We start from the raw sequence: 113,318 nt of genomic DNA on the forward strand, positions 1-113,318 counted from the left end.
ATCCAGCAGGCGATCCGGCATTGGGAAGAGGAAAAAACGCGCTGGTCGCGGCTTCACCGGGAACATATGTCGGTGCGGACGCGCAACGAGGATGCATATGCGGCACTTCGGGTGTATCTGCAGGAACGGGAGCAGCTTGACCGGGAAAAACAGCAGATCAGCGAGCTTTACCAGACGGCGGACGGAAAACTGAGCGGCGCGGCGCGGATCGATTTCCAGACGTATGTACAGCGCCAGTATTTCCGCCAGATGATACAGGCAGCTAACCGCCGCCTGCGCCGGATGACGAAAGGAACCTTTGAACTTCAATGCCGCGGTCTGGCCGATCTGGGAAAACAGGGAGAAGTGGGACTTGACCTGGATGTTTACAGCTTTGTGACTGACCGGATCCGGGACGTCAAAACGCTGTCCGGTGGAGAATCCTTTCTGGCGGCGCTTGCGATGGCGCTCGGCATGGCGGATGTCATCCAGAATGCGGCAGGCAGCGTGAAGGTGGATGCGATGTTCATTGATGAGGGATTTGGTTCCCTGGATGAGGAATCACGAACGCGGGCGGTTCAGGTGCTGCAGGAGCTGTCCGGAGGAAGACGCCTGATCGGCATCATTTCCCACGTGACGGAGCTGAAAGAGGAGATGGGACACAAGCTGGTGGTAAAAAAAGGAAATGGTGGAAGCCAGGTGCATTGGGAGATAGAAGATTAGTAGGACGGCGCAGAGCCGTTGTGTGACGAAAGAAAAGAGGCTATTTACATATGACAATTGTAATTCCAGGAATGGTGACGATATCGCTCTTATCTCTGTTTTACTGCAGTATGCTGCCGGAGACGGGGCGGAAGGCGAGAATGCAGGCATTTGAGCGGCAATATATCGCCCACCGGGGATTTCATGACAACCGGGGTGAATGTCCGGAAAATTCGCTCCCGGCGTTTGAGCGCGCGATCCAGATGGGATATGGGATCGAGCTGGATGTACAGCTGACAAAAGACGGGGTTCCGGTCGTATTTCACGACTGGGATCTGAAGCGGGCGGCGGGCGTTGACCGGAAGATACGCGACTGTACCTTTGAAGAGCTGCAAAGCTATCGTTTGTTTGGTTCATCCCAGACGATACCAGCCTTTGAGACAGTGCTTGAACTGGCGGATGGACGCACACCGCTTATCATCGAGCTGAAAGCGGAGATTGTCCACCGGGAGCTGTGCGAGAAATGTGCGGCGCTTTTAGACCGTTATCCGGGTGAGTACTGCATCGAATCGTTCAGTCCGCTGGCACTCGGATGGTTTAAGCGCCATCGTCCAAATATTTTGCGCGGACAGCTTGCGACCAATCACCGCGGCGAGGGCTTGAAAACACCGGTCATTGTGCGGGAGATGCTTACATACTGTATGCTGAACGGATTTTGCAGACCGGATTTCATTGCGTACAACTGCCAGTTCAGCAACACGCTTCCGGTGGAAATGCTGCGCTATTTCTACAAATGTAAGATGGCGGCGTGGACGATTAAAAACCAGGGCGAATTAAACAGGCACCGGAAACAGTTTGATGTTTTTATTTTTGACAGTTTCGAGCCGGATCAATTCGTAAATTTCAACAAAAAACATCCTAAAAGATAGTGAGAAAGTCCTAAATTATGCTGGAAAAGTTGATTTTCTATGAAAATCTGCTATAATGGCTAGGACAATTTAATAATGAGAGATTATTACGAATTCGAGAGGACAAAGATATGAAAAAGAAACAGCTTCTTTCAGGCGTAATGGCACTTTTGTTATCTGCTTCACTCTGTGCATGCGGAGGCAGCAAGACAGCAGAAGGCACCTCAGAAGCAGCTGGCGAGTCCAGCGAAGCAGAAACCAGTAATACTCTTTCAGAAGGAACACCAGTACCAGGTGGCAGCGTTGTGTATGGCATGACGCAGGATCTGGCTAGTCTTGACCCCCATGTAGATACGGACGCAGGAACTAGAGACGTGGTTTTCAATTTGTACGAAGGGCTTGTAAAGCCTACTTCCGATGGCGGATTTATTCCGGCTGTTGCCAGCGATTATACCATTTCCGATGATGCAAAGACTTATACTTTCACATTGAGAGATGGCGTCACATTCCATGACGGCACACCGGTTACCATCGAAGATGTCAAATATTCCATCGATCGTTATGCGGAGATTCAGGGCGAATCCTCCGCTTTTTCTTCGCTTGTAGATAGTGTAGAGGTGCAGGATGATAAGACACTGGTTGTAAACCTGAAAGAAAGTTATTCAGAGTTTCTTCCGATGATGACGATTGCCATCATTCCGCAGTCCAACGAGGACCCGGCAGGCAATCCGATCGGTACCGGTCCATTCAAATATGTTTCCTACACACCGGGACAGAACCTGGAGCTGGAAAAATATGACGGCTACTGGCAGGAGGGCGTTCCGAGCCTGGACAGCGTGGAATTTAAATTTATTGCCGATGTGGACACCGCATTTGTAGAGTTGCAGGCAGGCACCATCGACATTCTGAAATATTTAACCGCCGCACAGGCGGAGACACTGGGCGATGAAGATTACAACATCGTACAGGGAAGCATGAACCTCGTCCATGCGATGTACTTAAACAGCGCTTACGAGCCGCTTTCCAAGACAGAGGTGCGTCAGGCACTCTGCTATGCGGTAGACCGCGATGCGATCAACAACTTTATTTTCGGCGGAAAGAGCCACATCATCGGCTCCCATATGATCCCGGCAATGTCGAAATACTATGAGCCGGAAGCAGAGACCGTATACAGCTACGATCCGGAGAAGGCAAAAGAGCTTCTGGCAGATGCCGGATACGCAGATGGCTTTGATCTGGAAATCACCGTTCCGAGCTCATACAGCCAGCACGTAGACAGCGCGCAGATCATCGCGGATGAGCTGTCCCAGGTCGGCGTCAACGTGACCTTAAATCAGGTTGAGTGGAGCACCTGCTGCAGGATGTATACAAGGGAGGCAACTTCCAGGCGACCGTCATCGGTTTTGACGGAACGCTGGCACCGAGCGACTGGCTCAAGAAATATGTGACAGACGATGCGAAGAACTTCATGCATTACTCCAACACTGAGTACGACGATGTATTTAATACAGCATACACAACCGTTGATGACGATGTAAAAGTAGAAAACTACAAGAAGGCGCAGATGATCCTGGCAGAGGATGCGGCAGCCGTTTACATCGAAGATCCGGCGAATCTCGTAGCAGTCAGCAAGAAGTTTGGCGGCTACACCTTCTACCCGACGGCAGCAGAGGATATGTCCCTGTTATATCAGGTAGAGCAGTAAAATATACAGTTACAATCCAGCAAATTCCTGTTGCTACCACGTTTTCTTACGGCACTTTCGGTTCCAAAAGTGCCTGCCCGTGAACAGTAACCAGGAAATAACAACAGAATAAGAAGCGGTAAACGCAGGAGGGAATTATGAAATTCTTTATAAAAAAACTGATAACTCTCATTATCACATTGTTGGTCATATCCTTCCTGACGTTTACCGCTTTTTCTGTGATTCCGGGCGATGCGGCACTTTCCAGGCTGGGAAAGGACGCGACGGAAGAGCAGTTAGAGCGGGCGCGGGATGAGATGGGATTAAATGATCCACTTCTGGAGCGGTATGGAAGATGGGTGACCGATGCGATGCAGGGGGATTTCGGGGAGTCCTACCGGTATGAGGGAACCTCAGTCCGCTCCCTTCTGGCACAGCGGCTTCCGGTCACGGTGCTTCTGGCAGTCATTTCCCTGCTCATCATCACGGTGATTTCAGTTCCGCTCGGAATCCTGAGTGCCCGGTTTGCCGGGAAATGGGTCGATACGCTGACGAACTGCCTGACGCAGATTCTGATGGCGGTGCCGTCATTCTTTCTCGGCATGATCCTGACCTACGTGTTTGGACTGATTCTTCATATGTTCCAGCCGGGTAAATTTATCGAACCGTCGGAAAATTTCGGAAAGTCTGCACAGTACCTTTTATTTCCGGCGCTCGCGGTGGCGCTGCCGAAGATTGCGATGGTGGTGAAATTCCTGCGAAGCTCGATTCTGACCGAGATGAACCGGGAATACGTGCGGACTGCCTACAGCCGCGGCAATACGGAAACGGCGGTATTGTACGGGCATGTGCTGAAAAATGCGATGATTCCGGTTGTGACGTTCTTTGCGATGGTAATCGCGGAGATCCTTGCCGGCAGCATCGTGGCGGAGCAGGTGTTCAGCGTGCCGGGAATCGGAAGACTTCTGATCAGCTCGATCTCCAACCGCGATTATCCGGTTGTGCAGGCGATCGTGCTGTACATCACATCGGTGGTCGTACTTATCAATTTTGCGGTTGATATGATTTATCAGGTTTTGGATCCGAGAGTCCGAACGGCGGAAGAATAGAGGGAAGACGAATGAAACGAAAGAATTATAATCTGATGATAGGGGGCGCGATCACGCTGTTCTTTCTGGCAGTTGCCCTGATCGGACAGTTCTGGACGCCGTATGGGACGACGACGATGGACTCCATGGCAGTCAATCTGGCGCCGTGTGCAGCACACCCGCTGGGAACGGATAACTTCGGGCGCGATATTTTGAGCCGTGTGATGGCGGGAAGCGGCAGCACCTTTTTTGTGGCAGTCTGCACGGTTCTGATCGGGTGTGTGTTTGGCACGATCGTCGGTGCGCTGACCGGCTATTTCGGCGGCTTTTTCGATAACCTGATCATGCGTTTCAATGATATCCTTTTATCGTTTCCGAGCATTCTTCTGGCGCTTATCTTCATCAGCCTGACGAAGCCGGGAAGCTACAACATCATTCTGGCGCTGGGAATCCTTTTTATTCCGAGTTTTGCCCGGATCGTCCGCAGTGAGGTGATCCGGTGCCGGGAACTGGATTTTGTCAAGAGTGCGCGGATCCTTGGCGCAGGGCATATCCGGATTATTTTCGCTCATATTCTGCCGAATGCGGCGGTCAGCCTTTTGACGGCGGCAGCGATCGGATTTAACAATGCGGTGCTGGCGGAGGCGAGTATGAGTTATCTGGGACTGGGAATCCAGCCGCCGGAGCGAGTCTCGGGAGAATGCTTTACGAAGCGCAGTCGTACCTGTTCAATGCGCCGTGGTACGCGATCGGACCGGGCGTGACGATCATCCTGATTATTCTGGGATTCAGCATGGTGAGCGAGGGGCTGCGCTCGATGCAGCAGTAAGGAGGCGAAAAGATGGAACCATTGGTTGAAATAAAAAATCTGTCGATCCGTTTTCCAGAAGGAAATTCGACCTTTGAGGCAGTCAAGGGCATCAGCTTTTCGATCGGAAAAGGCGAGATCGTCGGAGTAGTCGGCGAGTCAGGGTCAGGAAAATCCATGAGTGCGCTTGCACTGATGGGGCTGCTTCCGAAGGACGCCGAGATTGCCTCCGGATCGCTCTGTTTTCAGGGAGAAGATCTGGTGACCATGAAACCGGAAAAGCGGAGACAGCTATGCGGCAGCAAAATGGCGATGGTCTTTCAGGAGCCGATGACCTCCTTAAATCCGGTATTGAAAATCGAACGGCAGGTCGGGGAAAGCCTGCGGATCCATACGAAACTCGGAAATGCTGAGATCCATGAACGGGTGGTGCAGGCACTCTCAGAAGTCGGTCTGCCGGACCCGGAGGGGCTGTGCGGTAAATACCCGCATGAGCTTTCCGGCGGCATGCGCCAGCGTGTGATGATCGCGCAGGCGATGATCAATTCTCCGAGTCTTCTGATTGCGGATGAACCGACGACAGCGTTAGACTGTGTCGTTCAGGCACAGATCCTGGAGCTTCTGCGGAATATCCACCGGACCAAGGGAACGTCGATTCTCTTTATTTCCCATGATCTGAATGTTGTGCGTGCGCTCTGCAGCCGTGTGATCGTGGTTTATAAGGGCGAGATCGTGGAAGAAGGGCAGACGGAAGACGTCCTTCTGCATCCGAAGCATGAATATACGCGCCATCTGGTGGCGTCGATTCCGGAGGGAGAAAAAGGGGAAAGCTCCGGCGGGGAGATCCTGCGCCTGACGGATTTGAACGTATTTTACGATGTGCGTGGCGGTCTGTTCCGTAAAAAAGGAAAAAAACACGTAATTCACGATCTGAACCTGTCGGCAAGAGAGGGAGAGATTGTGGGGATCGTGGGCGAGAGCGGCTGCGGCAAATCGACGCTCAGCAAGACGATCCTAGGACTTCACGACAATTATACGGGTGAGGTGAAAGTGCGTGACGGCGTCCGTCCGCAGATGGTATTTCAGGATCCGGCGGGATCGCTCAACCCGGCGCGGACGATCGGATGGATTCTGGAAGAACCGCTGCGCCTGCGCGGCATCAGGGACCGCACAGAGCGCAGGCAGCTTGTGAAGGAAATGCTTGAAAATGTCGGACTGGACGAGTCCTTTGCGGCGCGCCATCCGAGAGAGCTTTCTGGCGGTCAGAAACAGCGCATCAGCATCGGCGTGGCACTTCTCATGGATCCGCGCCTGGTGATCGCGGATGAGCCTGTTTCGGCGCTTGATGTGACGGTCCAGTCCCAGATTTTGAACCTGCTTTTGAAGCTGCATGCCGAAAAGCAGATGACCATCCTCTTTATTTCCCACGATCTGAACGTCGTGCGCGGGCTCTGCAGCCGTGTCATGGTCATTTACAAGGGTGTGATTGTGGAAGAGGGTCTGGCAGAAGAGATCTATGAGCATCCGGCGCACCCGTACACGAAACTTCTGCTGGAAGCGGCGATCGGCGGGGATACAATGGAACTGGATGCGGAGGCAGGAAAGCAGAGTGCGGAGAAGTGTATCTTTTATGAGCGCTGTCCGAAGAGAAGAGAGGCGTGTGCCCATGTGCCGCTGTCACCGGAGGCAGTACAACTTTCAAGGACACACTGGGCGCGGTGTATTCAGATAGAAGCATAATCTGATAAGCTGAAATAGAGAAAAACGAAATAGCAGCCGAAAAAAGACAGACGGTTCAGACTATGCCAGGGAAAGCGGCATGGCTTGAATCGTCTGTCAATGTTTTTTCCTGCGGTGGGAAATCAAAGTGCGCGGCTGCTCACTGGAAGAATCCTGCTGCCCCTGCTGTGCCTCACCGGAAAGCTGCAGCGGCTCCCGGCGGTGCCGGAGTGAATGGTAAAAAAGCCAGATCAGATCCACCAGGGCGATCAGAAACGCACATCCGGCTAATAGATGAAATACCTCATGCGTCAGAGCGGGATACGGCAGAGCGGATATGATATAAGGAGAAGTCATGTTCCGCAGGGAGCTCACCGTCCAGGAGAGACTGTCCGCCATCGTCTGGAGAAGCGATTCATAGGTATCCTCGTTCAGGCGGATCAAACGCCCGTTTAATGAAAGTGCTTTGCGTTCGGGCGGCTCTGGATAGCCGGAAGACGGATCGAGCAGATAGAAATGGCAGGTTCCATTTTCCAGAGAGTAATAATAATATCCGGTCTCTTTCTTTCCATCGTAGGCAGCGCACCCTGTATAATATAAGGAAGGAGCGTTCACCGAGACATAGGGCTGAGCCGGGTTATAAAAATCTTCAAACTTGCACTGGCTGTTTATCGGCCGCGGGGAGTGTGAATTTTCCCCGGCATTCTGCCACAGGAGCAGGATGGATGCGATCAGCACCAGCGCCGGAAGCCACATCTGCCGACGGTAAAAACGGCGGCTTTTGATGGGGGAATGTTTTTGTTTTTCAGTCAAATTTTTCATACGCTCTAGTATAGTCAGTTCTGCGTGGAACGTCAAGAGTTAGTGTATACGACAAAATCCTGCTGCCACCACGTTTTCTTACGGCACGTTCGGTTCCCAAAGTGCCTACCTGTGAACAATTACTCCATTCCTGGTCATCTGCGCGTGCTTTTTCAATTATTCTTGCAAACAGGGCGAAAAATTGCTATGATGGGAGTGCTGGCATCGGAAGGAGATTGTGCAGTAAGGGAAAGCTTTCGGTGCATGGCAGTCATTTTTGCATCGGCAATATAGAAGGAGAGGCTAAATGGACGCTTACACGAGTTTTGCGGAAGTATATGATATGTTTATGGATAATATTCCCTATGAGGACTGGTGCGGGTACCTGACTTCTCTTTTAAAGGAATATGGGATCAACGATGGTCTGGTGCTGGATCTGGGATGCGGAACCGGCACGCTGACGGAGCTTCTGGCAAAGGAAGGCTATGATATGATCGGCGTGGATGTCTCGGAGGATATGCTGCAGGAAGCAATCGAAAAACGGGCAGAATCCGGGCTGCCAATTCTGTATTTATTGCAGGATATGCGTGAATTTGAATTGTACGGGACGGTCCGGGCGGTCGTGAGTATCTGCGATTCGCTGAATTATATTCTGGATTATGACGATCTGGCGCACGTATTTTCGCTGGTCAACAATTATCTGGATCCGAAGGGAATGTTCATTTTCGACCTGAACACGGAGGCAAAGTTTCAGGCAATGGGAAGTGAGACGATCGCGGAGGTGCGCGACGAGGGGAGCTTCATCTGGGAAAATGAGTATGATGAAGAGGAGAAAATTAACTCCTACGATCTGACGCTCTTTATCCGCGAGGAGGATGACTTATACCGCCGCTATCAGGAGACGCATTTTGAGCGCGCGTGGTCGTTGGACGAGATAAAAAAGGCGCTCACAGAGGCGGGCATGGAATTTGTGGCGGCGTATGACGCATTTACGAAGAACGCGCCGCGAAAAGAGAGCGACCGAATCTATGTGGTTGCGAGAGAACATGGAAAAGAGGTATAAATGATGGAAAAGATAAAAGCAGGTGAAATAACGGGACAGACCGGAGATTATATGCTCCGTGCGACGGCGGCGAATGGTCAGATCCGCGCATTTGCGGCGACTTCCCGCGATCTGGTGGAGAAAGCCAGACAGGCGCACAATACCAGCCCGGTGGCGACCGCAGCGCTGGGACGCCTGATGACGGCAGGGGTCATGATGGGATCGATGATGAAAGCGGACAGTGATCTTTTAACCATCCGGGTCGAGGGCGATGGTCCGATCGGCGGTCTGACGGTGACAGCTGATAAGAACGGCAATGTCAAGGGCTACGCGTTCCACCCGGAGGTAATGCTGCCGCCGAATGCGAAGGGCAAACTGGATGTGGGCGGTGCGCTGGGAGTCGGCGTCTTGAGCGTAATCCAGGATATCGGTTTGAAAGAGCCGTATGTGGGACAGACGATCCTGGTAACGGGTGAGATTGCGGAAGATCTGACTTATTACTATGCGACCTCCGAGCAGACTCCGTCCTCCGTGGCACTGGGCGTTCTGATGAATAAAGAAAATACGGTGCGCCAGGCAGGCGGATTTATCATCCAGCTGCTTCCGGGAGCAGAGGAAGCGACGATCGCGGCACTTGAAAAGACGATCGGTGAGCTGGAGCCGGTGACGACGATGTTAAATAAGGGAATGACCCCGGAGGACATTCTGGAGCTGATTTTAGGACAATTTGGTCTGGAGATTCTGGATAAGATGCCGATTCAGTTTACCTGCAACTGCACCAAGAGCCGTGTAGAAAAGGCGCTGATCAGCATCGGCGGCAAGGAGCTGCAGGAGATGATCGACGAGGGCAAGAGCATCGAAGTCAACTGCCAGTTCTGCAACAAGCACTATGAATTTAGTGTGGATGAGCTGAAAAAACTGTACGAGAAAGCTAAGAAGTAAAAAGAAATGAGATAATAGATATGGCTGCTGTGCGGAAAAAGGATATTTGGATATGTTCCGCATGGCAGGACAGAAAAAAGGTCACTGTTCACACATGTGTGAGCAGTGACGAAAAAGGGATACTGCCGAAGCGGTATCCCTTTTTATAATCACTTTACTTAGATCAATATAACGTATTCGCAAAATATATATCAAACATATTTGGAAAACAGGTACACTGGAAAGTTGATGATTAAAGCTTGGTTACGTTAGTAGCCTGCGGTCCCTTAGCACCGTTAACAACTTCGAACTCTACCTGAGCGCCTTCCTCAAGAGACTTGAAGCCTTCCATGTTCAGTCCGGAGTAGTGAACGAATACATCGTTGCCCTGCTCGTCGCAGATAAATCCGTAACCTTTCTGGTTGTTGAACCACTTTACAGTACCTCTGTTCATATGATACCTCCAAAAAAATATAAAAAATAGTGATGGCCGCATGGATTTACGACCTGTTCCAAGAATAGCATAGTTTCATATTGATGTCAAACGTTTTCGCATAAAATTTCTGGAAATTCAGACATTTAAAAATAGTTAAATTTTTGTGGAAAATAAGGGCATTTGTTACTGTACACACATGTGTGCCCAGTAACGGGTATTTTCCAGAAAGCCGCGAAAGAAAGTGGGGTTGTCAAACCAGAATACGGGGGGTAAAATAGGAGGAAAGGAAAGGGGAAAGAGGTAGGAAAATGAATTATATTTACAATGCGTATCATCATTTTTTGACGATCACGAAACATAAATGCGAGGTCATGAAAAACTGCTTTGCGGTAGGGCTGTACCGCCAGGGACTTCTGCACGACCTGTCCAAGTATTCCTGGGAGGAATTTGCGACCGGCGTTAAATATTATCAGGGAAACCGCAGCCCAAATGCGGCGGAAAAAGAAGAAAAGGGCTATTCGGCGGCATGGCTGCACCACAAGGGACGCAACAAACATCATTTCGAATATTGGATCGATTTTGCACCGGACAAGTCCTGGGGGCTTGTCGGCAATAAAATGCCCCTTCGCTACCTGATCGAGATGGTAATGGACCGGATTGCCGCGTCGAAGGTTTATAAGGGAAAAGATTACACGGATGCGTGTGCGTGGGAATACTTTGAAAGAGGAAGAGATTTTGTCGTGATGCACCCGAGGACGAAGTACCAGCTGGAATATCTCCTCACGATGCTGAAAGAACAGGGCGAGGAGAGAACCTTTGCGTTCATCCGGGCGCTGCTTGCACGGGAGAGGGCGAAAGAACAGGCAGTCCGGAGAAAACGGATGGGACACGTGATCCGGGAGATAAGAGAGCGTGGACGGGTGCTGTAATTTATAAGGACAATTCTCTCAGATAATTATGTAAGTACAGCACTGCCGTCTCTGGATCTGTGAAAAGCTGTTCTGAATACGGCACAAACAGCTGCTTACTCTTATAGTCTGCTTTCAGGCATTCATGCCACATCGGAGTGCCATCTGCAAGAAGCGGCTGCGGCACAAACAGCCCGGCTGCGCGGGTGTAGCACGTTTTGGCGGTTGCCTTCTTGCGGGCGGAGCGATCCACATACTGACCGACACTTTTGTGGATGGCGCAGTCCTCGTAGATCATATAGTAATAATTCTCATAATCGTTGTAAAATCGTTTCAGCTCCCCGGAATATAATGGAAGGTCGAGCGTCAGGCGGTTTCCTTCCGCCGACAGCTCCAGATCACCGATGGAAAACTGGAATCCGCTTGTCAGAGAGACGGGACTTTCATAGTGAAGCAGCAGGTGCTTTTCTGAGTTTCCGTCCGCATATGGGATATCACGGCTTTCTGAACCTTTGAAAGAAAAATCGCCGGTCAGAAAGTCCGGGTAGGCGAGAATCGGCAGAATCTGCGGCATTCCCTTTAAGTCATCCTCGTTATGGAGAATCAGAAGGTGTTTCAGCAATTCAGAGTGCGTCTGTAAATATTCACCGTAAACCTCGATGAGCTGACCGCCGTTGTACTTATCTTCGCGGGCAATGCCGAGGAACCGCTCGATGCTTTTCTGTTTCAGATTTTCAAGTCCCAGCAATTTTTTTAATGGGCGTATTTTCTTATAAATATCAAAACTTTCAACCGCTTCAAAATTCCAGTCCTTTTTATAAAAAACACAGCGTTTCGTCAGAAATGGAATGTCAAACCCGTCGCCGTTGAAATGGACGAGGATGCGCTTTGTCCGGAGAAGTGCAAAAAAAGCGTCGAGAACCTCTTCCTCTGCATCCCTCGTCTCGGCAAAATACTGGGTCAGAATCCAGGTGTTTCCGTCGTGCCAGACGCAGCCGATCAGATAGACCGAGGCGTAGTCGCCGGAAAAGCCGGTCGTCTCGATATCGAAAAAAAGCAGATCGGAGATAGCTCCTAACCGTTTGGGCGGATAAGAGGAAGTAAAGGTCAGCGGATTTTGAATGGTAATCATTTGGCAGTATCCTCCTGTGTCGGTTTATAATGTCCGCCCCAGATCCGCATTGCGTCGGGGATTGGTTTCAGACTGTAACCTATGGCGTTATTATAAATTTATCGGAAGTGAAAAGCAACCGTTTAAAACGACAAAACAATAACACACCCGGTATCGTGAAATATCCGTTCTGGCAGTTGAGTAAAAAGAAAAACAATTTGTAAACCTTCAGTGGTACAAGTTTGGCAATCTTTTGAAATTCCGATATACTAGAAAATGTCGGAAGTGACAGCGGGAAATGTGGTTGTACCAATATGGCAATTTGGGAATTTTTGGCGGAAAGACTGGCAGATTATGAGATCCCGCGCGAATTTGCCTTGCTAAAGGAGTTTTCAAAGACTGAAAGCGGAAAGATTTGTAAAAAAGAACTGTGAAAATTGCTTTTTCTTGTCGAAAAAAGAAAATGATTTATTGTGCAAAATGACAAAAGTGACGTTGACAAAATTGGAAAAGAGTGGTATATTTACATACAGCAATCAAACTATTTAATGTAACGGTTGTGAACGTGACCGGAGAGCTGCTTTCTGTGGGGGAAAAGCGGCTCTCTTTTTATATATGTTTGACTTTTTGTATAGTGACAGCTACAATAAATTCGTAACTGTTCAGTACCTTCACAGTCACGCGCAAAAATCCATTTAAAATTGCCTACGGCAATGGGATTTTTGCCTGCTGATCCATGTTTTCGTACGGTCAGCGCAGTAAATGCGCAGACCTATTGAACAGTTGCTATGTTTTTAAAAATTATTTATAAGGGAGACAAACCATATGATAAGAGATGGCTTTATCCGGGTTGCCGCGTCAACACCGGAAGTGAAGGTGGCAGATGTAGAGTACAACCGGGAACAGGTTTGTGAACAGATAGAGGAGGGGCGCAAAAAGGGCGCTTCGATTATGGTATTTCCAGAGCTGGTGCTGACGGGATATACGTGCGGTGAGCTGTTTATCCAGAAATCGCTGCTGGCGAAGGCAAAGGAAGAGCTTAGGAAGCTGATCGCCTTTACAGCTGGCGATTCAATGCTTGTATTTGTAGGACTTCCGTGGGAATACAACAATAAATTGTACAATGTGGCAGCGGCGATCCAGGATGGAAAGCTGCTTGGTCTGGTTCCGAAGAGATGGATTCCAAACTATTCTGAATTTTATGAGGGACGTTATTTCAACCCGGGCTGGGAAAAGATAATCGACGTTTCCTGGGACGGTTATCAGGTGCCAATGGGAATGAAGCTTTTATTTTCCTGTGACAATGTGGAAAATCTCGTCGTGGGGGCGGAGATCTGCGAGGACGTCTGGGTTTTAAATCCACCGAGTATTGCACACGCGTCGGCGGGGGCAACGGTGATCGTCAACTGTTCTGCCAGCGATGAGGTGACAGGCAAGAGCGAGTACCGCAGAAGTCTGATCAGCGGTCAGTCGGCGCGGCTGCTCTGTGCGTATATTTACGCCAATGCGGGCGAGGGAGAGTCTTCCCAGGATCTCGTTTTTGGCGGCCAGAATATTATCGCTGAGAATGGCAATATCCTGTCGGAGTCAGCGCGATTTGAGAATCAGACGATCTACGCAGATATCGATTTGGAACGTCTGGAATGTGAGCGCCGCCGGATGACGACCTATCAGACAGAAGGCCGTGAGGATTACCGGTTTGTAAGCTTTACGCTGGATCGGAAACCGCTTGCGCTGGAGCGCGCGATCGATCCGACCCCGTTTGTCCCACACGATGCGGGCAGCCGGAACCGCCGTTGCGAGGAGATCCTTTCGATCCAGGCGATGGGATTGAAAAAACGTCTCAAACATACCGGATGCCGCCATGCTGTCGTTGGTATTTCAGGCGGTCTGGATTCAACGCTGGCCCTTTTAGTAACCGTGCGCGCCTTTGATCTGCTGGGGATTCCGCGTGAAAATATCCTGTCTGTGACGATGCCGTGCTTTGGTACGACTGACCGGACGTACCAGAATGCCTGCCAGCTCACGAAAAAGCTGGGTGCAACCTTGAAAGAAGTCGATATCCGAGAGGCAGTTACTATCCATTTCCGTGACATTGAACAGGATCCGTCGGTTCATGATGTAACGTATGAAAATTCACAGGCACGCCAGAGGACGCTGGTTCTGATGAATCTTGCCAATAAGATCGGCGGTCTTGTCATCGGCACCGGCGATATGTCGGAGCTGGCGCTTGGCTGGGCGACCTACAACGGCGATCATATGTCGATGTACGGTGTCAACTGCTCGGTTCCGAAGATGCTGGTGCGCCATCTGGTGCGCTATTATGCAGATACCTGTGGCGAGAAAGAGCTTTCTGATATTCTGCTGGATGTACTGGATACGCCGGTCAGCCCGGAGCTTCTGCCGCCGGAGGAGGATGGAAAGATCGCACAGAAAACGGAGGATTTGGTTGGTCCTTATGAGCTGCATGATTTCTATCTCTACTATATATTAAGATTCGGCTACCGTCCGGGCAAGATTTACCGCCTGGCGCGTCAGGCATTTGACGGTGCTTATGATAAGGAAACGATCCTTAAATGGCTGAAGGTGTTCTACCGCCGTTTCTTCAACCAGCAGTTTAAGCGTTCCTGCCTGCCGGATGGTCCGAAGGTAGGTTCTGCTGCAGTATCGCCGCGCGGCGACCTGCGTATGCCGAGCGATGCGTGCAGCCGCCTGTGGCTGGAGGAGCTGGAAACACTGGATGAGGATTGCGTTTACGGAGTGCCGGAGACGAAAGCGGCAGGAGGCAGCCTGTGATCGCGAGCACGGGCAACGCCCGTGTCAGAGCGGTGACGGCGCTTGCAAAGAAAGCAAAAGCAAGACGGGAACAGGGCGTCTTTTTGGTGGAAGGTCCGAAGATGTTCGGGGAACTGCCGGTGGAGAGACGCCGCGAAGTCTATGTGTCGGAAAATTTTCTGCGCCAGCAGGGGGAAAGAGCAGAAAAACTGCTGGCTGGCTGCCGGTATGAGACGGTGACGGATGAGGTCATGCGCCATATGTCGGACACCCAGACACCGCAGGGGATCCTGGCGGTAGCGGAACAGTTTTCCTATCAGCTCTCAGATGTGCTGAAAAATAGCCCGGACGGAAAGGCACCGGAGCTTGTGATTCTGGAGACGCTGCAGGATCCGGGTAATTTGGGAACAATCCTGCGTGCCGGAGAGGGGGCGGGTGTGACAGGCATCATTCTTGACCGAGGTTCAGCTGATATTTACAGCCCGAAGGTCATCCGTTCCACGATGGGCTCGATCTACCGGGTGCCGTTTATCTACACGGACGACCTGCATCAGACGATCGGGGAAGTAAAAAAGCAGGGAATCCGCCTCTATGCGGCGCATTTAAAGGGAAAACATAACTACGAAGAAGAAAATTATACAGGTCCGTCCGGCTTCCTGATCGGAAATGAGGCAAATGGTCTGACCGAGGAGACGGCGGCGCTTGCTGACGCGTGGGTAAGGATTCCGATGGCTGGAAAAGTTGAATCCCTCAATGCAGCGGTGGCGGCTTCGGTGCTGCTGTTTGAGACGGCACGGCAGAGACGGCAGTAAATTGCATTTTTTGAAACAATGTTTTAAGCCGGATAGTTTGTGCAAATAGAGAACTGTGAAGAAATAAATTGAACTGCAGATCGATATGTTCCATTAAGAAGTTTGTAATAAAACCGTAAGTTCAAAAACAGAGCTGATTGGTTGATAAATGTCAGAAAATATTGTATACTAGTTTTAAGATATCAGGGTCAAAAGACCTATATGGAAGGAGGGGATGACATGGCAGTATGGTGTGTCTGGCTGGCGGTGTTTGTAGTGTGTATCGGGCTGGAAGCAGCGTCGATGGCGCTGACTTCGATCTGGTTTGCTGGAGGCGCTCTGATTGCGTGTGTCCTGTCGATCGCGGGAGTGAATCTTTACATCCAGATGGCAGTGTTTGTCGTTGTTTCATTCCTTCTTTTGTATTCAACAAGACCATTGGCACTCCGGTATATCAATCAGAAGACGGTGCGGACCAATGTGGACGCGCTGGTGGGTAAAAAAGCGCGGGTAACCGCAGAGATTGATAACGACGAGGCGAGAGGGACGGCGATGGTGTCCGGTCAGGAATGGACGGCACGCTCGGCGGATGGAAGCCGGATTCCGAAGGATACGATGGTACAGATTCAGGCGGTCAGCGGCGTCAAGCTGATTGTCAGCAAATGTAAGGAGGAGTAGGAAATATGGGAGCAGTTATCAGTTTTCTTGTCATTGCAATTGTAGTACTTCTGATTTTGTCATCCTGTATCCGGATTGTGCCGCAGGCACAGGCATTAGTCGTAGAGCGTCTGGGTGCTTATCTGGAGACATGGTCGGTTGGCGTGCATTTCAAGGTGCCGTTCATTGACCGCGTGGCAAAAAGAGTCATTTTAAAAGAGCAGGTTGTAGATTTTGCACCGCAGCCGGTTATCACGAAAGATAACGTTACGATGAAGATTGATACGGTTGTATTTTTCCAGATCACGGATCCGAAGCTGTTTGCGTATGGTGTTGAGAACCCGATCATGGCGATCGAGAACCTGACGGCGACCACCCTTCGAAATATCATCGGTGATCTCGAACTTGACCAGACCTTAACCTCCCGTGAGACGATCAACACGAAGATGCGCGCTGCACTCGATGTGGCGACAGACCCGTGGGGAATCAAGGTAAACCGTGTTGAGTTGAAAAATATCATTCCTCCGGCAGCTATTCAGGATGCGATGGAGAAACAGATGAAGGCAGAGCGTGAGCGCCGTGAGTCCATTCTCCGTGCCGAAGGCGAGAAGAAATCGACGATCCTGGTAGCCGAAGGTAAGAAAGAGTCCGCGATTCTGGAAGCAGAAGCAGAGAAGGAAGCGGCGATCCTGCGTGCAGAAGCACAGAAGGAAAAGATGATCCGCGAGGCAGAAGGTGAGGCGGAAGCGATCCTCAAAGTCCAGAAAGCGGAAGCAGACGGACTTCGCTTCATCAAGGAAGCAGGCGCGGACAATGCAGTGCTGCAGCTCAAGAGCCTGGAGGCATTTGCCAAAGCAGCGGACGGCAAGGCAACAAAGATCATCATCCGTCCGAGATCCAGGCATTGCCGGTCTGGTAAAGGGTCTGACAGAAGTTGGCGCGGATGGTCAAAAGGCAGAGTAGCCGGGAGTGAGCGGCTCTAAGTTATAAAAAGAAGGTATAAGAAAAGGCTGGTGGTTATGTAAAGCAGGAACCGCAGCCTTTTTCGATTTCTTTTTTGACAAGCTTGCGGACATTCGGTATAATATCCCATAGTGATATGTATACCCATATATGTTGATGAAAGGGTATATGCAAGAAGCTATGTGCTATATGAAGAATGAGGCTGTTGTTTGCGAATATAAGTAAGGAGTGGATGCGTTGAACCTGCAGGAAAAAAGAAAGAAAAGCGCGAATATCGCGTTTGCCCTGGATATGCTTCATATCGTAGTGGGTATATTGATCGTGATATTTGCGGTTCTTGCGTTTCTGAACCCGGATGAAAACCGGATTTTGTTTCCGGTAATCTTTCTTCTGGCGGCGGTACTGAATTTTGCCAATGGCTATGACCGCTATCGCCGGGGAAGGGGAAGAAAGCATCTGCGGACCGGCGGAATGATCCTGATGGCAGTGGGAGCAGGATTGTTCCTTTTATGTATTGTCAGTACACTTACAATATGGTGGGGGTAATAAAAGTGAAAACAGAAGTTTTGCGAATGTTAAAAGAAACGGATGATTACCTGTCCGGACAGGAGATCTGTGAGCGTTTAAATGTATCACGGACGGCAGTCTGGAAAGTTATCAAACAGTTGGAGACAGAAGGATACGAGATAGAGGCGGTCCGGAACCGCGGTTACCGGCTGCGTTTCCTGGGCGATGTTCTCAGCCAGGCAGAGCTGGAGAGCAGCATCGACAGCGAGTGGGCTGGAAAAAATATTTTATATTTTGACGAGACGGATTCAACCAATACCGAGATCAAGAAAGCGGCGGAGAAAGATGCCCCGCACGGTACGCTGGCAGTCGCGGATTATCAGTCGATGGGAAAGGGACGCCGCGGAAGAAGCTGGGCGGCGCCGCATGGCGTCGGCATCTGGATGAGCCTGCTTCTGCGCCCGGAGCTTCCTCCGACCTGCGCGTCGATGCTGACGCTGGTGGCGGCTCTGGCAGTTGCCGACGGGATTCGGGAGGTTTGTGATCTGGAGGCAAAGATCAAGTGGCCGAACGATATCGTCGTCAATGGAAAGAAGGTCTGCGGTATCCTGACCGAGATGAGCACGGAATTAGAGTGTATTAATTATATCGTGACTGGTATTGGTATCAACGTGGCAAATCACGAGTTCCCGGAGGAGATTCGGGATGTGGCAACGTCTCTGTATCTGGAGACAGGAAAAGAAGTGCGCCGCAGCCAGCTTATCGCCGCGATCATGCGTGCGTATGAGGGATATTATGATAAATTCATGGAAAACCAGAACATGAAATCCCTGATGGACGTTTATAACAGCCGTCTGGCAAACTGCGGTACACAGGTGCGCGTCCTGTCTCCGGGCAATGAGTATACGGGCATGGCGCTTGGAATTGATGAGATGGGCGAACTGCTGGTCCGCACAGAAGACGGAAAGGTATGCAAGGTGATCTCAGGAGAGGTATCTGTCCGGGGCATTTACGGATATGTATAAAGATTTTTATGCGTCGTTGAAGCCTTTAGAGGGGGAAATACCTTATGCGGAAGAAGAGAGGCTGGCGGCATCCGGCGCTCCATTGCTCTCCTGGTACCGGAAAAACCGGCGGCTCCTTCCGTGGCGGGAGAATCCGGAACCGTATTCGGTCTGGATTTCGGAGATCATGCTGCAGCAGACTCGGGTAGAGGCGGTCAAACCGTACTTTGCCCGTTTTATGGAAGCACTCCCGGACATCACCTCGCTCGCACAGGTGGACGAAGAGCGGCTTTTGAAGCTGTGGGAGGGACTTGGGTATTATTCCAGAGCCCGGAACCTAAAAAAGGCAGCGGTCTGCCTGATGGAAGACTACGGCGGTCAGATGCCGGCGTCGCGGGATGAGATATTGAAACTTCCGGGCATCGGAAGTTATACAGCCGGGGCAGTTGCGTCGATCGCGTATGATCTGCCGGCTCCGGCGCTGGATGGAAATGTGGTGCGTGTTCTGACACGCCTGTTTGCTGACCCACAGGACAGCACGAAGCCGGCGCTTCGAAAGAAATATGAGCGGCGCCTGGAGGCGGAACTTGTGCGCCGGACGGAGGAAAGAGATTCCTATTTGTTAGCCGGTGATGATGCCGGTGAGGTTTCAACGGCATCACGGTCAGAAGAGCTATTTCATCCAGGTGAATATAATCAGGCATGGATCGAGCTGGGCGCGCTTGTCTGCATCCCGGGCGGACGTCCGCTCTGTGAAAAGTGCCCGCTGGAATCCCTTTGTCTGGCGCACCGGCGGGGAGAGGAGGAGCAATATCCGGTCAAGCCGCCGAAAAAGCCGCGCCGGATCGAGGAAAAAACGGTCTGCCTGATTGAGTGGGAGGATACGGTGGCGATCCGCAAGCGCAGCAGCAAGGGATTGTTGGCGTCCCTCTACGAATATGTCAATCTGGACGGAAAAAAGAGTGCGGCGGAGGCAGCGAAAGAACTGGGGATCGCGGAGGCGGATATCAGGGAAACCGAGGATCTGCCGGATGCAGTCCACATTTTTTCCCATGTTGAATGGCATATGTGCGGACGCAGAATCCGCCTGAAACGGGCATCCGGTTATCAGGATAAAGCAGTTTTGATGGTGTGCCGGGCACAGCTGCAGGATCGCTATCCGATCCCCAATGCATTTCGCGTGTATACAAATATATTAATATGAAATACTGTTAGTGTGGGGGAGCAGGAGAAATGGCGATTATGAAAAAAATGCTTTTTATCATCAATCCGAGATCTGGCAAAGAACAGATTCGAAGTCGTCTTCTTGAAATTTTAGATAGTTTTGTAAAGGCGGGCTATGGACCGTCTGTTTATATTACGCAGGGCCCGAAGGATGCGGAGTATCAGGCGGCGCGTGCGAAAACGAAGGAACTGGTCGTGTGCAGCGGCGGGGACGGTACGCTCAACGAGGTGGTATCGGGGCTGATGACGATCACCCCGGAAAAGCGTCCGGAGTTAGGGTATATCCCGTCGGGTTCCACGAATGATTTCGCATCCAGTCTGGGACTTCCGAAAAATATGCGGAAAGCGGCGCAGACAGCTGCGCTGGGAAAGCCATTTCTGGTGGATGTCGGTGTATTCGGCAAAAACCGGTATTTCGTCTATGTGGCGGCGTTCGGAGCATTTACGGAGGTATCCTATTCGACCCCGCAGGAGACGAAAAATATTTTGGGGCATCAGGCATATATGCTGGAAGCTATCAAACGCCTGACAGGGCTTAAATCCTACCGGATGCGCCTTACGTGGGAACATCTGGGGGAGCAGAGAGAATTGGAAGAGGAATTTATTCTGGGAATGGTGACCAATACGATCTCGATCGGAGGTTTTAAAGGACTGGTTGGTATGGACGTGGCGCTGGATGACGGGGAGTTTGAGGTGCTTCTGGTCCGGAAACCGCGCACGCCGCTTGACATTGCAAGTATTGCTGGCTATCTGATTCAGAGAGAGGGCGAAAATGAATGCGTATTCAAGTTCCGCACCTCGAAACTGACGGTACAGTCGGAGGAGCTGGTGGACTGGTCGCTGGACGGTGAGTTTGGTGGAAGCCAGACAGAGGTCGTGATTGAAAATAAACCAAGAGAGATTGCGATCAGGGTGCCTAAAGTTACGGTTCGCGGGTAGGTACTTTTGGAACCGAAAGTGCCGTGAGAAAACGTGGTGGCAGCAGGAATTTGCCGTATTTAAATGCGAAGCCACGGCAAATTGCGTTACTGGGCACGTATGCGTGAACAGTAACTGCCTAAATAGAAATAGATCGAAAAATTTCGAAAATTGTTGAAAAATAGAATTTAATCGTATATAATGTACTTTCGGGATATTGCAGGGAAAGGTGCAGGGAAATAAAAGCACACAAACAATCGAGGGACAATATCACGTTAGATATAAAGAAACTTCTAAGCGAAATAAATCGAAAGGACGTTAATTCGTGGAGAAAGAAAATTTTTTAGGTAAGTTAAGGAAACTGGTAGAGTTAGCAAAGTCCAAGCAGAACGCGCTGGACGTGACAGAGATCAATAACTTTTTTATGGGCGATAATCTGCAGACAGAGCAGATGGAGCAGATTTACAATTATCTGGAGCAGAATAATATTGATGTCATTCCGGAGGTGATCGATGATTCGATCCTCAAGGAAAATGATTCGATGCTCGATGATGATGTGGATGATGAATTCCTCAAGAACGAGGAAGAGGATATCGATCTGGATGCGATCGATCTGTTAGAGGGAATCGGCACGGAAGATCCGGTCCGCATGTACCTGAAAGAGATCGGTACCGTTCCGCTTCTGAGCGCGGAGGAGGAGATCCGCCTTGCAAAGCGCAAAGCAGAGGGTGATGTGAATGCAAAAGAGCGCCTGATTGAGGCAAACCTGCGCCTGGTTGTCAGCATTGCAAAGCGCTATACAGGACGCGGCATGAGCTTCCTGGATCTGGTTCAGGAAGGCAATCTGGGTCTTATTAAGGGCGTTGAGAAGTTTGATTATACAAAGGGTTATAAGTTAAGTACATATGCGACCTGGTGGATTCGTCAGTCTGTTACAAGGGCTCTGGCGGATCAGGCGAGAACTATCCGTGTCCCGGTGCATATGGTAGAGACGATCAACAAGATGTCCAAGATGCAGCGTAAGCTGACGCTGGAACTGGGCTATGAGCCGTCGGTGGCAGAGCTTTCCGAGGCGCTTGGCATGTCCGAGGATAAGGTCATGGAGATCATGCAGATCGCACGTGAGCCAGCTTCCCTGGAAACCCCGATCGGTGAGGAAGACGATTCCAATCTGGGTGATTTCGTAGCGGACGGCAACGTGGTAACGCCGGAAGGGAATGTAGAATCTGTTATGCTGCGTGAGCATATCGATGCATTGCTTGGAGACCTGAAGGAGAGAGAGCGTCAGGTTATTATTCTCCGGTTTGGTCTGGAGGACGGACATCCGAGAACCCTGGAAGAGGTCGGAAAAGCATTCAACGTAACGAGAGAGCGTATCCGCCAGATCGAGGCAAAAGCACTTCGTAAATTAAGAAATCCGGTCCGGAGCAAACGGATTCGCGATTTCCTGTAAGAGTTGTATCATTTTGATAAAAAGGGAAATTTGTTTGGAATTTTCTGAAAGGTTTAATAAAAAGATAAAGCAGTTTGTACCCGTCCGTGGGTACAGGCTGCTTTTTCAAGTTTTGAAGAATATGAATTATTGTGCATATCTTCATATGACGTCTAAGGATGGAAATGATGTTTGTCAGGAAAGAAGCGTTTCGGATAGAAGTATCGTGTGCTAGAAGGAAAATGCACGGACAGATGGGAACTTATAGAAAGAGGAGAGAAAAATGTCGGAACCAATGAAAAATCCGCCAGCCAGAAAGACACAGACGGCGAGACGGAATTATCAGAAAGAAATGGAAAAAGTGCTGGATGCAGCAGTCCGGGACGGCAGAGTTCCGACTTTATTTCTCCACAGCTGTTGTGCGCCGTGCAGCAGCTACGTGCTGGAATATCTGTCGCAGTATTTTTCGATTACGGTGTTCTACTACAATCCGAATATTTCACCGAAAGAGGAATATGAGGCGCGCACGGAGGAGGTACAGCGGCTGATCCGGGAGCTTCCAGCGGTGCATCCGATCCGGTTTGTAGAAGGAAAATACGACCCGGAATGCTACTATGAGGCAGTCCGGGGGCATGAGAAGGATCCGGAGGGCGGCGAGCGCTGCGGTATTTGTTTTGAGATGCGCCTACGGGAAGCGGCGAAGCTGGCAGCCGAGGGCGGCTATGACTGGTTCACGACGACCCTCACGATCAGTCCGCTCAAAAATGCCGGGCGCCTCAATACGATCGGGCAGGCGATGGGAGAAGAGTATCATGTGGCATTTCTGCCGTCGGATTTCAAGAAAAAAGAGGGATATAAGCGCTCGATCGAGCTGTCGGCGCAGTATCATCTATACCGGCAGAATTACTGCGGATGCGTGTTCTCGAAGCGGGAGCGTGAAGAGCAGATGCAGAAGGAGAGGCAGGAAACATCGTGATTTGCGGGGTGATATGTTTGGTTGAAGATGAGTTTGTATGGATGATTGCCTGTAGCTGTGAAAGTATGAAACGGCTGTGAGGGGAAAAAGTGGTACTGTTCACAGGTAGGCACTTTTGGAACCGAAAGTGCCGTAAGAAAACGTGGTGGCAGCAGGAATTTGCCGTATTTAAATGCGAAGCCACGGCAAATTCCGTTACTGAGCACGTATGCGTGAACAGTAACAAAAAAGTTACAAGAAAAGATGGAAACAGAAAGGAAGAAACGCAATGTACCGCTTATGTATATTTGATTTGGATGGAACTCTTTTAAATACGGTTTATGCGCTGACTTATGTGACAAATTTAACATTGGATGCATTCGGACTGCGCCATGTTACACCGGAGGAAACGAAACGGATCGTGGGAAATGGATACCGGATGCAGATGAAGCGCGCGCTGGTGCTGGCGGGGGACGAGAAGTTGGTTCATTATGAAGCGTCGCTTCCGATTTATATGGAGAATTTCTCTAAATACTGCCTGAAAGACGTAGAGCCATATGACGGTATCCGGGAACTGCTGGCGTCGTTAAAAGAGATGGGTGTACATGTGGCTGTCCTTTCGAACAAGCCGCATGATCAGGCAATTGTGAATATTGAGACATTCTTTGGGAAAGGATATTTTGATGTGGTGCGCGGCGAGCAGGCGGGAACGCCGAAAAAACCGGCTCCAGACGGGGCGTTCGCCATCTGCCGGGAACTGGGTATAAAACAGGAAGAGTGTCTGTATCTGGGCGATACGAATACAGATATGGAAACTGGGCTGAATGCCGGAATGGACACGGTCGGCGTGCTCTGGGGCTTCCGTGACCGGGAAGAGCTGGAAGGCTGCCATCCGCAGTATATTGTGGCACATCCGTCGGAAGTAGCGGAGATTGTGAAGAAAAAGAATGAGTCACATGGAAGAATGGAGTAGTGTCTGTGTTTGTTCATAGCTGTGAAAAGAGAAACAGTTGTGAAAGAAAATGATATTTGAAAGAGTAATTCGAAATGTTTATTGAAAAACATTTACTGAAATAGAAGAAGTTAAGGGTAAAAAAGAAATATGGTAAAACACAAGAATGGATTTAAATGTAAATGGATATCATGGATGCTTGCTTTTTTGATTGCCTTTTCCTGTGTTCTTACAGCGTGTACGCCACGGCGGGGAACTGCATCGTCTGATTCATCGTCGAATCCGTTAAAAGGGGCAGATGCGTCTGGTGATACGCGCTTAAACGTTGTGACGACGCTATTTCCGTATTACGATTTTCTCCGGCAGATTGCCGGGGATTCGATCCGGCTGACGATGGTTGTTCCGGCGGGCATGGACAGCCATTCGTTCGAGCCGACGCCGGCGGACATGATCACGATCCAGAATGCAGATCTGTTAGTCTGCAACGGCGGTACGATGGAACAGTGGCTTTCGCAGGTGCTTGATTCCTTCGGGGAAGGCACCGGACCGAAGCGCGTCGTGACGATGATGGACTGCGTGGATGTAGTGCAGGAGGAGATCGTCGAGGGCATGGAAGATGGAGAGGCGCACGATCATGGACATACGCATGTTCATGCGGATGGAACAGTTCATGCGGGTGATCACGATCATGAGTCGGAAGATCATGCTCACAGTGAAGAAGAACATGAGCCAGAGGACCATGTTTACAGTGAAGAAGAACACGACACAGAAGAGCATATTCACAGCGAGGATGAGCATGATATGGAAGATGTGGCGGTTCATGATGAAGATCACGCTCAAGAGTATCTGGATGAGGACGATGGTCACGGCGTCGAGATTGAATATGACGAGCACATCTGGACATCCCCGGTCAATGCGAAAAAGCTGGCCGGCGTGCTGGCGGAGGTGCTGGCACAGGAAGATCCGGCGCACGCGGCTTCCTATGCGGAAAACTGCGCGTCCTATCAGGATAAATTGACGGAATTGGATGCAGAATTCAGAGAAGTTGTCTCCCATGCCAAGCGCCGTCTCGTCGTTTTCGGTGATAAATTTCCACTCCGGTACTTTTTCGATGAGTATGGGCTGGAATACAGGGCGGCATTTTCAGGATGCAGTACGGATACGGAGCCGAGTGCCAAGACCATCGCCTACCTGATCGATAAGGTGCGGGAGGAACAGATACCAGCCGTCTATTACCTGGAGCTTTCCAGCCCGCGCGTGGCGGAGATCATCGGGGAAGAGACGGGCGCGGAACCACTGTTGTTCCACTCCTGCCACAATGTGACGAGACACCAGTTTGATTCGGGCGTTACCTATCTGGAATTGATGGAGCAGAATGTAAAGAACTTGAAAAAGGGATTGTCATAAAAAGAATAGATGATTATGGGAAAAAGTCTTTAGCCATGGTGAATGTTTATGACAATAGAAGAGTAGAGCAGTAGTGAAAGGAATTATAGATGGGATTACTCTTAAAATGTGAGCATGTAGGTTTTGGTTATGAAAACCAGGATGCGGTGCTGGATGTGAACCTGGAGGTAAATGAGGGCGATTACATCTGCATTGTCGGGGAAAATGGTTCGGGAAAAAGTACCCTGATGAAGGGCATTCTGGGACTTTTAAAACCGACTTCGGGCAGGATTGAATATTCGGAAGAATTAAAAAAAGCCGGTATTGGTTACCTGCCGCAGCAGACCGACGCGCAGAAGGACTTTCCAGCGACTGTGTTTGAGGTGGTTATCTCCGGGTGCCTGGGAAAACGCGGCAGCCGCCCGTTTTATTCGATGAAAGAAAAGAAAGAGGCGCGGGCAAATCTGGATCGTCTGGGAATCCGCGATCTGGAAAAAAGCTGTTTCAGAGAGCTTTCCGGCGGTCAGAAACAGCGTGTTCTGATCGCGCGGGCGCTCTGTGCGACGGATAAGCTGCTGATTCTCGATGAGCCGATCACGGGACTCGATCCGTCGGCGATTCTGGACTTTTACCAGCTGATCCGGAAACTGAATCAGGAAGAAAAGGTTGCAATCCTGATGGTTTCCCATGATATGGCAAATATTGTGCATCAGGGAGGAAAAATTTTGCAGATGCGGCAGAAGCCGCTGTTCTGGGGTACGATGAAAGAATATGTGAAGAGTGAGATTGCTCATTCTTTCCTGGGACGGGAAGAGCTGGCAACTCTGGGGCACAGATGCGGAGTGCCGATGCAGAAGGATGGAATCAGGAAGATGCAGAAGCCGGAAATGGGTTCGGAAACTGATTCTGAAACGAAACAGCATTTGAAAGACAGGAATGCGGAGAAGGAGGTGTAGAAGATGGGAATTATATCTGAAATGTTATCATACCCGTTTATGGTGCGGGCGCTGATCGGCGGTCTTTTAGTCTCTCTCTGCGCCTCTCTGCTGGGTGTCAGCCTGGTGCTCAAACGTTACTCAATGATTGGAGACGGTTTATCCCATGTTTCGTTCGGATCCCTTTCGATCGCACTGGCGGCAGGCTGGTCGCCTTTAAAGGTTTCGATTCCGGTGGTCGTGCTGGCGGCATTTTTCCTGCTGCGGATCACGGAACATGGAAAAGTAAAGAGTGACGCTGCGATTGCGATGATCTCGGCCAGTGCGCTTGCAATCGGTATTATCGTAACTTCCCTGACAACCGGTATGACGACCGATGTCAGCAGCTATATGTTTGGAAGCATTCTCGCGATGAGCCGGGAAGATGTCCAGTTTGCGGCGGTGCTTTCCATGGTGGTGCTTGGATTATATCTTTTTTGCTATAACAAAGTATTTGCGGTTACCTTTGATGAGAGCTTTGCCAAGGCGACCGGCGTCAATGTGTCGCTCTATAACGTGCTGATAGCGGTTCTGACCGCGATCACGATCGTGATTGGAATGCGGATGATGGGCGCGATGCTGATCTCCAGTCTGATTATTTTCCCGGCTCTGACCTCCATGCGGGTGTTCAAGAGCTTCCGGGGCGTGGTCGTCGCATCGGGGATTCTGTCGCTGATCTGTTTCTTTGGAGGAATGGTGATGTCCTACACGTACTCAACACCGGCGGGCGCGAGCGTTGTTGTGGTGGATCTGGCGGCGTTTCTGCTCTTTTCGCTGATACAGAGAGGGATAGCTGCTACTGCCCGCAAATAGGATGTTTTTTGTAGAACATACACATTCTGTATGCTCATGTTTCTGTTCACGGGTAGGCACTTTTGGAACCGAAAGTGCCGTAAGAAAACGTGGTGGCAGCAGGAATTTGCCGGGGAGTGGTTGACAAATAAAATGGCTTGCGGTTATAATAATATCCGGTTGCCGGAATGGGCAGATCGCCAGCAAAAGCTTGCAGAGTTGCTGGTCGGCGATAGAAAACGAAAATCGAATAGCTTGTCTAAGCGTTAAAGAGACTATAGGGTTTGTACTGTTTCTGAGATAAACAGTAAAGTCCGTAGTCTCTTTTTTATTTGATAAGAAATGCTTTGCAGAAGAAACCCAGGTGTTTTTTCTGCGAAGAATGTGTCAGAAACGCTCATGAAAAGTGAAAAATAAAAAAGGGAATGGAGATGGAAAAATGGATCAGACCTACATGAAAGAAAAACCAGTTGTCCCGCTGCTGCTTTCGATGGGAATCCCGGTCATCATATCGATGATCGCCGGGGCACTCTACAATATCGTGGACAGCATTTTCGTGGCAATGATCAGTGAGGACGCGATGACGGCGGTTTCGCTTGTCTATCCGATCCAGAACCTTGCGCACGCAGCCGGGGTTGGGTTTGGTGTTGGTATCAATGCGATGGTGGCGAGACGCCTTGGCGAAGGAAAAACACGGATGGCGAACCAGACAGCATCGCAGGGAGTATTTTTAAGTGCCTTACATGGAATGATTTTAACGATTTTAGGAATGGCGGTGATTCCGTATTTCCTGCGGATGTTTACGAGCGATGAGGTAACGATTTCCTACGGACTGACGTATTTTTGCAATGTGTTTCTGTTTTCAACGATTGACACGATGGGAATGGCATATGAAAAGGTCTACCAGTCGGTTGGAAAGATGAAAATATCGATGGCAGCCGTCTTGATTGGATGCGGCGTCAATATCGTGCTGGACCCGATCTTTATCTTTGGATTAGGCCCCATGCCGGAACTGGGAATCTGCGGTGCGGCGTGGGCGACAGGAATCGGGCAGACGGCGTCGCTGCTGTTTTATTTGATTTTAAACCATGTGAAACCGTTAAATGTGGAGATTTCGCTGCGGGAAATGCGTCCGTCGAAGGAGATCTGCGGCGGTATGTATTCAGTCGGAATCGCGGCAACACTCAATATGGCGCTGACATCCCTGCTTCTGACGGCGCTCAATGCGATTCTGGCACCATTTTCGCAGGTATATATTCTGGTGCTGGGTGTTTACTACAAGCTGCAGGCATTGCTTTATCAGGGAGCCAGCGGCGTGGTGCAGGGAATGCGCCCGCTGATCGGTTACAATTACGGTGCAGGCGAGCAGGAGAGGGTGAAAAAGATCTTCCGCGCGCCCTTATGATTGTTGGCATTATCATGACAGCGGGAACCCTGCTTGGCGAGCTGGTGCCGGATTTCCTGATGGGGCTGTTTACGCAGACGCCTTCGACGGTGGAGATCGGCAGAACGGCGCTCTGGATCATCAGCCCGGGCTTTGTCATGTCAACGGTTTCCGTCATTGCTTCCGGCGCGTTTGAGGGACTTGGAATGGGACTTAAATCTCTGAAAATTTCCCTGATGCGCTATGCCGTGATTATCATTCCGATCGCATTTGTGCTCAGCCGGATCATCGGTCCTACCGGTGTCTGGCACGCGTTCTGGCTGGCAGAGCTTATCACGGCAGTGTATGCTGGGGCGAGCTGGAAGCGGACGATTACTGTGTCTTTATAGGGCGTTTTTGGTCTCAAAAAGGCTGCATATATGTGAGGCTAAAAACGTTACTGTTCACACGCGCCCAGTAACGGGATTTTGCCGATGCTTGACTTTACTAGGTATTTGTGTAAAATAATAAGTGGCTGATCGGAACTTCGGCAGATTCGGGCGATGTAAAGCTATGCATTGCCGGGATGCCAGGTACCGGGCGGACAATGATTTACAGTCAGTACACATTTGTACAGAAAAGAAGGTAAGTAAAATGACAAAGATTGATATTATTTCCGGTTTCCTGGGTGCAGGAAAGACTACGTTTATTAAACAGCTTTTAAAAGAAGCAATTTCAGGCGAGAAAGTCGTTCTGATTGAAAATGAATTTGGACAGATCGGCATTGACGGCGGTTTTTTAAAAGACGCTGGCATCGAGATCCGTGAGATGAACTCCGGCTGTATCTGCTGCTCTCTGGTCGGCGATTTTGGACGTTCCCTCGAGGAAGTTCTGACCAAATATCAGCCGGATCGTGTTATCATCGAGCCGTCAGGTGTCGGCAAGCTGTCTGATGTTATGAATGCAGTAAAAAATGTAGCTTCTGAGATTGAGGTTATGTTAAACAGTGCGGTTACCGTGGTAGATGTCAACAAATGCCGTATGTATATGAAGAACTTCGGTGAGTTTTTCAACAACCAGATCGAAAATGCAGGCACGATCGTGTTAAGCCGTACCGATGTAGCGGATCCGAAGAAGGTACAGGGCGCGGTTGAGATGCTTCGCCAGCACAATGCAAAGGCAACCATCGTGACCACTCCATGCAGCGAGCTGACCGGCGCACAGCTTCTTGAGATGATCGAGCAGGAAGATGATATGGCAGAGGAGCTGATGAAAGAGGCAAGAGAGCATATGCATGAGCATCATCACCATCATGATCATGACGATGACTGCGATTGCGGCTGCCATGACCACGATCATGAGCATCACCACCATGACGATGACTGCGACTGTGGCTGCCATGATCATGATCACGAGCATCATCACCATGACGATGACTGCGATTGTGGCTGTCATGATCACGATCATGAGCACCATCATCATGACCATGAGCATCATCATCACGACCATGATGACGAGTGTGGCTGTGGCTGCCATGACCACCACCACGATCACGAGGACACCATCATGCAGATGATGTATTTACAAGCTGGGGCTTGGAGAATGTCGGCGTGATGAAGAAAGAAGATCTGCAGAAGATTCTGGATGATCTGGCTTATGGTGATAAATACGGCGAGGTTCTGCGTGCGAAAGGCATGGTTCCGAGTGAAGAAAAGGGCGTATGGCTGCATTTTGATATGGTTCCGGAGCAGGCTGAGATCCGTGAGGGAGCACCGGATTTTACCGGAAAGGTGTGCGTGATCGGTGCCGAGCTGGACGAAGAGGGTCTGAAGGCAGCGTTCAACGCGTAAATACAAGGAGAATGAACTATGAATGAAGATAAGATGCCGTTGTTTCTCATCAATGGTTTTCTGGAAGCTGGAAAAACCCAGTTTATTAAATTTACAATGCAGCAGGATTATTTCCAGACCGAAGGAAAAACACTTCTGATTGTCTGCGAAGAGGGCGAGGAAGAGTATGATGAGGAGCTTTTAAAGCAGACTCATACAGCGGTTGTCTATATAGAGGAAGCGGAAAAGCTGACGCCGGAATACCTACAGGATCTGGAGCTTCTTTACAATCCGGAGCGAGTTCTGATGGAGTGGAACGGTATGTGGAATCTGGATGCCCTGAAACTTCCGAACGATTGGGATCTGTATCAGCAGATCACGATCATCGATGGTTCCACATTTGATTTATACCTGCAGAACATGAAACCATTGATTGGTGCCATGGTCCGCAACACGGAAATGATTATCATGAACCGTTGCGACGAGATCGAGGATCTGGATGTATACCGCCGTACTTTAAAGGGCATGAACCCGCAGGTTCAGATCGTATTTGAGGACGCAGAGGGCGAAATTGAGGAAGTGACCGAAGCGGATCTTCCATTTGATGTCAATGCCGAAGTGATCGAGATTCCGCCGGAGGCATATGGTATCTGGTATATTGATGCGATGGATAAACCGGACCGTTACCGTGGAAAGACCGTTGAATTTACCGGCATGGTACTGAAAACCCCGGATTTCCCGAAGAACAACTTTGTTCCTGGACGTATGGCGATGACTTGCTGCGAGGCAGATATGACGTTCTTAGGTTTCATGTGCAAGGCAAAAAATGCCCGTCTGCTTGAGACGAAAGACTGGGTCAAAGTACGTGCCCGCGTAGAATATGAGTATATGCCGGAGTATGAGGGCGAAGGTCCGATGCTTTATGCAGATTACGTGGAAAAGGCAGAGCCGATTGAGGAGATTGTGCAGTTCTAAGATTTGCAACGGAAAGCTGTGCTTGAAAGAAAAGGTGTGCCCCGGAGTGTGGAAGACTCCGGGGTTTTTAAAAAAGAAAGAGAAATCGAACAAATGCTCGATTTCTCTTTCTTTTATTTAAAATTGGATTACAGCTTTATCTTACTCCGTCATCTTCGGCACCGGAGTAGGTCTTGACCGGTCAAATACCTCGTTGACATCAAACAGGTCACTCAAATGGTCGCCGCCGACTCCACTTTCCGGAAGGTCATAATACATCCGGTAGCCGTCGAGGTTCCGGCGCCCCTGTCGCATATAATCGTCGCCGATCTGGACGAAATACTGGGAGGAATCTACGTTACAGAAGTAACGGAACCCCTTGTTGTACAGGTACTGGAAGCGCTCGCTGCTTGTATCATACGGATGCCAGTCCCCAATATCGCTTCCAAACGGGAAGAGGATGATATCACACGGACCGGTCAGCGTTTCGACTTCATTTGCCCATTTATCGGTATCTTCACGGAATTTATCCATGGAGATCGTACCCATGTTGCGGTGTCCCCAGCTGTGGAGGCAATTTCAAAACCGTCGTCGCGCAGGCACTGGACGACTTTTGCTGCGTTGGCGCGTTCTTCCTCAAAGTTGAAATCCGGGTGTTCCGCTTTGTACTCGTCAGTATTGTAGGCGGAATCGGTGCGGTAGCCCAGGATGCCATTGTAACCGGTAAAAGCAATGCACGCTTTTGCGCCGCGGTAGGAGAAATCCGGGTGCTCTTTGATGAAATCATCCAGTAACGGCACCAGATCATAGGAACCGACGGAAACAGAACCGTCGTCCATCTTCATCTCGTTCGTTGGCTTGCCATCCTCGCCGATAATCATACGGGAGGCAAAGCCATCGCCATCCATGTATTCGTAGTAGCAGACATCATCCTGTGACATGACGAAGGGTTTCTTACCTTCCGGAAGCATGATATCGCCCTCCTGAAAATGCCTGGAACCGTCCTCTGCGGTCACCTCATATGCTACATCGTGCAGACGTACCAGAACGAAACCGCGCTCATACATCGACTGGAGAATCTTCATAAATTCATCCTTGGTCGTCATGACCTGATTATAACCCTTTTCGCGGCTGTCGCCGTCAAATGCTTTCGAGGTATCCATAATCAGTGTATGGAAGAATACATGCGTTACTTTGCGCGGATCAGCGCGCACCAGTGTTTCTTTGGTGGCGTTGTATTCGTCGATCGCTGCCGTCACGGACTCGTCAGATGCGTATGTACTGCTGGACAGGAGATTGATTGCCCCGTCATAGTCATAACCGTCTGCCAGAAGCTTTGCCTGAGCGATGACACCCTCGAGGCTGTCATCAGCAGGTGCAGATGCATTATCAAGGGAAATTACTCCATTTTCAGAATCCGTTTCGGTTGACGCTGGAACCGAAGATACATGTGCTGCCGGAGAGCGGCGCACCCAGAGGAACGCGGCAATTCCAAGCAGTACAATCAGAATGCCGATTAAAATTAAATACGGAAGTTTGGAGGAACCGCCGTGCCGTCGCCTGGAACGTCCGCCACGTGCAGAAAATCCAACGCTTCCAAGGGAGGAATTTCTTCTCATCATAGTTTTCACCTTTTGTTTATTCATATTTATCTGTCGTTTTTTGCGTCAGATAGTAATAACAGGCCGAGAAAGTTTGCCACCGACTCGACACAGCAAGAAAGAGAGCGGAAAACGTTTTTATAAGCCTGTCTGTGTTCTTATAGTATACCATAAAAAGGAAAGGTGGTCTATGACAGTTTCTTACAATTCTCTTTGGTATAGGGACGGGCGGATATGCCATATCTTGAGAAGAGAGTATGTGCAGACGGAGGAAGATATGAATGAAAAATGTATCATGCAGGGAGAGGCGTGGTATTTGAAATGGAAGCGTGTGGAAAAATGGTGTTGGTTTGTGAAAAAGAAGCTGTTTCGGGAAAAAGAATGTATGTGTTGGGACGAAGGGGGCAGAGACAGGAGAAGAGAGTATTTAAACAAAAATGCTTGGAGAGGGCTGGCAGCGATTGGTGTAGCGGTTGTGCTTACGATGGGAGAATGTGTGTCAGGCATACAGCTTGGAATTGGTAAATTGGGGGGAAGTGGTATGCTCACATCTTACGCGGAGGAACTGTGGATTCCCGTTTCAGTAACCGCAGAGACAGCGCAGGCAGCAGAAAATGCCGCTGAGCTTCCCGTCCAGGCACCGGAGGCGATCCTTATGGAGGCCTCCACCGGAACTATTTTGTACGAAAAAAATGCGGACGAGGCGCGAAATCCAGCCAGCGTGACGAAGATTATGACGCTGCTTCTGATTTTTGATGCGTTACATTCGGGAAAAATTCATTTGCAAGATGGGGTCACGACCAGCGCGCATGCGAAATCCATGGGGGGATCCCAGGTGTTTTTGGAAGAAGGGGAGGTACAGACGGTCGAAACGCTGATCAAGTGCATCGTCATTGCATCGGGAAATGATGCCAGTGTGGCAATGGCAGAGTATATCGGCGGCAGTGAGGAGGCATTTGTTGCGATGATGAACGAGCGGGCGAAAGGGCTTGGAATGGAGACAGCAAAGTTTGAGGATTGCTGCGGTCTGACGGCGTCTACGACGCACGCGATGTCGGCGCGCGACATTGCCCTCATGTCGCGGGAATTGATCACGAAGTATCCGGAAATTTTTCAGTATTCAACGATCTGGATGGAAAATATAACGCACCGGACCAAGCAGGGAGAGAAAGAATTTGGACTTTCCAATACGAATAAGCTGCTGAAAATGGTGACAAATTTTGAGGTGACGGGACTGAAAACAGGTTCTACATCGCTGGCAAAATATTGCCTGTCCGCAACCGGGCGGAAAGATGGTGTTGATCTGATTGCCGTCATCCTGGCAGCACCGGATTATAAGGCGCGGTTTGCGGATGCGGTCACATTATTAAATTATGGGTTTGCAAATTGTCATCTTTATAAAGATGAAAATCCGGGAGCTGTGCCGGAAACGACGGTGGCAGGCGGCATCCAGGAACAGGTTGCAGGGCGTCTGCGGGGAACCTTTTCTTACCTTTCGATGGAAGGAGAGAATCTGGATGGAATCGAAAAAGAGTGGATGATGGAAGAATCCCGCAAAGCGCCGGTTCGGGAAGGTGATGTGATCGGACATCTGGTCTACCGGTTGGATGGACGGGAATTGGGAAGTGTGGAGATAGAAGCGGCAGAAACGGTGGAGAAAGCGGGACTCTGGGACTATTTTAAGAAGGTAATGGGAGTGTTTGCGGCATAGAAATAAAGAGCTGTCATGTTTGAATAGTGATACATGACAGCTCTTTTTTGTGTAATAGGAAATTCCTTGGAATTTCCTATTACACAAAAAGGCACTAACGTGCCAATGATGCGCACTCGCGCGAAGATGTAGGTTGTCGCAAGCGACCGCGCGAGACGCCCGGATGTGCCAAGGCACATTCTTTTTTGCTGGTTATTCATTCTGCAATCCAGCCGCTTTTTCAGAATACGTGGTCGTTACCAGTTTTTCATAAGGAATCCGTTCCTTGAGTTCACCTGCTTCTTCCAGAATATTTTCCAGAAGCTCAAAGCTGTCCCTGTGGAAAATGGTATCATTTTTCCAGGTGTCCTGCGCTTTGTAGCGGTCAACGATGCGGGCGATTGCCGCGCGGTCTGTTTCCGGAAACTGAGGTTGGATTGTCTCGGCGATTTCATCCGCACTGTGGGAGTTGACGTAAGCTAAGCCCTTCTGGATGGCATTCGTGAACGACTGGATAATTTCCGGATGCCTATTTAGATAGCTCTGCTTTGCACAGTAGGCGGTGTAGGGGACATAACCGGAATCGACGCCGAGCGAGGCGACAACGGTGCCATTTCCTTCGGTTTCAAGGGTGGTGGCGAAGGGCTCGAACTCGACCGTGTAATCCGCATCATTACTCGTAAACGCCGCCGCTGTCAGCCCGAAATTGATACTCTGATCGATGGTCAGGTCATTTTTTGGATCGATGCCATTTTTCTTTAAAATATACTCAAAGACCATTTCCGGCATTCCACCCGCGCGCCCGCCAAGCACCTTTTTGCCTTTCAGATCCTGCCAGGAAAAGTCTGGTTCGGCACTTCGTCCAACGAGAAAGTTTCCGGCACGCTGGGTCAGCTGGGCAAAATTGACAGCATAATCGGCGGAACCTTCCTGGTAGACATAGATACTTGCCTCTGAGCCCATGAATCCGATATCGGCATCCCCGGAGATGAGCGAGGTCATAACCTTGTCGGCACCGGCACCGTTTACGAGTGTCAGAGCGATGCCTTCATCCTTAAAATAGCCCAGCTCGATGGCGGCGTACTGCGGCGCATAAAAAATCGAGTGGGCTACCTCATTGAGTGTGACCGGTTCAAGCGCCCCGTCCGCCTCCTTCGCCTGTCCACACCCGGTCAGGGTGGTAAGCAGAGTGAGCACAGCCAGGGCAGCTGCAAATTTAGTTCGTTTCATGGTTGCCTCCTGCGGTTCGTTCATACTATTAAGATATGGGGAATACAGGAAGGTGTGAGCGGTCTGCTGATTTTTCTTTCTGTCTCCAGAGAAGTCCAATACAAAGCCCGACAAGCGACGGCAGAATCCATCCGAGGTTCAAATCAAACAGCGGAAGCGTATGTCTGGCAAATGCGATGACGGGTTCCAGATGTAGGGCAGACTGCATTTCGTACGGCAGAGCTGCTAAAAAGTCAAAGATGGAAGCTGCCCAGGAACAAATGGTAACGCAGACATAGACTTTTTTGTTATGCTGGAATGCATTTCCAAGCAGCGCCAGGAGAATCAGCGTGATGGCTGGCGGGTAAATCAGCATCAAAACAGGAACCGAGTAAGTGATGATAGCGGACAGTCCTATATTTGACACAATGAGTGAAAAAAGGGTAAAAACGACCGCCCATGCACGGTAGGAAAGGGCATGGGGAAACAGTTTCACAAAGGTTTCCGCACAGCTCGTTACAAGCCCGATGGAGGTCTTGAGGCAGGCGAATGTGATCGCGATGGCGAGGATCCAGGAGCCCATCCGTCCAAGGTAGTAGTCTGCAATCTGGGAGAGGGCAATGCCGCCGTTTTCTGAAAGTTCGAATTGTCCCAGTGACTGTACTCCAATCAGGATGGTAAGCAGATAGATAAATGCCATCAGAAGCCCGGCCAGCATACCGGAATGCAGAACCTCTTTTGCAATGGTTGAATCTTCCCGCACGCCCATCTGGCGGATAACCGAAATGACCACGATCCCGAATGCGAGTCCGGCAATCGCATCCATGGTTTCATAGCCCTGGGAGAGCGCGGAAAAGAAAGCTCCATTCTGATAAGAGGCATCGGGAACTGCCGCTGAAACCTCGATGCTCGGATGAAGCAGGGCAGTCACAATCAGAACGCCTAGAAACAGAAGAAACAGCGGATTGATGATTTTTCCGATCCAGAGCGTGATGCTGCCTGGACGAATGGAAAATACAAACACCAGCGCAAAGAAGATCAGCGAAAACAAAAACAGCATAGTCTGTTCGGAAAGCTGTGTTCCTAAAAGAGGTCTGACTCCGGCGGTAAAGGAGGTCGTAGCGCACCGCGGAATAGCGAAAAACGGTCCGATTGTCAGGTAGAGCAGACAGGTAAAGAAATAGCTATATCTGTGTCCGACGCGGCGGGACAGATCCTGAAGTCCCTCCGAATGTGTGCTTCCGATCGCGGCAACACCCAGGATCGGAATGCCGACGGCAGTCAGAATAAATCCAATCGCTGCCGGGAGAAACTGGCGTCCGGCAAGCTGACCGAGATGTACCGGAAAAATCAGATTTCCGGCGCCAAAGAACATGCCGAATAATGTTCCGGCAACTAAAAGCCGCTGCTTATGGGAAAGACAGGTCTGCGTCATAGATATTCACTCCTTTTACATGAGAATTGAAAGTTACTGTTCACGCATACGTGTCCAGTAACGGAATTTGCCGTGGCTTCGCATTTAAATACGGCAAATTCCTGCTGCCACCACGTTTTCTTACGGCACTTTCGGTTCCAAAAGTGCCTACCCGTGAACAGTAACAATTGAAAACTCTTTTCTAATCATCATTATAAAGCCTTCCTTGTGGTTTGTGAAAATCTAGTTTATAATAGAAATATGACAAAATGTAATATTCTAAAAGGAGGTGCGGCATGGATGCCAAAAAACTGGAAATATTGATGACGGCGGTAGATCTTGGAAGTTTTTCGAAAGCATCCGAGGTAGTTGGCTACACGCAGTCGGGGCTGACCCATCTGGTGGACAGCCTGGAGCGGGAGATTGGATTTCCGTTGATCCGCCGCAGTTACAGCGGCATCGCGCTGACGGAGGCGGGAGAAAACCTGTTGCCGGATATCCGCCAGTTTTTGCAGGCAAATGCCACCCTGGAAAATAAGATTCAGGCGGTGCGGGAACAGCAGGAGGAGTCGATCCGTGTGGCGGCATATGCGAGCATCGCGATGTACTGGATGCCGGAGATTTTATACCGGTTCCGCCGCCTCTGCCCGAAGGTGGACGTTGATCTCCGCATGGTCGATCATGCGCTGGAACCATTTGAATTATTACAGAGCGGAAAGACGGATGTCATTTTTGCGAGCAGACAGAAAGAACCGAAATGCGAGTGGATTCCGCTGTATCATGAACTTTTGTATGCGATTCTGCCAAAGCAGTATCCCTTAAATGGGCGCAAAGAATTTCCGCTGCGTGAATTTGAAGGAAAAGATTTCCTGATGCCTTACGGGCGGTTTGACATCGATGTACACGCCGCATTTGCAAAAGAGGGAGTCAGGGCAAAGGAGCAGTCTGTCTATGTGGATGATGAGACGGTGATCCGCATGGTGGGAAAAGGGCTGGGCATTTCAATGATGTCTGAACTGATGATCCGCGGAAATACCGAAGATGTCTACTGCGTTCCGGTTTCCCCGACCTGCATCCGGGAAATAGGAATGGGTATGAAGCCGGGGGCGGAGGAGAATGGGAGCATTGCAAAGCTGAGAGAATGTGTGATGCAGTTTGTGAGCACGTTAAACAAAGGCGGAAACGTCTCTTTGAAATAACCGGAATCACAGACCAAACAGTCCAAGCCTTGCCATTTTCCCAGTATAGAGTATATAATTAAATACAGATAAATATATGGAAGGAATACACCGTGAGTATAAATAAAAACCTTTTTGACGCTCTCCCAATCGGCTTTTTCAACTGCCTGGCAAGCGGCAGCAGCAACCGCATTTATTCGGACTGTCTTCTGCTCATTTATCATGAGTATGACCGGGAGATCACCTACCGCATTGCCCGCAGCCGCATCCGGGATGCGCTTGCCATCTATCTTCTGGAAAATCACATTGATTATTTGGACGATGAGATGACAACCGACCGGAATTACAACCAGCTTGCCAATTCCGTGATCCGCAAATTCTGCTCGAAAGAGGTCGGATGGCTGGAGGAGGATACGGACGATGCGACGTATGAGAAGCATATCATGATGACGGAGCAGGGCGTCTTTCTGGCAGAATTTCTCCAGAAGATGATGAAGCCGGAGTGGGAAGAATTTTCAAGTTATATTTTCAATATTTATAATATTTTGCAGAATCCCGACCAGTGGGAACCGGATATCTATGTCAATGCGCTGCGCTCGGTCTACCGCAACGCGAAACAGCTCTCCGGTGCGCTCAAGCGCCTGGCGACCTTTATCAAAAAAATCATCGAGCGGATGGTGCGCGAGGAAAGCCTGGAAAGTCTGACCGAGAACGTCCTCGAATACTGTGAGGGCGATTTTATCCGCGAGTACGCGCGTCTGACGAAACAGCAGAATATTCATATGTACCGTTCCTTTATCCGGTCAAAGCTGGAAGCGATGCAGAACCGGCAGGAGCTGTTTGAGGGCCTGGTGGCGGGATGCGCGAAGGAAGAAGAACTGGAACACATTGAGGCGGAGAATAAGGTGCTGGATATGATCCAGACGATTCTGCAGTTTTTCTCAGTCGATTACGACCAGATCATGCGGGATATCAAGCATAAAATTAATATCTATTTACAGATTGCGATTGGACGCGCGAGATTTCTTCAAAACCGGGACAGCGATGTGCGCGGGCATGTCGAGCAGACGATCCGCGTGATTGCGGCGGAGATGAACACACTCGGTTGGAAGGAAGAACTGCCGGAGTCGATGAACGGGTTGTTTTTGCTGGAAAATAATGAGTTTATCGATACCGACTCGATCCGCTATCCGCGACGGGAGCAGATGATCCGCGAGGCAACCTATGCGGAGCTGGAAGAAATGACACAGGAGGACATCGATCGTGCGAGGGAGGCACAGGAGAGGGAGGCAGAGAACCCGTATTCGAAGGATAAGATGAAGAATTATCTGGAGGCGCTTTTAGGAGATCGGACGGAGATATCCAGCGAGGAGGTTCCGATGAAGAGCAAGCGGGATCTTTTAAGCGCGCTCTCGGCGGTTGCCTATGGTTCGGAAAATGGGTATGAGATACAGGCGGAGGATGGTTATCTGGAAACGCAGCAGATGCTTCTGCGGCGCTTTAAAATCGAACGCCGGAAGGAGAAATAAAACATGGGATTTGAAGAAATATGGAATGAATATACATCCTCTGAGAAGGACATGTTCCAGAAAAGTGTCAGGCGTCTTCTGAAGCAGACCTTTATCGTGCGCGACCGTGACGAGGACAGCAAAAAAGCGTACTATTTTGTCTCCAAGCGTTCGGAACCATTTTCAGCGTACCTGGGATATATCGGATACGATATTGTAATTGACCGGGAAAATGGCGTGATTATGCTGCAGAACTGCCGGGATCTCGGCGAGAATGGAAAACTGCAGATCAACCATGTGACACTCAAAAAGATGGAAAGTGTGGTTTTATGCTGCCTCTGGACTCTCTATGCGGACCGGGTGCGTTCTGGAAATCTTTCGAAAAATATTGAGATTTCGGTGACCGATCTGCGCTATGAGATGGAAAAATACGGCATTCGGGATCAGATTGACAAGAGCAGTTTTGCATCGATTCTGACGCTGTTTACCAAATATCAGCTTCTGCAGGTGATTGGAAAGCTCGGCGAGGAGGACTGCCGGATCTGTCTTTATCCGTCGATGCAGTTTGTGCTGGAACCACAGGAGTTTGGCAAATTTGTGGAAAATGTCAACCGGCGGATGCAGGAAAAGTGGAGCCGTGAGGACGAATGGGAAACGGAGCTGACAAAAGAGGAGGAAGACGGCGATGAAGAATCAGACGATCATGAATAGGAAATCGGCGAAAAAACTTTTGATGGTCCAGTGGTCGCGTTTCCAGAATGTCTGTATCGAGCTGGAAGGTTCGACCCTGGTGACCGGTGTCAACGGAAGCGGAAAATCGACGGTGCTTGATGCGATGACCTATCTCCTGACGGGCAACACGCAGTTTAACAAGGCGGCGAAGGACCGAGACCGGACGGTGCTTGGCTATGTGCGCGGCGACACGCGCAGTAATGGCGAGGCGCGTTATTTGAGAAATGGCAGCGTTGTCAGCTATATTGCGATGGAATTTTCCGATCCGACGCTGGGAGTGCCGCTCACGGTCGGAGTATGCATTGAGTCTCCAAGTGAGTCTGGCAAGCCGGTCAGCAGCTGGTTTATCTGTCCAGGGGCGGCGATTGACGATATCGATTTTACACGGATTGAGGGAAATGCACTCCGCATCACGCCGAAAAATGAGCTGACAGTGAATGGCGAGGCGATGAAGCTTTCCTCTTTTATGGGACGGGACCGCGGCACGGAGGCGGTACTCCGGGCGCTGGGACTCCGCGTGGACGCAGCCAAATACCGGACAAAGCTTCTGAAAATGATGGCATTTAACCCGGAAAATAATATCGACCAGTTTATTCAGGACTGTGTCCTGGAACCGGGAAAAGTCCAGTCGCTGGAGGAACTGCGCGAGCAGAAGCGCCAGTTTGAGCGCCTGCGGGAACTCTATGAGAGTCTCAGACAGGGCAAAATCCAGCTCGAAGAGGTGCTTCGCCAGAGTGATGAATACGAGAAGAAAAAGCGGGTACTCCGCATCCGGGAGCTGATGCTTTCGTATCAGGCGCTCCGGGAGAAGGAAGAGGAAGAAAAGCAGACGAAAAACCGTTATCAGGCTTTAAAAGACCAGTACGGGCGCCTGACCGAGCGGGCGGGAGAGCTCATCCGGCAGCAGGAAGCCGCACAGGAACGCCTGCGAATTGCAGAAAATAACGATATGGTCAAGGGAATGCAGGAAAGCCTGGATTCCCTGAAACGCCAGATCGAGGAAGCGGATCGTGAGAAAAAGAACTGGGAGGACAAGCTGGCGCAGATTTTGAAATTGAAGAAGAAGATAAGCGCGCTTATCAAGCTTCTGGAAGCAGATCTTCCGTCCTTATCCTCGGAAAACACCTATCTGGAGACACTGGAACAGGCGGATGGGGAGACGGCGAAGAAGCGGGAGGCGTTTGACGCATTCCGCGAGAAGGTGCACCGTCAGGATGGCATCTATGAGGAAAATAAGATCCACCTGCAGGATCAGTGTAAAGAGCGCGAAAAAGAGATAGGGGCGCTGCAGGAGAAGATCCGCCGTCTGGAATCGAATATCCTTGTGTTCCCGGCGGAGGTGGAAAATGCCCGGAATAAGATTCAGAGAGGGTTAGAAAAACAGGGTATCCAGACCGAGGTCCACATTTTTGCCGAATTGGTCCAGGAGGTGACCGCTCCGGAGTGGAGAAAGGCGGTTGAGACATTTCTGGGAAGAAAGCGTTTCTATATCATCGTGGACGGCGCGCACTGCCATAAGGCGATGCAGATTTTACAGAAAGAGCGGATCTATGATGGAAATGTCGTGATCACGGATAAGCTTCCGGAAACAGAGGCGGTGGAAGGTTCCGCGGCGGAGATTCTGCGGATCCCGAACGTCTATGCGAGACGTTACGCCAATTATCTGTTAAACGGCATTCATCTCTGTGAAAATCTGGAAGAGCTGCATGAATACCCGAAGGGCGGACTCATGCGGGATGGCATGCTGGCGAAGAGCTATGCGGTTGCGATGATGGATATGAGACGGACCGAGCTGTGTCTCGGCGCAGACGCGATCCGCTGCCAGCTGGAACAGTCCAGAAAAGAACTGGAAGAATTACAGGTGGTTCAGCGGGCCGATAAAGAGGCACTTTCACAGGTTATCAAATACCGTGATGCGATCAAGGAGATCGACTGGGACGGCGGACACTACGATTTTGGCGCGGCATATGGGCTGAAGGACTGCGGAAAGCGCAGGGACAGCCTGGTAAAGGACCGCGAGGAGATCGAGGCAAATCCGGATTTACCGCAGTCCTGAAAGAACTGGAGACGGCGGGACGGCTGGCACGCGAGGCAAATGAGAGTGTGAACCAGAACCAGAGTGAGCTCGGCGGCTGTAAGAATGATTTAAAGGGCTGCGAAGGAACACTGGGCCGTATCAGCACGGATATCTATTTATGCCAGAAGGCATATGAGGAAAAATGCCTTGTCAACATGGAACTCAAAGAGGTGATGCTGGAGGAATATAACCGCGAAAGCGAGAAGCGCGGCACGATCCGCGTGACGACACAGCTTTCCATCGACAAGAGCAAAAATATGCTGGCAGAGCGGGAGCGCCAGCTGGAGGACGCACAGCTGGCGTATTGCCGCCTGGCGGGAATCGACGTCGGAAAGCGCGGCATCGGTTACATCCCGTGGTATCGGGAAGAATACCGGAACTTGGCGCACGTCAAGGTGGAGGAAGCCCAGCAGAAGCTGCAGGAGCAGGCAGGACGGCTGGAGAGCGCGTTTATGAACGATTTCGTGGCGGAGATTGACGAGAATGTTCGCGAGGCAAAACGTGAGATGGACGCGATCAACCGCGAACTGCGCCATATGCCGTTTGGCAACGATACCTACAAGTTTGTGATGAAAGAAAAGCCAGACCGCGCTCTCTTCTTCCGCATCTGCAGGCGTCTGGAAAAATATATGAGTTCCCCGCAGGTCTATATGAATTCGGCGCGCGACGACGAGGAGATGGAGAATGATATTCAGGAGTTTATGAGTATCATTCTGGCGGAAGAAGATGAGTGGGAATACACGGATTACAGGAGATATTTCTCTTACGATATGGAGATCAGCAGCCGTCAGGGACAGACCGAGATCACGGCAGAGTTATCAAAAAAACAGGGTTCCGCCAGCAACGGCGAGAAGCAGACCCCGTATTTCATCATTCTGGCGGCGAGTCTTTTGCAGTGCTACCCGGCAAACACCTGCTGCGCCCGTCTGGCATTCATCGACGAGGCATTCTCGGCATTGTCGAGAGAGCGGATCGAGCAGATGGTCCGTTATTTCGAAGAAAATCACTTCCAGGTATTCTATGCAGCCCCGCCGGAGAAGATCAACAGTATCGGTCAGTTCATCGATTCAACCGTCAGCCTGATCGTGACAGGACGGTATACGAATGCGGTAGAAGGATTGGTGAAGCAGGCATAGGAAACGAGGAGAAAAAATGGCGGATCGGAAAGAGTGGAAAGAACAGCTTTTAAGTAAATTGCTGGATCAATATGAAAAAAGCGTCACCTACGTCGGTGAAAACAAGGTAAAACAAGTGTTTTCGGTCAAACCATCCGATATTTTCAAGGGCTACAACAAAGATTTTCTCCCGCCGGAACAGCTTTTCCAGGAAAAAGAATTTGAACGACTGATCCGTCAGATGGAATCGGAGGGACTTATTCATGTAGTTCCTCCGAATACGGGTATTCTCCGTCAGATCTGTGCTGTCCCGGAACGCTGGGAAGATTACTATGCCTGCCTGAACCGGACAGAAAAGAATATTCTAAAAAAACGGCTGGAAGAGGTTTATCATCGCTTCTGCCAATGCGATTTATTGGAGGCATATGGAAAACAAAAGCTTCAGACACTGAAAAACAGCCGTGCGAGAAAGCTGGATGAAAAGAAGGTAGAAAAAGAGATAACCGAGGCAGAAGCTATCTGGAATCTGGTGCAATTTTTAAAAGAAAATCAGGAAAAGCAGAGAACTACGCTGGAGCGGGAAATGTCAGAGGCAGTTCTGCATGACAGTAAACAGTGGGAAAAGATATACCGGAAAAAGGTGTGTGGAATTTTGGAGCACACGGGGCGGTATGATGAACCGCTTGCGGAGCTGGAAGAAGAACGGGAGCGGCAGACGGCGCTTCTGGAGGAATTTTACATTTATTCCAATCCGGCGTATATCTATCTGAAAGGGGATGCGCGGATCTGCCTTGAAGACGGACGTGAACTTCGGATTTATCACGATCTGCCGATGTCGATCCCGTTTGAGACATTCCAGAAGGCAAAAAGCATCCAGATCCGGGATGCGGCGCTGATGACGGTGGAAAATCTGACCTCGTTTCACCGGCTGGAGCGGGAACATATATTTTATCTGTTTCTGAGCGGTTACCATACCCGCACGAAACAGGCGCTTTTGCAGCGGATCGCCAGAGAAAATCCGGGACTTTCCTGGTATCATTTTGGAGATCTCGATCCAGACGGTCTGGCGATCGCGGGGCATCTGATCCGAAAGACGGGACTGCCGTTTCAGCTGTGCGCGATGGGTGTGCAGGAATTGCAGCGGTTTCAGACATATGCGAAGCCATTGGAAGCACCCGATCGGGCGAAGGCGGAAGCAATGATAAAACAGGGCAGCAGCTATGCGGGAATATTGCGGTATATGCTGGAGCACAACTGTAAATTGGAGCAGGAGATTATAAGCTGGCAGGAGACGAGATTGGAGAGTTTTCTGTAAAAAGAATCTTTTCGGTTCAATCCGGATTTTTATATATGATATGATAAAGACAAAGTGAAAGGAATGCAGCGTCTATGGAAAAACAGGAAAAAGCCTACAAAGGCGTCATCGAATATTTCAAGAACCGCATCATGGCGGGCGAGCTGCGTCCGGGGGAGAAGCTTCCTCCGGAGCGGGAGATTGCGCAGATGCTGGAAGTCAGCCGCAATTCCGTCCGGGAAGCGCTGCGGATCATGGATATGACGGGAGTGATTTCCTCCCAGCAGGGCTCGGGGAATTACATCACTTGTGAATTTCAGAAAAGCATTGCGGAGACGATGGGGATGATGTTTGCTATGTCCCAGATTAATTATCAGCAGATCAGCCAGATCCGCTATGCGCTGGAACAGCAGGCGTTTGCCCTGGCGGTTGAACATGCGTCGGAGAGCCAGATGGACGCGCTGGAAGAACTGGTAAAGCGTCTTGACCGGAGCATGGACGAGCAGGAAAACGCCCGGATTGACAAACAGATCCATTTTACACTGGCGCTGGCGTCGGGAAATGTGCTGCTGCTCAATATTTTAGAGGCGTGTTCCGGCGTGATCGATACCTTCATCCGGAATATGCGCGCGGAAATTCTGCGGACAAAAGAGGCGAAAGAAGCACTGAATCTCTGTCACCGGCAGATTGCGGAAGCGCTGCGGAACAAAGATAATGCAGCGGGGAAGGATGCACTGGACCGGCATTTCCGGATGATAGATGAAATTTTGGAAAAAAATGAAAAAACACATTCTATGTGAAAAGATAAACAATCGTTGACAACCAGAACGCAGCCCACTATACTAACGAATAAAGAAAATTGGTTCTACCAAAATTCTTTTTCTTTTCAATAAATTGGTAGAACCAATATGCGGATTAAAAATTCTTTAAAATTTGTGAGGACCTGAAGAGCATCCATCATTTAAAGATTTTTACAAAGCATCCATATGAAGGAGGAAACAGAATGAAGATTCTTGTCTGTATCAAACAGGTACCGGAAAGCAATAAAGTAGAAGTCGATCCGGTTACCGGCGTGCTGAAACGAGACGGCGCGGCTTCGAAGATGAACCCATACGATCTGTACGCGCTGGAGACGGCGTTCCGGATCCGGGAAGAAGTGGGCGGAAGTGTTCACGTCATTTCCATGGGACCGCCGCAGGCGCAGCAGGTGATCCGCGAGGCATTTGCGATGGGCGCGGACGGCGGAACGCTTTTATCGGATCGCAAATTTGGCGGTGCGGATGTACTGGCGACCAGCTATACACTTGCGCAGGGCATCAAGAGCTGCGGCGATTTTGACCTGATCCTCTGCGGCAAACAGACAACGGACGGCGACACCGCGCAGGTTGGTCCGGAGATCTCCGAGTGGCTGAATATCCCGAGTGTGGCAGATGTTGTCAAGATCAATCAGATTGATGAGGACGGCATCACCGTCAGCATGGATCTGCCGGAAGAGGTCGAGGTGGCGAAAGTGCAGTTTCCGTGTCTCTTAGCCGTTGACAAGGACATTTTTCAGCCAAGACTTCCTTCGTATGTCCGGAAAATGAACACGAAAGACCGTGAAATCCGGATTCTTTCCCTGGCGGATATGGACGATAAAGACGCGATGCACTATGGACTCAATGGTTCCCCGACGCAGGTTCAGCGCATTTTTCCACCGGCTGTCAATGACAAAAAGGAAATGTGGGACGGAAGCGGCGAAGAGCTGGCAGACCGGCTGTATCAGAAGATCGTGGATATGAAATTCGTGTAGGAGGTGGAAGCATGGCTGAGTTAATCATACATCAGGACAAAATCCCGGATAATCAGGAACTTATCAAGCTCTGTCCGTTCGGGGCGATGGAAGAAAAGGACGGAAAGGTGACGATCAGCGCCGCCTGTAAAATGTGCCGTCTCTGCGTGAGAAAAGGTCCGAAGGGCGCGGTTGAATATGTAGAAGACGCGGTAAAACCAAGCGTCGATAAGAGTGCATGGAAGGGCATTGCCGTTTACGTAGATCACGTGGATGGAAAGGTGCATCCGGTTACATTGGAACTTCTTGGAAAAGCGAGAGAACTTTCCAAGGTAACGGGACATCCGGTTTACGCCCTGTTTATGGGAAATGGAATCGAAGCGGCTGCACACGAACTGCTTCATTATAATGTAGATAAAGTATTCGTCTATGATGCACCGGAACTGGCACGTTTCCAGATCGAGCCGTACACGGCTGTTTTTGAAAACTTCATCCAGACAGTAAAACCATCGTCTATTCTCGTCGGTGCGACCACGGTCGGCAGACAGCTGGCGCCGCGTGTGGCTGCCCGTATGAAGACAGGTCTGACCGCGGATTGTACGATCCTGGAAATGGATGAAAATACTGATTTATCCCAGATCCGACCGGCTTTTGGCGGCAATATCATGGCGCACATCAAGACCCCGAACCACCGTCCGCAGATGGCGACCGTGCGCTATAAGATCATGAACGCACCGGAGCGTGCCGAGAAAGAGAGCGGTGAGATTGTGGTCTGTACAATTGAGAAGGAAAAACTGCTTTCCCACGTGAGGGTTCTGGATATCGTAGAAAAGCCGAAGGAAACCTTTATCGAAAATGCTGATGTCCTGGTGGTAGCCGGACGAGGCGTGAAGAAGCCGGAAGATTTGAAAATGCTGGAAAAACTGGCAGATCTGCTGGGAGGTCAGCTTGCCTGCACCCGTCCAATGGTGGAAGCCGGATGGCTGGATGCCAAGTGCCAGATCGGTCTGAGTGGCCGTACGGTCCGCCCAAAACTCATCATCACCTGCGGCGTGTCCGGTGCGGTCCAGTTTACTGCCGGCATGAATCACGCGGAGACGATCGTCGCGATCAATAAAGATCCGAAAGCGCCGATTTTCAAGACGGCACATTACTGCCTGACTGGTGATCTCTATGAGATTCTCCCGAGACTGATTGAGAAGATTGAGATGGGAAGATAAAGATTCACAGGAAGGAGAGCAGGATATCATGGGAAATTACAAGAAAATAGATAAAGATGATATTTTATATATAAAAAACACAATTCAGGATGACGAGCGTGTCCTCGTAGGTGAAAATATCAATGAAGAGTACAGCCACGATGAGCTGAGCGGCACCAGCAGTTATCCGGATGTGGTGGTAAAGGCAAAATCAGCCGAAGAGATCGCGGCGATCATGAAATATGCATACGAAAATACGATTCCGGTGACACCGAGGGGCGCCGGAACGGGTCTGGTTGGTTCTTCGGTTCCGATGGAACATGGCATCATGATCGATACCACCCTGATGAACCAGATTCTCGAATTGGACGAGGAAAACCTGACGGTCACGGTGGAACCGGGCGTCCTTTTGATGGAATTGTCCGCCTATGTAGAAGATCACGATTTCTTCTACCCGCCGGATCCGGGTGAGAAATCAGCGACCATCGGCGGCAACATCAGCACGAATGCGGGCGGTATGCGTGCGGTCAAATACGGTGTGACGAGAGACTATGTCATGGGGCTGGAAGTGGTTCTGCCGGATGGCACGATCACTCAGTTTGGAGGCAAAGTCGTAAAGAATAGTTCAGGCTATGACTTGAAAGATCTGATTATTGGTTCCGAGGGAACTCTTGGCTTTATTACCAAGGCGATCTTAAAGCTTCTGCCGCTTCCGAAGCGTGTCATCAGCCTTCTGATTCCGTTCCCAACACTGAAACAGGCGATCGACACCGTCCCGGTTATCATCAAATCTAAGACGATCCCGACCGCGATCGAGTTCATGCAGCGGGAAGTGATTGAAGACGCCGAGGAGTATTTAGGAAAAGCGTTCCCGGATAAACAGTCGGATGCGTATCTGCTTTTGAAATTTGATGGTAATTCCACCCAGGAGATCGAAGAAGCGTATGACAAGGTGGCCAAACTCTGCCTGGAACAGGGCGCACTGGACGTGCTGATTTCCGATACCCAGGAGCGTGAGGAATCCATCTGGAAAGCCAGAGGCGCTTTCCTGGAGGCAATCAAGGGATCCACGACTTACATGGATGAGGTCGATATGGTTGTTCCGAGAAGTCGCGTCAATGAGATGGTAACGTATCTGCACGATCTCCACAATGAGATTGATATCCGTATCAAGAGCTTCGGTCATGCGGGCGACGGAAATCTGCACGCGTACATCCTGAAAGACGATTTGAGTGATGAAGAGTGGGAAAAACGGATGTCTGCTGCAATGGAGAAGATCTATCAGAAAGCCCATGAACTCGAAGGTCAGGTGTCCGGCGAGCACGGCATCGGATATGCGAAAAAGCCGTATTTAAGAGAATCCCTGCCGGAGAAGAACCTGGATCTGATGAACGGAATCAAGAAAGTGTTTGATCCGAAGAATATTCTGAATCCGCATAAGGTGGCGCAGAGATAGAAGAAAATAACTGCATTGATATTTTTTAGCCACAAGTGTTGCAAAAACGTTTGAGCACCACGCGGTAAGGCTGATTCTAGGAACTGCAGAAGATTTTTGGCAGAAAAACAGAATAGAACAGCAGGTTTTTGAGAAAGCCACGATCTGAATCAAAGAGTTCAAATCGTGGCTTTTTATAGTTGTTGAACTATTTTATAGTTTATATCTATCGACCTATCTTTTCTTCTTCAACGCCTGCATCACCCGAACCAGCGGAATCGTCTTCCTGTAAATCCGTTTCCCACTCTTATTTTCCAAAAATTCCCGAAACGCGCCAATTGCTTTCAAATTCTGGCTCTCATCCGAATTTGAACGGGACCCCGCGCTTGCGTCAATCCCCTTTTTCGGCACCATATACCCGCCGTAGGAATCGCGGAACAGATAGAAATAATCGCGGTCCTCACCCAGCTTTTCAAATTCATTGTAAGCCAGTGTGCTTTCGCGGGTGTTTTTCGGAAGAGAATAGACTTCCAGATGATTTTCACGGAATTCATAGCGGGACGCCGGGAACGGCATGCCGCTTTTTTTGATCTGTTCGGCGAGCTTGTGGGCGGTGTGGTTGGCGGAGCTGTAGGTGCTGGTCGTCAGATAGCAGCCGTAGGCGGCTAAGAGGATGCCCCACCACTCGCTTAGATTGATGATACCTCCGGCGATGAACAGGATGCTTAAAATTGTCCGCGTGATCCGGTTGGAAGCGCAGAAGAGATCGTACTGCATCCGGGACAGGGATTCGAAGGTTTTTTCGTTGTGGTGCATTTCTATCTTATAGTAAATCATGGTAAGCCCTTTCATATAAAAAATCAATCATCACCTATATAAAAACAGTATATAGAAGCATAGAAAATATCTTAAGAAGTAGTATACTGTTTCTTCCCTGTTTCCGCAACTGGATCTGTTAAATCTGTAATGTTGATAAAAAATAAACAAGATTGTTACAAAAATATCACACAAAAATCGACTAAAATCGAGAAAAAATTATATAATTTCGACAAAATAGCTTGCCTAATCGTAAAATAAGTGTTAAAATTAGGTAAAAGATGAATAAAGGACCAAAAGCAGAGACGAAGAGATGCGCCATGGTTAGAAACAGCTGGAAAAGACTGTTTTTTAAAAATGGTGCTATTTTTTTGCCTAAATGCTGAAATGGTAATTTATTTAGAAAGTAGTAGAAACTGTTGATGAACCGGTCAGAAAGATGACTGGGGGAGGTTAAGAAGAAGGAGAGAAAACGTATGAGAAAAGTATTATCAGTAGTACTGGCAGCGACGATGGCGATGAGCCTGGCGGCCTGCGGCGGCAGCGGCGCAAAGACTGACACAAAGACTGACACAAAGGCAGCAGACGCAGGAACGGCAGCAGGTGACGAGGCATCTGCAGATGATTACTACATCACCATCAAGTTTTCCAACGTATTTCAGCCGGCAGAGTGGAACTACAAAGCCAGCGAATATCTGGCAGACCTGGTAAAAGAGAAGACCGATGGTCATATCACTCTGGAGTATTACGGACAGAACCAGCTTGACTGCTACGCGGAGTCTGTAGCACAGGCACACAACGGCGCTGTCTGGATGGGTCTGGAGGAGCCGTCCTACTTTGCTGATTACATCGGCGATTACAACGTATTAGTTGGACCGATGCTTTACAAGAACAATGCAGAGTACAATGCAGTGATGGATTCTGATATTGTAAAAGATCTGAATGCAAAACTGGCAAGCGAGCACAACATCCACGTTCTGGATACACATTATTCGTTCGGATTCAGAAGCGTATGTACGAACAAGGTAGTTGAGAAACCGGCTGACTTAAATGGTCTGATCATGCGTTCGACCGAGTCTCCGCTGTTTGTTAAGACGATTACCTGTCTGGGTGCTACCCCGTCTGCAATGAGCTTTACGGAGTGCTTATCTGCTATGTCCAGTGGTGTTGTTGATGGTTTCGAGGTTCCATCTCCACCCTGAAGGATACAGGTGCTTATGAGTACACCAAGAAAGTTGCAAACACGAACCACTTCATCGCAACCCGTTGGTTATTCATGGCTGAGGACGTATATCAGTCCATCCCGGAAAAATGGAGAAACATCCTGGATGAGTGCTGTGTAGAAGCTGGTAAGTGGGAGCAGGAAAATGCTGAGAACGACGAAGCTTCCATGATCGAGTTCCTGAAAGACAAAGGCGTTGAGTGGAACGATGTAGATATTGACGCATTCACAGAGGCTTGTGCTCCGGTTTATGACTGGATCGTAGACGAGTACGGCGCAGATCCGGAACTTCATCAGAAACTGGTTGATTTCCTGAATGACTACCGTGCAAAGAACGAATAATGTAGATTGTTCCGAACAAATACAGTATTTTAAAGCAATTATGAAATGGTAAAACGTAACGGTTATCAGAACCGCTGCGGAGAAGAAAGTATATCTGCCCGGGCTGTCAGAACAAAGAAGATTGTCTGAGGTCCGGGCAGACTTCCGACAAACGTATAGTGCCGGAAATATGAAACTGCTGGTAACTGTTCAGTAGGTCTGCGCATTTACTGCGCTGACCGTACGAAAACATGGGCCAGCAGGCAAAAATCCCATTGCCGTAGGCAATTTTTAATGGATTTTTGCGCGTGACTGTGAAGGTACTGAACAGTTACAACTGCTGGAAAGATGGCTGTATGACAGAACAGTCGTCGGTTATGCAAAACTGACTGCCATTATGAATGCATGAGGATAGACTATGGAAAAGAAAAAAATCACACTGGGGTCGGTGCTGGTAAACCTGGATGCAATTATTACCTGCGTGACACTGACACTCTGTACAATCGTTGTAAACGCAAACGTCCTTATGCGCTATTTCCTGAAAAGACCGTTGTATTGGTCGGAAGAGGTCGCTACGGGGCTCTTCGTCTGGACCGTCTTTATTGGAAGCGCATATGCGTACCGTAAGCACGCACATCTGGGCGTAGACATCCTGATCAACATTCTTCCGGAGAAGATAAGAAAAGTTGTTAAGGTTATTATGGATCTTCTGGAGCTTGTTACTCTGATTATGCTGACCAGAACAAGCGTCCAGTATGTGATGAACACGATGGATAAGCTGACGAATACGCTGCGTGTTCCGAGCTGGTATATTTCCGGCGCGGTTCCGATCGGATTTGGGCTTTCACTGATTTTCTGTATTTACTTTTTGGTTAAGGATATTATCAAGGTATTTAAAGGGAAAGGGGGAAATAACTGATGGGACTCGAATTAATTGAACTCGTTCCGATTTTTATGGTATTTATTCTCTATTTCCTGGGAATGCCGATTGTATATGCACTGTTTGGTTCAACCTTCTTTTATTTTACATTTATTGATACAACCAGTAAAAACTGGCTGATCTTACAGAAGGTTATGACCTCTACACAGTCGTTCTCGATGTTAGCGATTCCATTTTTCGTTATGGCTGGTTCCGTCATGAACTACGGCGGCATCAGTGACAAGATGATGGATTTCGCGGAAGTGCTGACCGGTCATATGAAAGGCGGTCTGGCACAGGTAAACGTAGTACTTAGTATGCTGATGGGCGGATGCTCCGGTTCGGCCAACGCAGATTGTGCGATGCAGTCCAAGATGCTGGTTCCGGAGATGGAGAAGAGAGGTTACTCCAAGGCGTTCTCCGCAGCGATCACAGCGGCTTCCTCGGCTGCTACACCGGTTATTCCGCCGGGAGTAAACCTGATCGTTTTTACACTGATTGCACAGATTTCCCTGGGTCGTACGTTTGCGGCTGGTTATATTCCGGGTATTCTGATGGCAATCTCGATGATGATCGTTGTTTCGATTATTGCACATAAGAGAAACTACCCGACCACCCGTGAAAAATTCCCGTCTCTGAAAGAGATCGTGAAACAGGGTATTACCTCTTTCTGGGGTCTGTTCTTCCCATTTGGTATCATCCTGGGAATGCGTTTTGGCATGTTTACCCCGTCTGAGGGCGGTGCGGTAGCCGTTCTTTACTGTATTATTATCGGACGTTTCGTTTACAAGAAACTATCCCTGAAAGAGCATCTGGTTCCGATCCTGCTTGACAGTATCGCCGGTACTTCCAGCGTTGTCCTGATCATGGTTGCAGCGAATGTATTCGGTTACTACATGACCTGGATTAACCTGCCGAGAGTCGTGGCAACTGGTATGTTAAGCCTGACAACCAACAAGTGGCTGTTCCTTATGGCATGCAACGTAATTCTTCTGATTATGGGTATGTTCCTGGAAGGCGGCGCGGCGCTGATGATTATTACACCTCTGCTGCTTCCGGTTGCAAGACAGCTTGGAATCAATGATTACCACTTTGGACTGGTAGCGATCGTTAACATCATGATCGGTGGTATTACACCTCCGTTCGGTTCGATGATGTTCACGACCTGTGGTATCACGGGATGTCCGATCAGTGAGTTCCTGAAGGAAGTATGGCCATTTATCGTGTCCCTTCTGGTTGTTCTTCTGCTTCTGACCTTCTGCCCGTTCTTAATTACATGTGTACCGGATCTTCTGTACGGCGCAGCATAGAAACAGATTGACAAAACGTTAATAAATTGGATATAATAAAGCCTGTGAGATTAAGAGCAGAAAGGCAAACGTAGAAATACGGATGCTTTCTGCTCTTTTTTGTTCCATAAAAGATACCGGTATCGGTCATGGAAGAGTCTTGTGGAGCGAAAAAGAGCTGTGTTCTAGAAGCTTTACGGGCTTGCAGAGGGAGAAAAAATGGCAGTTTGGAAATGGATTGTGGAGACGGCGGCGACCTGGACAGCGGTCGGCATCTGGATTCGCCTGCTGTTTTCGCTGGCGGTGGGAATGTTCATTGGAATTGACCGTGGCCTGAAACGGCGCGGTGCGGGCATCAAGACGCATGTGCTGGTCTGCCTGGGTTCAGCGCTTGTCATGTTGACGAGTGAATATATGTTCCGGACATTTCCATCTGCAAAAGCGGACATGGCGCGGATGGGCGCGCAGGTTATCAGCGGTGTCGGATTTTTAGGGGTTGGCACGATCATGGTAACCGGGCGTAATCAGGTGCGTGGATTGACTACAGCGGCGTGTCTCTGGGTCTGCGCCTGTGAAGGACTGGCAGCCGGTATCGGATTTGTGGACGGTGCGGTTTACGGTCTGATTCTGATTGCGGTTACCTTGAAGCTCCTGACACGTGTGGATACAATGATTCATGAGCATGCAAAGGTGTTCGATTTCTATCTGGAATTTACCAGCAGCCGGTGTGTTGGGGCGTTCATGGATACCATGCGTTCTAAGAATGTGAAAATCGTGTCTTTTGATATTGCCAAGAATAAGTTAAAGGGCGAGGGTCCCTCCGCGACGATGTCGGTGGAAGTGCAGGACAAGTCGCTTCGAAAAACACTTCTGAGCGATATTCAGGCGATGGAGGAGATCCGGTTTGCAGAGGAGCTGTAGCAGCTAAAGGGTTCAGATGGGCTTACGCACGAAATGCAGCAGAAATAGGATGAATTGTCTAAACAAACAGGATAGTTGAAACGAGAGCAAGAAAACATTTAGTATAAATAATGGAGGATCACAGTATGAACGGAAATACATACGACGTAGTGATTATCGGAGGTGGCGTCATCGGCAGCAGCATCGCCAGAGCGCTTTCGAAATATGAGTGCCGCACCGTGCTTCTGGAAAAAGAAGAGGATGTCTGCTCCGGCACATCGAAGGCAAACAGTGCTATCGTCCATGCGGGCTATGACGCAAAGACAGGTTCTTTAAAAGCAAAGCTCAATGTAAAAGGCAACGCCATGATGGGAGATTTATCCAAAGAACTCGATTTTGATTTCAAGCGGAATTCCTCCCTGGTACTCTGCTTCGCGCAGGAGGACCTCCCGGCGCTGCAGGCACTCTATGAGAGAGGCGTGGCAAACGGTGTGCCGGATATTTCCATTCTGACCGGCGATGAGGTCCGCAAGATGGAGCCGAACGTCAGCGGGGAGGTTGTGGCAGCGCTCTATGCACCGACTGGCGGCATCGTATGTCCATTTGGTCTGACGATCGCGCTGGCAGAGAATGCCTGTGATAACGGCGTTGAATTTGTATTCAACACAAAAGCAGAAAAAGTTGAAAAAACGACAGAAGGATACCGTGTGATAACCAACAACGGTGTCTTCGAGACAAAATATGTCGTGAACGCAGCCGGCGTGTATTCTGACGAGATCCACAACATGGTTTCGGAAAAGAAGCTTCACATTGTGCCGCGCCGCGGCGAGTACTGCCTGCTCGATAAAGAGGCAGGCAACCACGTATCAGCGACTGTCTTCCAGCTTCCGGGCAAGTATGGCAAGGGAATCCTCGTCAGCCCGACGATTCACGGAAATCTCTTAGTCGGACCGACCGCGGTGGATCAGGAAGATAAGGACGGAACCTACACGACCGCCGAGGGACTGGCAGAGGCATGTGAGAAGGCAGCCAAGAGTGTCAACAACATTCCGTTCCGTCAGGTCATCACTTCCTTCTCCGGCCTGCGTGCCCATGAGGACGGCGATGATTTCATCATCGGTGAGGCGGAGGACGCACCGGGCTTCTTTGATGCAGCCGGAATCGAGTCTCCGGGACTTTCCTGCGCACCGGCGATCGGTGAATATCTGGCTGGGATGATCGAGGAAAAAGCTGGATTTGGCAAGAATCCGAATTTCAATCCGATCCGCAAGGGCATCGTGAAAGCAGCACGTTTAAATACGGAAGAACGCGCAGAACTGATCCGCAAGAACCCGGCATACGGCGCAATCGTCTGCCGCTGCGAGACAATCAGCGAGGGGGAGATCGTGGATGCGATCACCCGTACACTCGGCGCACGCTCGATGGATGGCATCAAACGGCGCGTCCGTCAGGGTATGGGACGGTGTCAGGCAGGCTTCTGCACTCCGAGAGCGATGGAAATTCTCTCCCGTGAGACGGGAATCCCGATCACAGAGATCTGCAAAAACCGCAAAGGTTCCGAAATGATAAAAGGTGAGGAGGCATAACCATGATTCAGCGTGACATTGTAATTATCGGCGGAGGTCCGGCTGGACTGGCAGCGGCAGCAGCGGCAAAGAAAAGCGGCGCAGAGGATATTCTGATTCTGGAGCGCGACAGCGTGCTGGGCGGTATCTTAAATCAGTGTATCCACAATGGTTTTGGTCTTCATACCTTTAAAGAAGAACTGACCGGACCGGAGTATGCGGCACGTTATGAGGAAGAAGTGAAAAAGCTGGAAATTCCGTACCGCTTAAACAGCATGGTACTGGATATCAATAAAGACAAAGAGATCACAGTCGTAAGCCGCAGCGAGGGACTGGAGCTCATCAAGGCAAAAGCGATTATCCTGGCGATGGGATGCCGCGAACGTCCGAGAGGCGCCCTGAACATTCCGGGGTATCGTCCGGCAGGTATCTACACTGCTGGTACGGCACAGCGTCTCATGAACATCGAGGGACATATGGTCGGTAAAGAGGTTGTCATCCTCGGTTCCGGCGATATCGGACTGATCATGGCGAGACGTATGACACTGGAGGGCGCAAAGGTTAAGGTTGTAGCGGAGCTGATGCCGTATTCGGGCGGTCTGAAGAGAAATATCGTACAGTGCTTAAATGACTTTGATATTCCGTTGAAGTTAAGCCATACGGTTGTGAATATCGAGGGAAAAGAGCGCGTGAAAGGCATTACGCTGGCACAGGTCGGACCGGACCGCAAACCGATTCCGGGTACCGAAGAGCACTATGACTGTGATACGCTTCTGTTATCCTGTGGTCTGATTCCGGAGAATGAGCTGACGAGAAATATGGGCGTGGCGATGAACCCGGTTACCTCCGGCCCAATGGTCAATGACCGTCTGGAAACAGGCATCGAGGGTGTATTTGCCTGCGGCAACGTGCTTCATGTACATGATCTGGTTGACTATGTATCCGAGGAGGCAGCGCTGGCAGGACAGAACGCAGCGAAATATGTGAAATCCGGCGAGACGAAGAAAGGTCACAGCGTGACACTCAAGGCAGAAAATGGCGTCCGCTACACGGTACCGCAGTCGATCGATACCGAGGCGATGGCAGACAAGCTGACGGTTCGTTTCCGTGTGGCAGATGTTTATAAAAACCGCAGCATTTCCGTTTATTTTGACGGAGAGCGTGTGAGCAGCCGCAAAAAACGCGTGCTGGCACCGGGTGAGATGGAGCAGGTAATCCTGACGAAGGAAAGTCTGGAGAAATATCCGGATCTGAAAGAAATAACCATTTGCACGGAGGTGGATGAGTGATGGAAGTAAGAGAACTGACCTGTATCGGATGTCCGCTGGGCTGTCAGCTCACTGTGACGATGGGAAATGACGAGATCAAGGTAGAAGGAAATACATGCCCGCGCGGCGAGGCGTATGCAAAGAAAGAGGTAACCAATCCGACGAGAATCGTTACCTCAACGGTACGCGTCGAGGGCGGCACGATCGAGAGAACAGCGGTCAAGACGGCTTCGGATATCCCGAAGGGCAAAATCTTTGATTGCATGAAGGAGATCCGCGCCGTGAAGGTGGCTGCTCCGGTGCATATCGGGGATGTGATCATTGATGACTGCGCTGGAACTGGGATTGCAGTTGTGGCGAGCAAGAATGTAGAGCGGGCGTAAGGAATCGTGAAGTAACTGTTCACAGGTAGGAATTTTCTGAACTGAAAATTCCGTACGATACAGTTTTGGCAGCAGATTTTGCCGATTTGGAATGCGCAGCATCGGCAAAATCCCGTTGCTGGGCACACGTGTGTGAACAGTAACACCGTGAAGGCGACACCGACAGCCCCGACATAGAGTACATGATGAGAGATGGGAGGTTGTACAGACTCATAGAAAAAGTTTGTGCAGCTTCCCATTTTTGAAATTGAAATATATGAAAAACCTGCTTGCATATTTGGGCAGGATTGGATAAAGTTGTTTTGAAGAAAATCTTTTTTACAGGTACATATTTACAGAGATAAATTACAAGGAGAGAGGCATGGAAAAACGTGAAATTTTAAAGGAGACAGAACTGTTTGTCCTCGATATGGACGGGACGTTTTATCTGGATACGGATGTGCTCGACGGGGCGTTGGATTTCCTGGAGGAAGTGAAGAAAGCAGGGAAGAGATATGTATTTTTTACGAATAATTCGTCGAAATCTCCGAAAACATATATTGACAAACTGGCAAAAATGGGGTGTTATATTAAAAGGAATCAGATCATTACATCCGGGGATGTGATGATTCAGTATCTGAAAGAGTATTATCCTGAAAAGAAAGTCTATCTGGTGGGAACGCCGGATCTGGAGGAGAATTTCCGTGAAAATGGCATTCTTCTGACAGGGGAGATGCCGGATGTGGTCGTGATTGGCTTTGATATGACATTGACCTATGAGAAGCTGGAGCGTGCCTGCACGTATATCCGCAACGGCGCTGTGTTCCTGGCAACGCATCTGGATATCAACTGCCCGACGAAGGATGGTTTTATCCCGGACTGCGGCGCAATGTGCGCGGCAATCTCCTTATCGACCGGAAAGGAGCCGAAGTATGTCGGAAAACCATTCAAGGAGACCGTGGATATGGTTCTGGAGATGACCGGGGCAAAGCGCGAGGCAATGTCGTTTGTCGGCGACCGGATCTACACGGATGTGAAAACCGGCGTGGTAAATGGGGCACACGGAATCCTGGTGCTGACCGGCGAGACGAAGCTGGAGGATGTACCGAAGGCGGATGTCGTGCCGGATGCGATTTTCACAGGGCTGAAAGAGATGGGAGAAATACTCAAGACTATGAGAGAAGAGGAAGCATAGAATGACAATGCTTGAATTACTGGAGGAATCTCCGATAATCGCAGCGATTAAGAGCTGGGAAGGGCTGGAAAAAAGTCTTAAATCTGAATGTAAGGTAGTATTTGTGCTGTTTGGCACGATCTGTGATATTGATCAGATTGTAGCGCGCATCAAGGACGCCGGGAAGGTGGCGATCGTCCACGTGGATATGATCCAGGGACTGAGCACCAAGAGGGTGGCGGTCGATTTTATCGCCCACAATACGCGGGCGGACGGTATTATCAGCACAAAAAATACACTGGTGGAGCGCGCGAAGGAGATGGGACTTTATGCGATCCAGAGAACCTTTGTTGTGGATTCGATCGCACTCGATACATTGAAAAAACAGATCGAAATGTTCCGACCGGATGCAGTCGAGATCATGCCGGGGGTGATGCCGAAGATTCTTAAGATCATGCGCGAGTACACCGATATTCCGCTGATCGCCGGGGGACTGCTGTCTGACAAAAAAGATGTGATGGCGGCCTTTGAGGCGGGTACGGATGCCATTTCAGCGACGAATGAAGCGGTGTGGTACGTGTGATTTTAAAACTTAAACGATTTAGACGCTGTGAGTGACAGATATATTTGAAATAATGAAATTGATAAAAAAATATCAATCATTTCGCGATTTCGCTTGATTTTTTACCATGAATGCATTAGAATGATGAAGTAATCTCTTTTGGTAAAAATAGATAAAGAGAAGAAAAGGCGAGTTTTCGCATTGTACAAAATATAAGAACCGTGAAAAGGTAAAGCGGTTGCAAACTATACACATGTACAGTGGGGGACACTGAAATCCCCGGTTCGGTGAGAAATGTCAGACAAAATTTAAGTCGAACGTCCGTGAGACTTGGCGCATGATTCTGGTCAGCGAAGCTGACAATTTCACACAGACGGGAGCCGCCGGATAACAGGAAAGGGGTATTAAGATGGCTAAGATCGATTTAAGCAAGTACGGAATCACAGGAACAACGGAGATTGTTTACAACCCTTCTTATGAGATGCTGTTTGAAGAAGAAACCAAACCGGAGCTGGAGGGCTATGAAAAAGGTCAGGTCAGCGAGCTTGGTGCAGTAAACGTTATGACAGGTATTTATACCGGACGTTCCCCGAAAGACAAATTCATCGTTATGGATGAGAACTCTAAGGACACAGTATGGTGGACTTCAGACGAGTATAAGAACGACAACCATGTAGCATCCAAAGAGACCTGGAGCGCAGTAAAGGATATCGCTTTAAAAGAGCTCTCCAACAAGAGACTGTTTGTAGTAGATGCTTTCTGCGGCGCAAATAAAGACACCCGTATGGCGATCCGTTTTATTGTGGAGGTTGCTTGGCAGGCTCATTTCGTAAAGAATATGTTCATCGTTCCGACCGACGAAGAACTGGCTGATTTCGAACCGGACTTCGTAGTATACAATGCTTCCAAGGCTAAAGTTGAGAACTACAAAGAGCTTGGATTAAACTCTGAGACAGCTGTTGTCTTCAATATCACAAGCCGCGAGCAGGTTATCATCAACACCTGGTACGGTGGAGAGATGAAGAAAGGTATGTTCTCCATGATGAACTACTACCTTCCGTTAAAGGGCATCGCTGCTATGCACTGCTCCGCTAACACCGACTTAAATGGCGAGAACACCGCTATCTTCTTCGGACTTTCCGGAACTGGCAAGACTACCCTTTCTACCGACCCGAAACGTCTTCTCATCGGTGATGACGAGCACGGCTGGGATGACAACGGTGTATTCAACTTCGAGGGCGGCTGCTATGCGAAGGTTATCAACCTGGATAAAGAGTCTGAGCCGGATATCTACAACGCTATCAGACGTGATGCGCTGCTTGAGAACGTTACCCTGGATGAGAACGGCAAGATCGATTTCGCTGATAAGAGCGTAACCGAGAACACCCGTGTATCCTACCCGATCGATCATATTCAGAATATTGTACGTCCGGTATCCTCTGCACCGGCAGCTAAGAACGTTATCTTCCTGTCTGCAGACGCATTCGGAGTACTTCCGCCGGTATCTATCCTGACACCGGAGCAGACACAGTACTACTTCTTATCCGGATTTACAGCAAAACTGGCTGGTACCGAGCGCGGCATCACCGAGCCGACCCCGACCTTCTCTGCTTGCTTCGGACAGGCTTTCCTGGAGCTGCATCCGACCAAATATGCAGAAGAACTGGTTAAGAGAATGGAGAAGAGCGGAGCAAAAGCTTACCTCGTAAATACAGGCTGGAACGGAACCGGCAAACGTATCTCCATCAAAGATACCCGTGGTATCATCGATGCTATCTTAAACGGAGATATCCAGAAGGCTCCGACCAAGAAGATCCCGTACTTCAACTTCGAAGTACCGACCGAGCTTCCGGGCGTAGATCCGGCTATCCTGGATACCCGTGATACCTATGCAAACGAGGCTGAGTGGGAAGAGAAAGCAAAAGACCTGGCAAGCCGCTTCATCAAGAACTTCGCTAAATACGAAGGCAACGAAGCTGGCAAGGCTCTGGTAAAGGCTGGTCCGCAGTTATAATGCCAGAAATAAATGGTAAATAAATCCAAGAGGTAAACTTGGTGAGATAGAAAACCTCCGGTTTGTTTGGATGAGAAATGTGATTCTCATTCGAATGAACCGGAGGTTTTTTTGTTTCATAGGAAATTACATCCTATGAAACAAAAACGCTCCGCGAGGATGCACACTCGCGCGAAGCAGAAACATGTCGCAAGCGACCGCGCGAGACGCCCGGATGTGCCAAGGCACATTTTTTATTGCTGCTGCAAAACACATGTTTGGATTTGAGTATTTCGTGAAGCTGATGGTTATGCTATAATAGAAGCACTTAGTGAGTTTTTAACTGGATTTTCATGTGTACGCTCGGAATCTTTCTGTGCTTGATTTTGTGAGATGATTTTTTACCAGTGGCGCTCAAATTTTAAATTCATAGAGAAGGGAGGATCCTGCCATGCAGAAAACAGTTTCCAGGCGCGCGTACATTGCCATTGATTTAAAATCGTTCTACGCATCGGTCGAGTGCGTCGAGCGAGGTCTGGATCCGTTGACGACGAATCTGGTCGTGGCGAATCCATCGCGGACGGAGAAAACGATCTGTCTGGCGGTATCGCCGCCGCTGAAATCCTATGGTGTGCCGGGGCGTCCCAGGTTATTTGAGGTGATTCAGCGGATTAGGGAAGTCAATGAGGAACGCCGCAGACGGGCGCCGGGACGCCAGTTCCGGGATAAATCGTGGAGAAATGATGAATTAAAGGCGGATCCGTCGCTGGCGGTCAGCTATCTGGTTGCGCCGCCGAGAATGGCGCACTATATGAAATGGAGCACGCAGATCTACCAGATTTATCTCCGGTATGTGGCACCGGAGGACATCCATGTGTATTCGATCGACGAGGTATTCATGGATGTTACGGAATATCTGGGAATTTACAAGGTTTCGCCGCGCGAGCTGGCAAAGCGCATCATCCGCACGGTGTTAAAGGAAACAGGCATCACGGCGACGGCGGGGATTGGGACGAACCTGTATCTGTGCAAGGTGGCGATGGATATTGTGGCGAAGCACGTGGAAGCGGACAAGGACGGCGTGCGGATTGCCGAGCTGGATGAGCAGAGTTATCGGGAGCTTTTGTGGACGCATGAGCCGCTGACTGATTTCTGGCGGGTTGGACCGGGCTATCAGAAGAAACTCTGGCAGGCGGGACTTCGGACAATGGGCGATATTGCGCGTTGTTCACTGGGAAAACCGGGCGAGTTTTACAGCGAGGAACTGCTGTACCAGATGTTCGGCATCAACGCCGAGCTTCTGATTGACCATGCGTGGGGCTATGAGTCGTGCACGATCGCACAGATACGGGCGTACAAGCCGCAGAGCAGCAGCCTGGGCTGCGGACAGGTGCTTCACTGTCCGTACACGGCGGACAAGGCGCGGATCGTGGTTCAGGAGATGATTGACGGGATCTCGCTGGAGCTGGTGGAAAAACGGCTAGTGACCGATCAGCTCGTTCTAACGGTCGGATATGACATCGAAAACCTGACCCGCCCGGAGATACGGAAAGTATACAAGGGACCGGTGACAACCGATCGCTACGGGCGGCGTGTGCCGAAGCATGCACATGGAACGTGGAATCTGCCGCGTGCGACTTCGTCCTCAAGCGAGCTTCTGGAGGCGATGGCGGCTCTGTATGATAAGATTGTCAACCCGGCACTTCTCATCCGCCGGATGTCGCTCTCGGCATGCCATGTGGTAAATGAGAAAATGGCGAAAGAGCGTGAACAGAAGGAAACATTTGAACAGCTTGATTTGTTTACCGATTACGCAAAGAAGGAAGCAAAAGAGAAGGAAGAACAGAAAAAACGCGAGCGGGAGCGCCGGATGCAGGAAGCGCTTCTGACGATCAAGAAAAAATATGGAAAAAATGCGGTGCTGCGCGGGATGAACTTTGAGGAAGGCGCGACCGCCAAGGAGCGGAACGGGCAGATCGGGGGGCATCAGGCGTAGATGGAAGATCAATATAGAGTGAATGAATTTGAAAACTTAAAAGGTGGACGAAGCCAAACCCAAAAAGGGCAGGAAAGTGACGCCCAGCGCCGCTACGGCGATATCCTCGGTCATTCTTACCCATTTCCCTTGCGCCATGCACGGATGCCGGTGGAGGACCGGGCGGCGCAGTTTGCCTCGTTTGCTGCACTGAATGGCTATGAGGAGGCGGTAGAGGAGGAAGCGCGTCTGACCGAGCGGGAGATCGATCTGGATGACAGCGTGCGTGAGATGATCAATCAGACGCTTGTGGAAGCGGAGGAGCAGCTGATGCGTGGCGAGACGGTTCGGCTTTCTGTGACCTGGTTCCAACCGGACGTGCACAAGGATGGCGGCGCTTACCGAACGGCAGTAGAACGATTGAAGAAAATCGACTATTACCGGCAGGTTTTGTGGTTGGCGGAAATAAAGAGTGGAAATCAGCCTGGACTTGAAAATATAGGCGGGGAGATCGCGGTAAATTTTCCACAGATCTGCCGTGTGGAGCTGATAGAAGAGGAAGTGGAGTGAAATGTTACATGGCAGCACAGTTGCTGAAGCTTTGTATGGACCTCCTGACCGGCAAAGGAAAATATCGTTACTGTTTACGGGTAGGCACTTTTGGAACCGAAAGTGCCGTAAGAAAACGTGGTGGCAGCAGGAATTTGCCGTATTTAAATGCGAAGCCACGGCAAATTCCGTTACTGGGCACGTATGCGTGAACAGTAATAAAATATCAGAAATCCGTAAGAAAAAAGCACTTTTACTTTTGAATGAAATAGGGTAGACTGTTAGAACAGAGAAAACCAGATAGAAGAGCTGAATACAGAGTATAAAGAAAAATATTTCACTGGTTTTAGAAACTAAAAAGTGCCTGGGAAGTTTTGAAAAATTTCAGAGAAGTCCCTGGGAACAGACAGGGAGCAGGCATAAGAACAGTCGGAAGGAGATTCAAATTATGAAAAAAAATTCGTTATATATTGCAGGAATTTGTGCAGCACTGTCGGTAGGTGCGCTTGGGTGCGCTTCCAGTGCAAAAGCGGGCGATGAGGAGACAAAGCCGGTTGTCGAAGATACGGAGGCAGCTGGGGAGGCCACTGCAGCGGAAACTATTTGTGTTTATGGTCCGGTTTCGGAGGTTACCAGTGATTCCGTCACGATTGACAATCAGTCGGGAATCAGCAGTGCCGGCGAGATGGTGATCACATTTTCACCGGAAACGCCGATTTTTGACGCAGAGACAGGCAATCCGGTCGATATGACCGAGGCGGAGACGGGAACCGTTGTATATGCCTACATCGGGGAGGCGATGACGATGAGCGAGCCGCCTATCACGAACGGACAGCTCTTCTTCGTCCATGTAACCGATGTGAGCGCCGTGCCGGTTTACACAGAGATCGAGTCGGTGAAAAAGAGTGCCGAGAATGATGATACCGTCTATGTGAAAGCAGAGGATGGCGTGACTTATACTATCAGCGCTGAGACACATATTCTGCCGTATTTAACCCGGAACATCGTGACCGCAGACGATCTGGAATCGGGAAAGAAATGCGCGATCTGGGCGGACGCGGAAGGAAAGGTATCGAGACTGGTGCTGTTTCAGCAATAAGGGCGGATGTGCATAAAGCGATAAAATTATAAATATGTCATGTAGATCGGACGGTTTGAACAGTGAAAAACACAGCGAAAAACCGTCCGATTTTTGGTTTGACTTTTTGTTGCACAGTAAAATACATTTGTGAAACAAAAAAATTGCATAAATGCATATTGGCTGCTCTGGTTGAAGCGCCGGAAAAGCAGACGTTCAGTCTGTATGTAGATGAATTGCTATATGACAAGACAGATGTAATAAAAAGTGTCAAAATTTCATTGACACAGCTTTTCTCTTAGAGGTATAATCACAGAAGTTTACCGTGTGGAAGCTATATGGACAGAGAAATATGGCGTGGCAAAGATGTCGGATACATAGTAAAGAAGAAAATGAACCGCAGCTGTCGGAAAAATGGTATGGTTTCTGTCAATCGATGGGGATTCGGAAGCGTGAACAGAGCGGTGAAAAAAGGAGAGGGAAAAGAGATGGATCAGGAGATAAAGCAGCGGATCGAGACATTAAAAAAAGAGAAGGATGCCGTGATTCTGGCACATTATTACGTAGATGGAGAAGTGCAGGAGATTGCCGATTATGTGGGCGATTCGTATTATCTGGCGGAGCTGGCGACGACGGTGCCGCAGAAGACGATCATTTTCTGTGGCGTGTCATTTATGGGCGAGAGTGCGAAGATTTTAAGCCCGGAGAAGACGGTTATCATGGCAGACCGGAGCGCGGACTGTCCGATGGCTCACATGGTTGAGGTGGAGAAGATCCGCGAAGTACGCAAAGAGTATCCGGATGTAGCCGTTGTCTGTTATGTGAACTCGATGGCGGAGATCAAGGCAGAATCGGATGTCTGTGTTACCTCATCGAATGCACTCAAAATCGTGAAAAAACTGCCGAACAAGGATATTTTCTTTATTCCGGATGAGAATCTGGGACGTTTTATCGCAAAAAAAGTGCCGGAGAAACATTTTATTTTCAATGACGGTTTCTGCCATGTACATAAGAGTATTCATGCGGAAGATGTAAAGAAAGCAAAAGAGCTGCATCCGGAGGCAGTTGTGCTGGCGCATCCGGAGTGTACCGGCGATGTGCTGGAGCTGGCAGATTTTGTCGGAAGTACCTCCCAGATTATTGATTATGCGACGAATTCGGATGAGAAAGTCTTCCTGATCTGCACCGAGATGGGCGTGTTCTATGAACTGCTGCAGAAGAACCCGGAGAAGAAGTTTTTCTCCGTAGGTCACCGTCAGTTTTGCCCGAATATGAAGAAGATTCATCTGGACAGCGTACTGCGGGCGCTGGAAAATCCGGAAGAGGAAGTGGAGATGGATGAGGCGATGCGGCAGAGGGCGGTTGGTCCGCTGGCGCGGATGCTGGAATTGGCAAAATAAAGGAATAAATAAAGACACAATATAAACAAATAGACCCAAAAGGATCATTCAAAGGATTCCCACAGAAAATGCTGCAAATCAGCGTTTCCTGTGGGATTTAAATTTTAAATGGAGCGGCTCTGCTTATTCAGCCACAACCGCTTTCACAATCTCCGCAATATACATATCATGATAGTCCTTCTCCGGATAGAACTTGCTGTCAGCGTCCTTATCGATAAAATCTGCCGGATTCATGGATGTGCGGTACATTTTGCGGCAGATGAGGATGGTGTCAGCTTCTTCAAATGCCGGTACGCCGTCGATGAAGACCGGGGTCAGGCCGGCTTCCTTGATTTTGTCGTGGTCACGGCCGGATACGGAGCCGCAGAGTTTGAGGGCATCGCGGTGTCCGTCTTTTAAAAAGCTGACGGAGAAGAGTTCTTCTTTGTCTATAAATTCTTTGGTGTAGCGCTGGGGACGGATATAGCAGGTAACAGCCGGTTTGCCCCAGAATACGCCTGCGCCGCCCCAGCTGGCAGTCATGGTGTTGAATTTATCCTCGGTGCCGGCGGTTAAAAGCATCCAGTCGGAACCGATGCGGGTAAACGGGTTAAAATTTAATTCTTCTGGCTTTATTTCTTTGAAGCTCATCGAAAAATCCTTCCTTTCCTGTCTGAATTGATTATTCTGTGAGTACCTTACCATTATCAGAGAAGAAAATCAAATATATTTTCGAAAATTCATTGACAGATGAGAAAAAAAGAGGTAGTCTTTAAATTAAGGTTAGAGACATCTAACTTGAGTTGCGGCATTCTAACCTGAGTTTGTTCATGCTAATTATGTTTTGTTTTTGATGAAACACAATATAATATGAGCACTTAGTGCGAGTCGTATCTAAGGACTTAATGAGGCTGAGCCAGAGGCAAAAGCGGAATTTAGTACTTGCAAAAAGAGTGGCAAGCAGAGTATGCTATATATTTTAAACGAACAGTTAGTCTGCGCTAATAAAAAGCCGGGTTGTGGACGGAAACGGCAGATGTGCGGAAAAATAATTTAGAAGATATGGAAAGAGAGATGATACGATGCAGCAGAGAGAGCAGATTATCAGCGAACTGAAGAGACGGGGGAAACGGATGACCGATCAAAGAAAGATCATGTTGGATGTGATCCTGGAGGGAAGATGGAGCAGTTGTAAGGAGATCTACTACGAGGCATCCAAGCGCGACCCGGGGATCGGCAAGGCAACGGTGTACCGGATGATTGCAGTGCTGGAAGAAATCGGCGTTTTAAACCGTTGCCGCCAGTATTCTCTGCGGAATGAGGATGAGCTGTCAAGTATAACTTCGGATGCCAGTTGATAAAAAATCTCAATAAGGAAAGTTAGGTTTGACTATCATGGGGGTAAGCTGTTACCATCTACTTGTACCTCAGAAATGAGTCATTAAACGCAGCTATATTCGCATTTGAAATGGAATAAATAGTTTTCAAAAATCATATGTGAATATAATTTAGATAATATCAGAGGAGGAGTAATCATGATGGACATTTTCAAATTAAAAAAATTAGGTTTATTTGCAGGCGGCGTTTTGTTCGGAACAGCAGGTGTTAAGATTCTTGGCAGCGAGGATGCAAAGAAATTTTACGTAAACTGCGTAGCAGCCGGACTTCGTGCACGTGATTGTGTGATGACCACCGCTACCAATATTCAGGAGAATGCTGAGGACATCCTGGCTGAGGCAAAGCAGATCAACGAGGCTCGCGGCTATGAGAGCTTTGGTGAGGATGAGGATTTCAACGAGACTGCTGAGGCAACCGAGGCCGCACCGGAGGCTGAGAAGGCAGAGCAGTAATAGCAACTCCAAGAATACATGAATCTAAATAACAGGGGGGCTGCCGCAAGATAGCATGGGATGCTGTCTCGCGGCAGCTCTTCTATAACCGGAGGAAGATGAATCATGAAATTCATTATAAAGCATGAAATCAAAGGAAGAATCCGTATCAGCCTTGCCCGGAAATTCCATACCGTGCGCGAAGCGGATGTTCTGGAACAGTATCTGCTTGGTCTGGACGGCGTGACGGCGGCTAAGGTGTATGAGCGGACAGCAGATGCGGTTATCTATTATAAGGAGGATCGGGAGGCGGTACTCGTACAGGTAGCGGCGTTTGATGGTCAGATTACCGAAAAACAGGAGATGGCAGTTAAAAGCAGCGGACGCGCCCTGAATCAGGAGTACAAAGAAAAGCTGATTCAGAAGGTACTGACCCGCTTTGCGACGAAGACATTTCTCCCGGCGCCGGTCCGTGCGGTATACACGTCCGTGCAGGCGATCCGTTATATCGTGAAAGGTATCCACTGCCTCGTATTTAAGCGCAAGCTGCATGTGGAGGTGCTGGATGCGACGGCGATCAGTGTTTCCCTTCTGCGCCGCGATTTCAATACGGCTGGCTCCGTTATGTTCCTGCTCGGCGTCGGTGAGCTTCTGGAGGAGTGGACACATAAGAAATCCGTTGGGGATCTGGCGCGGAGCATGTCCTTGAACGTGGAGAAGGTCTGGAAAAAAGTGGACGGGACCGAAGTCCTTGTACCGCTTTCGGATGTTACCGCGGGCGACGAGCTGACCGTCCATATGGGTACAGTGATTCCACTGGATGGTGTCGTAGTAAGCGGCGAGGCGATGGTAAACCAGGCTTCGATGACCGGCGAATCCCAGCCGGTCAGAAAAGAGCCGGGCAGCTATGTTTACGCAGGAACCGCGCTGGAAGAGGGAGAGATTACCTTCAAGGTAGAAAAATCCGCCGGTTCCACCCGTTATGAGCGTATCGTACAGATGATCGAGGATTCGGAGAAGCTCAAATCATCCGTTGAAGGCAAGGCGTCGAACCTGGCAGATGCACTCGTTCCGTGGAGTCTGGGCGGTACCGCGCTTACCTATCTGCTGACCCGCAATGCGACGAAAGCACTGTCGATCCTGATGGTTGATTTCTCCTGTGCACTGAAACTGGCAATGCCGCTTGCAGTCCTGTCTGCGATGCGTGAGGCAAGCCAGCATCACATTACGGTCAAGGGCGGCAAGTTTCTGGAGGCTGTTGCCGAAGCGGAGACGATCGTATTTGACAAGACCGGAACCCTGACCAAGGCAAAACCGGTTGTATCCGATGTAGTATCTTTCAACGGCATGGAGAAGGAAGAACTGCTTCGTATCGCAGCCTGCCTGGAAGAACATTTCCCGCATTCGATGGCAAACGCGGTCGTACAGGAAGCGAAAAAACGTCATCTGGTACATGAGGAGATGCACTCGAGAGTGGATTACATCGTAGCGCACGGTATCGCTACCTATGTGGGCGAAGAACGCGTCGTGATTGGAAGCCACCATTTCGTATTTGAGGATGAGAAGTGCACACTGCCGGAGGATGGAAAAGAGAAGTTTGAGAACCTTCCGGAAAATTGTTCCCATCTTTACATGGCAATCGGCGGACAGCTTGCAGCCGTTATCTGCATCGAGGATCCGCTGCGTGAGGAAGCACCGTCTGTCATCCGCCAGTTAAAAGAGGCTGGATTTAAGCGCATTGTCATGATGACCGGCGACAGCGAGCGGACCGCAGCGGCGATCGCGAAGAGGGTCGGCGTGGATGATTATTTCTCCGAGGTACTTCCGGAGGATAAGGCGCGCTTTGTTGAGGAGGAGAAGGCGAAAGGCCACAAAGTTATCATGATCGGTGACGGCATCAACGATTCACCGGCCCTGTCAGCGGCAGACGCGGGCATCGCAGTCAGCGAGGGCGCGGAGATTGCCAGAGAGATCGCGGATATCACGATCAAGAAAGATTCCCTGGATGAAGTCGTGCTTCTGCGTCATCTGAGCATGGATCTGATGAAACGTGTCCATGGAAACTACCGTTTCGTTATCAGCTTCAACCTAGGTCTGATTCTCTTAGGCGTGGCTGGTATCATCACACCGTCGATGTCGGCGCTGCTGCACAACAGCTCGACACTGGCGATCAGCTTAAAGAGCATGACGAACCTGCTGCCGGAGGAAGAGCGGGAAGAGGCATAAGGAGTCTGGATACTGGCTTGATTAGCTTGATTGTATCCTCAATTATAAAATAAGTACAGTGAAACAGATGTAGAATGGGAAGAAAAAAGCCTGTTTTACGTCTGTTTTTCTGCTATCTATTAACATTTGTTTTTTCATATAAATAATGCTATAATCTAAAAGCATCAGAGAGCGTACATTAAACTAAAACGGAGGATAAACCTTTCATGAAAAATGACTTATTCACAATCGGCAGCATCACGATCCACGGTTATGGTCTGATGATTGGCATCGGCATTATCGCTGCGTATTACATGGCAGAGTACCGGGCAAACAAGCGGGGGATGGACGTCGATATGATCCTCTCCATCGCGATCTGCGGTGTCGTATGTGGAATTTTAGGTGCAAAAATTCTGTACTATGTCACAATTCTGGATGAGATTGTAGCAAACCCGAAGAAATTGTTAGATATCAGCGATGGATTTGTTGTGTACGGCGGCATCATCGGCGGCGTGCTGGGCGGCTATGTGCTAAGCCGGATCAAGCATATTTCCTTTTTCCAGTATGCGGATCTGGTCATGCCGTCGGTTGCGCTCGCGCAGGGCTTTGGACGGATCGGCTGTTTCCTGGCTGGCTGCTGCTACGGTATGCCGACCCACAGCCATTTTGCGATCGTGTTCCACAATTCGGACTTTGCCCCGAATAACATTCCGCTGGTTCCGACCCAGCTCATCTCAAGCGGTCTGGATTTTCTGCACTGCCTGCTGCTTCTCTATGTGGCGAAAAAGTGCAAAAAACAGGGGCAGGTGGTATCCCTGTATCTGATCTGCTACAGTCTGGGACGCTTCGTGCTGGAATTTTTCCGCGGTGATTTGAACCGGGGAGCGGTCGGGTTCCTCTCGACTTCACAGTTTATCTCACTGTTTATCTTTGCGGCGGGCGTGGCGATGTTTGCGTTCTGCGGGAAGCGGACGGAAGTACCGTTAGAAAAGTGAAAATTTTCAAATGTCAACCCAAATAAAAATCATTCTTGACATTTTACCAAAATTGCTGTATGATACCTCTGATATGGAAAATCTTAACATTTTAAGAGTCATCCATGCAAATATATCTGACCACCTGTGAAACAGGGAATGGCCATACGGACAGCCGGGTCAAATGCCGATTGGCAGTGCGAACTGCCCTATTGATTGAGTTAAAAGCTCAATTTTATAAGTTGGTTACTTTACAACCAGTGCTCATGCACATCAACTTGTAAAACGGTCAATAAGAGTGGTAAAAGTAGATATTTGCTATATAGACTCTGAATGTAAGATTTCTGTGGATAAAAAGGTTTGAAGCAATGTGCAGTATATGCGGTAAATAGGGACAAGGGAAGATTTCGCAGATATACGGCAGATTTGTAAAAATAGAGCGAAGCAGGAAAAGAACGTTTTTGCGGATGATGTGGAGACACATCATCCGCTTTTTTGATCAACACCATTTATATTTCAGGAGAAGGAAGATATGGATCACAGCGAAAAATTAAAATTATACGGCTTTAATAACCTGACAAAGGCGCTTAGCTTTAATATCTATGATGTCTGTTATGCCAAGACACCGAGGGAGCAGAAGGATTATATTGCCTACATTGATCAGCAGTACAATTCGGAACGCCTGACCCGGATCCTAACATCGCTGACGGATATGATCGGGGCGCGGGTATTGAGTATTTCTCAGCAGGACTACGATCCGCAGGGGGCTTCGGTCACGCTTCTGATTGCGGAAGGCTCTATGGTGCCGGTGCAGGGGGAGACGCAGGTGGCGCATCTGGACAAGAGCCATGTGACCGTCCATACCTATCCGGAATACCATCCGGAGACCTGTCTGGCGACCTTCCGGGTGGATATCGACGTGGCGACCTGCGGGGAGATCACGCCGCTTTCGACACTCGATTACCTGATCGGTTCGTTTGATTCGGACATCATCACGATGGACTACCGGGTGCGTGGGTTCACGCGGGATGTGGACGGAAAAAAGTTGTTTATGGATCGTGAGATCCGCTCGATTCAGGATTATATCTCCAAGGAAACGCTGCGGCGCTACGATGTGGTCGATATCAATGTGTACGAGGCAAATCTGTTCCATACCAAGATGATGCTGAAAGAGATCGATCTGCAGAATTATCTGTTTAAGACAGATGTCTATGAACTTCCGCCGACCACCAGACTCAGTATTATGGAGAGCCTGCGGCGGGAGATGATTGAAATTTTCAGCGGAAGAAATGTGTTTTAAAAGAAATGCTTTTTGAGAGGAAAGAGAAGAGTTTGACTGGAAAATACCGCGAAAACCAGGGAAATTCGATAGAAGAAACGAATGAGTGATTTTCAGGAGGGACGGCAGATGGAAGAAGAGAGAAGAAATCTGGAGCCGGGCGTCGGACGGAGTGCACGGCGCAGAAAGGAAGCTTCAGGACCGAAAGAAACGGGGGGAGGCAGTCGAAGAGATGACGCGCTGACCCAGGAGCGCGCGCCGATCTATGAGGCGCTGGAAGCATTTCAGAAGATGCGCGTGGTGCCGTTTGATGTGCCGGGGCACAAGAGGGGGCGCGGCAACCCGGAGCTGACGAAACTTTTAGGAGAGACCTGCATGCGGCTGGACGTCAATTCCATGAAGCCGCTCGATAACCTCTGCCATCCGGTGTCCGTCATCGCGGATGCGGAGCAGCTGGCGGCTGAGGCATTCGGGGCGGCACACGCATTCCTGATGGTCGGCGGTACGACATCGGCGGTCCAGAGCATGGTGCTGACGGCAGTCAAGCGGGGCGAGAAGATTATATTGCCGCGAAATGTCCACCGCAGCGTCATGGGCGCGATGGTGCTTGGAGGCGCGGTTCCGGTCTATGTGAATCCGGCTGGCGATAAGAGACTGGGGATTCCTCTTGGAATGCGTGTGGAAGATGTGCGCCGGGCGATCAAGGAAAATCCAGATGCTAAGGCGGTGTTTGTGAACAATCCGACGTATTACGGCATCTGTTCGGATCTGCGCTCGATTGTAAAGCTGGCACATGAGCATGGGATGTTGTGTTTAGCTGATGAGGCGCATGGAACCCATTTTTATTTCGGGGAAAATATGCCGGTTTCCGCGATGGCAGCTGGGGCGGATATGGCGGCGGTTTCGATGCACAAATCAGGCGGAAGCCTGACGCAGAGCTCGATTCTTCTGACGGGTCCGGGTATGTCCGCCGGGTATGTCCGCCAGATTATCAATCTGACGCAGACGACGAGTGGTTCCTACCTGCTCCTTTCCAGCCTCGATATCTCCAGACGGAACCTGGCGCTTCGCGGGCGTGAGGCATTTAAGCAGGTGGTGGAGCTGGCGGAGTATGCGAGAACAGAAATCAACCGGATTGGCGGTTATTATGCCTATTCGAAGGAGCTGGTAAACGGCGACAGCATTTATGATTTCGATGTGACCAAACTTTCAATTCACACGCGCGATATCGGGCTGGCGGGGATCGAGGTTTATGATCTTCTCCGGGACGAGTACGATATCCAGGCGGAATTTGGTGATCTGGGAAATATTCTGGCATATCTGTCCATCGGTGACCGGCAGCGGGAGGTAGAGCGCCTGGTCAGCGCACTGGCGGAGATCAAGCGCCGGTTCAGCCGGGATAAATCGACGCTGATGGATTTTGACTATATTGACCCGATTGTGGCGATGTCGCCGCAGGAGGCATTTTACGGAGAAAAAGAATCTCTTCCGATCCGCGAGACAGCCGGACGTGTGTGCAGTGAGTTTGTCATGTGCTATCCGCCGGGCATCCCGATTCTGACGCCGGGCGAGCAGATTACGGAAGAGATCATTGACTACATTGCGTATGCGCTGGAAAAAGGATGTTCAATGACTGGACCGGAGGATCCGGGGATTGAGCGCCTGAATGTGCTGAAATAGATAAGCAGTAGATAGAAAGGGGAAAATTATGAATTTCTGGTTTTCAGAGAATCATACGCCAAATGTAAAAATTTCCATCCGGGTGGATCGCCAGCTTTACAGCGGAAAGAGCGAGTTTCAGCGGATCGATGTCTTTGATTCGCCGGAATTTGGGCGGTTTCTGACTTTGGATGGATATATGATGCTGACGGAAAAGGATGAATTTATCTATCACGAAATGATCACGCATGTGCCGATGGCAGTGCATCCGTTGGTCAAAAAGGTACTGGTGATTGGAGCCGGGGATGGAGGCGTGATCCGGGAGCTGACCCGCTATCCGGAGATCGAGCACATCGATATGGTGGAGATCGACCCGCTGGTGGTGGAGGTCTGCCGGAAATATCTGCCGAAGACAGCGTGCCGTCTCGGTGATCCGAGACTCTCGATTCACTATGAGGATGGGCTGAAATATGTCCGCTTTAAGGAAAATGAATACGATCTGATCATCGTGGATTCGACCGATCCGTTTGGACCGGGCGAGGGACTTTTTACCCGGGAATTTTACGGGAACTGCTATAAGGCGTTAAAAGAGGACGGCATCATGGTCAATCAGCATGAAAGCCCGTTTTATGCCGAGGACGCGGAGGCGTGCAAGCGGGCACATAAGCGGATCGTAGAGTCGTTTCCGATCAGCCGCGTCTATCAGGCGCATATCCCGACCTATCCGTCCGGGCACTGGCTGTTTGGATTTGCGTCGAAGAAATACCATCCGTTAAAGAATTTGGATGAGACAAGATGGAACCTGCGGGGGCTGGACTGCCGGTATTATACGACGACCCTGCATAAAGGGGCATTTTACCTGCCGGCATATGTGGAGGAGATGTTAGAAGATGTTGAAGGCAAATATTGAGACGTTTCTGGCGTGTGACGCCAGCTATGAGGAGGCGGGGATCGTGCTCTACGGCGCGCCGTTTGACTCAACCACTTCGTACCGCCCGGGCACCCGGTTCGGCTCACGGGCGATCCGCTCGGAATCCTATGGGCTGGAATCGTATTCGCCGTACCAGGACCGTGATCTGACCGATTACGCCGTGTTTGACGCGGGCGATCAGGAGCTCTGCTTTGGTGACGCATCGTTGGCGTTAAAGGATCTGCGGGAACGGGCGGTGGAGGTTGCCGGGGATGGCAAGATACCATTTATGCTGGGCGGCGAGCACCTGGTGACGCTGGCACCGGTGCAGGCGCTGGCAGAGAAATATCCGGATCTGCATATCATCCATTTTGATGCACATGCCGATCTGCGGGACGATTATCTGGGTGCGAAACTTTCCCACGCCTGTGTGCTGCGCCGCTGCTGGGAAGTCCTGGGAGACGGCAGGATCACGCAGTTTGGTATCCGCTCCGGCGACCGGGAGGAATGGCGCTGGGGAAAAGAACACGTGACGACGCATCCATTTATTGTGGATATGGAAGTCTTCAGGAAACTCTTCGGAAACTGGAAGGAAAACCGGTGTATTTTACCCTGGATTTGGATGTGCTGGATCCGAGTGTGTTTCCGGGAACAGGAACGCCGGAACCGGGCGGAATCAGTTTTGAGGAACTTCGACGGGCAGTCACGCAGATCTGCAGTGCAGCTTGGATTGTTGGATGTGATGTGAATGAATTATCCCCGGCGCTGGATGCGTCCGGTGCATCGACGGCGGTGGCGTGCAAGATTGTAAGGGAGATGCTGCTGGCGCTGTTGGGAAATCCAAAGATTAAGTAAGAAATGTTTTTGGCGGGTCCCAAGGTCAAAAATTCTCCTGCAAGCAAGCTTGCGTCGAACTTCTGACCTTTTGACCCTGGTATCATCAAATAAAAGTGTGTGTTTGAGACATGAACTGAAAAGTGTTTGAACAAAAGCAAATGTGAAATTTGGATTATAAAATGGAACAAAAACAGAGTACATTTCAGAATACAGGAGGAAAAAAAGATGGGAAAAGCGTTAATTATCGGATGTGGAGGCGTAGCTTCCGTAGCAATTCACAAGTGCTGCCAGAACAGCGAGGCATTTGAGGAGATCTGCATTGCAAGCCGGACGAAGTCCAAATGCGATGCGCTGAAAGAAAAATTAGAGGGAACCACCAAGACAAAGATCCAGACCGCACAGGTGGATGCAAACAACGTGGACGAGTTGATTGCCCTGATTGAGAAATTTAACCCGGATGTGGTGCTGAACCTGGCGCTTCCGTACCAGGATCTGACGATCATGGATGCCTGCCTGGCAACGAAGACCCATTATATCGATACTGCGAACTATGAGCCGGAGGACACGGCAAAATTTGAGTATAAATGGCAGTGGGCATACCGTGAGAAATTTAAAGAGGCGGGCATTACCGCACTGCTGGGAAGCGGCTTTGATCCGGGTGTAACCGGTGTGTTTTCGGCATATGCGCTGAAACATGAATTTGACGAAATCAACTACATCGACATTCTGGACTGCAACGGCGGCGACCACGGCTATCCGTTTGCAACCAATTTTAACCCGGAGATCAATATCCGGGAGGTGTCGGCAAACGGTTCTTACTGGGAAGATGGACACTGGGTAGAGACGAAACCGATGGAGATCAAGAGAGAGTATGATTTTGACGGCGTCGGCATGAAGGATATGTACCTGCTTCACCATGAGGAGATCGAATCGTTGGCGCTCAATATGCCGGGAATCAAGCGGATCCGCTTCTTCATGACCTTCGGTCAGAGTTACCTGACCCATTTAAAGTGTCTGGAGAACGTCGGCATGACTTCGATCGAGCCGATTATGTACGAAGGAAAAGAGATCGTACCGCTGCAGTTCTTAAAGGCAGTGCTTCCGGATCCGGCATCCCTTGGTCCTCGTACTGTTGGAAAAACGAATATCGGATGCATTTTCCAGGGTAAGAAGGATGGAAAAGAGAAGAAGTATTACTTATATAATATCTGTGATCATCAGGAGTGCTACAAAGAGGTTGGTTCCCAGGCGATCTCCTACACAACCGGTGTACCGGCGATGATCGGTGCGATGCTGGTGATGAATGGAACCTGGCAGAAACCGGGCGTTTATAATATTGAAGAATTTGATCCGGATCCATTTATGGATGCGTTAAATAAATGGGGACTTCCGTGGAAGGAATCCTGGGATCCGGCACTGGTGGATTAAGATAAAAATACCTCCATGTAAGAAACTGGTTTTATTTTGCGTTTTTTAGGCGCAGGAAGAGAATGGACAGGGAAGATGGAAGCGAGAAGGAAAGGAAGGAAAACAGATGCAGGAACGGGAGGCGGCTGGGGTTCTCCGGGACACGGCGGCGATCCGCACGCCATTTTATGTGGTGGATGAGACGCTTTTAAAGAAAAATCTGGAAATTTTGAAAGATACGGCAGAGCGGGCTGGATGCCGGATTCTGCTGGCACAGAAAGCATTTTCCATGTATTCGGTCTACCCGCTGATTCGTCAGTATCTGTCGGGAACCGCGGCGAGCGGGCTTTATGAGGCGCGGCTTGGAAAAACGGAGTTTGGTGGGGAGACCCATGTGTTTTCTGCCGCCTACCGCCCGGATGAGTTTGATGAGATTTTAAATTATGCCGACCACATCGTTTTTAATACGCCGGGGCAGGTGCTGAAATATGGTGAAAAAGTAAAAAAAGCCGGAAAACAGGCGGGACTCCGGCTGAACCCGGAGTGTTCCACGCAGGAGGGTCACGCGATCTATGATCCGTGTGCGCCGGGATCACGCATGGGGACGACTCTTCCGATGCTTTCGGAGGCGGGGAACTTTGAAGAAACTATCCTTCCGTATCTGAATGGATTTCATATGCATACGCTCTGCGAGCAGAATTCAGATGACCTGGAGACGACGCTGCGGGCAGCGGAGGAGAAGTTTGGAGCCTGGTTTTCAAAGGTAAAATGGCTGAACCTGGGCGGCGGACACCACATTACGAGAGAAGATTATGACCGGGAACGCCTGATCCGCCTGGTGCGCGGGCTGCGCGAAAAATATGGTGTGGAAGTATACCTGGAACCGGGCGAGGCAGTTGTCTTAAACGCGGGATTTCTTGTAACTTCCGTGCTGGAGACGATGGAAAACGGCATGCAGATTGCGATTCTGGATACCTCGGCAGCCTGCCATATGCCGGATGTGCTGGAAATGCCGTACCGTCCGCCGCTTATCGGAGCGGGAGAAGCGGGCGAAAAGCCGTATACGTTCCGCCTGGGCGGACCAACCTGTCTTTCGGGGGACTGCATCGGGGATTATTCGTTTGATGCACCGCTAAAAGAGGGTGGACGGCTGGTGTTTGGCGATATGGCGCTCTATACGATGGTCAAAAATAATACCTTTAATGGAATGCCGCTTCCGTCGATCGTATACCGGCATGAAGATGGGACAGCGGAAGTGGTGCGGGCGTTTGGATATGAGGATTTTGTGGGACGGTTGTAAGTCTGGGGCGAGCCGAGGGATTGTATTTTTTTAATAAAAAGAGTAAAATGAAGAGACTTGCAGAAAGATTACAAAGAATGTCTGCGAGGACAGCCGTTACACAGTATGGAAATAACGGTTGCACAAGTTTTGGAGAATAAAAGGATAGAGAGATAAAGTTATGATACAGGATATCGCACCACATCGCTATGACAATACATACCACATTCAGAAACCTGGAGCACAGGACTACGTCTTCTGCATCCAGAAAAGCCGGATTCTTCTGCGTGAGACCGTGGAGGAACATGTGCTTACTATCCCGCGCCGGGAGGAAATTGAGGCGGCAGTTCCGGAACTGATGGATCGGGCGGTTTATCTCTTTTCGGTTGATGAGAAGCCGTATTTTCTGGTCAGTGTGCCGGAGAAAGAAGCGGAAGAGATTCTGGCAAAGCTAAAAGAAGGTGTTGGTCAGATGCCTGTTTCAGACAAAAATCATATGGAAGCTGGGAAGATGGCTTCTGGTGCACTGGAAGGGGCAGAAAAAGAGCCGGAGCAGCTTTGCTATGCATGGAAAACGTCAACCGACATCCGTGCGATGGAGCCAATGCACCAGGCATTTGCAGCGATCACGGCGGTGCAGCTGTGGCGCTGGAGACAGAGCCGTCAGTTTTGCGGACGCTGCGGGGCAAAGACGCAGGACAGCAAGAACGAGCGGGCGCTCGTCTGCCCGGTCTGCGGTCAGACGGAATATCCAAAGATTTCCCCGGCAGTCATCGTGGCGATCACGAACGGGAACAAACTTCTTATGTCGCGCTACCGCGTCAACCACAGTACCTACCGTGGGTATGCGCTGATCGCTGGATTTGTCGAGATCGGGGAGACATTTGAAGAGACCGTCCGCCGCGAAGTGATGGAGGAAGTCGGGCTGAAAGTTAAAAATATCCGCTATTTCAAGAGTCAGCCGTGGGCGTTTACTGATACGGAGATGATCGGATTTTTTGCAGAACTGGATGGGGATGATAAGATCCGGCTGCAGGAGGATGAGCTTTCTGAGGCAGGCTGGTATACGCGAGAGGAGATCCCGGACGATGCACGCCTCATCAGTGTCGGAACCGAGATGAAGATGTATTTTAAATACGGTCCGGACTGGGAGAAAAAGTGGCAGGAACACCAGAAATGATGTGTTGATATATCGTTAATGTACACAGGTAGGCACTTTTGGAACCGAAAGTGCCGTAAGAAAACGTGGTGGCAGCAGGAATTTGCCGTATTTAAATGCGGAGCCACGGCAAATTCCGTTACTGGGCACGTATGCGTGAACAGTAATGATATAGCTCTGGGGAATACTAGGCATTCCTTTTAATTAGTTGACAAACTGAGAATTGGTTGCTATCATTAAGGCAATACGAACAAGACAGAAGATCAAGGTGGGAAGATTGCATGAGCAGAATTGTGTTATCACTGCTGGTAGATAATACTGCCGGCGTTTTAAGCCGTGTGGCTGGACTTTTCAGCCGCCGCGGATATAATATCGAAAGCCTTACAGTTGGCGTGACCGCGGATCCGAGATACTCCCGTATGACGGTTGTATCGCTGGGCGATCATCAGGTTCTGGAGCAGATTCAGAAGCAGCTTGGAAAACTGGAAGATGTACACGACATAAAGGAACTGCGGGAAGGTCATTCCGTATACCGTGAGCTGATGCTCGTCAAGGTGAGAGCAAATGCAAACCAGCGGATGGCGATCAATGCAATTTCCGAGATTTTCCGTGCGTCGATTGTCGATGTGGGAAAAGATTCTGTCACTGTTATGCTGACAGGCGACCAGTCCAAACAGGACGCGCTGATTAATCTTCTGGAAGATTATGAGATTCTGGAATTAGCCAGAACGGGTCTTACAGGTCTTTCCAGAGGCGCGGATGATATCCGCTATCTGCCGTAGTACATCAATTGATAGACTGGATACAAGGCATTCAAGAGGTTTACAAAGTTTGGTCCAAAGACGCACAGAGAGGCGCCGGTCTATGCTTTATAATAAATTTATTTTATTTTTGTTAGATCCAAGGAGGAAATGAAAAATGGCAGCAAAGATTTACTATCAGGAAGATTGTAATTTATCCTTATTAGAAGGACAGAAGATTGCTATTATCGGTTACGGCAGCCAGGGTCATGCACATGCCTTGAACTTAAAAGAGTCCGGATGCGATGTTATCATCGGTCTTTACGAGGGCAGCAAGTCTTGGGCAAAAGCAGAGGCACAGGGATTTAAAGTATACACCGCAGCAGAGGCTGCAAAACAGGCTGATATCATCATGATCCTGATCAACGATGAGCTTCAGGCAGATATGTACAAGAAAGACATCGAGCCAAATCTGGAAGAGGGCAACATGCTTATGTTCGCTCATGGCTTTAACATCCACTTCGGATGCATCAAACCGCCGAAGAATGTCGATGTAACCATGATCGCTCCGAAGGCACCGGGTCACACTGTAAGAAGTGAGTATCAGGCTGGTAAGGGTACACCGTGTCTGGTAGCAGTAGAGCAGGATTACACAGGCAAAGCACTTGACCGCGCACTGGCTTATGGTCTTGGCATCGGCGGCGCTAGAGCAGGCCTTCTGGAGACTACATTCCGTACCGAGACTGAGACAGACCTCTTCGGTGAGCAGGCAGTTCTTTGCGGCGGTGTTTGTGCTCTGATGCAGGCTGGTTTCGAGACTCTGTGTGAGGCTGGTTATGACCCGAGAAATGCTTACTTCGAGTGTATCCACGAGATGAAGCTGATCGTAGACCTGATTTATCAGTCTGGTTTCGCTGGTATGAGATACTCCATCTCCAACACAGCTGAGTACGGTGATTATGTAACCGGACCGAAGATCGTTACCGCTGAGACAAAGAAAGCTATGAAGAAAATTCTGTCCGATATCCAGGACGGTACCTTTGCAAAAGAGTTCTTACTGGATATGTCCCCGGCAGGTCGTCAGGTACACTTCCAGGCGATGAGAAAGCTTGCTTCCGAGCATCCGTCTGAGAAAGTCGGCGCAGAGATCCGTAAGCTTTACAGCTGGAACAACGAGAACGATAAGCTGATCAACAACTAATCATTTTTCGAATATAGGAAATCTTATACAGGGCTGCTGCAGGTTTGCAGCGGTCCTGCTTTTTGTGGTTTCATAGGAAAATGCATCCTATGAAATAAAAATCACTCCGCGTGGATGCACACTCGCGCGAAGCAGAAACTGTCGCGGCGACCGCGCTCGGCGCGAGAATGTGCCAAGGCACATTCTTTTTATATGAATGGGAAAGGAAACGCGGATGAAACGCTATGATGACGTAAATATAATCAAGGCATACGCCTGTCTGGCGGTCTTTGGAAGTCACTGGTTCGGTACATTCGGGAGCTGGGGCAGCAATAAGGTAAATGCGCTGATGGAAATAGGACCGCTTCCCCTGCTCCGCTATGGAACCTTCGGGGTTAGTCTTTTTTTGATGATCAGCGGAATGCTGATAGCCGATAAGGTATATTCCGGGCGATTTACTTCGTGGAGTTTAGAGATCCTGCGCCGCTATCTGAAACTGACCTGCCCGTTGACGGTCACATTTCTGCTGGCATATCTATTTTACCGGAGCGGTCTCTTCTACACAGTGCGGGTTGCGCCGCGTCTGGAAAATGAGTGGCTGAGCAACTTTTACAGCTATCTGCCAGGCGGTCTGAAGGCGCTCCGCTATGCCTGGTTTGATACAATCTTCAAGGCTGATTCAACGTACTATGGTCCGTCCTGGATGCTGACCTACACTTTCATGGGAAGTATTCTGACTCTTGTACTTTCATCCGCCCTCCGGGAAGTAGGAACCCGCCAGAAAATTCTGATTCTGGCAGGCGTCGCGGCAGTGCTGATCGGAATGAACAGCTTTTATATCTGTCTGCTTCTGGGAAATGGGATCTGTCTGCTGATGCGGGCAGTTGAGAAGTCCATGAAAGAAAGAGAGCGAAAAGAGAATCTGCTTAAAGATGGAGAAGAAAAATATGGCATTTTTGGTGCTGCCCTCTGGATTTTCAGCATCTGGTTCGTTCGAAAATCTTTCTGGATCGGAACCACATTGGGAGCGCATGGATTTCCAGGCGGACTCGGAACCATGGAATTCTATGGTCATGTTGCTGCATTCCTGATGATTTTAGGCTTCCGTCTCTTCTGGCTCGGCGGTCTGGAGACCTGGCTCCCGGAGATCCTCAAAAAAATTATTCTGTGGATCGGCGAGTATAGCATGGGAATCTTCCTGACACACTGGCTTGTGATTGCCAGCTTTTCCTGTTGGTTTTACAGCATTTATTCTGAGGCGGGAGAGAAGCTGGCGATCGGGGTGAATCTGGTTCTGAGCTGTATTTTAATAGGAATTTGTTCGAAAGTGTATGTCTGGCTGGTAGATGGGAAAATATTTCCATGTGTGTGGAAATGTGCGAAGAATATTTTAAAAGAAAATCGGTAACTGCTCAGTAGGTCTGCGCATTTACTGCGCTGACCGTACGAAAACATGGGTCAGCAGGCAAAAATTCCATTGCCGCAGGCAATTTTTAATGAATTTTTGCGCGTGACTGTGAAGGTACTGAACAGTTACGAAAATTGATAAAAATAGGAACTAAACAGAAAAAGTCCGGCATATGGCAGCTTGACCGCCATGCGCCGGACTTTTTCGTTTCATAGGAAATGGCGTCCGTGTTGCCAATTATTTCATCATTCCGAACAAAATTGCACAAAATCATTCATCGTCCGCGTCATCGCCGTCGGATGATAAGCAAATCCAATCGTTCGGTTTCGGATTGGCACTTCCAGCGGGAGTTCGATCAGCGAACCATCTTTGAATTCTTCCCGCACAAATTCGCGGATCACACATCCGATTCCAAGTCCCGTTTTGGCAAATTCAATCAGAAGATCCATCGTCGTCGCCTCTAAAATCTGCTTCGGTTCAATTCCGTGCTCTGCAAAGTACGCGTCAATGTGCGTGCGCGTCATATTGCTGCGGTCGAGCAGCAGGATTGTCCCGGATTCGAACGGATCGACATCGGCACCTTCGCGGATCCGCAGATTTTCCAGATAAGACCGGGTACAGACAAAGGTGTCCTCGATTCGCATGACGGGAAGAAACGAAAGGTAGCGGCGGTTTTTGGGCTCGGCGATCAGACCGATGTCGAGCTTCTGCTGTTCCAGCATCGAGATTGTGCGTGCGGTGTCCTGACTTTCAATCAAAATGCGGACATGCGGGTACTGTGCAATAAATTCTTTTAAATAAGGAAGAAGAATATATTTGCACAGAGTGTTGCTGACGCCGATCTTGAGCTGTCCGATGTGGAGGTTCTGGATCTGTTTCAGCTCATTTTCACCGCGATCCAGTGCTTCAAAGGCGGCTTCTACATGCTGAAATAAGACCTGTCCCTCTGCGGTCAGGGAGACGCCGCGGGAATTGCGGATAAAAAGTGCTATGCCGAGGCTTTCTTCCAGCTTGCTGATTGATTTGCTGATCGCGGGCTGGCTGATAAAAAGTTCCTTGGCGGCGCGGGAAATATTGCCGGCGCGTGCAACGGCGTAGAAAATACGGTACTGGGTTAAATGTTGTTCCATAATACTCCTTTATATCTATAAAGCTACAGTTCACACGTTGTGCAAAATGTGACAGGATTTTGCGGATGCTTCGTATTCCAATCGGAAAAATCGGTGACACTATAACGTTACTGGGCACGTTTTCTTACGGCCCTTTCGGTTCCAAAAGTGCCTACCCGTGAACAGTGACACTATAACTTCGACTCATAGTATCTATCAACAATATATATTTGTATTATAACAGAACCGGTGTTATAATACAAATATAAAAGCAAAAGATGTCAGCGGCACCGTTGGAACAGAGTTTTTTCCTACAACAGTAAGGGCATCGGAGCCGTTGCCAAGTATGTATATGCAGGAGGAAATAAATCATGGGAATGACAATGACACAGAAGATCCTGGCAGCGCACGCGGGTCTTGCAGAGGTAAAAGCAGGACAGTTGATCGAAGCAGATCTGGATCTGGTTCTTGGAAATGATATCACAACGCCGGTAGCGGTCAATGAGATGAAGAAGATGGACAACCAGACGGTATTCAATCATGACAAAATTGCGCTGGTTATGGATCATTTTATCCCGAATAAGGATATCAAGTCGGCGGAAAACTGCAAATGCTGTCGTGAATTTGCCTGTCGTCATGATATCACCAACTATTTTGACGTAGGAGAGATGGGAATCGAGCATGCACTCCTTCCGGAAAAAGGTCTGGTTGTAGCAGGTGATGCAGTCATCGGTGCGGATTCCCATACCTGTACATACGGCGCACTTGGCGCATTCTCTACAGGTGTCGGCAGTACCGATATGGCAGCTGGCATGGTAACCGGTAAGGCTTGGTTCAAGGTACCGTCCGCGATCAAGTTCAACCTGATCGGCAAACCGGCAAAATGGGTCAGTGGTAAAGATGTCATTCTTCACATTATCGGTATGATCGGCGTAGATGGCGCGCTGTACCGTTCCATGGAGTTTGTCGGCGAGGGCATCAAGAACCTTTCCATGGATGACCGTTTCACGATCTGCAACATGGCGATCGAGGCAGGCGGCAAGAACGGTATCTTTCCGGTTGATGAGAAGACCATCGAGTACTTAAAAGAGCATTCTAAACGTGATTTCAAGGTATATGAGGCAGATCCGGATGCAGAGTATGACGAAGAGTACACCATAGACTTATCCGAGTTAAAGCCGACCGTATCCTTCCCGCATCTTCCGGAGAATACGAGAACGATCGATGAGGTGGGTGACATTGCGATCGATCAGGTTGTCATTGGCTCCTGTACGAACGGACGTATCGAGGATATGCGTATCGCAGCTGAGATCTTAAAGGGCAGAAAAGTGAAAAAAGGTCTGCGCTGCATCGTGATTCCGGCGACACAGGCGATCTATTTACAGTCCATGAAAGAGGGACTTTTAGAGACCTTCATCGAGGCTGGTGCTGTTGTCAGCACTCCGACCTGCGGTCCGTGCCTGGGCGGTTATATGGGTATCCTGGCAGAAGGCGAGAGATGTGTATCCACGACCAATCGTACTTCGTTGGACGTATGGGACACGTGGATTCTGAGATTTATCTGGCAAGCCCGGCAGTGGCAGCAGCCAGCGCCATTACCGGAAAAGTGAGCGGACCGGCGGAACTGGGACTGTAATAGGCATAAAAGTTTAGGAATAAGTAAAACGGATGTAACTGTTCAGTAGGTCTGCGCGTGACTGTGAAGGTACTGAACAGTTACAAACGGATATTACGGTTCGGGGAAAGGTTTCCTAAAATCGCAGATGCCGTTTCGTGAATTGGAATAAAATAACAGGATAAATCGCAGGAGGATATAGAAATGAAAGCAAATGGACATGTGTTTAAATATGGAGACAATGTAGATACAGACGTTATCATCCCGGCAAGATACTTAAACTCTCCGGATGGCAACGAGCTGGCAAAACATTGTATGGAAGATATTGATAAAGAGTTTGTAAATAAAGTACAGAAGGGTGATATCATCGTAGCAAATAAGAACTTTGGCTGCGGTTCTTCCCGCGAGCATGCGCCGCTGGCAATCAAATGTGCAGGAGTAAGCTGTGTTATTGCTGAGACGTTTGCACGTATTTTCTACCGCAACTCTATTAATATCGGTCTGCCGATCATCGAGTGCCCGGAGGCTGCAAAAGCAATCGCGGCTGGTGATGAGGTAGAGGTTGATTTTGACAGCGGTGTGATTACCGATAAAACCACCGGCCAGAGCTTCCAGGGGCAGGCGTTCCCGGAGTTCATGCAGAAGATCATCACAGCCGGTGGACTGGTAAACTATATCAACCAGAAATAAGAGGAGTGCACTAAATCTGTCTCCAGAAAGGGTTTAGCTTATGACAAAAACAAACGTAATGCGTCTTTTAGACGCGGCTGGAATCGATTATGAAGCAGGCGAGTATGAAGTAGATGAGGACGACTTATCCGGCAGCCATGCGGCGGATATGATGGGGATGGACCATGACACGATGTTCAAAACGCTCGTTTTAAAGGGCGATAAGAACGGCTATCTGGTCTGCTGTATCCCGGTCGATGAGGAGCTGGACCTGAAAAAGGTGGCAAAGGCTTCCAAGGACAAGAAAGTGGAGATGATCCATATGAAGGAACTTCTTCCGCTGACTGGCTATATGCGAGGTGGTTGTTCCCCGATCGGCATGAAAAAGAAGTTCCCTACTTATATAGAAGAAACAGCGCAGATTTTCGACAAAATCAGCATCAGCGCGGGTCAGAGAGGTGTTCAGGTCATTCTGAATCCGGAGGAACTTGCAAAATATGTGGATGCACAGTTTGTAGCGCTGATCTAGAGTGGTAAGGAGTTTGAGTGGCAGTGATCGGACACCGGACAGTGGATTGTATGTGTTGGTTTCACATAATCGGAGTCTGTCTGACACCTTTACAGATACCATAATTGTTCTATTACAGTTGACATAAAAAACAGGCGACTTGATTCGCCTGTTTTTTTGACGGGCAGAATTTAACAGAATTGTAAAAAATTAAAAATTTTATACCAGCCAAAGTTTATAAAAATTGGGAAGAAAAAGCAAAAAAGTTTATAAAATGCTCACATAAATATTAAGGAAAAGTTAAATGAGAACGTGATTTGTCACAAAAATGTAAAAAAGACGTTGACTTTGAAGCCGGAAACCACATATAATGTCTCCCGTCACTTGAAGGAAGCGGCACAGGCAGAGAGGATCTGTCGTAACTGTTCACAGGTAGGAATTTTCTGAACTGAAAATTCCGTACGATACAGTTCTGGCAGCAGATTTTGCCGATTTGGAATGCGCAGCATCGGCAAAATCCCGTTGCTGGGCACACGTGTGTGAACAGTAACGATCTGTCCTTAGCTGTCAGAAAAAATCAGACAGCCAAAGAAGATGCCGCAGATGTTAAATGGCAGTCAGACCGGTTTTGGGAGGACTGCACTGATAGAAAGAGGAGAGTGTATGCCAAGCATTGACACATTTCTTCAGACTGCTTATCAGTTTATAAAGGCATTATTTGTCCGTGTGACAAAAAGGATGTACCGGACCGCAGCCGTATTGATGACGGGAGCAGCGGTTGTGACGGTGATAGCATTTAATTCGGTCAGTTTTGGCGGCGTTGGCAAAAATGCAGCCTCGGCACACCAGGAATATCCGGATGATGTGGAACTGACAGAAATGCTGCAGTCAGAAGAAACGACAGAGACAGAGAGCTTATCAGAATTTACGATTCTCGCCTCCAACGAGGAGAGTCAGCATCTACTCGGACAGAGGCTGGAGCAGGGGATTCAGGATGAACTTGCGAAGGAAGCTCTGGAAGTAGAGGTAATCGAACGAGAAGTACGAATGCAGACCCAGCAGGCGGCGCAGGAAGCAGAAGAACGGGAGCGCCGGGAACGCGCAGTCATCTCTTACAGCGATGAAGATTACAGTGTTCTGCAGAAAATTGTGCAGGCGGAGGCGGGTGTGTGCGACGACAGGGGAAAGATACTGGTTGCAAATGTAATCATCAACCGGGTGAAAAACAAGAAATTCCCGAACAGCGTCAAAGCCGTTGTGTATGAACCATCCCAGTTCTCACCGGTACTGGATGGAACGATCAACAGCTGTAAGGTAACGCAGCAGACAATTGACTGCGTCAACCGTGCACTGGAAGGCGAGGATTACTCGGGCGGCGCCCTGTACTTCATGAACCGCGGAATCTCTGCTTCCTCCAATGTACGCTGGTTCGATGGCAAGCTGACCTATGTCATGCAGCATGGTGGACATGAATTTTACAAATAAAGAGTGAAAAGCAGAAAAGAAAGATGGCTGGAGAAAAGTTGTCTTTCTTTTTTGCGTAAAATGTATTAGAATGGTCGTAAGCAATGAAAACGTAGTTTTTTCAAGCTGGTGTGCTGCGGAGTAATGCACCGCGGACTACAATAAGGAGAACGAACCATATGAACCATATCATACTATTTGACCTCGACGGAACCCTTACAGATCCGAAGGAAGGCATCACAAAGTCTGTCCAGCATGCGCTGCAGGCATACGGGATCGATGAGCCGGATCTGGATAAACTGTGTCCGTTCATCGGACCGCCGCTGTCGGACAGTTTTAAAGAATATTACGGATTCAGCGAAGCGCAGGCGCGCGAAGCGATCGGCTATTTCCACGAATATTTTACGAAACAGGGAATGTTTGAAAATAAAGTTTATCCGGGAATTCGGGAGATGCTGACACGTTTAAAGGATGCCGGTCTTACGCTGGCGGTGGCAACCTCAAAGCCGGAACCGTTTGCTATTCAGATTCTGGAGCATTTTGATCTGCTTTCCTACTTTACCCTGGTTGGCGGGGCGGATATGGAGGAGATCCGGGTCCGCAAAGGCGATGTGATTGCCTACACGCTGGACCGTCTGGGAACAACACCGGAGGAATCGAAGGTTATCATGGTGGGCGACCGGAAACACGATATTATCGGGGCGCATGAAAATCAGCTCCCATGTGCGGCGGTGCTGTATGGATATGGTTCCCGGGAAGAGTTTACGGAAAATGGGGCAGACTACCAGATTGAGACGGTGGAAGAGCTGGGAGATTTCCTGATGAAGTGGAGAGAAGTATAAAAGATAAAAAGGAGCTCTTTAAAAGAGATAGAGAGAGGGATAACCTGAACAGTAACAACCTGACCGCATTATCAGAAAATGGAACTTGAAAAAACATCCGACTTGCGGTATAATAGCCGTATCAAAAGAGAATATTTGTAATTCCTGGGATGCTCGACAACTCTTGCTTTTTTTGAACCTACATTTTGACTAACGGGATTCCGATATTTTTAGATGGATGTCAGGCCTCCTCTCGAGTGGAAGACAGAAATCTAAGTGAGGTTGCCCACCTAGCAGCGCTAGGCGTCAATATGGTAAGAGCCGGCATTTTGGGGTTACAAAGGATAAAAGCAGCGAGCAATCGCTGCTTTCTCTGTAAAAGAAAGTGTGTAAAGAAAATGTAACATTTTCCAGAAGCACATTGTAAAATCAGAAAAGAGGAACGGATAAGAACATAAGTATGGAAAAAAGAGATTTCAAAGAATACATTTATATGGGTATGACGGCAGTTTCGGTGATTGCGGTCTGCATACTGCTCTGGTTCAGCATCCAACACTGGGATGTGGTGTCGGCGGGCACCCGCAAGGTTGTGAAAATCCTTGCGCCGATTCTCTGCGGTGCGGTGCTGACGTATCTGACCGCCCCGGCATATAACTGGGTAGCAGGGATCGTGGAAAAGACCCTTGGCTCTGTCACTAAGAATTCCAAATACGTCCGTGGTGCAGCCCGGATGCTTGCGACGGCAGCCTGTCTGGGGCTGGTTATTGTGCTTGTGGTAGGGATGTTCCAGCTTATGATCCCGCAGCTGATCGAGAGTTTGATCGGCATTCAGGATTCATTTCCGCTGTATGTGCAGAATGTGTATGAATGGATTCAGCGTATTTTGAAAAATAATCCGGAGATCGAAAATATGGTTCTGAGCAGTTTTGAAAATAACCTGGCAGTTTTTCAGAACTGGGCGGAGAAATCGTTTACCAACATTGATATGCACCGGATTGGACAGATCGTGACAGGCCTTTCCAGCAGCGTGCTGGGTGTCCTGGAATTTATCAAAAACTGGCTGATCGGTCTGATCGTCATGGTGTATCTGCTAAATATCAAAGATACACTGGCAGCACAGGGAAAGAAGATTGTTTATGGCTGCCTGAATCTAAGACAGGCGAATCTGGTAATCGAGGAGCTCCGGTTTATCAATCAGATGTTCGGCGGCTTCATCATCGGCAAGCTGGTGGATTCCCTCATTATCGGTATTATCTGTTTCATCGGTGTGACGATCTTAAATATGCCATTCCCGATGCTTTTGAGCGTCATTATCGGTGTGACGAATGTGATACCTTTTTTTGGACCGTTCATCGGTGCGATACCGGCAGCGTTTCTGGTATTCTTGGTCAGTCCGCTCCAGTGTGTGTATTTCCTCATCTGGATTCTGCTTCTGCAGCAGTTTGACGGCAATATTCTGGGACCGAAGATCCTGGGCAATTCGACAGGACTTTCGAGTTTCTGGGTATTGTTTTCGATTCTCTTCTTTGGCGGACTCTTTGGTTTCGTCGGCATGATTATCGCAGTACCGGCATTTGCGGTTATCTATGACTTGATCTCCCGCGCGGTGCACCGGTCGCTGCGGCTTCGGAAATTGCCGATGGAGACAGACGAATACCGGAAGTTAGACCACATTGATGAGAAAACAGGAACGTTTATGGAGTTAAATAAAAAGTGACTGTGAATGAGAAAGGACAGTTAAAAAATAAAGGCGGCTGGAGAAATATGGAAAAGAAAACAGGCAGATCGCGAAAGGCAGTACAGCCTCTGAAACCTAAAAAGCTGGTTTACTGGGCAGTGGCGATTCCGGCTTTTCTGGCACTCCTGCTCTTTGCAATTGTATTTTTGGATCACTCGGATAATGATATTTCACGCGCCATGGCATCGAAAGCTATGGCGTTATCATTTGCAGACCGGGATGACATCGTTGCGTCGCAGGGAGAACATGGAAGCCATTTTGGAACGCCGGATCAGGATGAATGGTATGCCAAATATATTGACTATATGATTGAGGAAGGCTATCTGGAGCCGGGAGACGAGAAGATAAGTAAAAGCTACGCGATGGGCGCACTGACCTATGGCGAAGCGGCATATGCGGCAGATCGCGTTTCAAAAGGGCTTTCAAGCGCCCTGAATGTATCTAAAAATAAATATAAAAAGGCAATGCCGAAGGAAGAATGGTGGCTGTTTTATGAGTCATTCTTAAAAAAGGCAGATTCGGAAAACGCGGTCAAAAAACAGAAGCTGGTGCTTTATGGAACACCGAAAAATGTGAAGGAAGCAGCGGCATGGACGGCATATACGGATCAGGGAACGATGAATTTTGAGGGCGTGTCGCTGGATGCCTGCATCGATCGGAAGATCGAGGTCTATGAGCGTGATGGTTCGATCATCACGCTGTGCGGCGTACAGTCTGAAAAAGTTACATATAAGAATGTCTGGATCGTTCCGGGAGAATCGGGTGGGATGGATGTGTATATTGGCACGATCGTCCGGACATTTCCAGAGGAAGAAAAGCTCAAGGATCGTACCGATGGCGTGCTGGCGGATGTCGAGCTGGATAAGGGCAAGATCCGCAAGTTGTCGCTCAAGGAAGATATGATCGAGGGAAAGGTACTCTCGGTCAAGGATGATACGATCGAGATTGACGGGTACGGAACGCTGAAACTGGACGATGATTTTAAAGTATATAAAACATATGGAGTCGTCAAGGAGCAGAAAAAGCGGGATGTGCTGGTCGGCTATGATCTGGGAAAATTTGTCGTGGCTGGCAAAAAGGTTTGCGCAGCACTCTTAAATCATGATTTTTCAGCGACGAACATCCGCGTGCTGATCATGAATGATGATTATTCCTCCTTGTTTCACACGAAAGTGGTACTCCAGTCGGACAGCACGATGCATGTGACCTGGGGCGAATCAGAGGAGACTTTGAGCCCGGGAACGAAATTGTCCGTGAGTCCTGGCGATGACCGCCTGAAAGAAGGGCGCATGACGATCACGCTGGAAGACCCGCAGAAGGAGATCCGCATCCTGAGCACCAAGCGGGCGCAGGGAACGCCGTCGTATTTCGGCAGCTTCGAGTTGAGCGAGGAGTCGGATGGGCTGCTTCTGATCAATGAGCTGGACGTCGAAGATTACCTGACACGCGTAGTGCCGAGCGAGATGCCATCCAATTATGAGCTGGAGGCGCTCAAGGCGCAGGCAGTTTGCGCACGGACGTATGCCTACCGGCAGATCAAGGCGAATGCCTACAGCCGTTACGGTGCACACGTTGATGACAGCACGAACTATCAGGTGTACAATAATACAGAGAGCAGTGAGCGGACGAATCTGGCAGTCAAGGAGACGGACGGGAAGATCGTATATTACAACGATACTCCGGCGGAAACGTATTATTTTTCAACTTCCTGCGGATATTCGACCGATGGAACGATCTGGGGCGCCAGCAAAGACGAGGTTCCGTATCTGAAAGGGATCGGTTTGACGGAAAAGAAGAAGATTCCGGATTTGACGGACAACGACACATTTCTCAAGTTTATCCAGGGACAGGGTGAGCAGAATTATGATTCCTCGTTCCCGATGTACCGCTGGAAAACAACGATCACGAATAAGAAGCTGCAGCAGAAGGTAGATACCATCGGCGAGATTCAGGGTATTTTTGTGACTTCCCGCGGTAAGGGTGGTATCGCCCAGACGGTGCAGATCGTCGGAAGCGAGGGAACCAAGACACTGAAAGGTCAGAGTCAGATCCGGAGTGTCCTCGGCTCGGAATCACTCGTTTATAAGAAAAATGACGGAACCGAACTGACAGGATGGAGTACGCTTCCGAGTGCCTTTTTCTCGGTGGATGAAACTGCCAGGGATGAGGAAAAAGACATCCGCACATTTACCATCTGGGGCGGCGGCTACGGTCACGGAGTCGGCATGAGCCAGAACGGCGCACAGGAGATGGCGCGCGAAGGCAAGAATTATGAAGAGATTCTGATGTTCTTTTATGATGGGGTTGAAATTCGGGATTGTGAGGAAGATTAGATTTAGAAGATGGCTGCGCTGAAAGGGCACGGTCAGGATTCCTCCCCAAATGATAAGAGTGTGTGATTGGGGTAAATTAGAAAAAAATTCAGGTATTATGTATTATTAAGTAGAAAAGAGACGCATCCGTAAAATGAAAGAAGCGTCTCTTTTTTCTGCTGCTTGTATGGATTTCAAAGATGAAGCAGTTATACTGCGTGACGGACTATTTGCGGTACAAATATTTTGGAAGTCCGTTTTCCATAATATGGGAAACGTCCCCTTGGATCAGCGGCTGCGAGTAAGCCAGGAAATCATCGCTGACATCGGTACCGTTTTTCGTGATCCACTCAGCAGGTACTTTCTTTTCCTGATTGCAGATCAGATTGACATCCTTGAGGACTGGATGAATTTTATATACAGTGTTACGATGTTTTACGCATGAAGCGGATGCTGCGCCTAAGTCCGCAGCGTTTGAAACGGCAGCAGCTGCATGAACAGGTTCAGAAGCTGCTGTATCAGTCTCACGCTCAAATGCCACCATCTGCCCAGTATGGCCGTCCAGAGCCGCCTGGACACCGAAACGGCCTGCCATCTCGGCTCATTCAGATCAGTAGCGGAAACAGTGAGACCAGAGCAGCGCTGGTTGACGTTGAGCTCAACCGAGCGCACCTTGACGCCGAACTGGTTGCGGACATAATTTTCCAGAATTTTGCCGCATCCGGCTAACATTTTGTGACCGAAGGTGTCGACCTGGGCTTCGGTTGAATATTCGCAGATAAAACGACCACCGTGATCGCGGATGCCCTCGGAGACGCAGACGATGACATTCGCTGTCTTTTCAAACGCTTTCTTTAAGTCGTCATTAAATTGTGCCAGCTCAAATGGAGCTTCCGGCAGATAGATTAAGAGCGGATTGTCACCGGCTTCCTTGCGTGCTAAGGCAGAGGCAGCCGTCAGCCATCCGGCATGGCGTCCCATGATCTCAACGATGGTGACCGATTTCTGCTGATAGACAGAGGCGTCCAGCGCAATTTCACGGACGGATGCAGCAACATAGCGGGCAGCACTGCCGTATCCCGGCGTGTGATCGGTCAGGACGAGATCGTTGTCGATCGTCTTGGGAATGCCGATAAAGCGGATCGGACTTTTGATCTGCGCTGCATAGCGGGAAAGCTTGCTGACGGTGTCCATCGAGTCGTTGCCGCCGATGTAAAAGAAATAGCCGATGTCCAGCCGCTCCAGTTTTTCAAAGAGGACGCGGTAGAAGCTGTCAGAGAGGTTCTCCGGGAGTTTAAAACGGCAGGAACCCAGATACGCCGCCGGAGTCAGGCGAAGAAGTTCCAGATCGTCATCGGAGAGTGTTTCTGAAAGGTTCATATAAGAATCCGCGAGAAAGCCCTCGATTCCATTTATCATACCGTAGACGCAGCCAACCGCATCGCTGTGGCGCGCACCTTCGCAGATAACGCCGTAAAGGCTCCCGTTGATAACCGCGGTCGGTCCGCCGGACTGTCCGACTAAGATGTTTTTCTTGTTCATAAGGTAAATCTCCTTTTTGTGAGGTAAGTACAAGGTTTACGATATAAAAAGTTTTAAATCAATATAAAAATGTACATAAAATGATTTGCTGGAGTTGTATTTTTCATAGAGGCAAAAACAAATCAAAAAGTACAACTCAAAACGTATCTATTGTAGCGGAAAGAGAGGAAGAAAGCAAGAGAAAAAGGCATATATGATAAATAATATGAAAACCGGATACTGCGGAAGCAGATAAAAGGCGTATAAAAATTAGGAGATTGATGTATAGAATACCAGAAACGGGTCATACTGTTAGTATCACAAAAGAGAAATTTTTGAATACTTATCCTCCCCTTTTTAATACCCTGTTCGTTGGCTTTGTGCAGCGGACGGGGTGTTTTTTGTTTCATAGGAAATTACCGAAAAGCCTTTTTTAACAGGAAAACCGCGAATTTTAACCCGGATTAGCTGGCAGAGAAATGGAAGCTGCTGCTCAATCATCTATTTTTGGTAATGATTTTGCAACAGCCTCTTTGTTCTTGTGATTAAAAGTATTTCCGATTCCCCCACAAATTTGCCTTTTTCAGATCCAGATACTCATTGTAGGCTTTTTCCAGGATCTGTTTTTCGTTGGAAAATTTCAGAAGGTGGTAGGCTTCGTAAAATTTGTAGTAGCCGGAATCGACGAAGTATTCTTCGCGCTGCGGCTTGCTGTAGTAGCTGTCCGCCATCATCAGATACCAGTGCACGGTCTTTTCGATGGTATCCTGAGGGGTGTTGAAGGTGTACTGGCTTTTGCCAATGTACTTGATGATGGAGGCGGCGACGCCAGTCTCCTCATGAACCTCCCGGAGGGCGGTCTGCTTGAAGTCTTCGCCCGGTTCTACGGTTCCTTTGGGAAGAACCCAGCCTTCGTATTTGTTCCGGTAGTTTTTGTAAAGAACGAGTAATTTTCCCCGAAATATAACCACACCGCCGCAGCTCGTTGCTTCGATCATCTGCAATCCCTCCTGTCCTGGTGTGTGCATGGAAGTTGATTCGTGGCGTATATCCGTGTGCCGGGAATCAGCTTTATGCATATGATTTAAACTGGTTTTAGTATACCGCGTTTTGCATGATTATGCAAGATTGGAAAGTCACATAAGGCATCATGAGAAAATCCTGTTACAGTTTGCACAATGTGTGAACTGTAAAAAATCATAAGAAAGATATAAGAAACAGAAGAAAGAAAATCTGGTATGATGAAGATGGAAATGGCTCATATTACAAAAGAATGCAGGCATATGTGCAGCGGAACCTAAAAAATACACAGAATTTGGATGATAGAATTACGAAAAAAAGACAGGAGGCAGGAAAATGGCACAGACAGAACAGAAGAATCAGAATGTAAAAAAACAGTTTGAGGAGCTGCAGTCTCTTTTGGAGCGGGCGATGGCGCTTCAGACGTCGATGGTTTTGTTTGAGTGGGATGATGAGACGCTGGCGCCGAAGGGTGCAGCAGAGCATACCGCGCGGGTGATAGGTTCACTTTCGGAGCAGTATCAGGAGATTCTGGCGTCAATGCGTTTTAAGGAGCTGTTGGATGTCTGCCTGAAGGCAGAAAAAGAGAATGCGGGCGTATTTGATGAGGTGCAGTCGGCAATTCTCCGGGAAGCAGCCGAGGAGCAGGAGCGGCTTTCCTGCATTCCGCCGGAGGAATACCGTGCGTATGCAGAACTTACGGCGCGTGCGACGGGAATCTGGACGTGTGCGCGAGAGAAAAATGATTTTGCTTCATTTGCCCCTGTTTTGAAGGAGATTATTTCCTATCAGAAGAAATTTGCGGCGTACCGGGCAAAGCCGGGACAGAAGCTTTACGATGTGATGCTGGATACCTACGAAAAAGGTTTTAATATGGAGATGTTAGATCCATTTTTTGAGCTGATGAAAGGGAAAATCGTGCCGCTTTTGAAAGAATCGGCAGAGCGCTCGAAGACGGTTCCGGACGCCTTTTTATCTGCAGATTATCCGGAGGCGGCGCAGGCAGAGGCGGCGCGTTTCCTAGCAGAATATGAGGGCTTTGATTTTGACCGGGGAGTACTGGCACTCAGCGCCCATCCGTTTACGACGAATCTGCACAATCATGATGTACGGATCACGACGCATTATCAGAAACGGATTGATTCTTCGATTTTTTCCGTGCTGCATGAGACGGGACATGCTATCTATGAATTTGGCATCCGGGATGACCTGACACAGACGCTGGTGGGGCAGGGAACTTCGATGGGAATGCATGAATGCCAGTCCCGTTTCTTTGAAAATATCGTGGGGCGCAGCCATGCATTCTGGAAACCGATTTATGGAAAAGTGGCGCAGATGTTTGGAAGCCCGCTGACGGAGACGAGTCTGGAGAATTTTCTGGCGGCGGTTAATAGAACCGTTCCGGGGCTGATCCGGACGGAAGCGGATGAGCTTTCTTATCCGCTGCATGTGCTGGTGCGCTATGAAATTGAGAAAATGCTGATTGAGGAGGATCTGGAGGTGGAGAAACTGCCGCAGATCTGGAATGATAAGTATGAAGAATACCTGGGAGTACGCCCGTCCACGGATCGGGAGGGCGTACTGCAGGATATTCACTGGTCACAGGGATCGATCGGCTATTTTCCGTCCTATGCATTAGGAAATGCCTTTGGCGCGCAGATTTATCACCAGATGAAGAAGGAATTGCCGGTAGAAAAACTACTGGAGGCTGGAAACCTGGGAGAAATCCGCGAATATCTGCGGAAAAATATTCACCAGTATGGCAAATTGAAGGACAGCCGTCAGATCCTGCGCGATATGACGGGGGAAGATTTTAATCCGTCATATTATGTGGCATATCTGGAAGAGAAGTATGGACGGTCGGAGAAAGAGCAGTAAGGCGGTCGATCTGTTCTTTCTTGAATTCCAGAGAGGAATGAAAATAGTATTCAAGCGTGACTTTCAAATCGGAGTGTCCCAGAATTTCGCTGAGCGTTTTGGGATCCATGCCATTTGTGATACAGCGGGTGGCAAACGTGTGCCGGATTGCATGAAAATTCAGATAGCGCAGTCCGGCTTGAGATAGAATGCGCTGGTAGTGATTCTGGAAGGTTCGCGGATCCATCGGGAAGCTGGCAGATTGTGACAGCAGAAAATAATCCGGGTGTTCCGGATGAGAATATGGCTGTAGGATCGGCAGAAGGAAAGCGGGCAGGGGAACCAAACGGTTGGAGGAGATGCTTTTGGGACCGGATAAAATGAGTTCTGATTTATGGGTTGTGTCAAGGCGCGTCAGGCGCTGCACCGTGTGTCGGACATGGAGATAGCGATCGGAAAAATGAATATTTTCCCAACGCAGGGCGCAGAGTTCTCCAACCCGCAGCCCTGTATAGAGTCCCAGATAGATGACGGCTTCGGAGATTCCTGTATGGGCAGTTAGATAGTGTTCGAGCTGTTTCTGTTCCTGAAGGGTAAAAACAGGTACTTCAGGGCGCTTTTTTGGAAGACGGGGCGGGAGATAGAGAATGCCGTTTGTCTGCCCGGTTTCATAGGAAAGACGCAGAATGGAGTTGACGAGCAGAAGAATACAGCGGATAGTTCCGTTCCCAAGCGGATGCAGGGAATCCGGGGATAAAAGGGAATTGCGGAATGTCTGAAGCATAGGCAGATCGACCTCTGAAAGCTGGATGGCTCTAAAATAAGGGGAGATATAACGGTCTGCCAGATGCCGGTATTTCACATAGGTAGACAGGGCTCGCGCCTGTTTCTGCTTTTCCAGCCAGATGGAAAGAAGATCGTTAAAGTACATTGTTTCGTTTTTCATGATGAAACCTCCTGTATAAAAAATAGTTGTCGTGGACAATCGTTATTTTACAGGTAGATATGCAGAAGAAATATGTGACTGCTTATAGCGGAGGGTTTTAAAATGAGATGTGTCTATATGATGACTGACGAAAATATTACAGCAAATGCTGACAAGAAGATTCTTTTTTGGTATAATGAGACAGAATATGTACATGACTGAGAAGAAAGTCTATATCGAAGGTGCCGGTCAGGCGCTATTTAGGGATAAACGACATATTTTATAGAAGATTCTATTTTGAAGAATCAATAGATTTATCATATTCTTGAGATAGAGATACGAAGGCGGGAGTGTCTGAGGCGGTATGATGGCAGCGGCTCGCCTGGTTGGAAAAAGGAGGAATAATTGTATGTGTGGTATCGTAGGATATACAGGAGACCAGCAGGCGGCTCCGATCTTATTAGCGGGTCTGGAGAAGCTTGAATATCGTGGATACGATTCAGCAGGTCTGGCAGTCAGAGACGGAGAACGTGTACCGGAGGTTGTAAAGGCGAAGGGACGTCTGCGCGCGCTGGCAGAGAAAACAGACAATGGACGCGCAATGCGGGGCAACTGCGGTATCGGTCATACCCGCTGGGCGACACACGGGGAGCCGTCTGAGAACAATGCACATCCGCACTGCACGGATGACCGCAGCGTGGTAGCGGTTCACAATGGTATTATCGAAAACTATCAGGAAATTCGCGAAAAACTGATTAAAAATGGATATACGTTTTATTCAGATACTGATACAGAGGTGGCTGTAAAGCTGATCGATCATTATTATAAGAAATACAACGAGGGACCGCTCGATGCGATGGCGCGTGCGATGATGCGTATCCGTGGCACGTATGCACTGGCGGTTATGTTTAAGGATTATCCGGAGGAGATCTTTGTAGCCCGTCAGGATAACCCGATGATCATCGGAGTAGGCGAGGGTGAATCCTTTATCGCGTCGGATGTTCCGCCCCTGCTTCCATATACCCGCAAGGTATACTATATCGGCAACCAGGAATTGGGACGCTTACATAAGGGAGAGGTTACTTTCTATAATATTGATCAGGAAGAGATTCAGAAAGAACTTGTGACGATTGAGTGGGATGCAGAAGCTGCTGAAAAGGGAGGTTATGAGCATTTCATGATTAAGGAGATCCATGAACAGCCGCGTGCGGTTCGGGATACATTAAATTCAGTCATCCGCGATGGTCATATTGACCTGACCGAGGCGGGACTTTCCGATGATGTCATTCGTTCGTTAAAGCGTATTTATATCGTAGCGTGTGGTTCTGCTTACCATGCAGGCGTGGCAGCTCAGTATGTGATCGAAGATCTGGCGCGTATTCCGGTCCGCGTCGAGCTGGCTTCCGAGTTCCGTTACCGGAACCCGATTCTGGAAGAGAACAGTCTGGTTATCATCATCAGCCAGTCGGGCGAGACAGCCGACAGCCTGGCAGCCCTGCGTCTGGCAAAGAGCCAGGGCGTTCCTACGATGGCGATTGTCAATGTGGTAGGTTCCACGATTGCGCGTGAGGCAGATCATATTTTCTACACATTGGCAGGTCCGGAGATTGCGGTGGCGACCACCAAGGCATATAGCACACAGCTGGTTGCCGGATATCTTCTGGGCGTGCAGTTTGCCCATGTGCGCGGTACGATCACAGAAGAAAAATATGAAGAACTCCTTGCAGCCCTGCAGGAACTGCCGGATCAGATTGCGAAGCTGCTCGAAAATGACAAAGAACGCATCCAGTGGTTCGCAGCGAAATATGCCAATGCAAAAGACGTGTTCTTCATCGGCCGCGGCATCGATTACGCAGTCAGCATGGAAGGCAGCCTGAAATTAAAAGAGATCAGCTACATCCATTCCGAAGCATATGCAGCTGGAGAATTAAAACACGGAACCATCAGCCTGATTGAGGATGGTATCCTCGTAGTCAGCATCCTGACCCAGGAAGCCCTATATGAGAAGATGATCAGCAACATGGTAGAAGTAAAATGCCGCGGCGCTTACCTCATGGGACTCACAACTGCAGGCAACTACAATATTGAAGACACCGTCGATTTCGCAGTCTATATACCGAAGACTGACGAGCACTTCACACCGAGCTTAGCGGTTGTGCCGCTGCAGCTGCTGGGATATTATGTAAGTGTATCGAAGGGACTGGATGTAGATAAGCCTAGAAACCTGGCGAAGAGTGTTACGGTAGAGTAATAGAGCTTTTTATGGTGTTGTTATAGATCTAGAAAAAGTAATATAAATGGAAAGAAAAGACAAGGTTTGCAAAAAGGCATAAAATGTCAGACGCAGACCTTGTTTTTTGCTTGAAACTAAACAGAAAAAGAGAGTTCTCCGTGTGATTTTGCAATCACGCGGAGGACTCTCTTTTTCGTCTCGTATGCGATTTTTTATCGTCTTTATTTTTTCTCCACCCCATGCTCACTCATCAAAGATTTCATCACATAAGCATAAATCTCTTGGCTTCGATCCTTCCAGTGATTGCACATGATTTCCGCCTGCTCCTTATCCGGAACGGAGATATCGAGATTGACAAGAACGGCTTTTCCTTCCCGCACCTCGCAGTGAACGATGTAGTCCTGATTGGTCGATTTATAGAAATCGGAGATCAGTCCTACCTCGTTTCGCATGCGGAAGCGGTTCTGTTTCAGGTATTCATCCATGTCGCTGACGATGGCAGGAGAGATGTTTTTGCCGAAAAATTCCAGCGTTTCCTCGCCCTCCTTAGTGATCTCATAGCGGGAGCTGTTCCGCATCGTCTCCTTTTTTACCAGACCTGCATCCAGAAGCTCGTTCAAAGCCTGCTGGAGTGTGAAATACGTGGTGTACTCACGATCCAGGAAAAAATTGGAGAGCTGCGCGTTGGTCAGCGGAAAATTGACCTGGTGCAGCATATAGAGATTCATCAGTTTGTAAAGTGTCATCGGTTCAGCCAGCATGGAAAAACTCCTTTATTATTATTTCGTAACTGTGCAAATTTTGTGCGGTTCTTACGGTAAATGCGAGAATCGCTTGAATTGTTACGTTTATTTCTTAATGTGTTCCTTCACAGCCTTGGAAACAGCGTCAGCTACACGCGGATCAAATGCTGCCGGAAGAATGTTCTCGTCGCTCAATTCGCTGTCATCAACCAGAGCAGCAATTGCGTTGGCAGCAGCCAGTTTCATTTCTTCGGTGATAGCGGTTGCGCGTCCTTCCAGAGCGCCGCGGAAGATGCCTGGGAAGATGAGAACGTTGTTGACCTGGTTCGGGAAATCGGAACGTCCGGTTCCTACGACTCTTGCACCAGCAGCTTTTGCCAGATCCGACATGATCTCCGGTACCGGGTTTGCCATTGCGAAGAGAATGGAATCCTTATTCATGGAAGCAACCATCTCCTGGGAAACGATGCCCGGAGCAGACACGCCTACGAAGATGTCAGCGCCTTTTAATGCATCGGCAAGTGTGCCCGTCTTGTGCTCTAAGTTGGTAACTTCGACCATCTTTTCCTGCATCCAGTTAAGCCCTTCCATGCCCTTGCAGAGCATACCGGTCTTATCACACATGGTGATATGCGGGAATCCGTAGTTTAAGAGCAGTTTGGTGATGGCAACGCCTGCGCTTCCGGCGCCGTTGACAACGACGCGGCAGTATTCCTTCTTCTTGCCGGTTACTTTCAGGGCGTTGATGATGCCTGCCAGTACGACGATGGCGGTTCCGTGCTGATCATCGTGGAAAACCGGAATGTTTAACAGTTTCTTTAAACGTTCCTCGATCTCAAAGCAGCGCGGTGCGGAGATGTCCTCCAGGTTGATACCGCCGAATGCCGGGGCAATGCGGACAACTGTCTCGATGATCTCCTCGGTGTCCTGTGTGTCGAGGCAGATCGGGAATGCATTGATGCCGCCGAACTCTTTAAACAGAACGGCTTTTCCTTCCATAACCGGCATAGCTGCTAACGGTCCGATATTGCCAAGTCCCAGAACGGCGCTTCCGTCGGAGACAACGGCTACAGTGTTGGACTTGATGGTGTAGCGGTATGCAGCTTCCGGATCTTTTGCAATTACCTTACATGGTTCTGCAACGCCCGGTGTGTATGCCAGAGCCAGATCCTCTCTGGTTTTTACCTGTACTTTGGAGACGGTATCGAGCTTGCCGTTCCATTTTTCATGAAGTTCGAGTGCTTTTTCATTGATCGTCATGGTTTTTATCCTTTCGAATGCTTTCATTTTATTCTTACATTATAATAGCAATTTTGACATTTTAAATCAAGATGCATATTTTAGAATGCAGGAAGGGCAGTACCATGTTACTGTACACACACAGTACCACTTATTTATAATACTTATACCTATCATGTAGCATAGCATATAAATGAAGTCCGTAAATGTTATTTTTATGCATAAAACACATGAAAAATGCATAAAACACGTTTTTATACAAAAATTATTCATAAAAATGCAAAAAAAGTATTGCATAATTAGGATCAAGGAGGTATAATCTGGGTAATTTCACGTGAGGCATATAAATCTGCCGGTCTTAGTTGACTGGATGGACAAAGAAAAAGCATCACGCAGGCAAATGATTGGAGGAAATGAAAAATGGCTAAGAAATATAATAAAATTGTTCTTGCATATTCAGGCGGTCTGGACACATCGGTTTTAATCCCGTGGCTGAAAGAAAACTATGGCTGTGAGGTTATTGCAGTTTCCGCTGACGTAGGTCAGGGTGCGGAGCTGGATGGTCTGGAAGAGAAGGCATTAAAGACAGGTGCTTCCAAGCTGTACATCGAGGATCTGAAGAAAGAGTTCGTAGATGAGTACATCATCCCGACCATGAAGGCTGGCGCTACTTATGAGCATTACCTGTTAGGTACTTCCTTCGCTCGTCCGATTATCGCTAAGAGAATCGTTGAAATTGCGAAGAAAGAGGGCGCAGACGCTATCTGCCACGGCTGTACCGGTAAAGGAAACGATCAGGTTCGTTTCGAACTGGCTATCAAGGCATTTGCTCCGCAGATGGATGTTATCGCTCCGTGGCGTTTCTGGGAACTGAATTCCCGTGAAAAAGAGATCGAGTACGCAGAGGCTCACAACATTCCGTTAAAGATTACGAAAGAGACCAACTACTCCAAGGATAAGAACCTGTGGCATCTGTCCCATGAGGGTCTGGATCTGGAGGATCCGGCAAACGAGGCTCCGATCAACAAACCTGGATTCCTTGAGTTAGGCGTATCTCCGGAGAATGCACCGGATAAAGCTACTTATGTAACCATCCACTTCGAGAAAGGTGTTCCGACCAGTGTAAACGGCGAGGAGATGGATGCAGAGAAGGTAATCGAGGTTCTGAACAAGGTAGGCGGTGAGAACGGCTGCGGACTTCTGGATATTGTAGAGAACCGTCTGGTTGGCATGAAGAGCCGTGGTGTATATGAGACTCCTGGTGGAGCTATCCTTTACAAGGCTCATGAGAAACTGGAAGAAATCACTCTGGACAAAGAGACACAGCACTACAAACAGCAGCTGGCTCTCAAGTTCGCTGAGTTAGTATACAACGGTCAGTGGTACACACCGCTTCGCAAGGCGATGAGCGCATTTGTTGATTCCACACAGGAGACCGTAACCGGTGATGTAAAACTGAAACTCTACAAGGGCAACATTATTCCGGCATCTGTTACATCCCCGTACAGCCTGTATTCCGCAGGTATGGCTACCTTCGATGAGGATGACTGCTACGATCAGGCAGATTCCGCTGGATTCATCAACCTGTTTGGACTTCCGATCAAGGTTCGCGCCCTGAACGACGAAGTTCTGGCAGCAAGGACCGGCGAGCATTTTCCAGGCGTAGAGTAATTTAGGAAAATAATAAATAATCTGCAGGCGACAAGCCCGCAGCCGATGGTGACCATTGGTTTTCCGGTATCTGCCGGTTCCAATGGTCGCATTGGTTCTAAATCAGAGAATAAAAAGGAGTTTACACTTATGGCAAAGTTATGGGCAGGACGATTCGGAAAAGAGACAGATCTGGAGGTAAATGATTTTAACTCATCGATTTCCTTTGACTGTCGTCTTTATAAGGAAGATATCACAGGCTCCATGGCCCATGCGGCTATGCTGGGCAAGCAGGGTATCATTGCGAAGGAAGAATCAGACAAGATTATCGAAGGACTGAAAGGTATCTTAGCGGATATTGAGGCAGGTAAGATTCATTTCTCACAGGATTATGAGGATATTCATATGAATGTAGAGCAGATTCTGACCGAGCGCATCGGCGATGCCGGAAAACGTCTTCACACGGCGAGATCCAGAAATGATCAGGTTGCACTGGATATGCGTCTTTACGTGAAGAAAGAGATCGTGGCGATCAAAAAGGAAATTCTCGATTTCATGGAAGCACTCTGCGAGAGCGCAAAGAACAATCTGGAAACTGTTATGCCGGGTTATACACATCTGCAGCGTGCACAGCCGGTTACATTTGGACATTATATGATGGCATATGCCAATATGATGCGCCGTGATGTAATCCGTCTGGAAAACTGCTTAGAGGGCATGGATGATATGCCGCTCGGATCTGGCGCGCTGGCTTCCACGACTTATCCGATCGACCGTGATTTTGTACGCCAGCAGCTTGGATTTGCCAGAGTGACCAACAACTCCTTAGACGGTGTTTCCGACCGTGATTACTGCGTAGAGCTGACGGCAGCGTTATCCATTCTGATGATGCATCTGTCCCGTTTCTCTGAGGAGATTATTTCCTGGTGTTCCTGGGAGTTCAAGTTTGTAGAGCTGGATGACGCATTTTCAACCGGTTCCTCCATCATGCCGCAGAAGAAGAATCCGGATGTCTGCGAGCTGGTCCGCGGCAAGACCGGTCGCGTGTACGGCGATCTGTTTACCCTTCTTACCATGTTAAAGGGTATTCCGCTGGCATACAACAAGGATATGCAGGAAGACAAAGAGGCAGTCTTTGATGCGATTGACACCGTAAAACAGTGCCTGCGCGTGCTGACTCCAATGTTCTCCACGATGCAGATCCTGAAAGACAATATGAAGAAAGCGGCTCTGAAAGGCTTCATCAACGCAACGGACTGTGCAGATTACCTGACCAAGAAGGGAATGCCGTTCCGTGACGCATACAAGACCGTCGGACAGCTGGTAGCCCAGTGTGTACGTGAGGACAAGTCCTTAGCCGATCTGACACTGGAAGAGTACAAGACACATTCCGATGTCTTTGAAAATGACGTATATGAAGCGATTGATTTGAAGACCTGTGTACGTGGACGTAAGGTAATCGGCGGACCGGCTCCGGAGGAAGTAACCCGCCAGATTTCTGTGATTGAGAAATTTGTAAGCGAACACAAGGTTCAGGAGTAGGACAGGAAACGGGGGACGAACAATGGCGAAACCGAAGATTTATATAGACGGAAAAGAAGGAACAACCGGACTGCAGATTTACGATCGTCTGGCGAAAAGAGGGGACATCGAGCTGCTTCTGATCGATGAGGCAAAGCGCAAGGACACGGAAGAGCGAAGAAAGCTGATTCATGCGGCGGATATCGTATTCCTGTGCCTGCCGGATGCGGCAGCGGTTGAGGCAGTTGCACTGGCGGAAGGTTCTGGGGCGCGCATCATTGATGCATCTACCGCGCACCGGACAGCCAAAGGATGGGCGTACGGCATGGCGGAACTTTCAAAGGAGCACCGCGAGGCGATCAAAACATCCAGCCGGGTGGCGAATCCAGGCTGCCATGCAACTGGATTTATCACTTCCGTTTATCCGCTGGTGGCGCAGGGGATCATCCCGAAGGATTATCCGATGACAGTCTTTTCCCTGACCGGCTATTCCGGCGGCGGTAAAAAGATGATTGCCGAGTATGAATCGCCGGAGAAGCCGCAGAGCTATTTCGCACCCCGTATTTATGGTCTGACGCTGAAACATAAGCATCTACCGGAGATGCAGAAGGTCTGCGGACTTGATTATCCGCCGGTCTTTAGTCCGATCGTGGATGACTACTATAAAGGAATGGCGGTCACGATCCAGCTTCAGAACCGCCTCTTAAACGGCGGGCCGACCGCGGAAGATATCTATGAGAAGCTGGCTGGCTGGTATGACGGACAGAAGCTCATTAAGGTACATCCGTTTGGATATGACGGTATGATCGCGGCGGCAGATATGGCAGGTCGAGACAGTCTGGAGCTGATTGTCAATGGTCACGGGGAACAGACCATGGTGACGGCGCTCTTTGATAATCTTGGAAAGGGTGCTTCAGGCGCAGCCGTTCAGAACATGAATCTGATGCTCGGATTTGAGGAGACAGCTGGACTGGCACTATAGAAAAGTGCTATAATAAAAGAATGGCAGATGGTTTTTTTAGATATTTTGGGGTTGAGAGATAAAACCATAAAATAGCTGCGGGGGACTATAGACGCGAAGTTATATAAAAATGACAGGAGGAATGTCATATGAAGATAATCGAAGGCGGTGTTTGTGCTGCAAAAGGATTTAAAGCGGGCGCGATGCGCTGTGGAATCCGCAAATCTCATACAAAAAAGGATCTGGCGATGATCCTTTCGGACTGTGTCTGCAACGCATCGGCGGTTTATACGACCAACCGCGTCAAGGCATCACCGATTTTACTGACAAAGGAACATCTGGCCGACGGAAAGGCACAGGCGGTTATTGTCAATTCCGGTAATGCGAATGCGTGCGCTCCGTTTGGCATGGAGAATGCAAGAAGACAGGCAAAGGCAGGCGCGCGAGCGCTGGGCGTTTCGGAGGAAAATGTAATCGTAGCATCGACCGGCGTCATCGGTCAGACGCTTCCGGTTGAGGCGATCGAGGCTCATGCAGGCGAGATGGAGATGAAATATGACAACTCCCTGGTAGCTGCAGAAGCGATCATGACGACCGATACAAAAGTGAAGACGATCGCTGTTGAATTTGATGTAGATGGAACAACCTGCCACATCGGCGGTATCTGTAAGGGTTCCGGCATGATTCACCCGAATATGGGAACGATGCTGTGCTTCATCACAACCGATTGTGCAGTCAGCAGCGAGATGATCCGCAAGGCGCTGTTATTCAATGTAAAACGTACCTTCAACCGTGTGACTGTTGACGGCGATACTTCCACCAACGATATGTGTACCGTTCTGGCAAATGGTATGGCTGGCAATGCGGAGATTACTGCAGAAGATCCGGCATACGAGGCATTCCGCGAGGCATTGCAGACGGTTATGCAGGATCTGGCTCGTAAGATTGCGGCAGACGGCGAGGGCGCAAGCAAGCTGATGACCTGTACCGTGAAGGGAGCGAAGGACGAGGAGACAGCCGAGGTACTGGCAAAATCCATCGCCGGTTCTTCCCTGACCAAAGCAGCAATGTTCGGTTCCGATGCGAACTGGGGACGCGTTCTCTGCGCGATGGGCTATTCCGGAGCTGAGTTTAACACGGAGAAAGTGTTAGTCGAGTTTGCTTCCAAAGAGGGCAGCATTGCGGTCTGTGAGGACGGCAGAGGACTTGATTTTGATGAAGATCTGGCAAAGAAAATCTTAAGCCAGGATGAAGTGGAGATCAATGTAACGCTTCAGGAAGGCAGCGGAAGCGCTACCTGCTGGGGATGCGATTTGACCTATGATTATGTGAAGATTAATGGAGATTATCGGACGTGATGAAAACAGGATCAAAAATGAGCGCAGAAGTCCTGGTAGAGGCACTGCCTTATATTCAGGAATATGCAGGTAAAATTATCGTTGTAAAATACGGCGGAAACGCCATGATTAATGAAGATTTAAAGCAGGCGGTGATTGAGGATATCGTCCTTTTAAATCTGGTAGGCATCAAGGTCGTGCTGGTACACGGAGGCGGTCCGGAGATTTCGGAGATGCTCAAAAAAACCGGAAAAGAGTCTAAATTTGTCAAAGGTCTGCGCTACACAGACCGCGAGACGATGGATATTGTCCAGATGATTCTCTGCGGCAAGGTTAACAAAAACCTTGTTTCCCTGTTTGAGAAAGCAGGCGGACATGCCGTTGGTCTGGGCGGCATGGACGGCGGACTCTTCAAGGCGATCCAGTTAGTCGATCCGGATGGAACGGAATACGGCTATGTGGGAGATATTAAAGAAGTCAATGAGAAAGTCGTTCTCGATGTTTTAAATGAGGGCTTTATCCCGGTTGTTTCCTCCGTGGCAGCAGGCATGGACGAGGAGACAAACTATAACATCAATGCAGATACGGCAGCGGAGAAGCTGGCGGTGGCACTGAAAGCGAAAAAACTGATTCTTCTGACGGATGTATGCGGTCTGATGCGCGATCCGAAAGACGATTCGACATTGATTCCGAGACTGAAAGTTTCCGAGGTTCCGGCACTCATCAAAGAGGGCGTGATCTCCGGCGGCATGATTCCGAAGGTAGATTGCTGCGTTGAGGCAGTGCGCCAGGGCGTAGAACGTGCCAATATCCAGGATGGTCGTGTGCCGCACTCGATTCTGGTCGAGCTTTTGAGCAATGACGGTGTAGGAACCATGTTCTCGTAAACAGCAGATGAACTAGATTCTGCACGAATCCGGGCTGTTTTAGCTGAAATGCAGGACGGATGCTGGAAGCTTTGCGGGCAGATGTGGGCGTTAGGAGGTTTTTTATGACATTTGAAGAAATCAAGCAGGGCGAAGAAACATATATCATGCATACATACGGCCGCTTTCCGATTGCGCTGGATCACGGAAAAGGCGCGACGCTGTGGGATACGGAGGGAAAGAAATACATTGATCTGACCTCCGGCATCGGTGTCAACAGTCTTGGCCATGACAACGATGCGCTGACGACTGCGATATCGGAGCAGGCACATAAGCTGATGCACGCCTGCAACCTGTATTACACCGAGCCTATGGTGCAGGTAGCAAAGAAATTGGTCGATGCAGCCGGAATGGGAAAAATCTTTTTTGCAAACTCCGGTGCGGAAGCCAACGAGGGTATGATCAAGCTGGCAAGAAAGTATTCCTTTGACAAATACGGCGAGGGAAGAAATAAGATTATCACGCTGAAACAGTCCTTCCACGGACGTACCGTGACGACATTAAAGGCAACCGGACAGGACAAGTTTCATCAGTATTTCTTCCCATTTACGGAAGGATTTGATTATGCAACAGCCAATGATATCGAAGACATGAAGCGCAAGATCGATGGTACGACCTGCGCTGTCATGATGGAGATGATTCAGGGCGAGGGCGGCGTCCTTCCGCTTGATAAGGAATTTGTACAGGCAACTGCCGAGTTCTGCAAGGAGAAGGACATCCTGCTTCTGATTGACGAGGTTCAGACGGGCATCGGACGTACCGGAAGCCTGTTCTGCTATGAGCAGTACGGCGTTCAGCCGAACATCATCAGTATGGCCAAGGGACTCGGCGGCGGTGTTCCGATCGGTGCTGTCATGGCGGATAAGAAATGCCAGGATGTACTGGGCGCCGGTACGCACGGTACAACCTTCGGTGGCAATCCGCTCTGCTGTGCGGCTGCCAATACCGTATTAGATATCGTAAATAAGCCGGAATTCCTGAAATCGGTTCAGGAAAAGGGCGAGTACCTGAAAAAGGAGATTTTAGCGATCGGTTCTCCAAAGGTAAAGACTGTTCGCGGCATGGGATTGATGTTAGGCATCGTAGTGGACAAAGATGAGAGAGCTGCGATGGTCAGTCAGTTGATGGAGAAAGGCGTCCTGGTCCTGACAGCCGGTACAGAGGCGATCCGTCTGCTTCCGCCGCTTGTCATCACGAAAGAGGAGATGGACGAGGCAATCGCTGCTATGAGGGAGGTATTTTAGACATGAAGCATTTATTAAAGCTGTTGGACTGCACACCGGAGGAGATTACCTCGATCCTGGATCTGGCAGATCAGTTAAAATATGAACGAAAACATCACATTTCACATCGTCTTCTGGAGGGCAAATCTATCGGCCTGATTTTCCAGAAGTCATCCACCCGTACCAGAGTTTCCTTTGAGACAGGTATGTTCCAGCTCGGCGGACAGGCACTGTTCCTTTCCTCCCGCGACTTACAGATCGGACGCGGTGAGCCGGTACAGGATACCGCACGCGTACTGTCCCGTTATCTGGACGGCATCATGATCCGTACCTATGAGCAGAAAGAAGTGGAGGATCTGGCAAAATACGGTTCTATCCCGATCATCAACGGTCTGACTGATTTCTGCCATCCGTGCCAGGTACTGGCTGACCTGATGACGATCCGTGAGAAATACGGCGTACTGAAAGGACTCAAGATGTGTTACATCGGCGACGGCAACAACATGGCGAACTCCCTGATCGTAGGCGGTCTGAAATCGGATATGCAGGTATCTATCGCAACTCCGGATAATTACCGTCCGGCGAAAGAAGTGCTAGATTTCGCAGCTGGCAATGACGCATTTACACTGGTAAATGATCCGATCAAGGCAGTGGAAAATGCAGACGTTGTCATCACAGATACATGGACTTCCATGGGTCAGGAAGAAGAGAAGAAGATCCGCCAGCAGGCATTCCAGGGATATCAGATCAATGATGAACTGATGGCTGCGGCAAAACCGGGGGCGATGGTAATGCACTGTCTGCCGGCTTACCGTGGACAGGAGATTACCGAGAAGATCTTTGAAGAACATGCGTCTGAGATCTTTGAAGAGGCGGAAAACCGGTTGCATGCCCAGAAGGCGGTTATGGTTACGCTGATGAAATAGAAATATATAGAAATGCATAAAAATGGCAAGGTGACGCGCCAGAAGCCAAATGCCCTCCGTTGCGGTTTCGGAGCCGGTAACACTAGGCTTGCATAGATTTGTTAAAAGCAGAGTCCAAAATACAAACTCGCTTCGCTCAGACAGGTGTATTTTGAACTCTAACACAAATCTCTGCGAGCCAAGAGTTACCAAGACTCCTGCAAATGCAACGGAGGGCATTTGGCTTCTGGCGCTGTATGTTGTATGCTTTTGGGGGTGTTTAAAAAGTGGAAATGTATGTTATAATTGGCATAAATAGTATAATATAAAAAATTTAGCAGATTAAGAAAATTTTAGGAGGTATCAGTATGACGAAAGAAGAGATTTCAGCGCGTCAGCAGCAGGCGGCTCAGTTTCATGCAATGGGGTATAATTGTGCCCAGTCGGTGGCGTGTGCGTTTGCGGATAAGGTGGATTTGGACAAGGTGGCGCTGTTTAAGGTGACGGAGGGGCTTGGTCTTGGCATGGGCGGCATGAATGGTACCTGCGGGGCCATTTCGGCGGCGGCTGTGCTGGCGGGGCTGAAGGATAGTACCGGGGATCTGGAGCTGGCGAATTCGAAGGCGGTTTCTTATAAGGATGCCAGAGAGTGCATCGCGCGTTTCCTTGAGAAGAACCAGAGCGTGGTCTGTAGGGATTTGAAGGGTGTGGAAACAGGAAATGTGCTGCGTGCCTGTCCGGACTGCATCAGCGATGCGGTGGAGATTATCGGAGAAGTATTGTTCTAATATATCCTCACAAATTGGCACGTTTGAAACTGCAAGTGCCGTACAGCAACGCGCGGGCAGCCGATTTTGTTACTGTTCATGCATACGTGCCCAGTAACGGAATTTGCCGTGGCTTCGCATTTAAATACGGCAAATTCCTGCTGCCACCACGTTTTCTTACGGCACTTTCGGTTCCAAAAGTGCCTACCT

The 113,318-nt window shown here is 49.3% G+C and carries 93 protein-coding genes, 1 other RNA gene and 7 pseudogenes (1 of these 101 cut by a window edge); 86 read left to right on the top strand and 15 right to left on the bottom strand.

Features of this window, described 5'->3' with window-relative positions; genetic code table 11:
• The 8 genes from DWZ16_RS01015 to DWZ16_RS01040 form a co-directional block, all read left to right on the top strand.
• Nucleotides 1-702 carry the 3' portion of an AAA family ATPase gene (locus DWZ16_RS01015; RefSeq protein ID WP_118522123.1) on the top strand. The gene continues 2,100 nt to the left of window position 1, outside the view, so only the last 702 of its 2,802 coding nucleotides appear in the window; its start codon lies beyond the left edge, outside the window; its stop codon occupies nt 700-702.
• 50 nt (nt 703-752) lie between these two features.
• A complete protein-coding gene (locus tag DWZ16_RS01020; RefSeq protein WP_118522124.1) occupies nt 753-1,610 on the top strand; it encodes a glycerophosphodiester phosphodiesterase family protein in 858 nt (285 codons plus the stop codon).
• 110 nt (nt 1,611-1,720) lie between these two features.
• On the top strand, nt 1,721-3,037 hold the full coding sequence (locus tag DWZ16_RS01025) for an ABC transporter substrate-binding protein (protein WP_243021876.1): 1,317 nt from the start codon (nt 1,721-1,723) through the stop codon (nt 3,035-3,037).
• Nucleotides 2,932-3,294 (top strand): hypothetical protein, encoded by a 363-nt coding sequence (locus tag DWZ16_RS15740; protein WP_243015189.1) that lies wholly within the window; start codon nt 2,932-2,934, stop codon nt 3,292-3,294. Before DWZ16_RS01025 ends, DWZ16_RS15740 begins: the two co-directional genes overlap by 106 nt.
• Nucleotides 3,295-3,431: 137 nt before the next feature.
• On the top strand, nt 3,432-4,382 hold the full coding sequence (locus tag DWZ16_RS01030) for an ABC transporter permease (RefSeq protein WP_022359791.1): 951 nt from the start codon (nt 3,432-3,434) through the stop codon (nt 4,380-4,382).
• 11 nt (nt 4,383-4,393) lie between these two features.
• Nucleotides 4,394-5,125, top strand: a complete 732-nt coding sequence (locus DWZ16_RS01035) for an ABC transporter permease (protein ID WP_412694259.1) — start codon at nt 4,394-4,396, stop codon at nt 5,123-5,125.
• The gene (locus tag DWZ16_RS16420; RefSeq protein ID WP_412693814.1) at nt 5,062-5,190 is read left to right on the top strand and encodes a hypothetical protein; all 129 of its coding nucleotides are present in this window, start codon (nt 5,062-5,064) and stop codon (nt 5,188-5,190) included. The genes DWZ16_RS01035 and DWZ16_RS16420 overlap by 64 nt, the downstream gene beginning before the upstream one ends.
• A 12-nt stretch (nt 5,191-5,202) precedes the next feature.
• Complete coding sequence (locus DWZ16_RS01040; RefSeq protein ID WP_118522125.1) at nt 5,203-6,909, top strand: ABC transporter ATP-binding protein; 1,707 nt, start codon at nt 5,203-5,205, stop codon at nt 6,907-6,909.
• Nucleotides 6,910-7,005: 96 nt separating this feature from the next.
• On the opposite strand, the gene DWZ16_RS01045 is transcribed toward DWZ16_RS01040, so the two are convergent.
• Nucleotides 7,006-7,710 carry a hypothetical protein gene (locus DWZ16_RS01045; RefSeq protein ID WP_107000168.1) on the bottom strand — a complete coding sequence of 235 codons (705 nt, stop codon included), beginning with the start codon at nt 7,708-7,710 and terminating at the stop codon, nt 7,006-7,008.
• A 286-nt stretch (nt 7,711-7,996) separates the two neighbouring features.
• Between DWZ16_RS01045 and DWZ16_RS01050 the strand changes: the two genes are divergently transcribed.
• Together DWZ16_RS01050 and hslO are read left to right on the top strand one after the other, a co-directional pair.
• Entirely contained in the window at nt 7,997-8,752 is a 756-nt protein-coding gene (locus DWZ16_RS01050) for a class I SAM-dependent DNA methyltransferase (RefSeq protein WP_022359795.1), read from the top strand.
• On the top strand, nt 8,753-9,673 hold the full coding sequence (hslO, locus tag DWZ16_RS01055) for an Hsp33 family molecular chaperone HslO (RefSeq protein ID WP_333489824.1): 921 nt from the start codon (nt 8,753-8,755) through the stop codon (nt 9,671-9,673).
• 232 nt (nt 9,674-9,905) lie between these two features.
• Here the strand turns inward: hslO and DWZ16_RS01060 are convergent, their stop codons facing one another.
• The gene (locus DWZ16_RS01060; protein ID WP_022359797.1) at nt 9,906-10,106 is read right to left on the bottom strand and encodes a cold-shock protein; all 201 of its coding nucleotides are present in this window, start codon (nt 10,104-10,106) and stop codon (nt 9,906-9,908) included.
• A gap of 290 nt (nt 10,107-10,396) precedes the next feature.
• On the opposite strand from DWZ16_RS01060, the gene DWZ16_RS01065 reads away from it, so the two are divergent.
• Nucleotides 10,397-11,017 (top strand): DUF5662 family protein, encoded by a 621-nt coding sequence (locus tag DWZ16_RS01065; protein ID WP_022359798.1) that lies wholly within the window; start codon nt 10,397-10,399, stop codon nt 11,015-11,017.
• A 1-nt stretch (nt 11,018) separates the two neighbouring features.
• On the opposite strand, the gene DWZ16_RS01070 is transcribed toward DWZ16_RS01065, so the two are convergent.
• The gene (locus DWZ16_RS01070; RefSeq protein ID WP_118472060.1) at nt 11,019-12,128 is read right to left on the bottom strand and encodes a ribonuclease H-like domain-containing protein; all 1,110 of its coding nucleotides are present in this window, start codon (nt 12,126-12,128) and stop codon (nt 11,019-11,021) included.
• 807 nt (nt 12,129-12,935) lie between these two features.
• On the opposite strand from DWZ16_RS01070, the gene DWZ16_RS01075 reads away from it, so the two are divergent.
• From DWZ16_RS01075 to DWZ16_RS01160, 18 genes and pseudogenes are all read left to right on the top strand, one after another.
• Nucleotides 12,936-14,903 carry an NAD(+) synthase gene (locus DWZ16_RS01075; RefSeq protein WP_182427279.1) on the top strand — a complete coding sequence of 656 codons (1,968 nt, stop codon included), beginning with the start codon at nt 12,936-12,938 and terminating at the stop codon, nt 14,901-14,903.
• A complete protein-coding gene (locus DWZ16_RS01080; protein ID WP_118293277.1) occupies nt 14,900-15,694 on the top strand; it encodes a TrmH family RNA methyltransferase in 795 nt (264 codons plus the stop codon). The genes DWZ16_RS01075 and DWZ16_RS01080 overlap by 4 nt, the downstream gene beginning before the upstream one ends.
• Nucleotides 15,695-15,913: 219 nt before the next feature.
• Complete coding sequence (locus tag DWZ16_RS01085) at nt 15,914-16,351, top strand: NfeD family protein (RefSeq protein WP_118468002.1); 438 nt, start codon at nt 15,914-15,916, stop codon at nt 16,349-16,351.
• A gap of 5 nt (nt 16,352-16,356) precedes the next feature.
• Nucleotides 16,357-17,293: pseudogene (locus DWZ16_RS01090) on the top strand (SPFH domain-containing protein).
• A 237-nt stretch (nt 17,294-17,530) separates the two neighbouring features.
• Entirely contained in the window at nt 17,531-17,839 is a 309-nt protein-coding gene (locus DWZ16_RS01095; protein ID WP_022359804.1) for a DUF6637 family protein, read from the top strand.
• Nucleotides 17,840-17,844: 5 nt separating this feature from the next.
• Entirely contained in the window at nt 17,845-18,825 is a 981-nt protein-coding gene (locus tag DWZ16_RS01100) for a biotin--[acetyl-CoA-carboxylase] ligase (protein WP_118472057.1), read from the top strand.
• Complete coding sequence (locus tag DWZ16_RS01105; protein ID WP_118522127.1) at nt 18,818-20,008, top strand: A/G-specific adenine glycosylase; 1,191 nt, start codon at nt 18,818-18,820, stop codon at nt 20,006-20,008. Before DWZ16_RS01100 ends, DWZ16_RS01105 begins: the two co-directional genes overlap by 8 nt.
• A 38-nt stretch (nt 20,009-20,046) precedes the next feature.
• On the top strand, nt 20,047-20,967 hold the full coding sequence (locus DWZ16_RS01110; RefSeq protein WP_118522128.1) for a diacylglycerol/lipid kinase family protein: 921 nt from the start codon (nt 20,047-20,049) through the stop codon (nt 20,965-20,967).
• A 304-nt stretch (nt 20,968-21,271) separates the two neighbouring features.
• Entirely contained in the window at nt 21,272-22,399 is a 1,128-nt protein-coding gene (gene rpoD, locus DWZ16_RS01115; protein ID WP_022359808.1) for an RNA polymerase sigma factor RpoD, read from the top strand.
• A 262-nt stretch (nt 22,400-22,661) separates the two neighbouring features.
• Complete coding sequence (locus DWZ16_RS01120; protein ID WP_118522129.1) at nt 22,662-23,354, top strand: epoxyqueuosine reductase QueH; 693 nt, start codon at nt 22,662-22,664, stop codon at nt 23,352-23,354.
• Nucleotides 23,355-23,622: 268 nt separating this feature from the next.
• Complete coding sequence (locus tag DWZ16_RS01125; protein ID WP_118522130.1) at nt 23,623-24,306, top strand: HAD family hydrolase; 684 nt, start codon at nt 23,623-23,625, stop codon at nt 24,304-24,306.
• 129 nt (nt 24,307-24,435) lie between these two features.
• Entirely contained in the window at nt 24,436-25,692 is a 1,257-nt protein-coding gene (locus tag DWZ16_RS01130) for a metal ABC transporter substrate-binding protein (RefSeq protein ID WP_118472054.1), read from the top strand.
• Between the two features lie 89 nt (nt 25,693-25,781).
• Nucleotides 25,782-26,483 (top strand): annotated as a pseudogene (locus tag DWZ16_RS01135) (ABC transporter ATP-binding protein); the annotation flags it as partial.
• A gap of 147 nt (nt 26,484-26,630) precedes the next feature.
• Nucleotides 26,631-27,458: a metal ABC transporter permease gene (locus DWZ16_RS01140; RefSeq protein WP_107000157.1), complete on the top strand. Its 828-nt coding sequence runs from the start codon at nt 26,631-26,633 to the stop codon at nt 27,456-27,458.
• 418 nt (nt 27,459-27,876) lie between these two features.
• Nucleotides 27,877-28,842, top strand: coding sequence for an MATE family efflux transporter (locus DWZ16_RS01150; RefSeq protein ID WP_412694260.1), 966 nt, complete (start codon nt 27,877-27,879; stop codon nt 28,840-28,842).
• Nucleotides 28,839-29,210: an MATE family efflux transporter gene (locus DWZ16_RS16425; RefSeq protein WP_412694261.1), complete on the top strand. Its 372-nt coding sequence runs from the start codon at nt 28,839-28,841 to the stop codon at nt 29,208-29,210. Before DWZ16_RS01150 ends, DWZ16_RS16425 begins: the two co-directional genes overlap by 4 nt.
• Nucleotides 29,211-29,454: 244 nt before the next feature.
• Nucleotides 29,455-30,650 (top strand): annotated as a pseudogene (locus DWZ16_RS01155) (CobW family GTP-binding protein).
• Between the two features lie 18 nt (nt 30,651-30,668).
• Complete coding sequence (locus DWZ16_RS01160; protein ID WP_022359817.1) at nt 30,669-31,604, top strand: GTP-binding protein; 936 nt, start codon at nt 30,669-30,671, stop codon at nt 31,602-31,604.
• A 141-nt stretch (nt 31,605-31,745) separates the two neighbouring features.
• Here the strand turns inward: DWZ16_RS01160 and DWZ16_RS16430 are convergent, their stop codons facing one another.
• Both DWZ16_RS16430 and DWZ16_RS01165 read right to left on the bottom strand, forming a co-directional pair.
• Nucleotides 31,746-32,132, bottom strand: coding sequence for a hypothetical protein (locus DWZ16_RS16430; protein WP_412694262.1), 387 nt, complete (start codon nt 32,130-32,132; stop codon nt 31,746-31,748).
• Entirely contained in the window at nt 32,063-33,205 is a 1,143-nt protein-coding gene (locus DWZ16_RS01165) for a hypothetical protein (protein ID WP_412694263.1), read from the bottom strand. Before DWZ16_RS01165 ends, DWZ16_RS16430 begins: the two co-directional genes overlap by 70 nt.
• 223 nt (nt 33,206-33,428) lie before the next feature.
• Here DWZ16_RS01165 and DWZ16_RS01170 point away from each other — a divergent pair, with 223 nt between their 5' ends.
• Nucleotides 33,429-34,895, top strand: coding sequence for a D-alanyl-D-alanine carboxypeptidase family protein (locus DWZ16_RS01170; RefSeq protein ID WP_243021878.1), 1,467 nt, complete (start codon nt 33,429-33,431; stop codon nt 34,893-34,895).
• Between the two features lie 192 nt (nt 34,896-35,087).
• On the opposite strand, the gene DWZ16_RS01175 is transcribed toward DWZ16_RS01170, so the two are convergent.
• Together DWZ16_RS01175 and brnQ are read right to left on the bottom strand one after the other, a co-directional pair.
• Nucleotides 35,088-36,104: an ABC transporter substrate-binding protein gene (locus DWZ16_RS01175; protein ID WP_118468016.1), complete on the bottom strand. Its 1,017-nt coding sequence runs from the start codon at nt 36,102-36,104 to the stop codon at nt 35,088-35,090.
• 28 nt (nt 36,105-36,132) lie between these two features.
• The gene (gene brnQ / locus DWZ16_RS01180) at nt 36,133-37,518 is read right to left on the bottom strand and encodes a branched-chain amino acid transport system II carrier protein (protein ID WP_118522131.1); all 1,386 of its coding nucleotides are present in this window, start codon (nt 37,516-37,518) and stop codon (nt 36,133-36,135) included.
• Nucleotides 37,519-37,793: 275 nt separating this feature from the next.
• On the opposite strand from brnQ, the gene DWZ16_RS01185 reads away from it, so the two are divergent.
• The 10 genes from DWZ16_RS01185 (at nt 37,794) to DWZ16_RS01230 (ending at nt 49,827) form a co-directional block, all read left to right on the top strand.
• The gene (locus tag DWZ16_RS01185; RefSeq protein WP_118522132.1) at nt 37,794-38,696 is read left to right on the top strand and encodes a LysR family transcriptional regulator; all 903 of its coding nucleotides are present in this window, start codon (nt 37,794-37,796) and stop codon (nt 38,694-38,696) included.
• Between the two features lie 92 nt (nt 38,697-38,788).
• On the top strand, nt 38,789-40,204 hold the full coding sequence (locus DWZ16_RS01190) for a Wadjet anti-phage system protein JetA family protein (RefSeq protein WP_118522133.1): 1,416 nt from the start codon (nt 38,789-38,791) through the stop codon (nt 40,202-40,204).
• Nucleotides 40,205-40,207: 3 nt separating this feature from the next.
• Nucleotides 40,208-40,894: a DUF4194 domain-containing protein gene (locus DWZ16_RS01195; protein ID WP_022359826.1), complete on the top strand. Its 687-nt coding sequence runs from the start codon at nt 40,208-40,210 to the stop codon at nt 40,892-40,894.
• Nucleotides 40,869-42,971, top strand: coding sequence for an ATP-binding protein (locus DWZ16_RS01200; protein ID WP_118522134.1), 2,103 nt, complete (start codon nt 40,869-40,871; stop codon nt 42,969-42,971). Before DWZ16_RS01195 ends, DWZ16_RS01200 begins: the two co-directional genes overlap by 26 nt.
• Before the next feature lie 47 nt (nt 42,972-43,018).
• Nucleotides 43,019-44,128, top strand: coding sequence for an SbcC/MukB-like Walker B domain-containing protein (locus DWZ16_RS01205; RefSeq protein ID WP_118522135.1), 1,110 nt, complete (start codon nt 43,019-43,021; stop codon nt 44,126-44,128).
• A gap of 16 nt (nt 44,129-44,144) precedes the next feature.
• Nucleotides 44,145-45,422 carry a Wadjet anti-phage system protein JetD domain-containing protein gene (locus tag DWZ16_RS01210; RefSeq protein WP_118522136.1) on the top strand — a complete coding sequence of 426 codons (1,278 nt, stop codon included), beginning with the start codon at nt 44,145-44,147 and terminating at the stop codon, nt 45,420-45,422.
• A gap of 74 nt (nt 45,423-45,496) precedes the next feature.
• Nucleotides 45,497-46,201, top strand: a complete 705-nt coding sequence (locus DWZ16_RS01215) for a FadR/GntR family transcriptional regulator (RefSeq protein ID WP_118522137.1) — start codon at nt 45,497-45,499, stop codon at nt 46,199-46,201.
• 203 nt (nt 46,202-46,404) lie between these two features.
• Nucleotides 46,405-47,193 (top strand): electron transfer flavoprotein subunit beta/FixA family protein, encoded by a 789-nt coding sequence (locus DWZ16_RS01220; RefSeq protein ID WP_022359830.1) that lies wholly within the window; start codon nt 46,405-46,407, stop codon nt 47,191-47,193.
• 11 nt (nt 47,194-47,204) lie between these two features.
• Nucleotides 47,205-48,392 carry an electron transfer flavoprotein subunit alpha gene (locus DWZ16_RS01225; protein WP_118491963.1) on the top strand — a complete coding sequence of 396 codons (1,188 nt, stop codon included), beginning with the start codon at nt 47,205-47,207 and terminating at the stop codon, nt 48,390-48,392.
• A 28-nt stretch (nt 48,393-48,420) separates the two neighbouring features.
• The gene (locus tag DWZ16_RS01230) at nt 48,421-49,827 is read left to right on the top strand and encodes an FAD-binding oxidoreductase (protein WP_107000143.1); all 1,407 of its coding nucleotides are present in this window, start codon (nt 48,421-48,423) and stop codon (nt 49,825-49,827) included.
• A 213-nt stretch (nt 49,828-50,040) separates the two neighbouring features.
• On the opposite strand, the gene DWZ16_RS01235 is transcribed toward DWZ16_RS01230, so the two are convergent.
• On the bottom strand, nt 50,041-50,643 hold the full coding sequence (locus DWZ16_RS01235) for a YcxB family protein (protein ID WP_182427276.1): 603 nt from the start codon (nt 50,641-50,643) through the stop codon (nt 50,041-50,043).
• Nucleotides 50,644-51,140: 497 nt separating this feature from the next.
• Between DWZ16_RS01235 and dctP the strand changes: the two are divergent.
• From dctP to nadA, 14 genes and pseudogenes are all read left to right on the top strand, one after another.
• Nucleotides 51,141-52,186 (top strand): annotated as a pseudogene (gene dctP / locus DWZ16_RS01240) (TRAP transporter substrate-binding protein DctP).
• 397 nt (nt 52,187-52,583) lie between these two features.
• Nucleotides 52,584-53,084 (top strand): TRAP transporter small permease, encoded by a 501-nt coding sequence (locus DWZ16_RS01250; RefSeq protein WP_107000140.1) that lies wholly within the window; start codon nt 52,584-52,586, stop codon nt 53,082-53,084.
• Nucleotides 53,084-54,394, top strand: a complete 1,311-nt coding sequence (locus DWZ16_RS01255; RefSeq protein WP_181357154.1) for a TRAP transporter large permease — start codon at nt 53,084-53,086, stop codon at nt 54,392-54,394. The genes DWZ16_RS01250 and DWZ16_RS01255 overlap by 1 nt, the downstream gene beginning before the upstream one ends.
• A 198-nt stretch (nt 54,395-54,592) precedes the next feature.
• Nucleotides 54,593-55,294, top strand: coding sequence for an MgtC/SapB family protein (locus tag DWZ16_RS01260; RefSeq protein WP_107000139.1), 702 nt, complete (start codon nt 54,593-54,595; stop codon nt 55,292-55,294).
• 125 nt (nt 55,295-55,419) lie between these two features.
• Complete coding sequence (locus DWZ16_RS01265; RefSeq protein WP_117796434.1) at nt 55,420-56,859, top strand: NAD(P)/FAD-dependent oxidoreductase; 1,440 nt, start codon at nt 55,420-55,422, stop codon at nt 56,857-56,859.
• 2 nt (nt 56,860-56,861) lie between these two features.
• Nucleotides 56,862-58,127, top strand: a complete 1,266-nt coding sequence (locus tag DWZ16_RS01270) for an NAD(P)/FAD-dependent oxidoreductase (protein ID WP_118522139.1) — start codon at nt 56,862-56,864, stop codon at nt 58,125-58,127.
• The gene (locus tag DWZ16_RS01275; RefSeq protein WP_117796435.1) at nt 58,127-58,489 is read left to right on the top strand and encodes a DUF1667 domain-containing protein; all 363 of its coding nucleotides are present in this window, start codon (nt 58,127-58,129) and stop codon (nt 58,487-58,489) included. The genes DWZ16_RS01270 and DWZ16_RS01275 overlap by 1 nt, the downstream gene beginning before the upstream one ends.
• Before the next feature lie 361 nt (nt 58,490-58,850).
• Nucleotides 58,851-59,663: an HAD-IIA family hydrolase gene (locus DWZ16_RS01280; RefSeq protein ID WP_117796436.1), complete on the top strand. Its 813-nt coding sequence runs from the start codon at nt 58,851-58,853 to the stop codon at nt 59,661-59,663.
• 1 nt (nt 59,664) lies between these two features.
• Entirely contained in the window at nt 59,665-60,225 is a 561-nt protein-coding gene (locus DWZ16_RS01285; RefSeq protein WP_107000135.1) for a glycerol-3-phosphate responsive antiterminator, read from the top strand.
• A gap of 388 nt (nt 60,226-60,613) precedes the next feature.
• Entirely contained in the window at nt 60,614-62,218 is a 1,605-nt protein-coding gene (gene pckA, locus DWZ16_RS01290; protein WP_107000134.1) for a phosphoenolpyruvate carboxykinase (ATP), read from the top strand.
• A 430-nt stretch (nt 62,219-62,648) separates the two neighbouring features.
• A complete protein-coding gene (locus tag DWZ16_RS01295) occupies nt 62,649-64,193 on the top strand; it encodes a DNA methylase (protein ID WP_117796437.1) in 1,545 nt (514 codons plus the stop codon).
• Complete coding sequence (locus DWZ16_RS01300; RefSeq protein ID WP_118522140.1) at nt 64,194-64,742, top strand: hypothetical protein; 549 nt, start codon at nt 64,194-64,196, stop codon at nt 64,740-64,742.
• 427 nt (nt 64,743-65,169) lie between these two features.
• Entirely contained in the window at nt 65,170-65,820 is a 651-nt protein-coding gene (locus DWZ16_RS01310) for a hypothetical protein (protein ID WP_118522142.1), read from the top strand.
• Between the two features lie 467 nt (nt 65,821-66,287).
• Complete coding sequence (gene nadA / locus DWZ16_RS01315; RefSeq protein WP_117796479.1) at nt 66,288-67,199, top strand: quinolinate synthase NadA; 912 nt, start codon at nt 66,288-66,290, stop codon at nt 67,197-67,199.
• Between the two features lie 123 nt (nt 67,200-67,322).
• Here the strand turns inward: nadA and DWZ16_RS01320 are convergent, their stop codons facing one another.
• Nucleotides 67,323-67,829 (bottom strand): flavin reductase family protein, encoded by a 507-nt coding sequence (locus tag DWZ16_RS01320; RefSeq protein WP_107000129.1) that lies wholly within the window; start codon nt 67,827-67,829, stop codon nt 67,323-67,325.
• 431 nt (nt 67,830-68,260) lie between these two features.
• On the opposite strand from DWZ16_RS01320, the gene DWZ16_RS01325 reads away from it, so the two are divergent.
• From DWZ16_RS01325 to DWZ16_RS01390, 14 genes and pseudogenes are all read left to right on the top strand, one after another.
• Entirely contained in the window at nt 68,261-68,536 is a 276-nt protein-coding gene (locus DWZ16_RS01325) for a Fur family transcriptional regulator (RefSeq protein ID WP_107000128.1), read from the top strand.
• 177 nt (nt 68,537-68,713) lie between these two features.
• Nucleotides 68,714-69,028: a DUF6110 family protein gene (locus tag DWZ16_RS01330; RefSeq protein ID WP_022359851.1), complete on the top strand. Its 315-nt coding sequence runs from the start codon at nt 68,714-68,716 to the stop codon at nt 69,026-69,028.
• Between the two features lie 105 nt (nt 69,029-69,133).
• Nucleotides 69,134-71,233, top strand: coding sequence for a heavy metal translocating P-type ATPase (locus DWZ16_RS01335; protein ID WP_118468044.1), 2,100 nt, complete (start codon nt 69,134-69,136; stop codon nt 71,231-71,233).
• A 206-nt stretch (nt 71,234-71,439) separates the two neighbouring features.
• Complete coding sequence (locus DWZ16_RS01340) at nt 71,440-72,207, top strand: prolipoprotein diacylglyceryl transferase (RefSeq protein ID WP_118522143.1); 768 nt, start codon at nt 71,440-71,442, stop codon at nt 72,205-72,207.
• Nucleotides 72,208-72,718: 511 nt separating this feature from the next.
• Complete coding sequence (gene speD, locus DWZ16_RS01345) at nt 72,719-73,486, top strand: adenosylmethionine decarboxylase (RefSeq protein ID WP_118468053.1); 768 nt, start codon at nt 72,719-72,721, stop codon at nt 73,484-73,486.
• 81 nt (nt 73,487-73,567) lie between these two features.
• Entirely contained in the window at nt 73,568-75,145 is a 1,578-nt protein-coding gene (locus DWZ16_RS01350) for an aminotransferase class I/II-fold pyridoxal phosphate-dependent enzyme (RefSeq protein ID WP_270224102.1), read from the top strand.
• 28 nt (nt 75,146-75,173) lie between these two features.
• Nucleotides 75,174-76,034 (top strand): polyamine aminopropyltransferase, encoded by an 861-nt coding sequence (speE, locus tag DWZ16_RS01355; protein WP_117796445.1) that lies wholly within the window; start codon nt 75,174-75,176, stop codon nt 76,032-76,034.
• Nucleotides 76,015-76,889 (top strand): annotated as a pseudogene (speB, locus tag DWZ16_RS01360) (agmatinase). Before speE ends, speB begins: the two are co-directional and overlap by 20 nt.
• Before the next feature lie 207 nt (nt 76,890-77,096).
• The gene (locus DWZ16_RS01365; RefSeq protein ID WP_022360539.1) at nt 77,097-78,299 is read left to right on the top strand and encodes a saccharopine dehydrogenase family protein; all 1,203 of its coding nucleotides are present in this window, start codon (nt 77,097-77,099) and stop codon (nt 78,297-78,299) included.
• Between the two features lie 106 nt (nt 78,300-78,405).
• On the top strand, nt 78,406-79,578 hold the full coding sequence (gene nspC / locus DWZ16_RS01370) for a carboxynorspermidine decarboxylase (protein WP_118293252.1): 1,173 nt from the start codon (nt 78,406-78,408) through the stop codon (nt 79,576-79,578).
• A 160-nt stretch (nt 79,579-79,738) separates the two neighbouring features.
• The gene (gene nudC, locus DWZ16_RS01375) at nt 79,739-80,737 is read left to right on the top strand and encodes an NAD(+) diphosphatase (protein WP_117796448.1); all 999 of its coding nucleotides are present in this window, start codon (nt 79,739-79,741) and stop codon (nt 80,735-80,737) included.
• Nucleotides 80,738-80,997: 260 nt separating this feature from the next.
• Nucleotides 80,998-81,498, top strand: a complete 501-nt coding sequence (ilvN, locus tag DWZ16_RS01380) for an acetolactate synthase small subunit (RefSeq protein ID WP_022360536.1) — start codon at nt 80,998-81,000, stop codon at nt 81,496-81,498.
• A gap of 136 nt (nt 81,499-81,634) precedes the next feature.
• The gene (gene ilvC / locus DWZ16_RS01385; protein WP_117796449.1) at nt 81,635-82,657 is read left to right on the top strand and encodes a ketol-acid reductoisomerase; all 1,023 of its coding nucleotides are present in this window, start codon (nt 81,635-81,637) and stop codon (nt 82,655-82,657) included.
• 214 nt (nt 82,658-82,871) lie between these two features.
• Nucleotides 82,872-84,044, top strand: coding sequence for an acyltransferase family protein (locus tag DWZ16_RS01390; protein ID WP_181357153.1), 1,173 nt, complete (start codon nt 82,872-82,874; stop codon nt 84,042-84,044).
• Between the two features lie 245 nt (nt 84,045-84,289).
• On the opposite strand, the gene DWZ16_RS01395 is transcribed toward DWZ16_RS01390, so the two are convergent.
• Nucleotides 84,290-85,174 carry a LysR family transcriptional regulator gene (locus DWZ16_RS01395; RefSeq protein WP_118522144.1) on the bottom strand — a complete coding sequence of 295 codons (885 nt, stop codon included), beginning with the start codon at nt 85,172-85,174 and terminating at the stop codon, nt 84,290-84,292.
• A 350-nt stretch (nt 85,175-85,524) separates the two neighbouring features.
• Between DWZ16_RS01395 and leuC the strand changes: the two are divergent.
• The 8 genes and pseudogenes from leuC (at nt 85,525) to DWZ16_RS01435 (ending at nt 94,301) form a co-directional block, all read left to right on the top strand.
• Nucleotides 85,525-86,789, top strand: a pseudogene (gene leuC / locus DWZ16_RS01400) (3-isopropylmalate dehydratase large subunit).
• A gap of 183 nt (nt 86,790-86,972) precedes the next feature.
• Nucleotides 86,973-87,458, top strand: coding sequence for a 3-isopropylmalate dehydratase small subunit (gene leuD / locus DWZ16_RS01405; RefSeq protein ID WP_022359393.1), 486 nt, complete (start codon nt 86,973-86,975; stop codon nt 87,456-87,458).
• A 40-nt stretch (nt 87,459-87,498) separates the two neighbouring features.
• Nucleotides 87,499-87,966 (top strand): Cys-tRNA(Pro) deacylase, encoded by a 468-nt coding sequence (gene ybaK, locus DWZ16_RS01410; protein WP_117796452.1) that lies wholly within the window; start codon nt 87,499-87,501, stop codon nt 87,964-87,966.
• 642 nt (nt 87,967-88,608) lie between these two features.
• Nucleotides 88,609-89,430 (top strand): cell wall hydrolase, encoded by an 822-nt coding sequence (locus tag DWZ16_RS01415; protein WP_118522145.1) that lies wholly within the window; start codon nt 88,609-88,611, stop codon nt 89,428-89,430.
• 158 nt (nt 89,431-89,588) lie between these two features.
• On the top strand, nt 89,589-90,251 hold the full coding sequence (locus DWZ16_RS01420; protein WP_118522146.1) for an HAD family hydrolase: 663 nt from the start codon (nt 89,589-89,591) through the stop codon (nt 90,249-90,251).
• Nucleotides 90,252-90,389: 138 nt separating this feature from the next.
• Nucleotides 90,390-90,570: non-coding RNA, 6S RNA (gene ssrS, locus DWZ16_RS01425), on the top strand.
• A gap of 120 nt (nt 90,571-90,690) precedes the next feature.
• Nucleotides 90,691-91,947: an AI-2E family transporter gene (locus tag DWZ16_RS01430; protein WP_107000114.1), complete on the top strand. Its 1,257-nt coding sequence runs from the start codon at nt 90,691-90,693 to the stop codon at nt 91,945-91,947.
• Nucleotides 91,948-91,994: 47 nt separating this feature from the next.
• A complete protein-coding gene (locus tag DWZ16_RS01435) occupies nt 91,995-94,301 on the top strand; it encodes a SpoIID/LytB domain-containing protein (RefSeq protein ID WP_243021879.1) in 2,307 nt (768 codons plus the stop codon).
• 205 nt (nt 94,302-94,506) lie between these two features.
• Here the strand turns inward: DWZ16_RS01435 and DWZ16_RS01440 are convergent.
• Nucleotides 94,507-95,822, bottom strand: a pseudogene (locus DWZ16_RS01440) (6-phosphofructokinase).
• A 524-nt stretch (nt 95,823-96,346) separates the two neighbouring features.
• Nucleotides 96,347-96,799 carry an NUDIX hydrolase gene (locus DWZ16_RS01445; RefSeq protein WP_022358438.1) on the bottom strand — a complete coding sequence of 151 codons (453 nt, stop codon included), beginning with the start codon at nt 96,797-96,799 and terminating at the stop codon, nt 96,347-96,349.
• A 358-nt stretch (nt 96,800-97,157) separates the two neighbouring features.
• On the opposite strand from DWZ16_RS01445, the gene DWZ16_RS01450 reads away from it, so the two are divergent.
• Complete coding sequence (locus tag DWZ16_RS01450; RefSeq protein WP_118522147.1) at nt 97,158-98,699, top strand: carboxypeptidase M32; 1,542 nt, start codon at nt 97,158-97,160, stop codon at nt 98,697-98,699.
• Here DWZ16_RS01450 and DWZ16_RS01455 read toward each other — a convergent pair.
• Nucleotides 98,635-99,624 carry a tyrosine-type recombinase/integrase gene (locus DWZ16_RS01455; RefSeq protein WP_118522148.1) on the bottom strand — a complete coding sequence of 330 codons (990 nt, stop codon included), beginning with the start codon at nt 99,622-99,624 and terminating at the stop codon, nt 98,635-98,637. The genes DWZ16_RS01450 and DWZ16_RS01455 overlap by 65 nt on opposite strands.
• Before the next feature lie 388 nt (nt 99,625-100,012).
• Between DWZ16_RS01455 and glmS the strand changes: the two genes are divergently transcribed.
• Nucleotides 100,013-101,854: a glutamine--fructose-6-phosphate transaminase (isomerizing) gene (gene glmS / locus DWZ16_RS01460; RefSeq protein WP_118522149.1), complete on the top strand. Its 1,842-nt coding sequence runs from the start codon at nt 100,013-100,015 to the stop codon at nt 101,852-101,854.
• Between the two features lie 203 nt (nt 101,855-102,057).
• Here the strand turns inward: glmS and DWZ16_RS01465 are convergent, their stop codons facing one another.
• On the bottom strand, nt 102,058-102,597 hold the full coding sequence (locus tag DWZ16_RS01465; protein ID WP_107000108.1) for a DUF4364 family protein: 540 nt from the start codon (nt 102,595-102,597) through the stop codon (nt 102,058-102,060).
• A gap of 87 nt (nt 102,598-102,684) precedes the next feature.
• The gene (locus tag DWZ16_RS01470; protein ID WP_118522150.1) at nt 102,685-103,839 is read right to left on the bottom strand and encodes an NADP-dependent malic enzyme; all 1,155 of its coding nucleotides are present in this window, start codon (nt 103,837-103,839) and stop codon (nt 102,685-102,687) included.
• Between the two features lie 399 nt (nt 103,840-104,238).
• Here DWZ16_RS01470 and DWZ16_RS01475 point away from each other — a divergent pair, with 399 nt between their 5' ends.
• From DWZ16_RS01475 to DWZ16_RS01510, 8 genes are all read left to right on the top strand, one after another.
• Complete coding sequence (locus DWZ16_RS01475; protein ID WP_118522151.1) at nt 104,239-105,489, top strand: argininosuccinate synthase; 1,251 nt, start codon at nt 104,239-104,241, stop codon at nt 105,487-105,489.
• Nucleotides 105,490-105,618: 129 nt separating this feature from the next.
• Entirely contained in the window at nt 105,619-107,010 is a 1,392-nt protein-coding gene (gene argH / locus DWZ16_RS01480; RefSeq protein WP_022358445.1) for an argininosuccinate lyase, read from the top strand.
• 22 nt (nt 107,011-107,032) lie between these two features.
• On the top strand, nt 107,033-107,971 hold the full coding sequence (gene argC, locus DWZ16_RS01485) for an N-acetyl-gamma-glutamyl-phosphate reductase (protein WP_118522152.1): 939 nt from the start codon (nt 107,033-107,035) through the stop codon (nt 107,969-107,971).
• A gap of 128 nt (nt 107,972-108,099) precedes the next feature.
• Nucleotides 108,100-109,308 (top strand): bifunctional ornithine acetyltransferase/N-acetylglutamate synthase, encoded by a 1,209-nt coding sequence (gene argJ, locus DWZ16_RS01490; RefSeq protein WP_107000104.1) that lies wholly within the window; start codon nt 108,100-108,102, stop codon nt 109,306-109,308.
• Nucleotides 109,308-110,174 carry an acetylglutamate kinase gene (argB, locus tag DWZ16_RS01495; protein ID WP_118472016.1) on the top strand — a complete coding sequence of 289 codons (867 nt, stop codon included), beginning with the start codon at nt 109,308-109,310 and terminating at the stop codon, nt 110,172-110,174. The genes argJ and argB overlap by 1 nt, the downstream gene beginning before the upstream one ends.
• Nucleotides 110,175-110,278: 104 nt before the next feature.
• A complete protein-coding gene (locus DWZ16_RS01500) occupies nt 110,279-111,457 on the top strand; it encodes an aspartate aminotransferase family protein (RefSeq protein ID WP_118522153.1) in 1,179 nt (392 codons plus the stop codon).
• Nucleotides 111,458-111,459: 2 nt separating this feature from the next.
• Entirely contained in the window at nt 111,460-112,362 is a 903-nt protein-coding gene (gene argF / locus DWZ16_RS01505) for an ornithine carbamoyltransferase (protein ID WP_022358782.1), read from the top strand.
• Nucleotides 112,363-112,709: 347 nt separating this feature from the next.
• Nucleotides 112,710-113,129, top strand: a complete 420-nt coding sequence (locus tag DWZ16_RS01510; RefSeq protein WP_107000101.1) for a C-GCAxxG-C-C family protein — start codon at nt 112,710-112,712, stop codon at nt 113,127-113,129.
• Nucleotides 113,130-113,318 lie beyond the last annotated feature (189 nt).

The organism is Clostridium sp. AF29-8BH (genome assembly GCF_003478145.1).
Lineage (GTDB): Bacteria > Bacillota > Clostridia > Lachnospirales > Lachnospiraceae > Otoolea > Otoolea fessa.

What these genes read in the sequence shown, in the direction of transcription:
- DWZ16_RS01300 (WP_118522140.1), top strand. Translation starts at nt 64,194, where the DNA reads ATGGAAGATCAATATAGAGTGAATGAATTTGAAAACTTAAAAGGTGGA.
- DWZ16_RS01175 (WP_118468016.1), bottom strand. Translation starts at nt 36,104, where the DNA reads ATGAAACGAACTAAATTTGCAGCTGCCCTGGCTGTGCTCACTCTGCTT.
- DWZ16_RS16425 (WP_412694261.1), top strand. Translation starts at nt 28,839, where the DNA reads ATGATTGTTGGCATTATCATGACAGCGGGAACCCTGCTTGGCGAGCTG.
- argF (WP_022358782.1), top strand. Translation starts at nt 111,460, where the DNA reads ATGAAGCATTTATTAAAGCTGTTGGACTGCACACCGGAGGAGATTACC.
- DWZ16_RS01210 (WP_118522136.1), top strand. Translation starts at nt 44,145, where the DNA reads ATGGCGGATCGGAAAGAGTGGAAAGAACAGCTTTTAAGTAAATTGCTG.
- DWZ16_RS01330 (WP_022359851.1), top strand. Translation starts at nt 68,714, where the DNA reads ATGATGGACATTTTCAAATTAAAAAAATTAGGTTTATTTGCAGGCGGC.
- DWZ16_RS01020 (WP_118522124.1), top strand. Translation starts at nt 753, where the DNA reads ATGACAATTGTAATTCCAGGAATGGTGACGATATCGCTCTTATCTCTG.
- DWZ16_RS01465 (WP_107000108.1), bottom strand. Translation starts at nt 102,597, where the DNA reads ATGCTGGCTGAACCGATGACACTTTACAAACTGATGAATCTCTATATG.
- nudC (WP_117796448.1), top strand. Translation starts at nt 79,739, where the DNA reads ATGATACAGGATATCGCACCACATCGCTATGACAATACATACCACATT.
- DWZ16_RS01435 (WP_243021879.1), top strand. Translation starts at nt 91,995, where the DNA reads ATGGAAAAGAAAACAGGCAGATCGCGAAAGGCAGTACAGCCTCTGAAA.
- DWZ16_RS01420 (WP_118522146.1), top strand. Translation starts at nt 89,589, where the DNA reads ATGAACCATATCATACTATTTGACCTCGACGGAACCCTTACAGATCCG.
- DWZ16_RS01280 (WP_117796436.1), top strand. Translation starts at nt 58,851, where the DNA reads ATGGAAAAACGTGAAATTTTAAAGGAGACAGAACTGTTTGTCCTCGAT.
- ilvN (WP_022360536.1), top strand. Translation starts at nt 80,998, where the DNA reads ATGAGCAGAATTGTGTTATCACTGCTGGTAGATAATACTGCCGGCGTT.
- DWZ16_RS01510 (WP_107000101.1), top strand. Translation starts at nt 112,710, where the DNA reads ATGACGAAAGAAGAGATTTCAGCGCGTCAGCAGCAGGCGGCTCAGTTT.
- DWZ16_RS01250 (WP_107000140.1), top strand. Translation starts at nt 52,584, where the DNA reads ATGGAAAAGAAAAAAATCACACTGGGGTCGGTGCTGGTAAACCTGGAT.
- DWZ16_RS01045 (WP_107000168.1), bottom strand. Translation starts at nt 7,710, where the DNA reads ATGAAAAATTTGACTGAAAAACAAAAACATTCCCCCATCAAAAGCCGC.
- DWZ16_RS01470 (WP_118522150.1), bottom strand. Translation starts at nt 103,839, where the DNA reads ATGACGATCAATGAAAAAGCACTCGAACTTCATGAAAAATGGAACGGC.
- DWZ16_RS01265 (WP_117796434.1), top strand. Translation starts at nt 55,420, where the DNA reads ATGAACGGAAATACATACGACGTAGTGATTATCGGAGGTGGCGTCATC.
- pckA (WP_107000134.1), top strand. Translation starts at nt 60,614, where the DNA reads ATGGCTAAGATCGATTTAAGCAAGTACGGAATCACAGGAACAACGGAG.
- DWZ16_RS01140 (WP_107000157.1), top strand. Translation starts at nt 26,631, where the DNA reads ATGGGAATTATATCTGAAATGTTATCATACCCGTTTATGGTGCGGGCG.
- DWZ16_RS01285 (WP_107000135.1), top strand. Translation starts at nt 59,665, where the DNA reads ATGACAATGCTTGAATTACTGGAGGAATCTCCGATAATCGCAGCGATT.
- ilvC (WP_117796449.1), top strand. Translation starts at nt 81,635, where the DNA reads ATGGCAGCAAAGATTTACTATCAGGAAGATTGTAATTTATCCTTATTA.
- DWZ16_RS01025 (WP_243021876.1), top strand. Translation starts at nt 1,721, where the DNA reads ATGAAAAAGAAACAGCTTCTTTCAGGCGTAATGGCACTTTTGTTATCT.
- DWZ16_RS01450 (WP_118522147.1), top strand. Translation starts at nt 97,158, where the DNA reads ATGGCACAGACAGAACAGAAGAATCAGAATGTAAAAAAACAGTTTGAG.
- DWZ16_RS01365 (WP_022360539.1), top strand. Translation starts at nt 77,097, where the DNA reads ATGGGAAAAGCGTTAATTATCGGATGTGGAGGCGTAGCTTCCGTAGCA.
- DWZ16_RS01165 (WP_412694263.1), bottom strand. Translation starts at nt 33,205, where the DNA reads ATGATGAGAAGAAATTCCTCCCTTGGAAGCGTTGGATTTTCTGCACGT.
- argC (WP_118522152.1), top strand. Translation starts at nt 107,033, where the DNA reads ATGGCGAAACCGAAGATTTATATAGACGGAAAAGAAGGAACAACCGGA.
- DWZ16_RS01130 (WP_118472054.1), top strand. Translation starts at nt 24,436, where the DNA reads ATGGTAAAACACAAGAATGGATTTAAATGTAAATGGATATCATGGATG.
- DWZ16_RS01060 (WP_022359797.1), bottom strand. Translation starts at nt 10,106, where the DNA reads ATGAACAGAGGTACTGTAAAGTGGTTCAACAACCAGAAAGGTTACGGA.
- DWZ16_RS01220 (WP_022359830.1), top strand. Translation starts at nt 46,405, where the DNA reads ATGAAGATTCTTGTCTGTATCAAACAGGTACCGGAAAGCAATAAAGTA.
- DWZ16_RS01085 (WP_118468002.1), top strand. Translation starts at nt 15,914, where the DNA reads ATGGCAGTATGGTGTGTCTGGCTGGCGGTGTTTGTAGTGTGTATCGGG.
- argB (WP_118472016.1), top strand. Translation starts at nt 109,308, where the DNA reads ATGAAAACAGGATCAAAAATGAGCGCAGAAGTCCTGGTAGAGGCACTG.
- DWZ16_RS01110 (WP_118522128.1), top strand. Translation starts at nt 20,047, where the DNA reads ATGAAAAAAATGCTTTTTATCATCAATCCGAGATCTGGCAAAGAACAG.
- DWZ16_RS01195 (WP_022359826.1), top strand. Translation starts at nt 40,208, where the DNA reads ATGGGATTTGAAGAAATATGGAATGAATATACATCCTCTGAGAAGGAC.
- DWZ16_RS01065 (WP_022359798.1), top strand. Translation starts at nt 10,397, where the DNA reads ATGAATTATATTTACAATGCGTATCATCATTTTTTGACGATCACGAAA.
- DWZ16_RS01310 (WP_118522142.1), top strand. Translation starts at nt 65,170, where the DNA reads ATGAAAAAAAATTCGTTATATATTGCAGGAATTTGTGCAGCACTGTCG.
- DWZ16_RS01275 (WP_117796435.1), top strand. Translation starts at nt 58,127, where the DNA reads ATGGAAGTAAGAGAACTGACCTGTATCGGATGTCCGCTGGGCTGTCAG.
- DWZ16_RS01260 (WP_107000139.1), top strand. Translation starts at nt 54,593, where the DNA reads ATGGCAGTTTGGAAATGGATTGTGGAGACGGCGGCGACCTGGACAGCG.
- DWZ16_RS01445 (WP_022358438.1), bottom strand. Translation starts at nt 96,799, where the DNA reads ATGATCGAAGCAACGAGCTGCGGCGGTGTGGTTATATTTCGGGGAAAA.
- DWZ16_RS01390 (WP_181357153.1), top strand. Translation starts at nt 82,872, where the DNA reads ATGAAACGCTATGATGACGTAAATATAATCAAGGCATACGCCTGTCTG.
- DWZ16_RS01475 (WP_118522151.1), top strand. Translation starts at nt 104,239, where the DNA reads ATGGCTAAGAAATATAATAAAATTGTTCTTGCATATTCAGGCGGTCTG.
- DWZ16_RS01070 (WP_118472060.1), bottom strand. Translation starts at nt 12,128, where the DNA reads ATGATTACCATTCAAAATCCGCTGACCTTTACTTCCTCTTATCCGCCC.
- DWZ16_RS01340 (WP_118522143.1), top strand. Translation starts at nt 71,440, where the DNA reads ATGAAAAATGACTTATTCACAATCGGCAGCATCACGATCCACGGTTAT.
- DWZ16_RS01235 (WP_182427276.1), bottom strand. Translation starts at nt 50,643, where the DNA reads ATGATTTACTATAAGATAGAAATGCACCACAACGAAAAAACCTTCGAA.
- DWZ16_RS01035 (WP_412694259.1), top strand. Translation starts at nt 4,394, where the DNA reads ATGAAACGAAAGAATTATAATCTGATGATAGGGGGCGCGATCACGCTG.
- DWZ16_RS01185 (WP_118522132.1), top strand. Translation starts at nt 37,794, where the DNA reads ATGGATGCCAAAAAACTGGAAATATTGATGACGGCGGTAGATCTTGGA.
- DWZ16_RS01160 (WP_022359817.1), top strand. Translation starts at nt 30,669, where the DNA reads ATGAATGAAGATAAGATGCCGTTGTTTCTCATCAATGGTTTTCTGGAA.
- nadA (WP_117796479.1), top strand. Translation starts at nt 66,288, where the DNA reads ATGGATCAGGAGATAAAGCAGCGGATCGAGACATTAAAAAAAGAGAAG.
- DWZ16_RS01225 (WP_118491963.1), top strand. Translation starts at nt 47,205, where the DNA reads ATGGCTGAGTTAATCATACATCAGGACAAAATCCCGGATAATCAGGAA.
- DWZ16_RS01295 (WP_117796437.1), top strand. Translation starts at nt 62,649, where the DNA reads ATGCAGAAAACAGTTTCCAGGCGCGCGTACATTGCCATTGATTTAAAA.
- DWZ16_RS01320 (WP_107000129.1), bottom strand. Translation starts at nt 67,829, where the DNA reads ATGAGCTTCAAAGAAATAAAGCCAGAAGAATTAAATTTTAACCCGTTT.
- DWZ16_RS01455 (WP_118522148.1), bottom strand. Translation starts at nt 99,624, where the DNA reads ATGAAAAACGAAACAATGTACTTTAACGATCTTCTTTCCATCTGGCTG.
- speE (WP_117796445.1), top strand. Translation starts at nt 75,174, where the DNA reads ATGAATTTCTGGTTTTCAGAGAATCATACGCCAAATGTAAAAATTTCC.
- leuD (WP_022359393.1), top strand. Translation starts at nt 86,973, where the DNA reads ATGAAAGCAAATGGACATGTGTTTAAATATGGAGACAATGTAGATACA.
- DWZ16_RS16430 (WP_412694262.1), bottom strand. Translation starts at nt 32,132, where the DNA reads ATGGGTACGATCTCCATGGATAAATTCCGTGAAGATACCGATAAATGG.
- DWZ16_RS01335 (WP_118468044.1), top strand. Translation starts at nt 69,134, where the DNA reads ATGAAATTCATTATAAAGCATGAAATCAAAGGAAGAATCCGTATCAGC.
- DWZ16_RS01125 (WP_118522130.1), top strand. Translation starts at nt 23,623, where the DNA reads ATGTACCGCTTATGTATATTTGATTTGGATGGAACTCTTTTAAATACG.
- DWZ16_RS01325 (WP_107000128.1), top strand. Translation starts at nt 68,261, where the DNA reads ATGCAGCAGAGAGAGCAGATTATCAGCGAACTGAAGAGACGGGGGAAA.
- DWZ16_RS01500 (WP_118522153.1), top strand. Translation starts at nt 110,279, where the DNA reads ATGACATTTGAAGAAATCAAGCAGGGCGAAGAAACATATATCATGCAT.
- DWZ16_RS01395 (WP_118522144.1), bottom strand. Translation starts at nt 85,174, where the DNA reads ATGGAACAACATTTAACCCAGTACCGTATTTTCTACGCCGTTGCACGC.
- DWZ16_RS01415 (WP_118522145.1), top strand. Translation starts at nt 88,609, where the DNA reads ATGCCAAGCATTGACACATTTCTTCAGACTGCTTATCAGTTTATAAAG.
- DWZ16_RS01040 (WP_118522125.1), top strand. Translation starts at nt 5,203, where the DNA reads ATGGAACCATTGGTTGAAATAAAAAATCTGTCGATCCGTTTTCCAGAA.
- nspC (WP_118293252.1), top strand. Translation starts at nt 78,406, where the DNA reads ATGCAGGAACGGGAGGCGGCTGGGGTTCTCCGGGACACGGCGGCGATC.
- DWZ16_RS16420 (WP_412693814.1), top strand. Translation starts at nt 5,062, where the DNA reads ATGCTTTACGAAGCGCAGTCGTACCTGTTCAATGCGCCGTGGTACGCG.
- brnQ (WP_118522131.1), bottom strand. Translation starts at nt 37,518, where the DNA reads ATGACGCAGACCTGTCTTTCCCATAAGCAGCGGCTTTTAGTTGCCGGA.
- hslO (WP_333489824.1), top strand. Translation starts at nt 8,753, where the DNA reads ATGATGGAAAAGATAAAAGCAGGTGAAATAACGGGACAGACCGGAGAT.
- DWZ16_RS01350 (WP_270224102.1), top strand. Translation starts at nt 73,568, where the DNA reads ATGAGTGATTTTCAGGAGGGACGGCAGATGGAAGAAGAGAGAAGAAAT.
- speD (WP_118468053.1), top strand. Translation starts at nt 72,719, where the DNA reads ATGGATCACAGCGAAAAATTAAAATTATACGGCTTTAATAACCTGACA.
- DWZ16_RS01255 (WP_181357154.1), top strand. Translation starts at nt 53,084, where the DNA reads ATGGGACTCGAATTAATTGAACTCGTTCCGATTTTTATGGTATTTATT.
- DWZ16_RS01150 (WP_412694260.1), top strand. Translation starts at nt 27,877, where the DNA reads ATGGATCAGACCTACATGAAAGAAAAACCAGTTGTCCCGCTGCTGCTT.
- DWZ16_RS01215 (WP_118522137.1), top strand. Translation starts at nt 45,497, where the DNA reads ATGGAAAAACAGGAAAAAGCCTACAAAGGCGTCATCGAATATTTCAAG.
- argJ (WP_107000104.1), top strand. Translation starts at nt 108,100, where the DNA reads ATGAAGATAATCGAAGGCGGTGTTTGTGCTGCAAAAGGATTTAAAGCG.
- DWZ16_RS01105 (WP_118522127.1), top strand. Translation starts at nt 18,818, where the DNA reads ATGTATAAAGATTTTTATGCGTCGTTGAAGCCTTTAGAGGGGGAAATA.
- ybaK (WP_117796452.1), top strand. Translation starts at nt 87,499, where the DNA reads ATGACAAAAACAAACGTAATGCGTCTTTTAGACGCGGCTGGAATCGAT.
- DWZ16_RS01230 (WP_107000143.1), top strand. Translation starts at nt 48,421, where the DNA reads ATGGGAAATTACAAGAAAATAGATAAAGATGATATTTTATATATAAAA.
- DWZ16_RS01270 (WP_118522139.1), top strand. Translation starts at nt 56,862, where the DNA reads ATGATTCAGCGTGACATTGTAATTATCGGCGGAGGTCCGGCTGGACTG.
- argH (WP_022358445.1), top strand. Translation starts at nt 105,619, where the DNA reads ATGGCAAAGTTATGGGCAGGACGATTCGGAAAAGAGACAGATCTGGAG.
- glmS (WP_118522149.1), top strand. Translation starts at nt 100,013, where the DNA reads ATGTGTGGTATCGTAGGATATACAGGAGACCAGCAGGCGGCTCCGATC.
- DWZ16_RS01430 (WP_107000114.1), top strand. Translation starts at nt 90,691, where the DNA reads ATGGAAAAAAGAGATTTCAAAGAATACATTTATATGGGTATGACGGCA.
- DWZ16_RS01200 (WP_118522134.1), top strand. Translation starts at nt 40,869, where the DNA reads ATGAAGAATCAGACGATCATGAATAGGAAATCGGCGAAAAAACTTTTG.
- DWZ16_RS01120 (WP_118522129.1), top strand. Translation starts at nt 22,662, where the DNA reads ATGTCGGAACCAATGAAAAATCCGCCAGCCAGAAAGACACAGACGGCG.
- DWZ16_RS01050 (WP_022359795.1), top strand. Translation starts at nt 7,997, where the DNA reads ATGGACGCTTACACGAGTTTTGCGGAAGTATATGATATGTTTATGGAT.
- DWZ16_RS01030 (WP_022359791.1), top strand. Translation starts at nt 3,432, where the DNA reads ATGAAATTCTTTATAAAAAAACTGATAACTCTCATTATCACATTGTTG.